The sequence below is a fragment of the Kitasatospora sp. cg17-2 genome (assembly GCF_054031055.1).
Window position 1 is genome coordinate 8,011,990 of record NZ_CM132923.1, and the last position, 115,343, is coordinate 8,127,332.

The window sequence follows — 115,343 nt, forward strand, 5'->3', positions numbered from 1 at the left end:
GGATCGAGCGCGCCCGCAGCGCGGCCGACGGGATCTCCACCATCGCGCCGAACTTGGCGCTCAGCCCGGCCTCGCGACAGGCCGCGGCGAAGTCCTTGGCGTCCTTGCGGTCGGCCACCATCGGGGCCATCACCTCGAGGTGCACCGGCAGGCCCTCGGCGGCCGTCGCCAGCGCCCGCAGCTGGGTCCGGAGCACCTCGGGGTGCTCCAGCAGGGTGCGCAGACCGCGCACACCCAGCGCCGGGTTCGGCTCGTCGGCCGGGGTCAGGAAGTCCAGCGGCTTGTCCGCGCCCGCGTCGAGCACCCGGACCACGACCCGGCCCTCCGGGAACGCCTCCAGCACCTTGCGGTACGCCTCGACCTGCTTCTCCTCGGTCGGAGCCTTCGCCGAGTCGTCGAGGAAGAGGAACTCGGTGCGGAACAGACCGACACCCTCGGCGCCCGCCTCCAGCGCGGCCGGCAGGTCGCCCGGACCGCCGACGTTGGCCAGCAGCGGCATCCGGTGCCCGTCGGAGGTCGCGCCCGGACCGGAGGAGGCGGCCAGCGCCGCCTTGCGCTCGGCGGCGATCCGGCGCAGCTCCTCCTGCTTCTCCGTGCTCGGCTCGACCAGCACGTCACCGGAGCTGCCGTCCACCGCGACGACCGTGCCCTCGGCCACGTCGGCCGCCCCCGGCAGCGCGACCACGGCCGGTACGCCCATGGCCCGCGCCAGGATGGCGCTGTGGCTGGTCGGCCCGCCCTCCTCGGTCACGAAGCCGAGCACCAGCGTCGGGTCCAGCAGCGCGGTGTCGGCCGGCGCGAGGTCCCGGGCGAACAGCACGTACGGCTCGTCGCTGTCCGGCACACCCGGCATCGGTACACCGAGCAGGCGGGCGACGATCCGGTTCCGCACGTCGTCCAGGTCGGCGACCCGGCCGGCCAGGTACTCCCCGGCCGAGGCGAGCAGCGCCCGGTAGGCGGCGAAGGCGTCGTAGACGCCGCGCTCGGCGCTGCTGCCGACCGCGATCCGGCGGGACACGTCGGCCATCAGCTCCGGGTCCTGCGCCATCAGCGCCTGGGCCTCCAGCACGGCCTGGGCCTCGCCGCCCGCCAGGTTGCCGCGGGCGTTCAGGTCCGCGGCCACGGCCTCGACGGCTGCCTGGGCGCGGGCCTGCTCGCGCGGAGCGTCCTCGGTCGGGATCTGGGTGGCCGGGGGCTCCAGCACCGCGGTACCCATGTGCCGCACCTGGCCGATCGCGACTCCGTGGCTGACACCCACGCCTCGCAGCGTCTTCTCCATGTCTTTCTCCGTGAGAGAGGCGGCCCCGCCGGGTACCGCTGTGTGCCGGGCCGCCCCGACCGGAGCGGTGGGGCGGGTGTGTCCTGTAAGAGGGGAGAGGTCAGCTCCAGCTGAACAGGGCGTCGCCGACGGCGACCTCCCCGCTCTCCAGCAGCTCGCCGAGCGAGTCGGCGGCGGCCTCCAGCGCGACGATCGGCGAGATCGGCGACTTGCCGGCGGCCTCGACGGCGGCCGGGTCCCACTTGATGACGGCCTGGCCGCGGGTGACGGTGTCCCCCTTGTTGACGAGCAGCTCGAAGCCCTCGCCGTTCAGCTGGACGGTGTCGATGCCCAGGTGGGTCAGGACCCCGTGCCCGTCCGCGTCGACGACGACGAACGCGTGCGGGTGCATCGAGACGACCACGCCGTCGACCGGGGCCACGGCCTCGGTCGGCCGACGCACCGGGTCGATCGCGGTGCCGGGGCCGACCATCGCACCCGAGAACACGGGGTCCGGCACGCCGGCGAGCCCTACGACCCGGCCGGTCAGCGGCGACGTCACAGTGGTCATGGATGAGCCTCCCAAGTGCGCAGTACAGGCGAGCGGCCGCGAACGCGGCGAGGTGATCGACTGAAGCCTAAATCATGTCAACTTCGGACATCCGCTGACATTCCGGGCGGCCGGCCGCGCCGTCCGCCCTCACCAGTCAGTCATCTCGTCGACCACTAGTGGTCTAGTCCTCTTGGTCGATGCGCCGCACTCTACAGGCATCTTGGCGAATCGGGACCATTGCTGTATATGCTCGCGAGAGCAACAAATCACGCGTCCGACCGGGTGACACCGGCGCGGCCCGATTCGCGCTCGGCCCGACGACCCGCTATGGTTGGTCGAGTCGCCGCAAGTCGACGGTTAACACCAGATTTCAGAAACGAAAAGCGCCGGTTAAGCAACGGCAAACGGATCTGATAGGCTGGGAACACGAAAGAACGAAGCGCCCGGAGGGCCGGTGTGAAAGCCGCCTGAAGGAAGTGTCCGTTCCTTGAGAACTCAACAGCGTGCCAAAAGTCAACGCCAGATATGTTGACATCCCCGGCCTCGGATTCTTTCGGGGTTGGAGATTCCTTTTGAAGTAAAACACTAGCGAGGACGCAGTGCGCGGGGCCGCCCTATTCCGGTGGTTGCCGTGCCGCTCGACGCGAGTGCTGACCCGATTACGGGTAATCATTCACGGAGAGTTTGATCCTGGCTCAGGACGAACGCTGGCGGCGTGCTTAACACATGCAAGTCGAACGGTGAAGCCCTTCGGGGTGGATCAGTGGCGAACGGGTGAGTAACACGTGGGCAATCTGCCCTGCACTCTGGGACAAGCCCTGGAAACGGGGTCTAATACCGGATATGACCTGGGACCGCATGGTCCCGGGTGTAAAGCTCCGGCGGTGCAGGATGAGCCCGCGGCCTATCAGCTTGTTGGTGGGGTAATGGCCTACCAAGGCGACGACGGGTAGCCGGCCTGAGAGGGCGACCGGCCACACTGGGACTGAGACACGGCCCAGACTCCTACGGGAGGCAGCAGTGGGGAATATTGCACAATGGGCGAAAGCCTGATGCAGCGACGCCGCGTGAGGGATGACGGCCTTCGGGTTGTAAACCTCTTTCAGCAGGGAAGAAGCGCAAGTGACGGTACCTGCAGAAGAAGCACCGGCTAACTACGTGCCAGCAGCCGCGGTAATACGTAGGGTGCGAGCGTTGTCCGGAATTATTGGGCGTAAAGAGCTCGTAGGCGGCCTGTCGCGTCGGATGTGAAAGCCCGGGGCTCAACCCCGGGTCTGCATTCGATACGGGCAGGCTAGAGTGTGGTAGGGGAGATCGGAATTCCTGGTGTAGCGGTGAAATGCGCAGATATCAGGAGGAACACCGGTGGCGAAGGCGGATCTCTGGGCCATTACTGACGCTGAGGAGCGAAAGCGTGGGGAGCGAACAGGATTAGATACCCTGGTAGTCCACGCCGTAAACGTTGGGAACTAGGTGTTGGCGACATTCCACGTCGTCGGTGCCGCAGCTAACGCATTAAGTTCCCCGCCTGGGGAGTACGGCCGCAAGGCTAAAACTCAAAGGAATTGACGGGGGCCCGCACAAGCAGCGGAGCATGTGGCTTAATTCGACGCAACGCGAAGAACCTTACCAAGGCTTGACATATACCGGAAACGGCTAGAGATAGTCGCCCCCTTGTGGTCGGTATACAGGTGGTGCATGGTTGTCGTCAGCTCGTGTCGTGAGATGTTGGGTTAAGTCCCGCAACGAGCGCAACCCTTGTTCTGTGTTGCCAGCATGCCTTTCGGGGTGATGGGGACTCACAGGAGACTGCCGGGGTCAACTCGGAGGAAGGTGGGGACGACGTCAAATCATCATGCCCCTTATGTCTTGGGCTGCACACGTGCTACAATGGTCGGTACAAAGGGCTGCGATGCCGCGAGGCGGAGCGAATCCCAAAAAGCCGGCCTCAGTTCGGATTGGGGTCTGCAACTCGACCCCATGAAGTTGGAGTTGCTAGTAATCGCAGATCAGCATGCTGCGGTGAATACGTTCCCGGGCCTTGTACACACCGCCCGTCACGTCACGAAAGTCGGTAACACCCGAAGCCGGTGGCCTAACCCGTAAGGGGAGGAGCCGTCGAAGGTGGGACCAGCGATTGGGACGAAGTCGTAACAAGGTAGCCGTACCGGAAGGTGCGGCTGGATCACCTCCTTTCTAAGGAGCAATATGCCGCTTGCAGGCGAATGTCCTGCACGGTTGCTCATGGGTGGAACGTTGACTATTCGGCACACTGGGCAAGGGTCCTGTTAGTACTGCTTCGGCGTGGAAAACAGAACACTGGCTGGTGTGTCGGGCACGTTGTTGGGTCCTGAGGGAACGGCCGTGAGGTCGTTGCTTCAGAGATGCCGGTCTCATGCGAGGCGGTCTTCGGGCTGCTGAGTGTGGGTGTCTGGTCGTTGTTTGAGAACTGCACAGTGGACGCGAGCATCTGTGGCCAAGTTTTTAAGGGCGCACGGTGGATGCCTTGGCACCAGGAACCGATGAAGGACGTGGGAGGCCACGATAGTCCCCGGGGAGCCGTCAACCAGGCTTTGATCCGGGGGTTTCCGAATGGGGAAACCCGGCAGTCGTCATGGGCTGTCACCCATACCTGAACACATAGGGTATGTGGAGGGAACGCGGGGAAGTGAAACATCTCAGTACCCGCAGGAAGAGAAAACAACCGTGATTCCGGGAGTAGTGGCGAGCGAAACCGGATGAGGCTAAACCGTATTGGTGTGAGACCCGGCAGGGGTTGCCGATACGGGGTCGTGGGATTTTTCTTGACCGGTCTGCCGGCCGGTCGGCGAGTCAGAAACCGTACAGGTAGTCGAAGGACATGCGAAAGGTCCGGCGTAGAGGGTAAGACCCCCGTAGGCGAAATCTGTACGGCTCGTTTGAAGAACTCCCAAGTAGCACGGGGCCCGAGAAATCCCGTGTGAATCTGGCGGGACCACCCGCTAAGCCTAAATATTCCCTGGTGACCGATAGCGGATAGTACCGTGAGGGAATGGTGAAAAGTACCGCGGGAGCGGAGTGAAATAGTACCTGAAACCGTGTGCCTACAAGCCGTGGGAGCGTCGGACATGCAGCTTGCTGTGTGTCTCGTGACTGCGTGCCTTTTGAAGAATGAGCCTGCGAGTTTGCGGTGTGTAGCGAGGTTAACCCGTGTGGGGTAGCCGTAGCGAAAGCGAGTCCGAACAGGGCGTCTGAGTTGCATGCCCAAGACCCGAAGCGGAGTGATCTAGCCATGGGCAGGTTGAAGCGGAGGTAAGACTTCGTGGAGGACCGAACCCACCAGGGTTGAAAACCTGGGGGATGACCTGTGGTTAGGGGTGAAAGGCCAATCAAACTCCGTGATAGCTGGTTCTCCCCGAAATGCATTTAGGTGCAGCGTCACGTGTTTCTTGCCGGAGGTAGAGCACTGGATAGGCGATGGGCCTCACCGGGTTACTGACCTTAGCCAAACTCCGAATGCCGGTAAGTGAGAGCGTGGCAGTGAGACTGTGGGGGATAAGCTCCATGGTCGAGAGGGAAACAGCCCAGAACACCGACTAAGGTCCCTAAGCGTGTGCTAAGTGGGAAAGGATGTGGAGTCGCAGAGACAACCAGGAGGTTGGCTTAGAAGCAGCCACCCTTGAAAGAGTGCGTAATAGCTCACTGGTCAAGTGATTCCGCGCCGACAATGTAGCGGGGCTCAAGCACATCACCGAAGTCGTGTCATTGCAGCATATAGGGCCAACGCCTGCTGTGATGGGTAGGGGAGCGTCGTGTGCCGGGTGAAGCGGCGGTGGAAACCAGTCGTGGACGGTACACGAGTGAGAATGCAGGCATGAGTAGCGATACAAGAGTGGGAAACTCTTGCGCCGATTGACCAAGGGTTCCTGGGTCAAGCTGATCTGCCCAGGGTAAGTCGGGACCTAAGGCGAGGCCGACAGGCGTAGTCGATGGACAACGGGTTGATATTCCCGTACCCGCTTTGAAGCGCCAACGCTGAACCAGGTGATGCTAAAGCCGTGAAAGGCCCGGAGTCTTCGGACAAAGGGACGTGGTGGAGCCGCTGAACCAAGTCTGTACTAGGTGAGCGATGGGGTGACGCAGGAAGGTAGTCCAGCCCGGGCGGTGGTTGTCCCGGGGTAAGGGTGTAGGGCGTTGTGTAGGCAAATCCGCACAACATGAGCCTGAGACCTGATGCCGAGCCGATTGTGGTGAAGTGGATGATCCTATGCTGTCGAGAAAAGCCTCTAGCGAGTTTCATGGCGGCCCGTACCCCAAACCGACTCAGGTGGTCAGGTAGAGAATACCGAGGCGTTCGGGTGAACTATGGTTAAGGAACTCGGCAAAATGCCCCCGTAACTTCGGGAGAAGGGGGGCCATTCCTGGTGACGGCACTTGCTGCCAGAGCTGGGGGTGGCCGCAGAGACCAGCGAGAAGCGACTGTTTACTAAAAACACAGGTCCGTGCGAAGCCGTAAGGCGATGTATACGGACTGACGCCTGCCCGGTGCTGGAACGTTAAGGGGACCGGTTAGCTCTGATTCGTCGGGGCGAAGCTGAGAACTTAAGCGCCAGTAAACGGCGGTGGTAACTATAACCATCCTAAGGTAGCGAAATTCCTTGTCGGGTAAGTTCCGACCTGCACGAATGGCGTAACGACTTCTCGACTGTCTCAACCATAGGCCCGGTGAAATTGCATTACGAGTAAAGATGCTCGTTTCGCGCAGCAGGACGGAAAGACCCCGGGACCTTTACTATAGCTTGATATTGGTGTTCGGTTCGGCTTGTGTAGGATAGGTGGGAGACTTTGAAGCCGTGACGCCAGTCATGGTGGAGTCGTCGTTGAAATACCACTCTGGTCGTGCTGGATGTCTAACCTGGGTCCGTGATCCGGATCAGGGACAGTGTCTGGTGGGTAGTTTAACTGGGGCGGTTGCCTCCTAAAGAGTAACGGAGGCGCCCAAAGGTTCCCTCAGCCTGGTTGGCAATCAGGTGTTGAGTGTAAGTGCACAAGGGAGCTTGACTGTGAGACTGACGGGTCGAGCAGGGACGAAAGTCGGGACTAGTGATCCGGCGGTGGCTTGTGGAAGCGCCGTCGCTCAACGGATAAAAGGTACCCCGGGGATAACAGGCTGATCTTCCCCAAGAGTCCATATCGACGGGATGGTTTGGCACCTCGATGTCGGCTCGTCGCATCCTGGGGCTGGAGTAGGTCCCAAGGGTTGGGCTGTTCGCCCATTAAAGCGGTACGCGAGCTGGGTTTAGAACGTCGTGAGACAGTTCGGTCCCTATCCGCTGTGCGCGTAGGAGTGTTGAGAAGGGCTGTCCCTAGTACGAGAGGACCGGGACGGACGAACCTCTGGTGTGCCAGTTGTCCTGCCAAGGGCATGGCTGGTTGGCTACGTTCGGGAGGGATAACCGCTGAAAGCATCTAAGCGGGAAGCCTGCTTCGAGATGAGCACTCCCACCTCCTTGAGAGGGTAAGGCTCCCAGTAGACGACTGGGTTGATAGGCCGGATATGGAAGCCCTGTGAGGGGTGGAGTTGACCGGTACTAATAGGCCGAGGGCTTGTCCTCAGTTGCTCGCGTCCACTGTGTTGTTCTGAAACAACGACCCCCATACCTGGTCACGGTGTGGGTGCGGTTGACAGTTTCATAGTGTTTCGGTGGTCATAGCGTGAGGGAAACGCCCGGTTACATTCCGAACCCGGAAGCTAAGCCTCACAGCGCCGATGGTACTGCAGGGGGGACCCTGTGGGAGAGTAGGACGCCGCCGAACAAATTTTCTGGAAGAGCCCCCGCCGGGTAATCGGTCGGGGGCTTTTCTGTTGTAAGGTCGACGTGAAAAGTTGCCATACGTGACAGGAGGCCCCCGGGTGGAGGTCCAGGAGACGCGGGTCCAGACCGATCGCGTCCTCACCATCCCCAACCTGCTGAGCATGGGCCGGCTGGTCGGTGTTCCGCTGTTCCTCTGGCTGATCCTCTGGCCGGTGTTCGACGGTCCGAACAACGACGGGTGGGCGTTGCTGATCCTGATGCTCAGTGGCATCAGTGATTACCTGGACGGGAAACTCGCGCGCAGGTGGGGGCAGATCAGCCGGGTGGGGCAGCTGCTCGACCCGCTGGCGGACCGTCTCTTCGTGCTTTCCACCCTGGTCGGTCTGACCTGGCGTGAGATCCTGCCGTGGTGGCTGACGGCGATCCTGCTGGCGCGCGAGGTGTTTATCGCGGCGCTGCTGCCGATTCTCAACCGGCACGGCTACGGACCGTTGCAGGTGAGTTTCCTGGGGAAGGCCGCGACATTCAATCTGATGTACGGGTTTCCGCTTCTGCTGCTCGGTGCCGGGGACAGCTGGATCGCCCGGCCGGCCGAGATCGTGAGCTGGGCGTTCATCTGGTGGGGTGCCACGCTGTACTGGTGGGCCGCCATTCTTTACGCCGTCCAGGTGCGACAGATCATCCGCGGTGGCCCGACCGCCTCGCCGTCCACGGTCTGAGACGTGATCTGAGAGAAGTCCCACCTCGCCACGGTGCGTCGGACGATACCTTCCGGGTAGACCTCCACTGGAACGGTTTGATGGACCTGAACGGTCCACCACCGCGAAGGAGGACGCACCCGTAATGAAAGCCGTAGTCATGGCAGGGGGCGAAGGCACTCGACTTCGCCCGATGACCTCAAGCATGCCGAAGCCACTGCTCCCGGTCGCCAATATGCCGATCATGGAGCACGTGCTTCGACTGCTGAAGCGGCACGGTCTCTCCGACACCGTCGTGACCGTCCAGTTCCTGGCCTCACTGGTGAAGAACTACTTCGGTGACGGCGAAGAGCTGGGCATGCATCTCACCTATGCGAACGAGGAGACCCCACTCGGCACTGCGGGGAGTGTCAAGAACGCCGAGGACGCCCTCAAGGACGACTCCTTTCTGGTGATCTCCGGCGACGCTTTGACGGACTTCAACCTCTCGGAATTGATCGAGTTCCACCGCAGCAAGAACGCATTGGTCACCGTCTGTCTCACCAGGGTGCCGAATCCCCTGGAGTTCGGTATCACGATCACCGACGACGAAGGCCGGGTCGAGCGCTTCCTGGAGAAGCCGACCTGGGGGCAGGTCTTCTCGGACACGGTGAACACCGGTATCTACGTGATGGAGCCCGAGGTCTTCGACTACGTCGCGGCCGGCGAGTCGGTGGACTGGTCGAGCGACGTGTTCCCGCAGTTGCTCAAGGAGGGCAAGCGGGTCTACGGCTACGTGGCCGAGGGCTACTGGGAGGACGTGGGCACCCACGAGAGCTACGGCAAGGCCCAGGCGGACGTCCTGGACGGCAAGGTCGAGGTGGAGCTCGACGGTTTCGAGATCTCGCCGGGCGTCTGGGTGGCCGAGGGAGCCGAGGTGGACCCGGAGGCGATCCTCCGCGGTCCGCTGTACATCGGCGACTACGCCAAGGTCGAGGCGGGCGTCGAGATCCGCGAGCACACCGTGCTCGGCAGCAATGTCGTGGTCAAACGCGGTGCCTTCCTGCACAAGGCGGTCGTGCACGACAACGTCTACATCGGGCCGCAGAGCAATCTGCGGGGCTGTGTGGTCGGAAAGAACACCGATGTGATGCGGGCCGCGCGGATCGAGGACGGCGCGGTGATCGGGGACGAGTGCCTGGTCGGCGAGGAGTCGATCATCGGGGCCAACGTCCGGGTCTACCCGTTCAAGACCATCGAGGCCGGCGCGGTCGTCAACACCTCGGTGATCTGGGAGTCCCGGGGGCAGGAGCACCTGTTCGGGGTGCGCGGTGTCTCCGGCATCCTCAACGTCGAGATCACCCCGGAGCTGGCCGTCCGGCTGGCCGGGGCGTACGCGACGACCTTGAAGAAGGGCGCGACCGTCACCATCGCGCGTGACCACTCGCGTGGCGCGCGGGCGCTCAAGCGGGCGATGATCTCGGCGTTGCAGACCAGCGCGATCGACGTCCGCGACCTGGAGAACGTGCCGATGCCGGTGGCGCGGCAGCACACCGCTCGGGGCAGTGCCGGCGGGATCTTCCTGCGCACCACCCCCGGGGTGCCGGACTCGCTGGACATCCTGTTCTTCGACGAGCGCGGCGCCGATCTGTCCCAGGCCGGGCAGCGCAAGCTCGACCGGGTCTACGCACGCCAGGAGTACCGGCGCGCGTTCCCGGGGGAGATCGGCGACCTGACCTTCCCGTCGAGCGTCTTCGACGCCTACGCGGGCAACCTGCTGCGGGCCGTGGACACCACGGGCGTGCGGGAGGCCGGTCTGAAGGTGGTCGTCGACACCGCGCACGGCAGTGCGGGGCTCGTGCTGCCGAGCATCCTCGGCCGGCTCGGGGTGGAGGCGCTGACCGTCTCCGGCGGGCTGGACGAGGCGCGGCCGACCGAGGACGCCGAGGAGCGGCGGGCCGGGCTGGCCCGGCTCGGCGAGCTGGTGGCGTCCTCGCGGGCCGCCTTCGGCGTGCGGTTCGACCCGGTGGGCGAGCGGGTGGCCTTCGTGGACGAGCTCGGCCGGGTGATCGACGACGACCGGGCGCTGCTGGTGCTGCTGGACCTGGTCGCGGCCGAGCGGCGCAGCGGACAGGTCGCGCTCCCGGTCACCACGACCCGGATCGCCGAGCAGGTCGCGGCGTACCACGGCACGCAGGTCATCTGGACCACGACGACGCCGGACGACCTGGCCAAGGCGGCCGCCGCCGAGGGTACGGTGTTCGGCGGCGACGGCCGGGGCGGCTTCGTGGTGCCGGAGTTCAGCGGGGTGCTGGACGGCGCGGCGGCCTTCGTCCGGCTGGTCGGCCTGGTGGCCAGGACCCAGCTCACCCTGAGCCAGATCGACGCGCGGATCCCGCAGGCGCACATCCGCCGCCGGGACATCGCGACGCCGTGGGCGGCGAAGGGCATGGTGATGCGTTCGGTGGTCGAGGCGGCCGGTACCCGGCAGCTGGACACCACGGACGGTGTGCGCGTGGTCGAGGCGGACGGGCGGTGGACGCTGGTGCTGCCCGATCCGGCCGAGGCGGTCACCCATCTGTGGGCGGAGGGACCGGACGCCGCGGCGACCGAGGCCCTGCTCGACGAGTGGGCGGCGGTGGTCGACAGCGCCGGGCGCTGAGCCCGGGGAGGGGCGGGGCGGCGGTTGCCGCCCCGCCCCACTGTCCGTTTCGGGCGGTTGGTCGCGTTCCGCCATATTTGGAATATTTGCAGGTCAGGGGGCGTGCGCAGGGCCCTCGCGCGACATGGGACGATGGTCGGCATGTCAGCGACGCCGGGGCAGGGTGCCAACAGTGGACGGTACAACCGTCCGGATGCCTCGATGTCCCTGCTGACCAACGTGATGGACCACAGCCTCGACGAGGGCTACGCCGAGGCGGCTGCCGCGCGGGGCGGGGACGGACCGTACCGGATACCGGGGACGGTGCGCGGGCTGGTCACCCTGGGGGCCGGGCTGGCGCTGGTCGGCGCGGTCATCACGGTCGGGGCGGTGAACGCGCACAAGGCGGAGCCGACCCTGGCCAAGGAGCGCGATGCCCTGATCCACCGGATCAACGATGCCAACGGCTCGGCGGACCACCTTCAGCAGCAGGTCCAGGACCTGCGCCGGAAGGTCGACAGCACCCAGCGGCAGGCGCTCGCCCCGGGCGAGGGGGACCCGGCGGCGCTGGCCGGCGCGGTCGGCCTGGGCGAGGTGACCGGCCCGGGTGTGAAGCTGGTGGTGGAGGACGCGGCCGGGACGGGCGCCGGCGGCAACGTCGACCCGCGTGCCGGGCAGGGCTTCTCCAACAGCGGGCGGCTGCGCGACCGGGACCTCCAGCTGGTGGTGAACGGACTCTGGGCCTCGGGCGCGGAGGCGGTCTCCATCAACGGGCAGCGGCTCACCGCGCTCTCCGCCATCCGCGCGGCCGGCGAGGCCGTCCTGGTGGACAACCGGCCGCTGGTGCCGCCGTACACCGTGCAGGCGCTGGGGGACGGACCGAGGCTGCTGGCCGCCTTCGAGAGTGCCATGGCCGGTCAGTACCTGCGGCTGCTGCAGGAGAAGTACGGCATCAAGTCGACCCTGTCGGCCCAGAAGAGCCTGACGCTGCCCGCGGCCGTCGGGGTGAGCCTGCGGACCGCGCAGCCCGCGGTGCCCGAGGCCTCGTCGACCGGTACTCCGACGGGTGGTGCGAGCGGCTCGGCGTCCGGGAGCCTCTCGCCCTCGCCGTCCGCCCCGGCCTCCTCCGGTCCGTCCGCCGGGGCCTCGCCCTCGGCGAAGCCGAGCGGGTCGGCCTCCACCAAGCGCTCACCGAGTACGCCGGCCAGAACCACCACCTCACCGCCCCCGGCGTCCTCCCCGCCCGCCAAGGGCTCCCGCCCGTCCACCACGACCACCGGGTCGTCCTCCGCAGCGACTGGAGCAGCTACACCGTGATTGCCGTACTGGGTCTCGTGATCGGCGTCGTCGTCGGACTCTTCGTCCAGCCCGAGGTGCCCGACGCCGTGGTGCCCTATCTGCCGATCGCGGTGGTGGCGGCGCTGGACGCGGTGTTCGGCGGCGTCCGGGCGATGCTGGACGGCATCTTCAACGACAAGGTGTTCATCGTGTCGTTCCTGTCCAACGTGGTGGTGGCGGCGCTGATCGTCTTCCTCGGCGACCAGCTGGGGGTCGGCTCGCAGCTGTCCACCGGTGTGGTCGTCGTCCTCGGCATCCGCATCTTCTCCAACGCGGCCGCGATCAGGCGCCATGTCTTCCGCGCCTGAGCCGGGCCGCGGGCGCGCGGTGGAGGAGGAAGTGGACGGATCGGCGGGAGAAGTCGTGCGGGACGAGAAGCAGGGGGAAAGGTCCCCGGACGGGACGGTGACCGTCGGGGTCGAGGACGGCGCGGCTGCGGAGGGCGCCGGGGAGCGCGAGGGGCCGGTGTCCGGGCGTCCGGCCGGACCGGTCGCGCGGACCCCGGAGGTCCGGGTCGAGCCGGAGCCGGAGCGCGTTCACGAGCGTGTCCAGGAGCCCGAGCGGGTGCCCGGGCCCGTGACGCGGCCGGCCCCCGGGGCCGAGGCCGGGCGTACCCCCGGAGCGGCGCCCGTGTCCGGTCCGGGTGCGGCGGCGGCGCCGGCACGGCCCGGGGCCGATCCCGCGCCGAAGCCCGAGCCCGCGCCGAAGCCCGTACCCGAGCCCGAGTCGAAGCCTTTGCCGGTGCCCGCGCCGGAGCTTCTGCCGGTGCCCGCGCCCAAGTCCGCGCCGGAGCCCGTACCCGAGCCCGAGTCGAAGCCTTTGCCGGTGCCCGCGCCGGAGCTTCTGCCGGTGCCCGCGCCCAAGTCCGCGCCGGAGCCCGAGGACGAGCCGGAGGACGAGGACGCGCTCGCGTTCGAGGCGGATCCGGAGGAGGACGAGCCCGCGCCGATGTCGGTGTCCGCGCAGGCGGTGGACCGCCACTCCGGACGCCGGCGGCTCAAGGCGGCGCTGTGGCCGCCGAGGATGTCGCGCGGTCAGCTGGTGGTGGCCGTGCTGCTGTTCTCGCTCGGTCTGGGGCTCGCGATCCAGGTCCGCTCGACCAACGACCACCACAGCCAGTTGCGCGGCGCGCGCCAGGAGGACCTGGTTCGTATCCTCGACGAACTGGACAGCCGTCAGCAGCGTCTCCAGCAGGAGAAGGCGGAGTTGGAGCAGTCCCTGGCCAAGCTGGAGAACAGCTCCAACCAGGCCAAGGAAGCCCAGGAGCAGACCAGGAAGAAGGTGACGGAACTCGGCGTGCTCGCCGGGACCGTCAAGGCCACAGGTCCGGGCATCGTACTGACGGTCGATGATCCCCAAGGGCAGGTGAAGGCAGATATGCTGCTGGACACCCTGCAGGAACTACGAGCGGCGGGGGCGGAGGCGATTCAGATCAACGATGTGCGCGTGGTGGTCAACACCTACTTCACGGACGTGTCCGGCGGCGGTGTGCAGATCGACGGCAAGAAGGTCTCGGCTCCTTATCGCTTCACCGTCGTGGGGAATCCGCAGGACCTCACCCCCGCGCTGAACATCCCGGGGGGTGTCGTCCGTACTCTGGAGAGCCACCAGGCGCGTGCGACGATCTCCCAGCAGCAGAAGGTGGTCGTCGACGCACTCGTCGATCTGAAGACGCCGCAGTACGCCAAGCCGGCTCCGAAGTGACCAGCACACTCGGAGTGCCACTCCCGCCGGCCCGATCCACGACCGGGCCCGCAGTCTGTCCGAGGTTCTCACCCTGCCCCACGGGCGGGTCTGTCACACGCAAGGGGATTCGCCCGTGAGTTTCTTCTCGAAGTTGTTCGGTCGTAACAAGGGCCGCGACGCGGCCGCCGCGGAGGCGCCGACCGCGCTGCACCGCCGTGACGACGAGCCCGGTGTGCCGGGCATGCGCTCCGCCCCGGAGGGCGCGGAGTACGCCGAGCGCCCCATGTTCCGGGACGGTGCCGGGGCCCAGTACGCGGGGAATCAGGCGGGCTACGGCGCGTCGGTTGACCCCTCCGGCGCGCCGCGCATAGGTTTCCCGTCAGCACCCTCAACCTCTGGTGGAGGGTTTGCTCCGGACCCGTACGCCGGGCACAACCCGTCGGGTGTGCCGCGCCAGGAGGCTGTGAACATGGCTGGCCCCACTCCGTGCCCCAGGTGCGGCAACCAGAACCCGGCCTCGGCCCGGTTCTGTTCCAACTGCGGTACGGCGCTGCGCGGTGGGCTGCTGCCCGAGGGATCGGCCGAGACCACCTCGACCATCTCGATCTCCGGCCTGGAGTCGTACGACCCCAACACCACGACCGGGACCGGCACGCCGGCGCTCTCGGCCGAGGTGCTGGCGGCGATCGACGCGCTGCCGCCGGGCTCGGCCCTGCTGATCGTCCAGCGCGGCCCGAACTCCGGCAGCCGCTTCCTGCTGGACTCGGACAAGACCACGGCCGGCCGCCACCCGCAGGGCGACATCTTCCTCGACGACGTCACGGTCTCCCGCAAGCACGTGGAGTTCCGGCGGACGCCGGGCGGCGGCTTCACCGTCGCCGACGTCGGCAGCCTCAACGGCACCTACGTGAACCGGGAGCGGATCGACGAGGTCGGCCTGAACAACGGTGACGAGGTCCAGATCGGGAAGTACCGGCTGGTCTTCTTCGCCAGCCACAACCGGGGGTACTGAAACCAACGTCGGCAGGAGCCCGAGTGAGTACGAACACCCCTTCCTCTCCTCTCGGGGCGGCCACCCCCGCGTCGTCCGGTCCCAGGCCGGACCAGGGCGCGCGGGGCGTGGTCGCGGCCCCCAGGCAGCCGGCCCGTCCGGACCGGCCCGTCGGGCGGCGGCGCGGCGGCGACGAACTGCTGAGCATCGGCGCGGTGCTGGCCTTCCTGCGTGACGACTTCCCCGAGGTCACCATCTCCAAGATCCGCTTCCTGGAAGCGGAGGGGCTGGTCGAGCCGCAGCGCACGCCCTCGGGCTACCGCAAGTTCAGCCCGGCCGACGTCGAGCGGCTGGCCTACGTGCTGCGGATGCAGCGCGACCACTATCTGCCGCTGCGGGTGATCCGCGAGCACCTCGACGCGATCGAGCGCGGCGAGGCCCCGCCCGCGCTGCCCGCCGCGGACACCCGGCCGGGCCCCCTGGAGGAGGCCGACCGCGAGCTGACCGCCGGGGCCGAGGTCGCCACCGGGGTGCGGCTGGGCCGGGCCGAGCTGCTGGCGGCCGCCGAGGCCGGCGAGGCCGCGCTGGCCGAGTGGGAGGCCTACGGGCTGGTCGCCCCGGGGCCGGACGGCGGGTACGACGGCGAGGCGCTGCAGGTCGCCAGGCTGGTCGCGGAGCTCGGCCGGTTCGGGCTGGAGCCCCGGCACCTGCGGGCCATGAAGGCCGCCGCGGACCGGGAGATCGCGCTGGTCGAGCAGATCGTGGCGCCGCTGCGGCGGCACCGGAACCCGCAGACCAGGGCGCACGCCGAGGCCACCGCCCGCGAGCTGGCGACACTCTCGGTACGGCTGCACGCGGCCATGGTGCAGGCGGGTCTGCGGGCCCGTTCCTAGGTCCTCGCCCGGATCGCGCCGGACCGGTGGTCGCCGCCGGAGCACGCACCTCGCCGGGGCCCTGACCAGCGCCGTCGGCGCTGCGCTTTCATATCCGGGTCGGGAGCCATAGGGTTGCGTGTGTGAATGAGCTCGACGTCGTGGGTGTCCGGGTGGAGATGCCTTCCAACCAGCCGATCGTGCTGCTCCGCGAGGTCGGGGGCGATCGGTACCTGCCCATCTGGATCGGCCCGGGCGAGGCGACCGCGATCGCCTTCGCCCAGCAGGGCATGACGCCGGTGCGCCCGCTGACGCACGACCTCTTCAAGGACGTCCTGGAAGCCCTCGGCCAGCAGCTCACCGAGGTCCGGATCACCGACCTCCGCGAGGGTGTCTTCTACGCCGAGCTGGTCTTCGCCGGCGGGGTCGAGGTCAGCGCCCGGCCGTCCGACGCGATAGCGCTGGCGCTGCGCACCGGGACGCCGATCTACGGGAGCGAGGAGGTGCTCGCCGAGGCGGGCATCGCGATCCCGGACGAGCAGGAAGACGAGGTCGAGAAGTTCCGCGAGTTCCTCGACCAGGTCTCGCCGGAGGACTTCGGCGGCAGCGGCCCGCAGTAGTCCCGCCGCCGCTCCGCGGTGGCCCCGGGGCGGTTCGCCGACAGCCCGGTGGCGGTCGTCCGCGCGGTGCCCGCGCCCGGGTTTCGGGCTCGCGGGCGATGGCCGTTTTGCCAAAAAACGCGCACCTACCCACACTGGGGGCACGAAAAACCACCCGCCTGAGTGATGTGGTCTGTTCGGCCCGGCGTGGCGATCGTTGACGGGCCATAGGGGACTGCCTACCGTCAGGAGGGGCTGCCCGGGTGTCCGACACCCGCGGCCCGGTTTGCCCGCAGCACGAGTGGACGGAGGTAGGCATGACCGGCACTGGCGACGAAGTGGCCACGGGAGGCCTGTGCACCGTGCACCTGCCGCGCACCGCCCGCACCGTGACCGAACTGCCCCGGACGGAGCTGCCGAGGGTGAGCCGGTTCCCGGCCGTGCAGCCCGGCCAGCCGGCGATCGAGCGGCTCGCGCCGACCTCCGAGCTGATCGGCTACCGAGGGCCGACCGCCTGCACGGCGGCCGGCATCACCTACCGGCAGTTGGACTACTGGGCCCGCACCGGGCTGCTGGCGCCGAGCGTGCGCTCGGTGTACCCCGCGAGCAGCCAGCGGCTCTACAGCTTCCTCGACATCCTGCTGCTGAAGATCGTCAAGCGGCTGCTGGACGCCGGGGTCTCGCTGCAGAACATCCGGGTGGCGGTCGCCCATCTGCAGGCCTCGGCCGAGGTCGCGGACCTGGCCGGGCTGACCCTGATGTGCGACGGCGCGACGGTGTACGAGTGCACGACGCCCCAGCAGGTGGTCGATCTGATGAAGGGCGGCCAGGGGGTGTTCGGCATCGCGGTCGGCGCGGTCTGGCGGGAGCTGGAGCTGACTTTGGCCCGGCTGCACGCCGAGCGGACCGACACCGGTGAGACGGTGGTCGGCCACGATCCGGCGGACGAGCTGGCGCAGCGGCGCAACCGCGCGGTGTAGCGACTCTCCCGCGCGACGCGGGGACTTCGGAACGATGCCGTGGGCCCGGACGGGGAACCGTCCGGGCCCACGGCATCGTCGTGCCCGGTGAGCCGAGAGAGGGAGGGCACGTGCGGTTCGGTTCCGGCATTCCAGGGCTGGTGGCGCGCAGGGCGGTGGGGGTCGGCCGGCGGCTGCGCCGGCGGTCGGCCCAGCGGCGGCTGTTCCAACTGGTGACGCTCGGCTGCTCACTGGCGCTCGCGCCGAGCGCCTGGCTCTGGATCTCGGCCGGCGACCGGGTGGGGACGGTGGCGAGCGCGCCGTCGGCGCCGGTGGCGGTGGTGTTCGGGGCCGGACTGTTCGACGGGAAGCCCTCGCCGTACCTGGCGCACCGTCTGGACGCGGCGGTGGAGCTGTACGAGCGGCAGAAGGTCCGGGCGATCCTGGTGACCGGCGACAACGGCCGGACCAGCTACGACGAGACCGACGCGATGCGCCGGTACCTGGTCGAGCACGGGGTGCCGGAGGTGCGGGTGGTCGGTGACTACGCGGGCTTCGACACCTGGGACTCCTGCACCCGGGCGCACCGGATCTTCGGGGTGGACCGGGCGGTGCTGGTGAGTCAGGACTTCCACGTCCGCCGGGCGCTGGCGCTCTGCGAGGCGGCGGGGATCGACGCGTACGCGGTGGGTGTGCCGGAGGTCAGGGACCTCACCTGGTTGTACGGCGGCTTCCGGGAGGTCCCGGGGGCCGGGAAGGCGCTGCTGAACGCCTGGCTGCGGCCGGACCCGCTGTTCCTCGGGCCGCCGGAGCCGGGTGTGCCGAGGGCGCTGGCGGACGCGGGCGCGGCCGGTGGGAGTGGCGGCGCCGGGGTGGGCTGACCCCCGGCGGCCGGGTTCGGACACGTTGTCGGACCCGTGCGGGATGATCGGCGGGTGCGGTCACTGCCGAGCATCATCCACCTCGACATGGACGCCTTCTTCGCGGCGGTGGAGCAGGCGGCCAAGCCGAGCCTGCGCGGCAAGCCGGTGATCGTCGGCGGGCTGGGCGGGCGCGGAGTGGTGTCGACCGCGTCCTACGAGGCGCGGAAGTTCGGGGTGCACTCGGCCATGCCGATGGCGCAGGCACGCCGGCTCTGTCCGAACGCGGCCTTCCTGGCCGGCCGTTTCGAGGCGTACCGGCGGGCGAGCGGGCTGGTGATGGGGCTGCTGAGGGAGTTGTCGCCGCTGGTGCAGCCGCTCAGCCTGGACGAGGCCTTCGTCGACCTGGAGGCCGGTCCGTACGGTCCTGTGCTCGCCGAGGCGGAGCACGGGACGGGGGAGCGGCTGCTGCTGGCGCTGGCCGAGGACCTGCGCGCGGACATCGTGGAGCGGACCGGGCTGACCGCCTCGGTCGGGGTGGCCGGGTCGAAGCTGATGGCCAAGATCGCCTCCGAGCAGGCCAAGCCGGACGGCCTGGTGCTGATCGAGCCGGGGCAGGAGCGCGCGGTGCTCGGGCCGATGCCGGTGCGGGCGTTGCCCGGGATCGGCCCGGCCACCGAGCAGGTGCTGCGACGGGCGGGGCTGAACACGGTGGCCGAGCTCGCGGAGGCGGGTGAGGCGGAGCTGGTGCAGCTGTTGGGGAAGGCGCACGGCGTCGGCGTCCACGCCATGTCCATAGGGCTGGACGACCGGCCGGTGGTGGCGGACCAGGACGCCAAGTCGGTGTCGGTGGAGGACACCTTCGAGGTCGACCTGGCCGACCGGGACCGGGTGCTGCGCGAGGTGGAGGCGCTGGCGCTGCGCTGTGTGCGCAGGCTGCGCGGGGCCGGGCGCTCGGGGCGGACGGTGGTGCTGAAGGTGCGGCGGTTCGACTTCTCGACGCTGACCCGTTCGGAGACGCTGCGGGGGCCGACGGACGACGAGGCGGTGGTGGTCGAGACGGCGCGCCGGCTGGCCTCGCAGGTGGACATCACCGGCGGGGTGCGGCTGCTGGGCGTCGGGGTGGCGCAGCTGGCCGACTACACCCAGGAGGACCTCTTCGCGCAGGCCGTCCGGGAGGAGGCGGCCGCCGAGGCGGCGGCCGGGGCCGAGGCCGGCGCGGGGGCGGAGGAGGAGCCGGAGCCGGCCGAGGAGCAGGTGGTGCCGGTGCGCCGCTGGCTCCCCGGGCAGGACGTTCGGCATGCCGAGCACGGGCCGGGGTGGGTGCAGGGCAGCGGGGTGGGGCGGGTGACGGTCCGGTTCGAGACGCCGTGGAGCGGGCCCGGCCGGGTGCGGACCTTCCGGATCGACGATCCGGCGCTGGAGCCGGCCCGGCCGCTGCCGCTGCGCCCGGGGTGGCCCGGGGTCGAGGAGGGGGACGAGGCGGAGGACATCGGGGACGCTCCGGGAGAGGGCTGAGCGGCGGCCCCACGGGCTGCGGGAACGAAGCGGCCCCACCCGGCGGGGGAGCCGGGTGGGGCCGCTTCGTGTCCGGGCCGCGGACGGTCGCGATGCCCTCGGCGACCGTCCTGGTCCGGTCCCCGCGCCCTGTCCCGGGGCGCGGGGCGGGACGCCTCGTCAGGCGTCGGTCTTGACCGGCTCGCGGCCGGAGGAGAGGTCCGCCGTCGTGTTGCCGGAGGCCACCGCGGTGGTCGGCCTGACGGTGCGGATCAGGAACGGCACGGCGCCGGCCACGATGCAGACCACGGCGGCGGTCCAGAACGCGTGCTTGTACGCGTCCAGGGTGGGCAGCGCGATCGGGATCGGCAGCTTCATGGTGTCGCCGGTCAGGATGGCGGCCATGACGGCGGTGCCGATCGCGCCGCCGACGGTGCGCAGTACGGCGTTCATGCCGTTGGCGATGCCGCTCTGCTCGACCGGGACGGCGCCGTTGATGTAGGCGGGCATCGCCGAGAAGGCGAGGCCGATGCCGAGGCCGAAGATGGCCGAAGACAGGTAGATGTCACCCTCGTGGCTGTGCCGCAGGGCCAGGTAGGCCATCGCGACGGCGCCGAGGACGCCACCGAGGACCAGCGGCAGGCGCGGGCCGCGGCGGGCGATCAGCATGGCGCCGAGCGGGGCGGCGACCATCGAGCCGAGGGCGGAGGGCAGCAGCATCACACCGGCGTGCAGCACGGTGGCGGTGAAGCCGTAGTGGGCGAACTTCTCCGGGGTCTGGGCGAAGTTGCTGATCACCATGAACGAGCCGTACATGCCGAAGCCGATGAGCAGGCCGGCCAGGTTGGTGAAGGCGACGGCCGGGCGGGACATCATCTTCATGTCGACCAGCGGGTGCTTGACCTTGACCTCGATGACGCCCCAGAGCAGGGCGACCACGGCGGCGACGGCGAACAGGCCGAGGGTCTTGGTGGAGGTCCAGCCCCAGTGGTTGCCCTGGCTGACCGCGACCAGCAGGGCGGAGAGCCAGCCGGCCAGGGTGATGGCGCCGAGCGGGTCGGCGCCGCCCTCCTTGTCGGTGACCGGGTCGCTGGGCACCCGGAAGGCGACCAGGGCGATCGCGAGCAGGCCGAAGGCCAGGCCCATCCAGAAGATCGACTTGTAGCTCCAGTGCTCCAGCAGCAGGCCGGTGGCGACCAGGCCGAGACCGCTGCCGACGCCCATCGAGGCGCTGATGGCGGCGACGCCGCCGGTCACCTTCTGCTTGGGGAGCTCGTCGCGGACGATGCTGATGGCCAGCGGCAGCACACCACCGCCGGCGCCCTGGAGGACGCGGGCGACGACCAGCCAGGTGAAGGAGTGGGTCGAGACGGCGAGCGCGGAGCCCGCGACCAGGCCGGTGAGCGAGATCAGCAGCATCGGCTTGCGGCCGCGCAGGTCGCCGAAGCGGCCGAGCAGCGGGGTGAGCACGGCGGCGGACAGCAGATTGGCCGTCATCAGCCAGGTGATGCTGGAACCGGAGACGCTCAGTTCCTTGGCGAGCGAGGGCAGGATCGGAACGACCGCGGTCTGCACCACGCTGAACGACAGCATCGCCAGGATGAGGGCCGGCAGGACCCGGGCGCTGCTCTGCTTCTCGGTCGTGGTGGTGGGCTGTGGTGCCTCACTCACGGTTGCTTCCTCTCGTACATAGTGAATGAACTGAAGTAACCATGCCGGGAGATACTTCAGTGTGTCAAATATTCATTGGTTAAGCCTTGGCAAAAAGGAAAGACCCCGGCCATGATCGGCCGGGGTCCTGTCGTTCCGGTGGGTCAGGCGAGCGGTCGCAGCGGAGCCGGGCGGGCCTGGTCCTCGACCGCCGGGTGGGCGGCCTGACGGGCCGGCGCGTGCGCGGCGGACGGCGCCGGGGTCGAAGCCGCCGAGGTGTTGTCGTGGACCTCGACGTGCTCGCGGCGCAGCTCGTCCCGGACCACCTCCTCGGCGGTGTACCGCTCGACCACCAGACGGACCCGCTCGATCGGCGCCAGGTACTTGCGGACCACCGGGCGCTCCTCGCGAAGGGTCACCTCCTCCACCGCCTCGGCGATGTCCTTCTCGCTGAGCGCGGCCCGCTCCGCGTCCCCGACCGGCATCCGCTCGACCCGGACCCGCTCGCGGACCACCGCGACCCGCCGCTCCACCGGCTCGCTGGTGACGTACTTGCGCAGCTTGGCGGTGCCCAGCACATGCCACTCGGTGGTGATGTCCAGGCGCTCCTCGCGGCAGGTGATCTCCACCGGGCCGCTGGGGGAGGAGGCGGCGGGGTCGGCCTCGGGGCGCGCGGTGCCCGCGGCGGGAACGGCGGCCGGGGCGGCCGACGGGGCCGCCGGGGTGTGCGGACGCGGCTCGGCGGCCTGCGGCGGGGCGGCGGGTGTCGTGGTGGTGGGCAGGGGCGTGGCGAGGGTCCGCACGGGGGCCTCCGGGGCGGGGTCGGACGGCTTGCCGAGGTCGGCGGCCGGGCTCGGGACGGGGGTGGGGGACTGGTGGAGGCCGAGCGGCTTGGCCGGATGCGCGGTGCCCGTGCCGTTGGTCGTGCCGGTGCCATGGGTGCTGCTGGTGCCGTTCGTGGTGCTCGTGGCGTCGGCGGCGGCCGCGCCCACCGCGGCCGTGCCGGCTGCGGTGCCCCGGTCGGCGGTGGTGCCGAAGTCGAGGTCGGCCGCTTCGGAGCCCGAGCCGTCACCCGCCGACGGCCGGCCGTCCACCGGGGTGTCCAGCCCGTAGTAGCGGTAGAGCTGGAGCTCCTGGGCGGGCGACAGGTGCTGGCCGACGCCGAAGTCCGGTGATTCCTTCACCAGGGACTTGTCGTACGGCACCCGCAGCTCGTCGCCGGAGAACTCGCTCGTGGTCAGGGGGACGAAGGCGTCCCGGCCGAAGATGCCGGTCCGCACGGCCGCCCACTCGGGGCGGCCGGTGGCGTCGTCGAGATACACCTCGTCGATGGTGCCGATCTTGTCCCCGTTGCGGTCGACCGCCTTGTGGCCGATGAGGTCCCGGGGGTCGATGTCGGTCTGCACTCTTTCCTCCAGTGCGGTGATCCTGCGGAACTCCCGCAGGACGACGGCCGGCCCGCCCGCCCGGTCCGCCACTTCACACCAAAAGCCATGAACCGGACCCGCGCGACCGGGGCGGGGCCGGACGGGCGCGGCACTGAGCCGTTGGGGGCAGGCCGGGCGAGCGGGCCCCGGCGGCGAAGTGACCGGACGCACCCGTGATCGCCGCGCCTCCCGCTGGTACCCTGGGCGCGACCGCCGAGCCCGCGCGGGAGAGTCCCCGGCAGTGGAAACCGCTGGTCGGGGCGCCGAAGGAGCAACTCCTCCCCGGAATCTCTCAGGCATCCGTACCGTGCGGGATAGGTCACTCTGGAAAGCAGGGCAGGAACGCGGGCGAGGGAGCCGGCGGACCCCACCCTCACCGACGGTGCAAGCCGGCGGGGCGTCCCACGGCGCCTCCGCGCGGGCGAAGCTCTCAGGTCCCGATGACAGAGGGGGAGGCCTGTCGGGTTCGTCCGACCGGGTCCTCCGCTGTTGTCCGCAGCGGCGAGGCAGCCCGGCGTGCGCACCCCCGCCGGTCCGTGACCAGGAGGCCTCGACCACCATGAACGCCCAGCCGAACTCGGGACGCCCGACCACCCCCGCGACCCTCACCGAGCTCGAACAGGCCAGCCCCTTCGAGAACCGCCACATCGGCCCCGACGCCGCCGCGCAGGAGAAGATGCTGGCCCACGTCGGCTACGGCTCGCTGGACGAGCTGGCCACCGCCGCCGTTCCCGAGGCGATCCGCTCGATCACCGCGCTGGACCTGCCCGACGGCCGCTCCGAGGCCCAGGTCCTGGCCGAGCTGCGCGAGCTGGCCGACCGCAACTCCGTCCTCCGGTCGATGATCGGCCTGGGCTACTACGGCACCTTCACCCCGCCGGTGATCCTCCGCAACGTCATGGAGAACCCGGCCTGGTACACCGCCTACACGCCCTACCAGCCGGAGATCTCGCAGGGCCGCCTGGAGGCGCTGCTCAACTTCCAGACCCTGGTCGCCGACCTGACCGGCCTGCCCACCTCCGGCTCCTCGCTGCTGGACGAGGGCACCGCGGCCGCCGAGGCGATGGCCCTGGCCCGCCGTGTCACCAAGGTCAAGGGCGGTGTCTTCCTGGTCGACGCCGACACCCTGCCGCAGACCGTCGCGGTGATCAACACCCGCGCCGTGCCGACCGGTGTCGAGGTCGTCGTCGCCGACCTGTCCGAGGGCATCCCGGCCGAGATCGCCGAGCGCGGCGTCTTCGGCGTGCTGCTCCAGTACCCGGGCGCCACCGGCGCGGTCCGTGACCTCGCCCCCGTGATCGAGCAGGCCCACGGCCTCGGCGCGATCGTCGCCGTCGCCGCCGACCTGCTCGCGCTCACCCTGCTGAAGTCCCCGGGCTCGCTCGGCGCCGACATCGCCTGCGGCACCTCGCAGCGCTTCGGCGTGCCGATGGGCTTCGGCGGCCCGCACGCCGGCTACCTCGCCGTGCGCGCCGACTACGCCCGCTCGCTGCCCGGCCGCCTGGTCGGCGTCTCCGTGGACACCCACGGCAACCGCGCCTACCGCCTGGCCCTGCAGACCCGCGAGCAGCACATCCGCCGCGAGAAGGCCACCAGCAACATCTGCACCGCCCAGGTGCTGCTCGCCGTGATGGCCTCGATGTACGCCGTCTACCACGGCCCGGACGGCCTGGCCGACATCGCCCGCCGCACCCACCGCTACGCCGCCGCGCTGGCCGAGGGCCTGCGGGCCGGCGGCGTCGAGCTGCTGCACGGCGAGTTCTTCGACACCGTCACCGCGGTCGTCCCGGGCCGCGCCGCCGGGATCGCCGCCGCCGCCCGCGCCAACGGCATCAACGTCTTCCAGGACGGCGAGGACCGGATCTCGGTCTCCACCGACGAGACCACCACCCGCGAGGACCTGGCCGGCGTCTGGGCCGCGTTCGGCGTCGAGGCCGTCGAGGTGGCGGAGAACGCCGACACCCTGCCGGCCGCGCTGCTGCGCGAGGACGAGTACCTGACCCACCCGGTCTTCCACAGCCACCGCTCCGAGACCGCCATGCTGCGCTACCTGCGCCGTCTGTCGGACCGGGACTACGCGCTGGACCGGGGCATGATCCCGCTGGGCTCCTGCACCATGAAGCTCAACGCCACCACCGAGATGGAGTCGGTGACCTGGCCGGAGTTCGGCCAGCTGCACCCCTTCGCCCCGGTCGACCAGGCCGCGGGCTTCCTCACCCTGATCCGCGGCCTGGAGCAGCAGCTGGTCGAGGTGACCGGCTACGACGCCGTCTCCATCCAGCCGAACGCCGGTTCCCAGGGCGAGCTGGCCGGTCTGCTGGCCGTCCGCGCCTACCACCACGGCAACGGCGACACCCAGCGCGACATCTGCCTCATCCCGTCCTCCGCGCACGGCACCAACGCCGCCTCCGCGGTCATGGCCGGCATGCGGGTGGTCGTGGTCAAGACCCTGGTCGACGGTGACGTCGACGTCGAGGACCTCAAGGCCAAGATCGAGCAGCACCGCGACAACCTGTCCGTGCTGATGGTCACCTACCCGTCCACCCACGGCGTGTACGAGACCCAGATCACCGAGATCTGCGGCCTGGTGCACGAGGCCGGCGGTCAGGTCTACGTCGACGGTGCCAACCTCAACGCCCTGGTCGGCCTCGCCAAGCCGGGCAAGTTCGGCGCGGACGTCTCGCACCTGAACCTGCACAAGACCTTCTGCATCCCGCACGGCGGCGGCGGCCCCGGCGTCGGCCCGGTCGCGGTGCGCGAGCACCTCGCGCCGTACCTGCCGAACCACCCGCTGCAGCCGGAGGCCGGCCCGGCCACCGGTGTCGGCCCGATCTCGGCCGCCCCGTGGGGCTCGGCGGGCATCCTGCCGATCTCCTGGTCCTACGTCCGGCTGATGGGCGGCGAGGGCCTCAAGCGCGCCACCCAGGTCGCGGTGCTGAACGCCAACTACATCGCCAAGCGGCTGGCCCCGCACTTCCCGGTGCTCTACACCGGCCCCGGCGGCCTGGTGGCGCACGAGTGCATCATCGATCTGCGCCCGCTCTCCAAGGAGACCGGCGTGACGGTGGACGACATCGCCAAGCGCCTGATCGACTACGGCTTCCACGCGCCGACCATGTCGTTCCCGGTCGCCGGCACGCTGATGATCGAGCCGACCGAGTCCGAGGACCTGTACGAGATCGACCGGTTCTGCGACGCGATGATCGAGATCCGGGCCGAGATCGAGAAGGTCGGCTCGGGCGAGTGGGACGCCGAGGACAACCCGCTGCGCAACGCCCCGCACACCGCCGCCACCCTGGCCGGCGACTGGGCGCACGGCTACTCGCGACAGGAGGCGGTCTTCCCGGCCGGCGTGAACCCGGCAGACAAGTACTGGCCGCCGGTCGGCCGGATCGACGGCGCGTACGGCGACCGCAACCTGGTCTGCTCCTGCCCGCCGATGGACGAGTACGGCGTCTGATCCCGGCGCGCCGTCCGGAGTGGACGGCGAAGGTCGAACGACGACAGACAGGGCCCCGGCGGTGCTTCCGCCGGGGCCCTGCCCTGTGGTGCTCCGTGGTGCCCTGGTGCGCCCCGTGGTGCTCGGCCGAGCCGGTGGCCGCGGCCGGTACGGCCGGTGCTGCCGGGCTGCGGCCGGGGTGGCCGGTGGGTCGGCCCAGGGTCGGTCCGGCGGCTCAGACCGCGCTGGCGGCCGGCCGGCGCGGGGCGATCACCCGGCCGTCGGGCAGCAGCTCGCCGGTGTCCTCGAAGAGCAGGACGCCGTTGCAGAGCAGGCTCCACCCCTGTTCCGGGTGACAGGCCACCGGGACGGCGGCCTCGCGGTCCTCGGACTCGGCCGACGGACACTCAGGACGGTGCTGGCACATACGCGTACCCTCGCTTCGCTCCGCGATCCTCCCCGTGGTGCGGTGCCGCCGGCTGGCCGTCGGGCGCCGCCGCGGCGGTCGGATCCTGTCCTGCGCCGGGCCAGGTGTGGACCGGCGCTCAAGTGGGTAGGACAGGGGGTCCTTCCACGCTGGTTCCCAGTGTCGGCATCCCGGGACCCGCGCGCAGCGATTTCGTGACACGCGCCACAACCCCCGGCCAGAGATCACCCGTTCAGGTGGTGAGCGGCCGGAATCGATGCCGGACGGGCCATGGGGCGGACGGTCCGTCCGGGTCATCCGGGATGGCCCGGACGGGTGGGTCCGGACGGGTGAGCCGAGCGGGTGGGTGCGCGCGGGTGCTCGGCGACGGGTCCGGCCGGACGGTCGGCGACGGGTCAGAGCGCCCCGGAGGCGAGCCGCGCCGGATCGGCGGGGGTGCCGAGGAGCACCGGGCGGGTGAGCGGCGAGCGGGCGAGCGGACCCCGGGCCAGCACCGGCAGCAGTTCGGCGGCCGGGTGGGCGCGGTGCGCGGTGACCCCCATCGGTGCCGGGGCCAGTGGGATCAGCAGATCGGCGCCGGGGCCTCCGTCCGGACTGTGCAGCCACAGCGCCGTCGCGTACTGGCCCGGGAAGGTCAGCAGCCTCGGCTGGCAGCGGGTCCGGGAGGACTGGGCGAGCTGCCACGCCTGGCGCAGCGCTCTGACGGTCGAGTCCAGATAGGGGCCGGCGGTGAAGTGCGAGAAGGTATGGCCCTCGGAGCCCTGCACCACCTCGGCCGCTGCCGCGACCTCGGTGCCGTCCTTGATGAGGAAGCGCCAGCCGGTCCGGCGGGCGGCGGCGAGTTCGGCCCGAGGTCCGTCCAGGACGTGGACGGCGAGCGGGTGTGCGGGGAGGAGCGGCCCGGTCGGACGGCGCAGCGCGGCGGCGGCGGGCTGGCGCAGCGCTGTCTCCGAGTCGAGCGCGGCAAGCACCGCGCGCAGGGCACTGGGCGGGGGCTGGGGTGTCTGCAGAGTCATGGCAAGGTCGCCTCTCCGTGCGAGATCGGCGTGCGAGTGCGGCATACCGGCATGGCGGGTGCGTCGGCGGTGACGGGACCTGGGCCTTGTCCGGTTGGGCAGGATCGCGGTGCCGGTGCGGCGGTCGTCCTCGGGTCTCGGGCGATGACCGGCCGCGCCGTGGCGCAGTGCGAATTCTACTCGAACAGGTGCGCAGGGTGACCTGTTTATCACAGGCGGTGGCGTCGGGCAAGTCGGCAGTTGAGCTGAAATGGCGTCAGTTCCCTTGCATTGCAAGCCATTCGAAGCATTCGGGTATCGATCTTCGGGGTGGGCATGATGCTTGCACGGTCGAGGGCCGGCCGGCTCAGGAGGAGGGGACCATGGGCGAGAAGGTCGTGGCGACTCGAGCGGAACTGTCGGACCGGCAGATGTACCGCCGCAAGCTCCAGTCCTGCCTGGAGACGCTCGGCCGGATGCTCCGCGAGGACCGCTTCGACCGTCCGAAGGCCGTGATGGGCCTGGAGATCGAGCTGAATCTGGCCGACGAGCAGGGCCTCCCGATGCTCAACAACGCGCAGGTGCTCACCTCCATCGGCTCCGCCGACTTCCAGACCGAGCTCGGCCGCTTCAACATCGAGGTCAACATCGCGCCGCACCGGCTCGGCGGACACGTCTTCGAGGAGTTGCGCGAGGAGATCGACACGGGCCTGCGCTACGCCGACCGGCGGGCCGGGGAGGCCGGTGCGCGGATCGTGATGGTCGGCATCCTGCCGACCCTGGAGCTCGACCACACCGGGCTCGACGCGATGTCCCACAACCAGCGGTACAGCCTGCTCAGCGACCAGATCCTGGCCGCCCGCGGCGAGGACATCACCCTGGACATCGAGGGCGTGGAGCGCCTCGAACTGGACTCGATCACGATGGTCGCCGAGGCCGCCGCGACCTCGCTCCAACTCCACCTCCAGGTGACCCCGGAGCGGTTCTCCTCGGTCTGGAACGCCGCCCAGGCGATCTGCGGGCCGCAGCTCGCGCTGGGCGCCAACTCGCCGTTCCTGTTCGGCCGGGAGCTGTGGCGGGAGACCCGGCCGGTGCTGTTCCAGCAGGCCTGCGACACCCGTTCGGCGGAACTCAAGGCCCAGGGCGTGCGGCCGATCACCTGGTTCGGCGAACGCTGGGTGGACTCGGCCTACGACCTGTTCGAGGAGAACCTGCGGTACTTCCCGGCGCTGCTGCCGATCTGCGACGACGAGGACCCGGCGAAGGTGCTGGCCTCCGGCGGGGTGCCGCGGCTCGCCGAGATGCGGCTGCACAACGGCACCATCTACCGGTGGAACCGGCCCGTCTACGACGTCAGCGGCGGCGTGCCGCACCTGCGGGTGGAGAACCGGGCGCTGCCGGCCGGGCCCACCGTGGCCGACACGCTCGCCAACGCCGCCTTCTACTACGGCGTGGTGCGGGTACTGGCCGAGCAGCCCCGGCCGATCTGGACCAGGCTGCCGTTCGAACTGGCCGACGAGAACTTCCGGCAGGCGGCCCGGCACGGCATCGACGCGGTGTTCCAGTGGCCCCGGTCCGGCCGGGCCGGGCGCGGCGGCGGGCCGACCACGATCTCCGCCGTCGACCTGGTGCTCAACGAACTGCTGCCGATGGCCCACCAGGGGCTGGACGCGTGGGGCGTGGAACCGGCCGACCGGGACCGCTACCTCGGCATCATCGAGCAGCGCTGTCTGCGCCGGATCAACGGCGCGTCCTGGCAGAGCGCGACCTTCCACCGGCTGCGCGAGCAGTACGGGACGGACCGGCCGTCCGCGCTCGCGGCGATGACCCGGCGCTACATGGAGCACATGCGCGGCGGCGAGCCGGTGCACACCTGGCCGGTGGGGTAGGACTCCCGGTTCCGCACCCGGGGCCCGCGCGGCGGGCTGTGGCAGGATGACCGCTCCGGTCCGCCGCCGCCGTCCGGCGGTGGCCGGAGCACCGTCCGCCCGCCGCCGTCCGCGCTGGAGCACCCCCGTGACGACCGTTCCGACCGCACCGGAGACCGCGAAGCCGACCCGTCGGCTGCTCGGTGTGGAACTGCTGACCGTCCTCGGCCTCTCGCTCGGGGCGAGCGGGATCGGCGCGCTGATCAGCTTCACCGGCTCGCTCACCGAGACCCTGAAGCTCGGCCAGCAGGTGGCCACCCTGAACGGCTCGCGCGCGCCCGGCCGGCCCTGGCTCGACCTGGTCTGGCAGCTCTACTACATCGGCCGCGGGCTGATGCCGGTCGTGCTGGTCGGCTATCTGCTGGTCCGCGAGGACGTGTCGCTGCGGGTGCTGGGCTTCGACCTCGGGCAGAAGCTGCGCGACCTCGGCCGCGGCGCGGCCGTGGCGGCGGCGATCGGCGGCTCCGGGCTGGTGCTCTACCTGGGCTCGCAGGCGGCCGGTTACAACCTGACGGTCGCACCGTCCGGGCTGCCCGACGTCTGGTGGCGGATCCCGGTGCTGCTCCTCTCGGCCTGGCAGAACGCCATCCTGGAGGAGGTCGTCGTCCTCGGCTACCTGCTGCGCCGGGTGACGCAGCTGGGCTGGACGTGGCCGGCCGCGGTGGCGGCGAGCTCGCTGCTGCGCGGTTCGTACCACCTGTACCAGGGGGTCGGCGGGCTGGTCGGGAACATCGTGATGGGTGTGGTGTTCTGCCTGCTGTACCGGCGGTGGGGGCGGGTGATGCCGCTGGTGGTGGCGCACGCGCTGATCGACACGGTGGCGTTCGTCGGGTACGCGCTGCTGGCCGGGCACGTGAGCTGGCTGCCCACCCCCTGACCGGGGAGGGCGCCGCCGGGCCGGGGGCGTCGGCCGGCTGTCCGGGAGCGTCAGCCGGCTGACCGGGAGCGTCAGCCGGCTGTCCGGCGCCTGACCGGGGACAGCGCGCCGGGGCGCGGCGGGCGGGCCAGCAGCCGGTCCACGTGGCGCCGTTCGAGCCCCTCGCCGGGGTCGATCGGCAGCAGCACCCGGTCGCGCCGCCAGAGCGAGCCGCGGACCAGACGGGGCGGGATGACGTCGTCGATCCAGGCGAACGGGCGGCCCGCCGCGTAGCGCAGCAGGGGTGCCCACTTGCGGGCCGAGAAGAGTTCCATCAGCGGGACGCGCGGGTCGCCGGGCTGCGGGACGTAGCCGGTGAAGCGGACGAAGGGCAGCTCGGGCAGGCCGATCGCCGGGGAGATGTGGGTATTGGCGTGTTCCTCCCACGTGGTTGCCCAGACCAGTTCGTACGTCCCGGCCAGTTCGCGCAGCCAGCTGCCGTGGCGGGTGGAGAGCAGCACGGTGTAGCCGAGCAGGGTGTGGGCGTCGAACCCGGCTCCGGGGTGGGGGCAGACCGGGTTGAGCACGCCGTCGACGTCCAGGAACAGCAGTGGCTTCGGCATCGGGCGCCCCCCAGGTCTCGTGCGTCGTCACCTGGTCGGACGAGCCGAGGCCCCCGGTGGTTGCCCGGCGAAGGGCGCACGCGGGGGCGCACCGGGGGCGCTCGGAGTGGGCGCGAACCCGGCGGAGTGGGCCGCGGTCCGGGCCCACGGTGTTGTGATCCGGCCTCACCGCGCCGTGACGGGCTCCGGGAGGACGTCGGCGGCGGGCGGTTCGGTGGGGCGTCGGGAGAGCCGGCGGACCTGCGGTTCCAGCAGGACGGCGGCGCTGAGCACCAGGGAGACCACCGCGCAGGTCCAGAGCGCGCCGGGGAGGCCGAGCAGGTCGGCGGCCGGGCCGGCGAGGGCGGTGCCGAGCGGTGCCAGCGAGAGCGAGCCGAGCTCGTCGTAGGCGGCGACCCGGGAGAACGCCTCGGCCGGGATCTCCTGCTGCAGCGCGATCATCCAGTTGACGCCGAAGACGGTCACGCCGACGCCGGAGAGGAACATCGCCGCGCAGAGCACCGGCAGCGGTGCGGACACCGCCAGGGCCAGCGCGGGCACACCGAACAGGAACACGCCCCAGTTGCCGACCAGCAGGATCCGGCGCGGCTGCCAGCGGACCATCAGCACACCGGTGGCGACCAGGCCCACGCCGTAGGCCGCCATCGCCAGGCCCCAGTCGGCCGCGCCCCCGAGCCGCTCCTTCGCCACGGCCGGCCCGTACACCGCCTCCACCGCGCCGACGCAGGCGACCAGCACCGAGAACTGGAGCACGACGACCCAGAGCCAGCGGCGGGAGGAGAACTCGTGCCAGCCCTCGCGCAGGTCGCGGAGCATGCCGCCGCCCTCGGCCGGGGCGCCCGGCGCCTGCGGTTCGAGCAGGAAGCGCAGCGCGGCGGCGGCCAGGAAGCAGGCGGCGTCCAGGGCGAGCACCCACCCGGCGCCGACGGCCGCGGTCAGCGCGCCGCCGAGCGCGGCGCCGCCGATCTGCGCGCCGTTGAAGCCCATCCGGTAGACCGAGAAGGCCCGGGCGGCGTGCTCGGGGGTGACGCTCTCCAGGATCATGCCGCCGGAGGCGGGGGAGTAGAAGGCGTATCCGGCGCCGGCCCCGGCCGAGAACAGCATGAGCTGCCAGAGCGTCGGTTCGCCGGTCAGGACCAGGAGGGCCAGGGCGCCCTGGGAGACGGCGCTGAACAGGTTGGCGCCGACCATGACGTGGTGGCGCGGCAGCCGGTCGGCGAGCGCGCCGCCGATCACCAACAGCAGGACGGTGGGCAGCAGCCGGGCCGCGGTGACGTAGCCGACGTCGGCGGTCGAGCCGCCACCGTCGAGGATCGCGAAGGCGGTGGCGATGGGGGCGCCGGCGTTGCCGAGCCCGCTGACCACCGTGGCGGCGGTCTGGATCCGGAAGTTGCGGCTGGCCCAGGCGAAGCGGCCGGCGGGCGGGGGCGGGGTTCGGCTCTGCACTCCGTGACTATGCCGGGGCGGGTGGTCCGTGTCCATCCGATAAACGGACCGGTGCCGGTGCCCCTCGGGGCTCAGCCCAGGTGGCCCCAGAGGAAGGCCAGGGTGCGCTTCCAGGCGATCGCGGCCTGGAGCGGGTCGTAGGTGCCGAGCACGTTCTCCTCGTTCATGAAGGCGTGCCCGGCCGGGTAGAAGTGGAACTCCGGGCGGACGTCGGTGGCCTCGCCGATCCTGATCGCGGCCTCGTCGACGGCGGCCATCGGGAGGTACTGGTCCTCCTCCCCGTAGTGGCCGAGCACATGGGCGGTCAGGCCCCGGTACTCGAAGTCCGGGTCGGGCGGCAGACCGTAGAACGGGACCGCCGCCGCCACCCGGTCGCCCTCGGCGGCGGCCAGCAGCAGGGCGAAACCGCCGCCCATGCAGAAGCCGACCACCCCGACCGCGTCGCCGACCACGCCGTCCAGGCCGAGCAGCAGGTCGACCGCGCCGCCGAGGTCCCGCACCGCCTGCTCGACCGGCAGCTCGCGCTTGAGCCGGGCGCCCTCGGCGCTGTCGTGGGTGGTCGCGCCGCCGAAGAGGTCCGGCGCGAGGACGGTGAAGCCCTCGGCGGCGAACCGGTCCGCGACGTCGGCCAGGTACGGGGTCAGGCCCCACCACTCCTGGACCACCACCAGGCCGGGGCCGACGCCCTGGGGAGGGCGGGCCAGGTAGCCGTGGGCCTGGCGGTCGCCGCTGGGGAAGGTGACGTTCTGCCGGGAGCCGCCCTGGTCAGGCATGGCTTCCTCTCGGGGGACGGGCCGCCGGGCGCGGCGGCGGGTCGGGGCCGGTGCTGTGCAGGCGGCCGGTGCCGGTGCTGGGGCCGGGCCGGTGCCGGGTCGGGGGTCGGTGCTGGGGGTCGGTGCCGGGGCGGGCGGGTGGTCAGCCCATCTCCTCCAGGGCGCGGCCCTTGGTCTCCTTGATGCAGAAGGCCACGAACGGGATGGAGAGCAGCGCGAAGACCGCGTAGATGACGTAGGTGGCCGAGAGGTTCCAGTCGGCGAGGTCGGGGAAGCTGACGGTGATCGCCCAGTTGGCGATCCACTGGGCGGAGGCGGCGACCGACAGCGCGAGCGCGCGGATCCGGTTGGGGAACATCTCGCCGAGCAGCACCCAGACCACCACGCCCCAGGAGAACGCGAAGCAGAACACGAAGACGTGCGCGGCGACCAGTGCCACCGTCGCGTAGGTGTTGTCCAGGGTGGCGGAGTCGCCGGTGCCCTGCCGGTAGGAGAACGCCCAGGCGGCGGTGCCCAGTGCGAGGGCCATCCCGGCCGAGCCGGCCAGGGCGAGCGGCTTGCGGCCGATCCGGTCGACCAGGGCCATCGCGATCACCGTGCCGATCACGTTGACGATCGAGGTGGAGAGGCTGATCAGCAGCGAGTTCGACTCGTTGATGCCGACCGACTGCCACAGGAAGGAGGAGTAGTAGAAGATCACGTTGATGCCGACGAACTGCTGGAACACCGAGGCGCCGATACCGACCCAGACGATCGGCAGCAGCCCGAACCGGCCGCCCAGCAGGTCCTTGAGCCGGGGCTTGTGGGTGGAGGCCAGCACCGAGTGGATCTCGGTCACCCGGGCGTCGAGGTCGACACCCTCGCCCTCGACCTCCAGGAGCACCTTGCGGGCCTGCTCCTCCCGGTTGTCGGCGATCAGATAGCGCGGCGACTCCGGGATGGACATCGCCATCAGTCCGTAGACCAGGGCCGGGATCGTCTCCACGCCGAGCATCCACTGCCAGGCCTGGATGCCGCCGAGGTGGCCGGTGGACTCGCCGCCGGCGGCCTGGTTGAGCGCCCAGTTGGCCAGCTGGGAGACGGTGATGCCGAGCACGATCGCCATCTGCTGGAACGAGGCCAGCCGTCCCCGGTAGGCGGTCGGGGCGACCTCGGCGATGTACGTCGGCGCGATCACCGAGGCGATGCCGATCGCCACGCCGCCGACCACCCGCCAGGTGGCCAGCAGCTCCAGGTTCGGCGGGAACATCGAGCCGAGGCCGCTGATCGCGAACAGGGCCGCGGCCAGCAGCATGGTGCGCACCCGGCCCAGGTGGTCGGCGAGCCGCCCGGCCACGACCGCCCCGGCCGCCGAGCCGAGCAGGGCGATCGCGACCACGAAGGCCGTCGTGCCGTTGCCGACCCCGAAGTGCTTCTGGATGCCCGTCACCGCGCCGTTGATCACGGCGCTGTCGTAGCCGAACAGGAACCCGCCCATCGCGGCGGCGGCCGAGATGAAGACGACGTGCCCGAGGTGCGCCTCGCCGGAGGCCGGATGGGTCTGGGTCCTGGACACGCACGCTCCCCGGGTCGACGGTCCCGTCCGCGCGGCCGAGCGGGCAGGGTTCGGCTCACATTCGACCAGTGCCCGGGCGGCGGCGTCGCGATGAATGGGCCGAACGGGTGACGGAGCGTCAGCTGATTGCGCGGTCCGGGGGAACCGGTCCGGGGCGAGGCCTGCGGACCGCGCCGGAGCGGCGGGCGTTGCGGCGCAGCAGCTGGACGCGGGCCCCGGCGTCCGCGCCCCGGTCCCGCTCGGCGAGCCGGTCGGCCATCGCGTACTGCTCGGCGGCCGGCTTCTTGTCGTCGTACTTGAACTTGGCGCGGACCTCGCGGACGGTCAGGCGCAGCGCGGTCAGGCCGGGGAGCAGCCGGGAGAACTCCCCCTCGCCGGGGGTGACCCGGACGTCCGGGCGCTCCGGCTGGAAGTGGGCCAGCTGGCGGTTGAGGATCTCCGCCTTGCCGGTCGGGTCCGTGACCAGCGACGCGGTGGCGTGGAAGTGCACCGAGGCGTAGTAGCTGGTCGGTGTGCCGGGCTCGCCGCGCCAGTGGCCGGGGGCGAAGGCGTAGTCGTCGGTGACCGCGAGGGTGACCTCCGGGTCGGCGCGGACGGCGGAGAGCAGGGGGTTGGGGGCGGCGAGGTGGAGCAGGATCTCGCCCCGGTCGGCGTCCAGCAGGAAGTGGGTGGGGACGAGCACCGGGCCGTGGCCCGGCCCGCCGTTGGCGGCGAGCAGGCCGAAGTCGCGGCCCTCGGCGAGCCAGGCGCGCCATTCGGCTTCGTCGCCGCGGTCCCAGGAACGGATCAGCATCGGGGCCCCCGGTCAGCCGGCGGAGCGGGTGGAGGCGTCGGCTCCGGCGCTCGGGTCGGAACCGGGGGCGGGGTCGGTACTCGGGTCGGAATCGGGGGCGGGACCGGAGTCGAGCGCGGGGTCGGTGCCGGAGTCGGGGGAGGGGCTGGGCGCGGTGAGCGCGCGCAGGTTCGCGGGGAGCGGCACGGTGGTCGAGGCGTCCGGCAGGGGTGCGCCGTAGCCGCTGGTGACCGGGACCAGGCCGGCCCAGAACGGCAGGTCAAGGTCCTCGGCGTCGTCGGCGGCGGGAGCGGTCCGGCTCTTGGCGGAGACCTCGTCGAGGTCGAGCCGGATCACCGCGGTGGCGGCGAGCTCCTTGGCGTTGGCGGGGCGGACCTCGGCGGAGCGGCCGGGCACGACCTGGTCGACCAGGGCGTCCAGTGCGACGGTCAGCTCCTCGGGGTCGGTGACCTGGTACGCGGTGCCGTGCGCCACCACCGAGCGGAAGTTCACCGAGTGGTTGAAGGCCGATTTGGTCAGCACCAGCGCGTCGACCAGGGTGACGGTGAGGCAGACCGGCAGGCCCTGCTCGCCCCGGGCGCCGCGCAGCGGTCGGCTGCCCGTGGAACCGTGCACGTAGAGGCGGTCGCCGACGCGGGCGTGGATGGTGGGCAGCACGACCGGCGCGCCGTCGACGACGAAGCCGAGGTGGCAGAGGTAGGTGGCGTCCAGGACCGCGTGGATCGCCTCGCGCTCCCAGGTGGCCCGGTCCTTGTAGCGGGTGGGGGTGGTGCGCGGGGTGCGGGCGTAGGACGTGTCGTTGTCCGGTACGGTCGACATGACAACCTCTATGTACTAGTGCATACTCTGTTTTGTGCTAGGAGACTATCGGATGACCGGTCGGCGTGCCAGCGAGATTGCGGCCGAGATCGAGCGAGGGGTCAGCGGCGGACAGCTCGCCCCCGGGACGCCGTTGCCGCCGCTGCGCGACCTCGCGGCCGAACTCGGCGTCAACCCCAACACCGTGGCAGCCGCCTACCGGCTGCTCCGCGACCGGGGAGTGATCGAGACCGCCGGCCGCAAGGGCAGCCGGATCCGTCCGCGCCCCGCCCACACCCCGCGCGACGAGATCCGGCTGCCCGTCCCGGCGCACGCCCGCGACCTCTCCCACGGCAACCCCGACCCGGCGCTGCTGCCCGACCTCACCCCGGCCCTCGCCGCCGCCGCCGAGGCCGCCCGCCGCGACCCGGTCCGCTACGGCGACCCGGCCATCGACCCCGGACTGCTCGCCCTGGCCGGCGCGGCCTTCGCCGCGGACGGCCTGCCCTCCGGCCCGATCGCCGTCGCCTCCGGCTCGCTGGACACCATCGAGCGGATCCTGGTCACCCGGCTGCGCCCCGGTGACGCCGTCGCCGTCGAGGACCCGGGCTGGGGCAGTCTGCTGGACCTGCTGCCGGCGCTCGGTCTGCGCGCGGCGCCGGTCCGGCTCGACGACGCGGGTCCGCTGCCCGGCTCGCTGGCCGAGGCGCTGGACGGCGGGGCCCGGGCGGTGGTCGTCACCAGTCGGGCGCAGAACCCCACCGGCGCCGCCCTCACCGCCGGGCGGGCCGAGGAACTGCGCGCCGTCCTGTCCGCCCACCCGGACGTGCTGCTGATCGAGGACGACCACGGCCACGGCATCGTCGATCAGCCCTACCACCCGCTGGCCGGGGCGGGCTCGCGGCACTGGGCGGTGGTGCGCTCGGCGGCCAAGGCCTACGGTCCTGACCTGCGGCTCTCGGTCGCGGTGGGCGACGAGGACACCGTCGGACGGGTGCTCGGGCGCCAGCGGCTGGGCGCCGGGTGGGTCAGCCATCTGCTCCAGCACACGGTGGCCGAGCTGTGGCGCACCGACGCCGCGCCGGCGGGGCGGGTGGCCGACGCCTACCGGGCCCGCCGCGGGGCGCTGATCGGCGAGCTGGCCGCGCGCGGCGTCGCGGCGCACGGGGCGAGCGGACTGAACGTCTGGGTGCCGGTGCCGGACGAGGCCGTCGCGCTGGCCGCCCTGGTCCAGCGGGGCTGGGTCGTGGCGCCCGGCGCGCGCTACCGGCTCCAGTCGCCGCCCGGGCTGCGGGTCACGGTCGCCCAGCTGGACCCGGCCGACGCCGGGCGGCTGGCGGAGGATCTGGCGTCCGTGCTGAGCGGATGGCACGGGATCACCGGGGCGGGGGCGGACGGGGCGCCGTCGCGGTCGGTCTGAATCGGTCGGGCCCCACCCCGGGGGGAATGGCGGGCCTTCGATTCCAGGTCAATGGCGGGGCCAATTTCGATTCGATCCGGATCGAATCGAAATTGGCCCCGCCATTGACCGACCGGAAATAGTCGAGCCGATCAGTACCGATTGGTAACAAGCCGAGAAATTCACTGCAGATACCTAGCGGTAACAAGCGCGGGCATGTCAGATTCAACGCGCCACCGGCCGGCGGCCTACCCTCACCCCGTGTCTCCCCGCCCCCACCTGCGGGCGAGACCGATCGTTGGAGTTCCGTCGTGCCCGAAAACCGTTCGAGCATTTCCCGCACCAACGCCCGGTGGCGCGGACGGCTGCTCGCCGCCGCGCTCGCCCTGCCGCTCGCCGCCACCGGACTGGTGGCGGGAACCGCCGCCCCGGCCCGGGCCGCCACCCCGAGCGGCCCGACCGCCAGCGTCAGCCTCGGCGACAGCTACATCTCCGGGGAGGCCGGCCGCTGGAAGGGCAACTCCGTCACCAGCGGCGGCAACCGGGCCGGCACCGACCGGGCCTGGACCGGCAGCGGCTACGACCCGAGCCGGATCTACGGCGCCACGTACGCGAGCGGGTGCGACCGCTCGGACGTGGCCGAGGTGCGCAGCGCGCCGACCGTGGCCCAGACCCAGATCAACCTGGCCTGCTCCGGAGCCGTCGCCGCCAACGTCTTCCGTGCCGCCAACGGCGGGCAGTCGTTCAAGGGCGAGGCCCCGCAGGCCGACCAACTCGCCACCGTGGCGCGGCAGAACAACGTCAAGCTGGTCACTCTGTCGATCGGCGGCAACGACCTCGGCTTCGGCGACGTGATCTCGACCTGCGTGCAGGACTACCTCGTCTGGTACTCCTACTGCAACGACGACCAGCAGGCCGCGGTCGACGGCCGGATGCCGGCCGCGATGGCCGGCGTCGGCAAGGCGCTCGACGAGATCCGCGCCGTGATGGCGGGCGCCGGGTACGCGGCCGGGGACTACCGGATCGTGCTGCAGTCCTACCCCTCGCCGATCCCGCGCGCCGCCGAGATCCGCTACCCCGAGAGCGGCTGGAGCCGCTCCGACACCGGTGGCTGTCCGCTCTGGAACGGCGACGCGGACTGGGCGCGCGACTCGCTGGTGCCCCAGATCTCCCGCGCGCTCGCCGGGGTCGCCAAGGCCAAGGGCGTGCAGTTCCTGGACCTGAGCGACATGCTCCAGGGCCGCGAGGTCTGCTCCAAGGCGACCCGCCAGGCCAGCTCGACCAGCGCGCCGTCCGCGACCACCAGCGAGTGGGCGCGGTTCCTGGACGGCGGGCTCAACACCTCGCAGGGCACCCTGCAGGAGTCGCTGCACCCCAACTACTACGCGCAGCAGGCGCTCGGGCGCTGCCTGACCCTGCTGTACGCGCGGACCAGCGGTGACTGGGGGTGCCGCAACACCGCGGGACAGGACGCCAACGGGATGTACCTGACGGCCAAGTAGCCGCCGGGAAACGGACGTGGCCCTGCCCCTCGCCGGTGCGGCGGGGGGGCAGGGCCACGCGCGTGCGGTGCGACCGCCGCCTCCGGTCAGCCCTTGGCGAGCAGCGCCTGGGTGTGCTCCTTGACCTGGTCCCGCGTCAGATAGGCGTCCGTGTACTCGAAGTCGCGGAGCCTGGCGGGCTGGCGGGCGAGGAACCCGGTGCGCACGAAGTCGTCGCCGGCGGTCGCGTTGAGCAGCCAGTTCGCGCCGACCCGGAACTTGGCGGCGTTGGTGCGCATCGCCATCAGGTGGTAGCCGCGCGCCACCAGTTGCGCCGGCACGCCGCGCAGCTCCACCCCGAGCGGCTTGGAGACGGCGTCCTTGCCGCCGAGGTCCACCACCAGGCCCAGGTCCTTGTGGTAGTAGGGCTCCAGTGGCTGGTTGCGGAGCGCGGCGATCACATTGTTGGCCACCGCCCGGCCCTGGCGGGCCGAGTGCTGGGCGGTCGGCGGGCACATCGCGCCGTCGCCCTTGGCGAGGTCGGGGACGGCGGCGGCGTCGCCGAGCGCGAACACGCCCTCGAACGGGGCCACCCGCATCTCCGCCGTCACCGCGATCCGCCCGCGCACCGTCTCCGCGTCCAGGGTGGCGATCAGCGGGCTCGCGGCGACGCCGGCCGTCCAGATCAGGGTTCGGCAGGGGAGCACCCGGCCGTCGGTGAACTTCACCGACTCGGCACCGACCTCGGCCACCGACACGCCCAGCGAGACCTCGATGCCGCGCTCGCGCAGGACCTCCAGGGCCGCGGTGCCGAGGGCGTCGCCGAGCTCGGGCATCAGCTTGGGGGCGATGTCGATGAGGTGCCACTTGATCTGCCGGGCGTCCAGCCTCGGGTAACGGTGGGCGGCGGCCGTGGTCAGGCGCTGGAGGCAGGCGGCGGTCTCGGTGCCGGCGTAGCCGCCGCCGACCACGACGAACTGCAGCCGGGACTCGCGCTCCCGCTGGTCCGGGGTGGCCGAGGCGAGGTCCAGCTGGGCGATCACGTGGTCACGGACGTACGCCGCCTCGGCGAGGGTCTTCATGCCGCGCGCGTAGTCGGTCAGACCGGGGATGTCGAAGGTGCGGGTGACGCTGCCGGGCGCCAGCACCAGGTAGTCGTACTTCTGCGCCACCACCTCGTCGGTGATCTTGCGCACCACGCAGACCTTGGCGGCCGGGTCCACCCCGATCGCGCCGCCGGGGACGATGTGGGTGCGGCGCAGCGAGCGGCGCAGCGAGACGGCCACCGACTGCGGTGTGAGCACACCGGCCGCCACGTGCGGCAGCAGCGGCAGGTAGAGCTGGTAGCTGAACGGGGTGACCAGGGAGATCTCCGCCTCCGCCGGCGAGAGCTTGCGCTCCAGCCGGCGCGCGCACTCCAGTCCGGCGAAGCCGCCGCCCACGATCAGGATCCGGGCTCGTTCCATCGTGCGTCCCTCACAGTGCAGGTCGTTCCGCCGCGGGTCGTGGCGCCGGGGGCCGTTCCGTCACGCCGCGGCCCTCGGTGGGCGCGGAGGTGGCGGTGCGGACGCGGCGGTGCGAGTGCGGTGGTGCGGGTCATGGCCGATGCGGGTCGTGGCCGGTTGCGGGTCGCGGCTGCAGCGTTCCCCGGCTACTGTCCGCCACGTTCGCACGGAGCGGCGGGGGCTGCCACCGGGGCGACCCGGGCGGGCGAGCGGGCCGGGCTGTGCGGCCGGGCCGGGTGGGGGAGCCGGGTGGGTGGGGAAGCCGGGCCGGGTGGGCGAGCCGGACGGCCCGGGCGGGCGAGCGGGTCGGGCGACACCCGCCGCGTGCATATGCCCGATAGGCTGTGCGCCGTGCTCCCCGAGGTGACGGCGGTCCGTTATGTGACGCCACTGCGAGAAGGCGGCTCGATGCCGGGCCTGGTCGAGGCCGACGACCGGCGGCTGTACGCGCTGAAATGGGTCGGCGCGGCGCAGGGCCGCAAGGCGCTGGTGGCGGAGGTGCTGGCCGGGGAACTCGGCCGGCGGCTCGGACTGCCGGTGCCCGAGCTGGTGACCGTCGACCTGGACCCGGTGCTGGCCCGCAGCGAGCCGGACCCGCAGATCCAGGACCAGATGCGGGCCAGCGGCGGACTCAACCTGGGCATGGCCTTCGTCAGCGGCGCGCTCAACTTCGACCCGCTCTGCTTCGAGGTGGACGCCGGGCTGGCCGGGCAGGTGCTCTGGTTCGACGCCCTCATCGGCAATGTCGACCGCTCCTGGCGCAACCCCAATCTGCTGGTCGCCACCGGTGGACTGCGGCTCATCGACCACGGCGCGAGCCTGATCTTCCACCACCACTGGGCCGGTGCCGCCGCCTGGATCCGGCGGCCGTACGACGCCTCCGACCACGCGCTGCTGCGCGCCGAGCCGGACCTGCTCGCCGCCGACAAGGCGCTCGCGCCGCTGGCCGAGGCGGCGATCGAGGAGGCCGTGGCGCGGATCCCGGACGTCTGGCTGGTGGACGAGCCCGGCTTCGACTCGCCCGAGGCGGTGCGCGCGGCGTACCGCACCCAGTTGACCGAGCGACTGGCCGGTCCGCGCGACTGGCTGCCGGAGGTGTCCGCGTGACCGAGTCGATCCGGTCGGCCCTGCCGGCCGTCGCCGAGCTGCACGACTACGAGTACGCGGTGATCCGGGCGGTGCCCCGGGTGGAGCGCGGTGAGTGCGTCAACGTGGGGGTGCTGCTGTACTGCCGGCAGAGCGCCCATCTGGCCGCCCGGACCCATCTGGACCAGGCACGGCTGCTGGCCCTGGACCCGGTGGCCGACGTGTCCGGGGTGCGGCGGGCGCTGCAGGGGATCGAGGCGGTGTGCGAGGGCGGACCGCAGGCCGGTCCGGCGGCGTCGGACAACCCGGGGCAGCGGTTCCGCTGGCTGACCGCGCCGCGCAGCGCGGTGGTGCAGCCGGGGCCGGTGCACACCGGGCTGACCTCGGACCCGGAGACCGAGCTGCGCCGGCTGTTCGACCAGCTGGTGCTCTGAGGGCCGGGGCGACGGACCTTCGGCACGGGTGCGGCGGTTGTCGGCAGGGGTGCGGCGGTTGACTGCCGGATCTTTGCCGTGATCAAAGCTTGAGATACTGAAGCACTCGGTCGTAGGCTGACCTCATGGGTTCGACAGCGACCACGACCGTACCGACCAACGCCGAGCTGATGGAGGCGCTGGCCGCCGTCGGCGCCGCGTACTTCCAGGACTTCGCGGCCGCCGCCGCCAGGCACGGTCTCTCCTCCTCGCAGGCCAAGGCGCTCGGCGCCGTCCAGGAGCCGGTGCCGATGCGCGCGCTGGCCGGGCGGCTCGGCTGCGACGCCTCCAACGTGACCGGGATCGTCGACCGGCTGGAGGCCCTGGGCCTGGCCCGCCGGGAGGCCTCGGCGGGGGACCGGCGGGTCAAGATCGTGGTCATCAGCGAGCAGGGCCGGGAGATCCTGTCGCTGGTCCGCGGCGAGATGAGCCGCACCCACCAGTCCTTCGAGACCCTCAGCGGCGAGCAGCGGAGCGCGCTGCACTCGATCTGCCTCCAGGTGCTGCCGGTGCTCAGCGGCCGGCAGTAGGGCCGGGCACCGTGTCCGGGCGCGGTGTGTCCGGGTACGAGGCTTCTGTACCCGGGAGTGGGGCTGCTCCCGGGCGGCCCTTCGGCCTGCTCCCGTGGCCCGCGGATCGCGGGGGCCGGTCCGGCGCGGGTCGGGCTGACCTCGGCTGTTAGGCTTGCGAAGCGTGAGCGCGAAGCCCCAGATCCCCAATGTCCTGGCCTCCCGGTACGCCTCGGCGACCCTGGCCCAGCTGTGGTCCCCCGAGCACAAGGTGGTCCTTGAGCGCCACCTGTGGCTCGCCGTCCTGAAGGCCCAGCAGGACCTCGGCGTCGAGGTGCCCGCCACCGCCGTCGCCGACTACGAGCGCGTGATCGACCAGGTCGACCTCGCCTCCATCGCCGCCCGTGAGCGGGTCACCCGGCACGACGTGAAGGCCCGGATCGAGGAGTTCAGCGACCTCGCGGGCCACGAGCAGATCCACAAGGGCATGACGTCCCGGGACCTGACCGAGAACGTCGAGCAGCTGCAGATCCGGCAGTCCCTGGAGCACGTGCGCGACCGCACGGTCGCGGTGCTGGTCCGCCTGGGCCGGCTCTCCGCCGAGCACGCCGAGCTGGTCATGGCCGGCCGCTCGCACAACGTGGCCGCGCAGGCCACCACCCTCGGCAAGCGCTTCGCGTCGATCGCGGACGAGCTGCTGGTCGCCTTCCGCCGGCTGGAGGAGCTGATCGCCCGCTACCCGCTGCGCGGGATCAAGGGCCCGGTCGGCACCGCCCAGGACATGCTGGACCTGCTCGGCGGCGACACCGAGAAGCTCGCCGAGCTGGAGCGCCGGGTCGCCGGCCACCTCGGCTTCGACAACGTGCTGATCAGCGTCGGCCAGGTCTACCCGCGCTCGCTGGACTTCGAGGTGCTGACCGCCCTGGTCCAGCTGGCCGCCGCGCCGTCCAGCCTGGCCAAGACCATCCGCCTGATGGCCGGCCACGAGCTCGTGACCGAGGGCTTCAAGGAGGGCCAGGTCGGCTCCTCGGCGATGCCGCACAAGATGAACACCCGCTCCTGCGAGCGCGTCAACGGCCTCGCCGTGATCCTGCGCGGCTACGCGTCGATGACCGGCGAGCTGGCCGGCGACCAGTGGAACGAGGGCGACGTCTCCTGCTCCGTGGTCCGCCGGGTCGCGCTGCCGGACGCCTTCTTCGCCTTCGACGGCCTGCTGGAGACCTTCCTGACCGTCCTCGACGAGTTCGGCGCCTTCCCGGCCGTGGTCGAGGCCGAGCTGGACCGCTACCTGCCGTTCCTGGCCACCACCAAGGTGCTGATGGGCGCGGTGCGCGCGGGCGTCGGCCGGGAGACCGGGCACGAGGTCATCAAGGAGCACGCCGTCGCCTCCGCGCTGGCGATGCGGGCCGGGGCCCGGGAGAACGAGCTGCTGGACCGGCTGGCGAACGACGACCGGATCCCGCTGGACCGGGCCGGGCTGGACGCGCTGCTGGCCGACCGGCTGTCCTTCACCGGTGCGGCCGGTGCCCAGGTCGCCGAGGTCGTCCGCCAGGTCGAGGCCGTCGCGGCCGCGTACCCGGAGGCCGCCAAGTACGCGCCGGGCGACATCCTCTGACGGTTGTCAGACCCCGCTTGCCGGGCCCCGTCACCGCTGAGGTGGCGGGGCCCGCGGTGTGTCCGGGGTCCGTCTCCGCGGGGAGGCTCAGCCCTGTTCCGGGGCCGGGTGGCCCGGGTGGCCCGGGTCGAGGGGCGGGGCGTTGGTGCCGCAGGCGTAGCGGCAGTCCGGTTCGGCCACCGGGTGGTGGTCCTCCGGGGCCAGGACGTTGCCGTGCACGGTGGCCAGGGCGATGAGTCCGCCCGCCACGAGCAGTCCGGCGCAGATCAGCATCGCGGTGCGGAAGGCGGAGTCGACCGCCGACGGCACCTGGTAGGCGTCTCCGCTCAGACCCGCCAGCGCGGGCAGCGCGGCGACCGCCAGCAGACCGGCCGCCCGGGCCGCGGCGTTGTTGACCCCGCTCGCGATGCCCGCGTGCCGCACCTCGACCGCCGCCAGCACGGTCGCGGTCAGCGGCGCGACCAGCAGGACCATCCCGCTCCCCATCACCGCGACGGCCGGCAGTACGTCCGTCCAGTAGGAGGCGTCGGGCCCGATCCGCAGCATCAGCAGCACGCCCACCGCGCACAGCAGCGGGCCGACGGTGAGCGGCAGTCTCGGGCCGATCCGCTTGCCCAGCCGGCCCGCCCGGGCGGAGAGCGCCAGCATGATCACGGTGATCGGCACCAGCGCGAGTCCGGAGACCAGCGGGGAGAAGCCGGAGACGATCTGCAGCTGGACGACCAGGAGGAAGAAGACCCCGCTGAACGCCGCGTACACGGCGAGGGTGACCAGGTTGACGGCGGTGAACAGCCGTGAGGAGAACAGGCCCAGCGGCAGCATCGGCTCCGGGGTGCGGCGCTCGACCACGATGAAGGCGGCGCCGAGCAGGAGCCCGGCCGCGCCGGTGACCCAGACCGTGGGGGAGAGGCCGCTCCCGGCGGCCGTCAGCGCATAGGTGAGGGAGCCGAGCGCGAGCGCGGCCAGTACCGCGCCGAGCACGTCGAAGCGCCCGGTCGAGCTCTCGTCCCGGCTCTCCGGGACGTGCCGGGCGGCCACCACGATCACCAACACGGCCAGCGGCAGGTTCAGCAGGAAGATCCAGCGCCAGCCCGGGCCGTCCACCAGCCAGCCGCCGAGGAACGGGCCGACCGCCGCCGACACCCCGCCGAGGCCGGACCAGAGACCGACCGCCGCCGAACGGTCGTCCGGATGGAACACCGCCTGGAGCATCGCCAGCGAGCCCGGGGTGAGCAGCGCCCCGCCGATGCCCTGCACGGCGCGGGCCGCGATCAGCACCTCGATGGTCGGGGCGGCGGCGCAGGCGGCGGACGCGGCGGCGAACCAGACCACGCCCAGCAGGAAGATCCGGCGCCGCCCGTACCGGTCGCCGAGCGCGCCGCCGAGCAGGATCAGGCCCGCCAGGGTGAGCAGATAGGCGTTGAGCGTCCATTGCAGGGCGGCGAGCTGAGCGCCGAGATCGGTGCCGATCCGGGGCAGGGCGACGTTCACGACGGTTCCGTCGAGCATCGCCATGCTGGAGCCGAGCACCGTCGCCAGAAGTACCCAGCGTCCCTGCGCGGTGCCCAACCGCAGGGTGCCGGCATCGGTGGTGGTCACGGCCCATGGTGGGGCTCCCGGGGCCGACGTGACAAGGGTCACCGGGGGTGTGTCGGAGATGTCCGTTCCGTGAGTGATCGTGTGCGGACTGATGACGACATCGGCGCAGGGTGGTGGATCACGTGCGCGCAGTGAATGGATTGTGTGCGTACTGTGCACATGTCTCATGCGGAGCGTCACCGTGTTCCGGACTTTGGTCCCGGGTTCCGGAGATCGACATTGCTTCACCCGAACGGATGGGTTTTAGTTCAGCGACCGCCCGGCGTCAGCCCGGGTGGCCACCGGGTGGAACGCCTAGTCCTGCCGCTGCCCGGTGGTTCGCAACGAACTCTGTACGGCAGGAGCGGGGGACCCACAGGTAAGTCGCCGGAACCGAATTGACGGTCCGGCTTGGGGTGAAGCCGCATTTCTCTGCGGCCGGGCAACTCCAGCCCGAACCCGACAGCTCACCTCGCAGGCGTCGGAGAGGACATTTCCATGCCCGCACAGGCTCGTCGTATCGCCATGCCCCGCGCCGTCCGCATCGGCATCGCCACCGCCGTCACCGGCGCCGCGTTCGCTCTCCCCCTGGTGACCACCGTCACCGCCCAGGCCCACGAGGCCCCGGCCGCCGGCCACACGCAGCAGACCAGCACCTGGACCGGCGCCACCAGCGTCGACGCCGCGCCGGCCGCCGCTGCCGAGGCCGCTCCGGCCGCTCCCGCCGCCGAGGCCGCCCCGGCCGCTCCGGTCGACTACAAGGTCGTCGGCGGGGACACCCTGTCGAAGATCGCCGACGCGAAGAACGTCGAGGGCGGCTGGAAGGCGCTGTTCGAGCACAACCGCTCGGTCATCGGTGCCAACCCGAACCTCATCTACCCGGGCCAGCAGCTCGCGCTCGGCGCCAAGGCCGCCGAGGCCGCCAAGCCGGCCGCTCCGGCCGAGGCTGCCAAGCCGGCCGCCCCCGCCGCCAAGGCGCAGGCCTCGCAGGACTCGGTGAAGCCGGCCGCTCCGGCCGCGAAGCCGGCGGCCCCGGCCGCCAAGCCCGCCGTCAAGCCCGCTGCCCAGCCCGCCGTTCAGGCCGTCGTCGCCCCGGTCGCGAAGCCGGCCACCGCGGCTCCGGTCGCCGCCACCTCCGGCTTCTTCGCCCCGCTGGCCAACCCGAAGCTCGGCACCGCCTACGGCGTGGCCGGCTCGATGTGGGCCTCCGGCCACCACACCGGCGCCGACTTCGTCGCTGCCACCGGCACCCCGCTGCGCGCGGTCGCGGCCGGCACCGTGGTGAAGGCCGGCAACGGCGGCGCCTACGGCAACGAGGTCGAGATCAAGCTCGCCGACGGCAAGTACGCCGAGTACGCGCACCTGTCCTCGATCGGCGTGTCGATCGGCCAGACCGTCACCGCCGGCCAGCAGATCGGCCTCTCGGGTGCGACCGGCAACGTGACCGGCCCGCACCTGCACTTCGAGATCCGCACCGGCTCGGAGTACGGCTCGGACATCGACCCGATCGCCTACCTGCGGGCGCACGGCGTCGCGATCTGACCTTCGGTCCGATCATCTGCCACCGCTGGGTGCGGGGCGAAACGACCTCCCGGAATGGTCATGTCGGGTGACCGCTGGACCGGGTGGACGCCGCATCTGAGTGGATCGACGGGCGCGGGACACGCCCGTCCTGCCGGCCGGCCCGGCTCGCGAGAGAGATCTCGTGGGCCGGGCCGGCCGTCGTCGTACCGGGGGGCGGAGAGGTGATCGGGGGTCAGGGGTGCTCGGGGGAGGGGTGGTTCGGCTGCTGTCGGGTTCGCTGCGCTGCTGGGTTCGGGGCGGCGTTGGGTTCGGGGCGGCGTTGGGTTCGGGGCGGCGTTGGGTTCGGGGCGGCGTTGGGTTCGGGGCGGCGTTGGGTTCGGGGCGGCGTTGGGTTCGGGGTCGCTGGGCTCGGGGCGCCGGCGGGTTCGGGGCTGCTGGGTTCAGGACCGGTGGGCGGCCGGCTCCTGCTCGGCGGCGGACAGCAGTTGGTGCACCCGGTGGCCGAACTCGTCGGCGTCGCGGGCCGGTTCGAGGAAGACCAGGCGGACGTCGCGGTGACCGTGCGGCTGGTCCAGGCGGAGCACCAGGCCGTACCGGTCGAGCGCGAGCGGACGGACCTCGGGGCGGTCGGCGAGCAGCGCCGGGTCGAGCAGCCGGGTGAGCACGGCGAGCGCGTCGGGGTGGTCGTCGGCGAGGTGGGTGAGCAGTCCGGCCTCGTAGCGGGCCAGCGGGTCGGGGGCGGCCGCCGCGAGGTCGGCACCGGTGATCGCGGTGGTGCCGTACGGGGTCGAGAGCACGGCGTGCGCGACGTCCAGACGGAGGTGCACGCTGAGGCCGTCGTCGGCGAGGTGGGCCAGGTGGAGCCGGCCGGCCAGGGTGAGACGCCCGCGGACCCGGTCGCGGACGGCCACCGGGGCGATGTCGGTCAGGTCGAGCACGACGGCGAGGCCGTCCTGCTCGCGGGCGGTGGCGGAGGTCACCGGGGAGTCGAGCGGCGCGCGCAGCCGGAGCCGGGAGCCGTGCACCGAGACGGGGGTGGAGAGTTCGTGCTGCTCGCCGCCGGCGCGGAGGACCACCGAGGAGGTGGCGGTCAGCAGGCTGCCGATCCGTTCGGCGGCGGTGGGCTCGGGAATCTCGGCGTCGTGCTGCGGGTGCGGGCTCATGGGATCGGGACCTCCGGCGGACGAGCTGACCTTGTAGTTAGGTGAGCCTAACCTAATGAATCGAGGGGATGAGGGCAAGGTGTCGGCGCGGAGGGGTGTCGGCGGGGCGGGGCGTCGGCGCGGGCGGGGGTGTCGGCGCGGGCGGGGGTGTCGGCGGGGCGGGGCGGCTCCGGAGCGCGCGAAGGGCCCCGACTCGGTGTCGGGGCCCTTCCGGTGCGGATGCTGCGCGCGGGTCAGACGACGACCGCCTGGGCGTCGATCTCCACCAGCATCGGCTCCTGCGGGAGCTCGCAGAAGATCGTGGTCCGGCAGGGCTTCACGCCGCCCGGCGGGATGTTCTCCTCGATGAACTCGGCGTAGACCTCGTTCATCAGCGGGAAGTCGGCGCGCTTGGTGAGGTACACGCGGAACATCACCACGTCCTCGACGGTCGCGCCGCCCGCCTCGACGATCGCCTTGACGTTCTCCAGGGTGCGGCGGGTCTGCGCCTTCACGTCGCCGTGGTGGAGGTACTCGCCGGTGGCCGGGTCCTGCGGGCCCTGGCCGGACACCTGGAGGATCGGGCCCTTGCGGACGCCCTGGGAGAACATCCAGGCTGGGGCGGGGGCGCCGTCGGTACGGATCTCGGTCTTGTCGTTCTGGACGCTCATGCGTGCTCACTTCCTCGACGGGCTATGGGTGATGGGTGGTGCGGGGGGTGGTGGTCAGTGGCGCGGGGGCAGGCCGCAGTCGGCGGAGATCGCCCGTGCGGTGGCGAGCAGTTGGGGCAGCAGCTCCAGGACCTGCTCGTAGGGGAGCACGACGTCTGGGACGGAGATCGAGGCGGCGGCGACCACCCGGCCGCTGGCGTCGCGGATCGGCGCGGCCACGCAGTTGATGAACGCCTCGTGCTCGGCATGGTCCTGGGCCCAGCCCTGGGCGGCGACCTTCTCCAGCTCGGCCAGCAGTGCCTCGGGCGTGGTGAGGGTGCGCGCGGTGTGCGGGGTGAAGTCGATGCCGGCCACCACCCGCCGCCGTTCGGGCGTGGGCAGGTCGGCGAGCAGCACCTTGGACACCGCGGCGCTGTGCAGGGCGGCCCGGAGGCCGATCCGCGAGTACATCCTTACCGGGTGCCGGGAGTCGTACTTGTCGATGTAGACCACCTCGCCACCCTCGTACGCGGCCAGGTGCACGGTCTGGCCGGTGCCGGCGTTCAGTTCGGCGAGGTACGGCGCGGCGATCCGGCGGACCCCGCGCTGTTCCAGGGCGAGCCCCGAGAGCGCGAACAGCCCGGCGCCCAGGTGGTAGCGGTATCCGGCGTCGCGGTAGACGAATCGTTCCTCTTCGAGGCTCTGGAGCAGCCGGAGCACGGTCGTCTTGTGCACACCGAGCACCTCGGCCAACTGGTCGAGGGAGCGCTCGCCCTCGCCGAGCTCGGCGAGGATGCGCAGGGCGCGGGTGACGGTCTGGCTCATGGCGCTCCAAGGGCCGGGGTGGCGGCCGGTCGAGGGTCGGGAGCACCGCCCCCTGGCGCGACGGGCGAGGAGCGGTGGGCGTAGTCGGTGGCGGGGGAACGGTGCGGAGAGAGGGGCGGCGGGTCGGTCGGGGAGGCGTCTGTGCTGGTGGGCGCTGCGGGGAGCGCAGGGGACACGATGCCATCCGCCGACACCCGGGTGGCAGCCCAGGCCTCGGGCGAGGCGTCGAGCAGGGCGTCGACCACCGGGTCGGGCGGCAGCTCGGCCTGGTCCCCGTGGGTGGTCAGCGCGCAGGCCGCGCTCAGATGGCCCAGTCGCAGGCGGCGCCGCTGGTCGAGGCCGCGCACGGTGCCGGCCAGGTAGCCGGCGGCGAAGGCGTCGCCCGCGCCGGTCGCCTCGACCACCTCGACCGTCAGCGCCGGCTCGGCGACGGTCGTGCCGTCGCGCCCGATCGCGGTCACCAGCCTGGCCTCGTCCTTGACCACGACGGTGGCCGGCGACGGGAAGAGGCGGCGCAGGGCGTGCGGATCCCCGGTGCCGAAGGCGGCCTCGGCCTCGTCGGCGCCGAGCAGGAGCAGGTCGGCGGCGTCCAGCAGGGGTGGCAGCACCGAGAGGTCGCGGTCGCGCCAGAGCGCAGGGCGCCAGTTGAGGTCGAAGCTGACCAGCCGGCCGGGGCGGCGTTCCGCCAGCAGCGTGCGGAGCAGGGCGAGGCAGTCGTCGGAGAGCGCGGCGGTGATGCCGGACAGGTGGAGCAGTCGGGCCCCGGTCAGCAGGCGGGCGGCCGTCGGGTCGTCCAGCAGCTCGGGGGAGAGGGCGGCCGCCGCCGAACCGCGCCGGTGGTAGTGCAGCCGGCTCCGCCCCGGGCCGAGGTCGTGGCGGTCGCCGGTGGTGCCGCCGACCTCCTTGAGGTAGACGCCGGTCGGGCGGTGCGGGTCGACCGCGACGGCGGAGACGTCCACCCCGCGGGCGGTCAGTTCGCCGAGGAGGCGGCGGCCGAAGCCGTCGTCGCCGACCCGGCTGATCCAGGCGCTCGGGACGCCCAGGGCGGTCAGGGCACCGGCCACATTGGACTCGGCGCCGCCGACGGCGAGCCGGAAGTTCTCCACGGACTCCAGTGGGCCCGCGCGGTCGGGGAGGAGCACGGCCATCGACTCGCCCACGCAGACGGCCAGGGGGGTGGGGGGCGTCGTGGGTGTGGCGGGAGCGGCGGGCGTCGTGGGCGTCGTGGGTGTGGCGGGCGTGGTGGGTGTCGGTGTCTGCGTCCGGGGTGGCGTCGGGGACGGCTCCTGGGTGGCCGGTGTGCGGGGCGGTGCGGCCGTCGGATCGCCGGGCGACGGGGTGGCCTCGCTCGCGGCGGCGTCCTGGCGTGGCATCTGCTGGGCTCCTCGGAGTACTGCGGCCCGGCCGGGTGGGGGTGCTTCGGCGAGCCTGGCTGACCCGCGTGCGGCGGGCGGCTGTCGTTGACCTTCGTCCGGCGCCGATGCTAGAACCGTGTTGCCAGCATGTGCAACCCTCATTGCACATGCTGCAACATGGCAGATGGAGGAAGACGGTGGACCAGACCTTCGCGAGCAGTGGCGGCGACGGCAGTGGGAGTGGCGGCGGCGGTCGCGGGACCGGCGGCCCCGGTGGTGGTGGTGCGGGTATCGACGCCGGCGCGGTGGCGGCACTCGCCGAGGAGGTGCTCGACTGGCGGTTCAAGGCGCTGCCGCCGGCCGCCGACGGCCTGACCGTCCGCCAGTACCTGGCCACCGGACCCACCCTGGCCGACCTGGGTACCCCGCTGCTCACGCTCGACGCCGGCGCGCTCGACCACAACCTCCGCACCATGGCCCGCTGGTGCGCGGACGCCGGCGTGGCGCTCGTCCCGCACGGCAAGACCACCATGGCCCCCGCGCTCTGGCAGGCGCAGCTGGACGCGGGCAGCCACGGCATCACCCTCGCCAACCTGCCGCAGCTCCGGGTCGCCCGCGCCTTCGGTGTGCGGAGGCTGCTGCTCGCCAACTCCCTGCTCGACCCGGCGGGCCTGCGCTGGCTGGCGGGAGAGCTCGCCGCCGACGCCGACTTCGCCTTCGCCTGCTGGGTCGACTCGGTGGAGAGCGTCCGACTGATGGACGAGGCCCTGCGCGCGGCCGGCGCCGAGCGCCCGGTCGAGGTGCTGGTCGAACTCGGCGGCCCCGGTGGCCGCACCGGCGCGCGCACCGTCGACGGCGCGGTGGAGATCGCGGAAGCCGTGCGCCGCGCGCCGACGCTCCGGCTGGCCGGGATCGGCGGGTACGAGGGTGCGTTGGCGCACGACGCGAGCGAGAGCGGGCTCGGCACGGTGCGCGGGTACCTGCGGTCGCTGGCCGAGTTGCACGGGCGGCTGGCCGGGCGGTACGCCGAGGACGCCCCGCCCGTGGTCACGGCCGGTGGAAGTGCCTACTTCGACCTGGTGGCCGAGGAGTTGGGAGCGCTGCCGGAAGCCTTCGTGGTGCTGCGCTCGGGTGCCTACCTCGCGCACGACGACGGCTTCTACCGGGGGATCTCGCCGCTCGCCCGGGGTGCGGAGGAGCCGGGAGCCGGTGGGGGCGGAGCGCTGCGCGGGGCGCTGCACGGGTGGGCGCGCGTGGTGTCCCGGCCCGAGCCGCAGCTGGCGCTGCTGGACGCGGGCAAGCGCGACCTGCCGTTCGACGAGGGCCTGCCGGAACCGCATCTGGTCCGGGGCGGGGCGGAGTTGACGGGCACGGCGGCGCGGATCACCGCGCTCAACGACCAGCACGCGTTCCTCCGGGACGCGGGCGACCTCGCGCCGGTCGGCGCCGTGCTGCGGCTCGGCATCTCGCACCCGTGCACCGCCTTCGACAAGTGGACGATGATCCCGGTGCTGGACGATGCCTCGGCGGCCGAGCCGAAGGTGACCGGGCTGGTCAGGACGTTCTTCTGATGAGCACCAGCGGCGGTGGGAGCGTGCTGTTCCGCGGCGCCACGGTGGTGGACGGCACGGGGGCCGGGCGTTACCGGGCGGACGTGCGGATCGCCGGCGGGGTGATCGTCGAGGTCGGGGCGCCGGGCGGGGCGGTGGCGTCGGGTGCTGCGAGGCGCTCGGGCGGTGGCGTCGGTGGCGCGGGCCGGTCGGGTGCCGGCGCGGCGCGGACGGTCGACGCGGACGGGCTGGTCCTGGCGCCCGGGTTCATCGACATGCACGCCCACTCCGACCTCGCCCTGCTCCGCGAACCGGAGCACCCCGCCAAGGTCACCCAGGGTGTGACCTGCGAGGTCCTCGGCCAGGACGGCCTCTCCTACGCGCCGGTCGACGACACCACCCTGCCCGCGCTCCGCCGCCAGATCGCCGGCTGGAACGGCGACCCGGACGACTTCGACTGGGACTGGCGCACCGTCGGCGGCTACCTGGACCGGCTGGACCGGACCGGCCCCGCCGTCAACGCCTGCTACCTGGTGCCGCACGGCTCGCTGCGCATGCTCGCCATGGGCTGGGAGAACCGGGCCCCGAGTGCCGCCGAACTCGACCGGATGCGCGAGCTGTTGGCGCAGGGGCTGGTCGAGGGCGCGGTCGGGATGTCGAGCGGCCTGACGTACACCCCGGGGATGTACGCCGGGACGGCGGAGCTGGTCGAACTCTGCCGGGTCGTCGCCGGCTTCGGAGGCTTCCACGCTCCCCACCAACGCTCCTACGGGGCAGGCGCGTTGGAGGGATACGAGGAGATGGTCGAGATCGCCCGGCGGTCCGGCTGCCCGCTCCACCTCACCCACGCCACCATGAACTTCGGTGTCAACGAGGGCCGCGCCGATGAACTGCTGGCGCTGCTCGACCGGGCCCTCGACGACGGCGTCGACCTCACCCTGGACAGCTATCCCTACCTGCCCGGATCCACCACCCTGGCCGCCCTGCTGCCCAGTTGGGCCACCGAAGGCGGACCGCAGGCGACCCTGGCGCGGCTCGGCGACCCGGTCGCGCGGGAGCGGATCCGGTACGAGGTGGAGGAGAAGGGCAGCGACGGCTGCCACGGCGTGGTCACCGACTGGGCGACCATCCAGCTCTCCGGCGTCCGGGCCCCCGAACTCGCCGACGCGGTCGGCCGGACCGTCGCCGAACTCGCAGTCGAGCAGGGCCGGAGCGGCACGGAGATCTTCCTCGACCTGCTGCTCCGCGACGAGTTGGCCACCACCATCCTCCAGCACGTCGGCCACGAGGCGAACGTGCGGGCGATCATGCGCCACCGCGTGCACACCGTCGGCAGCGACGGGCTGTTGGTCGGCGCGCGCCCGCACCCGCGGGCCTGGGGCACCTTCCCCCGCTACCTGGCCCGGTACGTCCGCGAGTCCGGCGTGCTCACGCTGGAGGAAGCGGTCGCCCGGATGACCGGTCGGCCCGCGGCCCGGTTGCGGCTGCACCGGCGCGGGCGGATCGCCCCCGGGTTCCACGCCGACCTGGTCCTCTTCGACCCCGAGCGCGTCCAGGACGCGGCGACGTTCGAGCAGCCGAGGCGGCCCGCCGTCGGCGTGGAACACGTCTATGTGAACGGCGTGGCCGTGGTGGAGCAGGGCCGCACCACGGGGGCGCGGCCCGGTCGGGCGCTGCGCCGGACGGGGCGCGGGGCGGAGGCGATATGACGGCCGCGTGCTGTGGAGCTGAGCGCGCCGGTGGCGGAGCGGAGCGGGGTGGGGCGGGCGGGGCCGGGGCCGGGGCCGGGGCCTGTGTCGAGTGCCCCGTGAACCAGAGCGCGCAGTGAATCAGGGTGCCCAGTGAAACCGAGTGGAATGGAAGCGCACGCCGTGAATTCGAGTTCAGTTGGTCCGAGGTCGGTCGACGCGAGGCCGGTCGAGACGCGGTCGGTCGAAGCACAGTCGGTCGGAACGCCGTCGGTCGGAACGCGGTCGGTCGAAGCGGGTTTCGTGGATCGGGAGTCGGCGGGTCCGAGTTCCGGGAGCCCGGGACCGGGGAGCCGCACGCCCTCCGCTGCCGCCATGGCGGCAGCGGCGCGGGCCGCGCTCGCCGCCTCGCCGGTGGTCGCGGTCGTCCGTGCGCCGCGGATACCGGACGCCGCCGCGCTCTGCGCGGCGCTCGCCGAAGGGGGTATCACCTGGACCGAGTTCACCTTCACCACGCCCGATGTGACCACCCACCTGCACCGGGCGGCTCAGGCCGGCCACCGGGTCGGGGTCGGGACGGTGCTCACCGCGGACCAGGCCGAGCAGGGGCTCGCCGCGGGGGCTTCCTTCCTGGTCACGCCCGGTCTGCGACGCGAGGTGGCGGAGGTCGCGCACGCGGCGGGAGTCCCGGTGATCCTCGGCGCGCTCACCGCGACCGAGGTTGCCCAGGCGGTGGACCTCGGTGCCGCGGCGGTGAAGATCTTCCCGGCCCGGGCGTTCGGTCCCGGCTACTTCAAGGATCTGCGGGGTCCGTACCCCGATGTCCCGCTGGTCGCCTCCGGCGGTGTCAACGCGGGGAACGCGGCGGAGTTCCTGGCGCACGGAGCACTCGCCGTCTGCGCCGGGACGGACGTGGTGTCGCCGGAGGTCGTCGCGGCCGGGGACTGGGCGGAGATCACCCGTCGGGCCCGGGCGTTCACGGAGGCCTGCGCGCCCCGTTAGCGGGGCGACCGGAGCGGAGGCGGGGCGTCGTCCCCTTCAGCGGGCCGGTCACGGGGGCTGGTCATGGCGAGGTCCGGTGCGCGCAGGTCCGGTGCGCGGGGATTCGGTGTGCGGGGGGTTCGGTGCGTGGGGGTTCGGTGCGCGGGGAGGCGAGGAGTGTGCCGCCCCGCGCACGACCGGTCCGGACCGGACGCGTGTGGTGCGAGGTGCTCGACGCGCGCGATGGCCGATGTGCGACGTCCTGCGGGGCGGCAGGCCCGGCGCGGCGGGTACCAACCGTGGGGTGTGAAGGAGCGGGAGGGGCTCGGGAGGGCGCGCGGCACGGCTGGGGGCTCCTTCCAGGAGTCCCGCGCCGGTCCGGGAGTGGTCGAGCCGGACTGTTGGGGCGACGGGGAATCGACGAGAATCGGTAGCCCCTCGGTACCCGGTAGGAGGATCCCACCCATGACCTCGACCCGCCCCGGCCCCGACTGGCTGACGGACGCCGTGCTGTACCAGATCTACCCCCAGACCTTCGCGGACTCCGACGGCGACGGCGTCGGCGACTTCGCGGGCATCACCGAGCACCTCGACCACCTCGCCTGGCTGGGCGTGGACACGGTCTGGCTGAACCCGTGCTTCGCCTCGCCCTTCCGCGACGCGGGGTACGACGTCACCGACTACCTCGCACCCGCCCCGCGCTACGGCACGGCCGACGACCTCGCCGCGCTGGTCGAGGCGGCGCGCCGCAAGGGCATCCGGATCCTGCTGGACCTGGTCGCCGGCCACACCTCCGACCAGCACCCCTGGTTCCGGGCCTCGGCCGAGGATCCGTCCGACCACCGCTACATCTGGTCCGACCGGCCGGTGGACGGCTTCGTCGCCTCCCCGGGCAGCCGGGCCGGGTGGTACCGGCCGAACTTCTTCGAGTGCCAGCCGGCGCTCAACTTCGGCTACGGGCGCGAGGATCCGGAACAGCCCTGGCGCCAGCCCGTCGACGCCGAGGGGCCCCGCGCCAACCGTGCCGCGTTGCGCGAGATCATGGCGCACTGGCTCGGCCTGGGACTGGCGGGCTTCCGGGTCGACATGGCGTCCTCCCTGGTCAAGGACGACCCGGGCTTCGCCGAGACGGGCAAGCTCTGGACCGAGCTGCGTGACTGGCTCGACCGCGACCACCCGCAGGCCGCGCTGTTCGCCGAATGGGGAGACCCGGCGGCAGCCGTCGCCGCGGGCTTCCACGCGGACTTCCTGCTCCAGTTCGGCGGCCCGGACCACGGCCTGCCGCTGCGCTCGCTCTGGAACAACAACGCTGGGACGGTGGAGGAGTTCTGGAAGCAGGGCCCGTGCTACTTCGAGGCCGAGGGACGCGGCACGCCCCGGGTGTTCCTGGACGCCTGGCGCTCGGCGGCCCAACTGACGGAGGGCGCAGGGCACATCGCCCTCCCCACCGCCAACCACGACTTCTCCCGGCTCGCGACCGGCCCGCGCAGTGCCGAGCAGCTCGCCCCGGCCTTCGCCCTGGTGCTGACCTGGCCCACCCTGCCCGCGGTGTACTACGGCGACGAGATCGGCATGCGCTACGTGCCGGACCTCCCCGACGTCGAGGGCAGCGTGCTCGGCCCGACGTACAACCGGGCCGGGTCGCGTACGCCGATGCAGTGGGCGCCCGGTCCGAACGCGGGCTTCTCGGCCGCCCCGGCGGAGCGGCTCTACCTCCCGGTGGATCCGGACCCGCACCGGCCGGACGTCGCCACCCAGCGGGCCGACCCGACCTCGCTGCTGCACACCGTGCGGCGGCTGATCGGCTTGCGCCGCAAGCACCCGGGGCTCGGGGCGCGGGGCTCGGTGGAGGTCCGGCACGCGGGGTACCCGCTGGTGTACACCCGTGCCGGGCGGTACCTGGTGGTGATCAACCCGCGGCGGGAGCCGGCGGTTCTCCCGCTCGACGGGCTGCTGGACGGCGTCGGTGTGTCCGGTCGGGTCGACCGGGCGGGTTGGGCGGGCCGGACGGGTGGGGTCACCCCGCTGGACGTCCAGGGTGTGCGGGTCGACGCGGCGGGTGAGCTCCGGGCGGACGGGTTCTCGTACGGGGTTTTCGACCTGGGGTGACGGGCCCGGGTGAAGGGTCTGGAGCGATGGGCCTGGAGTGATGGGCCCGGAGTCGGTGTCGCCGCCCTGCGGGGGCGCGGGCTGATCGGGGGCGGGCTTCGGCCCGCCCCCGAAGTAGTTGTATACTGCATCCAGATAGTTGCATTTACCATCTTCTATTGCCCTCTTTCGCTGGCGACCGCCGGAGGACGGACCGAACTTCATGAGCACAACCCCGACCACAGTCGCAGCGCCCGCTGTGGGGCACTCGCTCAAGCACCTGGCGTTCCACCTGCTCACCCCGCTGCTGATGTGCCTCGGTATGGCGCTCGCCTACCAAGGCGCCTTCCACCAGCCCGAGCCGCACCATCTGAAGGTCGCCGTCGTCGGCGTCACCCCGGAGGCGCGGGCCTTGGCGGGGGCGGTGCAGGGCCGGGCGGGCGACGCTCTGGACGTCACCTCGCTGCCGGACCGTGCCGCCGCCGAACAGGGACTGCTGGACCGGGACCTGGTCGGCGCCTTCCTCCCCGACGCCAGCCGCCCCGAACTCCTGGTCGCGAAGGCCAACTCGGACACCTCGGCGATGGCGGCCGAGAAGGTCTTCCAGCGTGTGACCGCGCAGCAGGGCGTCCCCCTGGCCGTCACGGACCTCACCACCCCGAGCGAGGGCGACCCCACCGGTCAAGGCCTGTTCTTCCTGCTGGTCGCGCTCAGCATCGGTTCCTACGGCAGCGTCGCGGTGATCGGCGCGGCGGGTGCGGCTCTGGCCATGCGGTTCCGGGTGCTGGTCGGGGTGGGCGTGTCGTTGGCGGTGAGCGTGATCGGGATTCTCACCGCAGGGCCCGTCTTCCATGTGGTGGACCACGACCTGGTCGGGGTCTGGGCGCTCGGCTGGCTCTACTCGGCCGGGGTGATCGGGATCGGCATCGGCCTCCACACCTTCCTCAAGCGGTGGACCACGCTGGCGATGATGGTGCTGTTCGTGATGCTGAACTTCACCAGTTCCGGCGGTGTGTACCGGCCGGAGCTGCAGAACGGCTTCTTCGGCGGGCTGCACTCCTTCTGGGCCGGTGCGGGCTTCCTGGAGGGTGCCCGCAGTCTGCTCTACTTCGACGGCGGTGCCGGCTTCGGCGGTCACCTCCTGGTGCTGGCAGTGTGGTTGGCGGCCGCCGGTGTGCTCGTGGTCGGAGCCGCGCTGTACGAACGGCGCGGCCGGGCGGTGACGCCGGGTGCGGTCGCTGCCGTCGATGCGGCGCGCGGGGCCGGGTCGTCGCGCGGGGAGGGGTCCGGGGCGGAGGAGGAGATGGAGGAGTCGGCAGTCGCGATCTGATTGTCCGTCAACTCCGTGCGAGAACTTCACCCGGTGACAGGGGCATCGACTCCGGGTGGGGATCGGCGGCCCGCGACCGGCCCTGGACAAGCCGGTTGCGGGCCCCAGCCGTCGGGACGTGCACCGTCCGCCCGGCGCGGCATGTCGGGTGACCTGCGTGGCGGCACAGCCTGCTGCCTCCCGGATGGCAGGATCGGGCGTGCTCTGCCGACGGGGGACGCCGCCCCGTCCGTTCGCCGTCCCGAGGAGTACCACCGTGCCTCGCCCCTTTCGTTCTACCCGTAACTGTCCGGCGCCTCAGGGCTCTTGTGCGGCCCCTGCGTCCTGGTTCACCCGCACTCCTCGTGCCGGTCGGTCGCTGGGAGCAGTGCCGGTCACCGCCGTCGCTGTGGCGCTGCTCGCCGTGACCCCGGCCGTCGCCGTCGCGCCACCGCTCTCGCAGCCCCGGATCGTCGCCCACTTCGATCTGGCCCAGGGGCGCCAGCCCGAGAACATCGCCGTCGAACCCGACGGTTCGGTGGACCTCACCCTGTCCTTCGCCCGTCAGGTCGTCCACCTCGACCGCGACGGCCGGCTCACCGTCCTGGCCGACATGCCCGCACCCGCTCACCCCGCGACCCCGGTCATCGGTGCCGCCGCCGTCTCGGGCCTGGCCCGCGCCCACGACGGCACGCTCTACTTCGCCTACGCCACCGGCACCGAGGACCTCACCGGGATCTGGAGGCTCTGCCCCGGTGGTGAGCCGGAGCGCATCGCCGCCCTCCCCGCGAACAGCCTGCCCAACGGCCTCGCGCTGGACGAGCGCGCCGGCGTGCTGTACTCCGCCGACTCGGCGCTCGGCCTGGTCCGGGTCGTGCCGACGGCCGGCGGTACCCCAGTGGCCTGGTCGGACGATGCCCGCCTCAGGCCCACCGGCGCTTTCGGCGCCAACGGCCTGAAGGTGCATCGCGGCGCCGTCTGGGTCGGCAACACCGACAGTGGCTCGCTGCTGCGAATCCCGATCGGTCCGGACGGCTCCGCCGGCCCGGTCGAGGTCCGCGCCGACGGGCTCGCAGGGCTCGACGACTTCGCCTTCGTGGGTGTCGGTGACGAGCTGATCGCAGCGCTCAACACCTCCAGCGAGGCCGTCTACCTCCGTGGTGACGGTACTCGGCACACCGTGCTCGACGCCTCGGACGGTCTCTCCAACCCGACCTCGGTCGGGATCCGGGGTGACCGGGTGTACGTGCCGAGTGCGGCCTTCTTCTCAAGGAGCGACCCCAATCTGCTGGCCGCGACGCTGGAGCGGTAGGGCGCTGCGGCTACGGATGCGGGCCGACGGACGGTCCGGGCGTCCGGCCGTCTTCTGGCTCCGTTCGACTCAGGGGCGGCGTGGTGGGCTGGTGAAGCAGCAGTCGCCGCAGACGCCCGCCTGCGGACCGATCCGGTAGTAGAGGCAACAACTGGTGCGTCGGAACCCGGTGCCGGACCGAGCGCCGCTGACGGTCAGGGTTCCGGTCCCGGCCAGGGGCGGGTGGTCGAGCACGTGGGCGACCAGGAACCGGGCCAGCCCCGGAGCCGTGGAGGTTCGGTCGGGAGCCGTTCGCGCGAGGTGGGCGTCCAGCATGCGCAGAGCGCCGGCCAGGGCGGAGGCCGCGTTCCCCCGGAGCAGCCCGTCGGAGAGCGGGACCGTGGAGCGGACGGCCGCCGCCAGCTCCGTCAACTGCCCCTCGACGACGGTCCGGCGGAACCGGTCGGCGAGTCGGCCGGGATCGGCCGGGATCCGTGCGTTCTCCGAGGCGGGCCCTGCCGTCGACGTGGGCGAGTAGGGAGCCCAGAGGTCGATCGGTCCCTGCTCGGGGACGCGGACCCACGCTTCATCGGGAGTCAGGGCGGGCACGTCGCCGACCAGCACGGCGGCGGCGAGGCCCACCGAGCAGAACCTGGAGGCCAGGCCCAGGTGCAGGATCGAGGCCGCGACCCGTGCTTCGGTCGTGCCGAGCCTCCGGCCGACCTCCCGAACCCGGCCCGCCAACAGGCCGTCCTGGCCCGGGGCGTAGAACTCCCGCAGCGGTCGAAAGCCCGGCGGCGGGCCCTGCCCGGGAGCCTCGGCCGCGTCGAGGGCGAAGTACGGGCCGACGGCGGCGAGCCGTCCGAGGCCGGACGCGACACTCATCGGCGGCCGACCGTCGTCGTCGCCGTGGTGCTGCCGGCGGCGGGGGACGCGGTGAGGTGTGCCCGGATCGGGCCGGAGGACGGACGGTGGCGGGTGGGCATCGGCTTGGTTCTCCGGATCCGTGCGGCGAGCTGGGGCGGGCGGTGGCGGTACCGGCGCGCGGCAGCGGGCGGGCCCGGTGCGACGGCCCAGGAGGCACCGGTGCCGGTCCCGATGAACGGTACCTCGCCGCGGTGGTCCCGGACGGGCACCTCGGGGGCCGGTAGGCCTCGGTCGGGGCGGCGGTGGTGCTGAGGCGGAAGCGCATGGAGGGCGTCCTCTCGTGAGTCCGGGTGGAGTTGGTCCGACTCTCTGTTCGGTCACGGACTAACATCCCCCCCTTTCTGGGACTCGTACCTCCCTCGGACGAGGGAGTTTGACCTTGCTTGTGGTGGATTCGGCTCTCTTCGGCAGGAGTTGGTGTCCGGTGGGAGGCCGTCGGCCGCCCGACCGTCGCGAGCTTAGGCTCGGACGTATGCCTGCTGATTCCTCGATGGACGCGGTCCACGGCCGGTCCGCTGTTCCCGTTGTCCCCGCGTCCCGCGGCGGTGTGAGTCGCCCTGCGGCGCTCCGAGGGCCGGTGGGGGTGGTGGCCGCGCTGTTCGTGCTCGCGCCCGTGCTGCTGGCGCACCCGGGTCAGCGTGCCGCGGCGCTCCTGCTGGCCGTCATGGCCGCCGGGGCGGTGCTGGTGGCCGCGGTGCGGTGGCCGAGCGGGCGGGTGACGCTCATCGGTGCGGTGGGCGGGGTGGCCGCCGCCTCGCTGCTGCTCGACCTGGTCTACTCCGGCCCGTTCCGGCTGCCCGCCTTCTGGCTGCCGTTCGAGTGGGTGGCCCTGCTGATCCTGGTGGGCCGGGTGGTCCGGCGGGGCCGGGGCCGGTGGGCCGGGCCGGCGGGTGCCCTGGCCGTCACGGCGGTGGTGGCCGTGCCGCTGCGTTTCACCGTCCGGACCCCGAACGGTGGTTGGACCGCCTCCGTGCTGGCCGTCCTGACCTCGGGGGTGCCGCTGGCCGTCGTGGTCGGGGCGAGTCTCTACCTGCGGGTGCTGGACGCGCGGCGCGAGCGCGCGGTGGCGAAGGCGCGGCGTGAGCAGCGCCTGGAGGTGGCGCGGGGGTTGCACGACTTCGTGGCGCACGAGATCACCGGCATCGTGCTGGAGGCACAGGCCGGTCAACTGCCGGGCGACCATGGAGCGGAGGAGACGGCGGCGCTGCTGCGACGGCTGGAGGAGGCCGGCCTGCGCGCGCTGGACTCGATGGACGCGATGGTGGGAGCGCTGCGGGAGCCGCACGAGGACGGCGGGGACGGCGGCGCGGCCGGCGGAGTGGACCCGCCGGGCGCGATCGTGGGCCCGGCGAGTGCGACCGGTGCCACCCGGGTGTACGGGCTGGCCGACCTGCCGGAGCTGGTGGATCGTTTCGACCGGACCGGTCCCACCCGGGCCCGACTCGAGGGGGCGCGGGACGCCGCGGGTCTGCTGTCGCCGGACGCGGAGGGCGCCGCGTACGCGGTCGTGCTGGAGGCGCTGACGAATGTGCGACGGCACGCTCCGGGGGCCGCGGAGGCGGTCGTCCGGGTGGAGGCCGGGGCGGCCGAGGGCGGGACGGCGGCGGTGGTGCGGGTGTCGGTGAGCAACGACGGCAGGGCGCCCGGCGGCGTCCGTGGACTGCGTCGCCTGCGGGGCGGTGGCGGGAGCGGTCTGCCCGGCCTTGCGGAACGCCTCGCCGTGCACGGTGGGACCTTGGAGTCCGGACCGCTGGAGCCCGCTCCGCTGCGGCCGCTGGGTTGGCGGACGAGCTGCGAACTGCCGGTTCGCTAGGCCGAACGGCAGGGGTGCGGGAAGAAATCGGCCGTAGAAAGGTGCCGTTCGGCAGATGGCAGCGGCTCGATGAGCGGCGAAGCTCGTAGTCGTGATCGACCGAACCTCGTGTCAGAAGGAGGGCCCGCCATGGCCGCCGCACCCGCCCCGGTCTCCACCGGCCGTACCGTGACCGGACGTCAGGACGTCAAGGGGGCAGGGTTCGCCCGAGGCCCGTCGTGCGAGACTTCCGTGCGTGACGAGTCCGAACCCGGAGCCCATCCGTACCCTGATCGCGGACGACCAGGAGGCCGTCCGCCGGAGCGTGCGGCGGATCCTGGAGGCCCAGCCCGACATCACCGTGGTCGGGGAGGCGGCCGACGGGGTCGCCGCGCTCGAACTCGCGGCGGAGCTGCGCCCGGACGTCGCGCTCGTGGACATCCGGATGCCCAGGATGGACGGCCTGGAGCTCACCAGGCGCCTGGCCGCTCCGGGGGCGGTCACGCCCGTGCGAGTGGTGGTGCTGACCACCTTCGACCTCGACGAGTACGTCTATCCGGCGCTGAGGTACGGGGCTTCCGGGTTCCTGCTGAAGCGGTCCGGTCCGGCCCTGCTCGCCGAGGCGGTCCGTGCGGCGGCGGGAGGGGAGAGCCTGATCAGCCCGGCGGTCACCGTGCGGTTGCTCCAGCATGTGACCGCGCCCCGGCGGGTGGACCGCCGGTCGGCCCCCGCCGCGCCGTTGACCGAACGCGAGGTGGAGATCGCCGGCCATGTGGCGGGCGGCCGGACCAATGCCGACATCGCCGCCGAACTCTTCATCTCCCCCGGCACGGTGAAGACGCATGTGGCAAGCATCCAGCGCAAGCTGGGCGTGCAGAACCGGGTGGGCATCGCCGTGCACGCGTGGGAGATGGGGTATGCGGTGCCGACCGCATCGTAGGGACGGAACCGTTGCCGGACCGCCGTTGGGCCGGCACGGAACGTCCGGCCGGTGAGGGGTCCGGCCGGACACGCGGAACCTGCGAGGTGGGGGTGGCCTCCGGACGTCCCGTCCTCCGGCCAGTAGTTCGATCGTCGACCGAGGTACCAGCGGCAGACCCTGATCCGTCTCGATCTGTCGCCACTGCCTCCTGCGGTCGAACCTCCGCGGCTACCTCGCAGGTCCACCACCATGATGCGCCTCGGGCGACCGTCGCACCAGGGGTATCCGGGAAAAATTCCCACAAAACAGACAATTTTCCGATTTCGGTGGTACGGACCTGGTCGGGCTCAGGCGCGGAGCGCGTCCTTGCGGAGGAACCGCTTGAGGCGTTGCCACGGCCAGGTGTTGATCACGTCCTCGGCGGTGAGCCAGGCGCGCTGGGCAGTGCCGATCCCGTACCTGGGATAGGCGAGGTGGGGGGTGGCGTGCGCGTCGCTGTCGATCGAGAACTTCACGCCGTGGCGCTTGGCCCGGAGCACGTCCTCGTCCCGCAGATCGAGGCGCTGGGGAGAACTGTTGATCTCGATCGCGGTCCCGGTCCGGGCGGCAGCGGCGAAGACGGCGTCCAGGTCGACGTCGATCGGTCCGCGCCGGCCGATCCTGCGGGTGGTGAGGTGGCCGATGATGTGCACGTGCGGGTTCTCGCAGGCACGGATCAGCCGACGGGTCTGGGCGTCCCGGTCCGCGCCGAAGTGGGAGTGGACGGAGGCCACGCAGACGTCGAAACCGGACAGGAACTCGGCCGGCCAGTCGACGGTGCCGTCCGGGCCGATGTTCAGCTCGGTGCCGTGCAGCAGTCGCATCCGACGGTGCCGCCCGGCCAGTTCACTCAGTCGCTCACGCTGGGCGAGCATCTTCTCGTCCGTCATCCGCTGCATCACCAGGTCGGGGGCATGGTCGGTGACCGCGAAGTACGCGTAGCCGCGGGCGGCCGCGGTGTCGATCATCTCCTCCAGGGTGGCCAGCCCGTCGGTCAGGTCGGTGTGGGTGTGCAGGTCGCCGCGGAGGTCCGCCTCGGCCACCAGCTCGGGCAACTCGCCGCGCAGGGCGGCCTCGATCTCACCCCGGTCCTCGCGCAGCGGCGGCGCGATCCAGGGCAGGCCGAGTGCCGCGTACACCTCGTCCTCGCTCGCCGACACGATCTTCTCGCCGCCCTCGGCGTCGAACAGCCCGTACTCGGAGAGCTTCAGGCCGGCCCGCACCGCCATTGTCCGGAGCTTGATGTTGTGTGCCTTCGAGCCGGTGAAGTAGACCAGGGCGGCTCCCCAGTCCTCCTCCGGGACCACCCGGAGATCGACCTGGATCCCGTCCGTGGTGCGGATCGAGGTCTTGGTCGGCCCGGTGCCGATCACCTCGGCCGTACAGGGGAGTGCCGTGAGCGCGGCCATCAGGGGCGCCGAATCCTCGGCGGTGGCCAGGACGTCGATGTCGCCGACCGTCTCGCGCATCCGGCGCAGCGAGCCCGCGTGCGCGCAGCGGGTGCACCCCGGTGCTGCCGCGATTGCCTCGACGATCCGGTCGGCCAGCGCGGTGGCGGCGTCCAGCAGCGTCCGGCCGCCGGACTGCCGGATCAGTTCGATGCCGTGCAGGATCTTCTCGCCGCTGCGTTCGCCCAGGCCGGGGACCTCGCTCAGCCGGTCGGCGCGGATCGCCTCGGCGAGTTCGTCGACGGAGGCGATGCCGAGGTCGCGGTAGAGCGCGAGCGCGCGCTTCGGTCCCACGCCGGGGACGGACATCATCGCGCGTACTCCGGACGGGATCTCGGCCCGGAGCGTCTCCAGAGCCTCGATCCGCCCGCCGGTGAGGTACTCGGCGATTTTCTCGGCGGTGGACCTGCCGACCCCGGGGATCTGCTGGAGCCCCTTCACGTCCAGGCCGTCGATGTCCGCGGGGTGGCCGCCCACCGCACGGGCGGCCTTCTCGTAGGCGCGGGCGCGGAAGGCGTCGCCGCCGGTGATCGAGATCAGGTCGGCGTACTCCTGCAACAGCTCCCTGACCTTGTCGTTGAGCCGGGCCATGGGGTCAGTCTAGGTTCGCGGGTCGGATCGGGCCGGGTGTGCGCGGGCGTCCGAAGGTGGGGTGCGGAGGAGTCGTGGTCGGTGCGCGGAAGGGGTGGGCGGCCGAGGTGGGGGCGCGTGCGGACCGACGCGCGCCGGTGTGGTGCTCCCGCCGGTTGCCGGAGGGTGGCCCCGCTGGTCGGCGGGGTAGCAGCGGCTGGTGTGGCACCGGGGCCGGATTGTCACCCGGGCGGCGGGGGCGCAGGCTTGGCGCAGGGCCGGGGAAAGCGGCCCGCACCGGTCCGCCACGGGGTGGCGGATCGGGTCCGCGATGGACGAGGGGCAGAACGATGGCTGGCGGGAAGCTCTGGGGCTACGTCGCGTCGGGTGCCCGGGCGCTGGGCGGGCTCGGCCCGCTCCGGCGGTCCGGGGCGCTGGCGGGCGCGCGGTTGCTCAAGGGCGTGGGTGGGGGCGGTCGGTCGGAGCCGGACCGGCAAGGGGCGATGCTCGCCGCGCCGATCGGGACGGTGGGTGTCGCGAGTCCGGGCCGGTCCGCGGTCGGCGGCATGGCCGGGCCGCAGCTGTTGTCGCGGCCGGAGTTGGAGCGGTTGCGCTGGATCGACCGGGTCGGCGGCTGCGTACCGGACGCGAGGCACGTACAGGTGGCGGAGGTGGTCGGACGGGTGCTGCGGGGCGGCGGTCGGGGAGCCTCCGTGGTGGTCCGGCTTCCGGTGGGGCTACCGGTCGTGATCGCGGACGCCCCGCGGCTGGAGGCCGCCCTGGCCGGGCTGGTCGACCACGCGATCCGCCGCAGTCCGGCGGGGGCCAGGGTGCTGGTCCGGGCCGATCCGCTGCCGGGGCCGGACGGCCTGCTGGGTGCTCGGGGCGGGGTCGGGCGGGGAGGGGTGTTCGGCCGCGGGGCTGCCGGGAAGGGCTCCCTCGGCAAGGGGGTGCTCGGCAAGGGGGCGTTCACCGGGGGAGCGTTCGGCGGGTCGGAGGCGTGGACGGCCGATCCCGCCAGGGTCGAGCTGAGGGTCGTGGACCGGGGGGCGTCGGAGCCGCCGGAGGCCCGTCGGTGGCTGCTCGCCGGGATGTACGGCGAGCCGGGCATCCCGGGTGCCGGCTGGGCGCCGGGCGGCGCGATCGGTGGTCCGGGCAGTGGCGGCGGGAGCGGCTGGGCCATGGGTGGCGCGGGGGAGGAGACCGCCCCCCGGCGGGGGACGGGCGGGCCGGAGCCGGTCGGGCCGTCGATATCGGCCTTGGTGCGTGCGGCCGGGGGCAGGCTGAGGGTGGAGCAGACGGCCGGCGGCGGGCTCACCGTGGTCCTGGTGCTGGCCGTCGCGCGGGACTGAGGCACGGACCGAGCCCGAGCCCGAGCCCGAGCCCGAGCCCGGGCCGACGACGGCCGGTCCTGTGGCGGGGCGCGACCTCCGTTCGAAACCGCAAAGACGTCTTCGCAAAAAACCTTTGCGAAGAACCCTTTGCGGTTCTACGGTAGTGCCATGACCGATGACCGCCGGTGGCCGCACAGCCCGGATCCGCAGACCGATGTAGTGATCGATGCCAAGGGCCTGCGGGCCCTGGCCCACCCGGTGCGGGTGCAGCTGATCGGGCTGCTCCGGAAGAACGGGCCGTCCACCGCCACCAAGCTGGCCGAGCAGTTGGGGCTGAACTCGGGAGCGACCAGCTACCACCTCCGCCAGCTCGCGGCGTCCGGCTTCGTCGCCGAGGACACCGAGCGCGGCAACGCCCGGGACCGCTGGTGGAAGTCGGTCCACCTGGTGAGCTGGTGGACCGACAGCGGCGAGGACCCGGAGGCTGCGCTCGGCTATCTGCGGTCGATCGTCGCGGCCCACACCCTCACGGCACAGACGGCGCTCAATGCCTACGAGACGATGACGCCGGAGTGGCGGCAGGCGATGGACTTCAGCGACATGGTGCTCCAGTTGACCCCGGAGGAGGCCAGGGGCCTGGCCCGAGAGATGTCGGAGGTGGTCGCCCGCTACCGCCGCATCGACCCGGGAGGCCCCGTCCCCGAGGGAACGGACCGGGTGGCCGTGGTCGTCCAGGTGCTTCCCGAGCCGCAGGGCGTCGAAGACGACGAGTCGGAGGACCGGCGATGACCACGGACGCCACGATTCCGCCCCGGGTGCCGTCGCCCGGGTCGACGTCCGCGACCGCCGACGGCCCGGCCGCCAAGGGCCCGGCCACCGGGCCGCGCAGTTTCCGGCCGCTCGTCGGGGTGCTGACGGCGATGGCGATCTCGCTCACCGGTACCCGGGTCTCGGCGATCGCCCTGCCGTGGTTCGTGCTGGCCACGACCGGCAGCGCCACGATGACGGGAGTCGTCGCGTTCGTCGAGCTGGCGCCCTATGTGCTGGTCAAGGCCTTCACCGGCCCGGTGATCGACCGGCTCGGTCCGCGTGTCGTCTCCTGGACGACGGACGCGGTGAGTGCCGTCGCGGCGGGCCTGGTCCCATTGCTGCACGCGTTCGGCCTGCTGCCGTTCTGGCTCCTGCTGGTCATGGTCGCCATGATTGGTGCCGCCCGCGGCCCGGGGGACTTGGCCAAGGAGGTCATGGTCGCCGAGGCGGCCGACCGGGGCCGGATCCCCATGGAGCGCGCCACCGGTCTGTCCGGGGTGACGGAGCGGCTGGCCACCACGATCGGTCCGGCGGTCGGTGGCGGGCTGATCGCCCTGCTCGGTCCGATGGCCGGTCTGACGGTCAACGCGGTCGCCTTCGCACTCGGTTCGCTGGTGATCGCCGTCGCGCTCCCCCGGGGGATGGGCCGCGGGGCCGCTGTGCCGGAGGCATCGGGGCCGACGACCGCTCCGACGGGAGGCGGGGTCGCCGCCGTCGACGGGGACGGACCGGTCGGTTACTGGCGCATGTTCCGGGAGGGATTCGCCTTCCTGCGGGGCGAGCCGCTGCTGCTGACCGTCATCGTCACGGTCGCGGTGACCAACCTCCTGGACGCGGCGTTCCTCACCGTGCTGGTGCCGGTCTGGGCCCGGGAGACGGGCGGCGGCCCGGCCGCGATCGGTCTGACCGGGAGTGCCTGGGGGATCGCGGCGGTGGTCGGCAGCCTGATCGCGGCGGCGGTCGCCCACCGCCTGCCGCGCCGGACGGTGTTCTTCGTCGGCTTCCTGATCGTCGGTGCCCCACGCTTCCTCGTCCTCACCATGGACGTGCCGATGGGACTGGTGGTCGCGGTCTTCGCGGCCAGCGGCTTCGGCGGTGGCTTCCTCAACCCGATCCTGGGGGCCGTGCAGTTCGAGCGGGTGCCCCGCCACCTGCTGGGCCGGGTCAACGCGCTGGGCGACTCGCTCGCTTGGGCGGGGATCCCGTTGGGCGGCCTGCTCGCCGGCGCGGCCGTGTCCATGGTCGGGCTCATACCGGTGCTGCTCGCGTGCGGCGGTCTGTACATCGCCACCACCGCCCTGTCCGGCCTGCGGCCCGAGTGGCGGGAGATGGACCGCAAGCGTGGCCGTGCCCCGGAAGCGGCCCCGGACGCGAGCAGCACCCCGGAGCAGAAGGTCCCGGGCCCGACGGCCCCGCTACCCGGCTGACAACCTCACGGCCCCAGTCACCTGCCGGCCGAATGCCCTCGCCGGTCATGGGCAAAGGGGTTACGAGCTCCGGGGGTCAGGGGCGGGAAGTGGTGAGGCCGTCCAGCGGAGGAGAAGGACGGAGGCAAGGGCGGCGAGGGCACACCAGGTGGAGACGAAAGCGAGTTGCCAGAGGAGGGCACAGACCAGAGCGCCGATTCCGGTCAGCAGGCCGAGCTGACGCAGGCGGCGGTCGCCGCTGAGGAGGAGCGAGCCCACGGTGGCGAGGAGGTAGCCGGAGAGAAGGAGGGCGGGGTGCGGGGCGCCGAGACTGTAGTCGAGCGTGTGGGCATGGGCGGTGGCGCCGACCGGATGGGTGGCGATGGTGTGGGCCAAGGGCACGGCGACGAGGAGGCCGAGGATCACCAACCCGGTCAGCAGTCGCTGACGAGGGCGGTCGACCCGGGCGGCGCAGCGGACGCCGATCGGGACCAGCAGCGGGAGCAGGGGCAGAGCGATCACCGCCCAGGCCGTGCGGGCCCAGCCGGCCGGTGCGGCCGGCAGGTCGCCGTCGGCACCCAACCAGACCGCGGCCTCGATCAGCTGGTGGATCCCGAGGACGAGCGGGAGAGCGGCGAGCGGCAGGCGTTCGGGTCGGCCGGCGCGGTGGGCACGCACGAGGCAGAGCACGCCGACGGTCGTCACGGCGCTGCCGACGACGAGGTCCGCCTGGGCACTCCAGCACATGAGGTCTCCGGTGGTCGGCGATGGGTCGGTCGGTCAACGGTCCTGAGGGTCGGGGATCAGCCGGTGTCGCTGGGGTCACCGGAGCTGGTGCCAGTACTGGTGCCAGGGCCAGGGCCAGGGCCGGTGGTGGAGCTGGAGCCCGGGTCGGGGGCGCCTTCGGCGGAGGCCTCGGACGGGTGCTCGGTCGGACCGACCGGCTCCGGACCGCCGCCGGTGCCGCCGTTGCCGGTGCCGCCCGGCAGGGCGGGGTGGCGGCCGATCACCACGACACCGATCACGATGGCGATCAGACCGATCACCTCCCAGGCCAGCGCGCCCGGGGTGACCCGGAGACGGTCGCCGAGGAAGCCGACCGCGCAGGCGATGCCGGAGATCGGCTGGGCGGCGGTCAGCGCGGGGAGGGACATCCGCAGCGGCGCGGCCTCGAACGCGCTCTGCACCAGCAGCAGGCCGACCACACCGGCCACGACGACGGCGTACGGTTGCCAACTGCGCAGGACGGCGTCCAGTCCCTGATGGTCGAGCCGCTGGGTGGTGGTGCGGGTGAGCGCGTCCTGGAGCCCGTAGAGCAGGCCGGCGGCGAGCGCGAGCAGGGTCGCCTCCTCGAACAGCGGCAGCCGGCGGGCGAACGAGACCAGCAGCAGGGTCAGCCCGACCACCGTCCCGATCACCAGCCAGTGCCGCAGTTCGCTCGCCGGCGGGCCTCCGCCGGTGGGGCGGCCGGCCACGATGAACACCGTCACGCCCAGCGCCAGCAGCACCACCCCCGCCCAGCCGGAGCGTCCGAGCGTCTGGCGGGTCAGCACTCTGGCGAGCGCCATCGCGAAGATGAGGTTGGTCGCGAGCAGGGGTTCGACCAGCGAGACCTCGCCCTGGTTGAGGGCGAGCGCGGAGAGGATCAACCCGATGACCATGAATCCGGTGCCGAGCAGCCATTCCGGCATCCGTAGCAGGTCCAGCAGCAGACGCCAGTGCAGCAGGTCGGCACGAGGGGCCCGCTGTGCCGCGTGCTGCTGGAGGACGAAGCCGAGGCCCAGGAAGCAGGCGGCACTCAATGCCAGGAGGAAGACCGCCACGGATGGACCGCCCGATGGTTGCCGACCGCGCCGCACCGCCGGGCTCCGGGGCCTCGGCGGGGTGCGCCCAGGCGGGTTTCGGTGTTCCGGAGCAGGGTTTTCGCGGCATTGACGCGCTGTGGCCAGCCTACCGCCGGGGTGGGGCGCAGACCCGCGCAACGACCCGGGCGTGGCGCCGGGCCCCGCCGCCCGCCGGGCCTGCTCCGGGCCCGCTTGCCGCTCCCGTGCCGACGGGCGCACGCTGGTGTGAGCGGCCGCCACGGGAGCACTGCCCGGACCGGCCCGAGCGGGCGCGAGGTGCGCCGACGCCAGGAGGTGTGGCATGCACAACCAGTGGGATGTGGAGCTGAGCTTCGAGGAGGACGGTGTTCACACCGGCTGCCAGGCGAGGCTGACGGGCGCCCGGGCGCCGGGTCTCACGGCGCACGGGGAGGCGACCAAGAGCGCGGAGGACCGCCCGCTCGCCAGGATCGGCGAAGAGGTCGCGGCCTCCCGGGCTCTGGAGGCACTCTCGCGCAAGCTGCGGGCACAGGCGACCGGAGAGATCGACGACGAAGGGCACCGGCCCGGGTACCTGATCTACTGAACAGGGCCCACTGACCCGTTCGGCCGAACAAGCAGGCCACTGCCAAGAGGACCACTGCCAAGCGGGCCACGGCCAGGAGGGGCACGGTCGAGAGGGGCAACGCTGCTGTCACAGGCTCAGCAGCAGGTCCCTGACCGCCGCAGGCCGCGACAGGAACGGGTGGTGGCCGGCGTCGAGTTCGACCACGCTGTCGGCTCGGCGGGCGAAGTCGCGTTGCAGCCGGGGCGGGGTGCCTCGGTCCTGGGCGCAGACGAGGTACGTCGAGGGCACCTGCTGCCAGGCGGCCGCGCCGACCGGCTGCGTGATCACGTGCATGCTCTGCCGGGCGAGGTGGCGCCCTGCCCGCGCTCGGTCCTCGGGGTCGCAGTCCTGGAGGAAGGTGTGCACGAGCAGCTCGGGCCGGACGCCGAAGGTGCCGGTGCCGGGATCGACGTCGAGGAAGGGGGCGGGGCCGTCGTCCCCGAAGTCGGACAGGCTCTGCCCGACCTCGGGCAGATAGCTGGAGACCAGCAGCAGATGGCGCACGGATCCGATCCCCGCGGCGGCCTCCGCAGTGACGATTCCGCCGTAGCTGTGGGCGACCACGACGGTCGGCTCGTCGTCCGCCCGCAGCACCCGCCGCACCGCCGCCACATCCTCGGGCAGCCCCGGCCCGTCGGCTCCGGCAGGCCGGCCCGCCTCGCCGCAGCTCGGCAGCTCCGGAGCCACGCTCGGCACTCCGCGTTCCCGCAGCAGTCCGGCGGTTCGGCGCCACCACCACGACCCGTCCCGCACGCACGCCCCGTGGACGAATACGACCTTCATCGCTACCTCCACGTCGATTTCGACGGTTCCCGCCGACCATGCTCGCTCGCTTCCCCGGCGGAGGCCACAGCCACCCGCCCGGCGAGCGCCCCGTCGGACGCGGATACCGGGACGGCTCGGGGTACGGGGCACGGGGCAGGAGAGAGGCTCGCCGGTGCGGCGGCGGCGGTCTTCTCGCAACGCGCGGCGGGCAGCCCTTGAGCGCTTGAGTGGGTGCGCGGCGGCCGATGGGGCGGGTGCGTTTGCGAGGGATCCGTTCGGCCGGGCCCGGAGCGCGGTGGCGATTCCCCCGCGTCCGTCGGCCGGGGATCCCGCCGTGCCGCCGCCGGGATCCCCGGCCTGCCGGCCGCCGGGACCGGCAGCCGTCGCCGCTCCCGAGCGGCGCGGGATCCGGTGGGCGGCGAGGTCGGACCGGTTGTGCCGAGTGGCGGGGTGGCGGAGGGCATCGGCCGGGGCGGGTGGGGGTAGGGGTGGGGTTCTGGGCGTGTTCAGGGACTCCGGGGAAGGGGCGATGAGGTGGAGCCGTCGCAGACGCCGACGCAGCTGATCCGACTGCTGCGCGGGCTGACGTCCGAACTCGACCTGTTCGGTGCCGAGTTCGCCGCGCGGAACGGCTTGCATCCGACGGATCTGCGGGGGCTCGTCCATCTGCTGGACGCCGGGCGGTCCGGGGCCGTGGTGACCCCGGGGCGGCTCGGGGCGGCGTTGGGGTTGAACTCGGCCGGGACGACGGGGCTGGTCGACCGGCTGGAGCGGTCGGGGCTGATCCGGCGCGAGCGTGACGAGGAGGACCGCCGCAAGGTCCGGCTGCTGGTGGAGGAGCGCGCGGTCGAGCTCGGCGAGGCCTTCTTCGGCGGGCTGGTCGCCGATCTGATGGCCGCGATGGGCGCCTTCGGGGAGGCGGAACTCGCTGTGGCGCGACGGTTCCTGGTGGCGATGACCGGGGTGGTGGCCTCGGCCCGGGCGGAGTAGGGGGAGCGGCTACGCCGGGCCGAGTGCCCAGGCGACCAGGGACAGGGTGGCCATCGAGACGAGCGTCGAGGCGAGCACGGAGTCCCGGGCGAAGACGGCGCCGTGGTTGTACTCGCGGGCGTAGGTGAACACGTTCTGCGCCGTGGGCAGGGCCGAGAACAGCACCACGGTGAGCAGTTGGTGGGGCGGCAGGTCGAGCACGAGGGCGCCGACCGCCCAGGCCGTCAGCGGCTGGACGAGGTTCTTGATCGCGACCGCCGTCCCGACCTCCAGGTAGCGGGAGGCGCCGGTGACCGCGGGCGGGTGGCAGATCGACAGGCCGAGCGCCACCAGGGCGGTCGGTACGGCGGCGCCGCCCAGCAGTTCGCAGGAACGATTCAGCTCGGCCGGCGGCCGCCAGCCGGTCGCCGAGAGCAGGGCGCCGAAACCCACCGCCAGCAGGATCGGATTGCGCAGCGGCAGGGTGAGCGCCGCCCGCAGGCCCGCCCGGCCGGAGTCCAGCACGGTCAGCACCGCCGGGGTGACCACCAGGATCTGGAACAGCACCACCGGGCCGACGAAGGAGGCGTCGCCGAGCACCTGTACGGCCACCGGGATGCCGAGGTTGGCCGAGTTGACGTACCCGGCGGCCATCCCGCCGAGCGTCCGTTCCGGCAGCGCGCGGCCGAACAGCCGGTACGAGGCGAACAGTCCGAGCCCGCCCGCCACCGCGGTGCTCGCGGTGAACGCGAGCATGGAGGGGTTGGCGAACCGGTCCAGCGGTGTACGGGCGATCATCAGGAACAGGGCGGCGGGCATGGCCGCGTGGAAGACGAACCGGTTCAGCACCTGCTCGGCCTGGTCGCCGAGCAGTCTGCTGCGGCCGAGGACGTAACCGACACCGGTCAGGGCCCAGATCGGGGCGAAACCGGACAGCAGCGGGTGCAGGCTGGGCATGGCTTCCTCGGCACAGTCGTCGGAGTGGTCGTCAGTGCGGTCGTCGGGGTGGTCGTCGGCATGCTGGTCGGGCGGACGGCCGTGGATCCTGCCGCCCGCGGTGGTGGGACCTCGGAAGTCAATCAGTCGCCTGCACACCGTCAATGGGCAGGCCCCCGCGCGGTCGGCGGGGGCGGGTGCCTACGATGGGTGGCGTGGACTACCTGAGCCTGGCCGAGGTCGAGCGGATCGCCCGGAACGCGCACGCGGGGCAGACCGACAAGAACGGTCACCCGTACGCCGAACACCTGGCGGCGGTCGCCCACGGGGTGGCGGCGCGGGGCGGCAGCGACGAGCAGATCGCGGCCGGTTGGCTGCACGATGCCGTCGAGGACGACGCGCTGACCCGCGAGTGGCTGGCCGAAGCCGCGCTGAGCGACGCCACCAAGGCCATCGTGGACGCGCTCACCAAGCGCCCCGGTGAGCCGCTGGAGGAGTACACCGCACGCATCCTCGCCACACCGGGCGCCATCGTCGTCAAACGGGCCGACCTCGCGCACAACTCCGACCCGGCCCGGCTGGCGAGCCTCGACCCGGCGACCGCCGAACGGCTGGCGGCCAAGTACCGCCGTACCCGTGAACTGTTGGGCCTGGCAGCGGAGTCCGACTGACGCCGCTGCGCACTCGGTCGTCCCCGCGCCGGGGTCGGCCTCCGTTCGGCGCGGGGACATCGCGCGTGGGGCCACGGGGACGAAGCGTCCGAACAGGTCCCCCGCCCCGGGGCAGTGCTCGACGAGCAGCGTGCGGAAGCGGTCGGGCGGGGCCGCCTTCCGGGCCTCCGTCGCTAGTACTTGACCGCATAGGTTCGCCGGGTTGCTTGATCACGCGGCGTGGATGGTCGTCCGCCCCAGCGGATGCCCTTCTCGGAGCGGATGCGAGCGCGTTCTCTGCGCTTGGCGGTCAGGACGTCGGGGTGGCGGGCGTTGGCGTTGCGCCAGCGCAGGTAGCGGTGCAGTGCGCGGGTCCGGACGGTGTGGTCGGGGTGGTTCGAGTTCGCCAGGGTGAACTGACGTAGCGGCCCGAAGTGCGCCTCGATCGGGTTTGCCCAGGAGGCGTTGGTCGGGGTGAAGCACAGGTGGACGTCGTTCCGCTTCGCCCACTGGCAGATCTTGGTGCCCTTGTGGGCGGACAGGTTGTCCAGGATCACGTAGACGGGGCGCCGTCGGGGCGGGTGGCTCGAATGGATTTGAGTGCGGTGAGGGTGTTCGCGGCGCCCTTGCGACGACGGTTGGCGCCCCAGAGAGCGTCGTCGCCTATTGAGTAGCAGCCGTGGAAGTAGGTCACGCCGTGGGTGCGGTGGTAGGTCGCCGGGACGCGGTCGGGCCGGCTCTGCCTGGCCCAGCAGGACCCGCCGGTGGGGCGGATGCCGAGCGGCCCGAACTCGTCGAACGCGAAGGTGCGGTCGGGGAAGCGTTCCAGGACGTGCTCGATCCGGTCGAGCTTGGCGTCGCGGTCGGGGTCGGTTGATTCCTTCCAGGTCTTGGTGCGTTGGAAGGTGACGCCGCGTCGGGCGAGCGGGCAGCGCAGGGCCGCACGGCCGAGGCGGATCACGCGGCCGTGGACCTGCGCAGGTAGGCGGCGAGCTTGCGGATCGACCAGCGGGTGAAGGGCTGTCCGAGCTTGGCAGGTCGGGTGGTGGCCGTCGCGACGACGAAGTCCTCGTCGTCAGGACCGAGCAGGCGGGGACGGCCTCCCGCCCACTGAGGGTTCAGGCAGGCCAGGCCGATCTCATTGAACCGGTGAATGACATCGCGCACGGTGTCCTCGTCGGCCGCCACCAGCTGGGCGATGACCGATACTCGGTTCCCGCCGGCCGACGCCAGCAGCATCATCGCGCGGCGGTGGCGCACCGAACTGGTGCTGCCCCGCCGCACGATCTGCTGCAGTCGTTGTCCCTCCTGGTCGGTCAGTCTTCGGACTCGTACCCGCTCAGCCATCGCATCTCCACGGGCAGTTGGACAGGCGCGTCCGATCCCCGATCCGCGACTCGCCTAGCATCTCCTGCCATGAGCGATTCGGAACATGTCCTCGACTGGCTGCAGGACTGGTACGCCGACCAGTGCAACGAGGACTGGGAGCACGAGTGGGGCGTGAAGATCGACACGCTCGACAACCCTGGCTGGAGCGTCACCATCGATCTTGAGGAAACAGACCTGGAGGAACACGAGTACCCCCGCCAGGACGTCAACCGCAGCACGCACGACTGGGTCTGGGTGTGGACCTCCGAGAAGGTCTTTCACGCTGCGTGCGGCCCCGGCAACCTCACCGAGGCCCTCACGCTGTTCCGTTCCTGGGCGACCGCGAACACTCCCTGAGCCGTCATGCAGCCCGAGATAAAACCCGGCGAATCTACGCAGTCACAGCACTAAAGCTTGTTCCGGAAGGTTCGGGACTGGGCATTTCTCCGGTACGGGTGGGGTGCTCCGGGCTGAGCCGGTTTGGGTGGGGACGTTCACAGGTCTGAGGATGCGGCAGTTTGAGGGCCTGGTGCGGGTGGTGCGCGAGCGCGGTGGCAACGGGCCGGGCGGTGGCAGGCCGTGGTGCCTGCCGCTGCCCGACCGGGTCCTGCTGGTGGCCGTGTACTGCCGGACCAACCTCACGATGCGCCAGCTCGCGCCGCTGTTCGGGATCTCGACGGCCACGGTCTGCCGCGTCGTCCAGCGCCTGGGTCCGGTCCTGGCCCTCGAAGCCGCTCCACGCCCGACCCCGGGCGTGGAGCGGCTGTGGATCGTCGACGGCACCCTGGTCCCCGTGCGCGACCGGAACATCGCCACATCGAGCCGCAACTACCGGTTCTCGGCGAACGTGCAGGTCGTCGTCGACGCCGACACCCGCCTCGTGGTGGCTACGGCCTGCCCCGTACCGGGCAACAAGGCCGACGCCCATGCCTGGCGGGCCTCCGACCTGCCCGTCACCTGCTCCGGCACCACCGTCCTCGCCGACGGCGCCTACATCAACACCGGCCTCGCCGTCCCGCACCGCAGACGCGCCGGCCGTCCCCTCCTGCGCGCCCAGGAGGAGGACAACGCCGAACACCGACGCGTACGCGCCCGCGTCGAGCACACCTTCGCCCACATGAAGAACTGGAAGATCCTCCGGGACTGCCGACAGAAGGGTGACGGCCTGCACCACGCGGTGCAGGCCGTCACCCACATGCACAACCTCGCCCGAGCCACATGAAACCAGCAGGTCAGCCCACATACCGACCTTCCCCCACCCGGGCTTCTGCAACAAGCTTTAGGTCGACCAGCTCGCCGGGATCCTTGGCGAGGTCGAAGAGTTGCTCGCGGTTGTCGCGCCAGGCGTAACAGAGGTACTTGTGCCGGTCGTCCTGGGTCATCCGGCCGAGGGCGTCCTCGAACCCCGGCCGCTCCCAAGGGTCTCCACCACCACGGTCTCCCACGGCTCCGGTGCGAGCACGCTGCGCCCGGGCGTCCGGGCCGTGGCTGCTGTTCGGCCGAAGGCGGAGGAGGCGGACCGGCGGGCCCCGCCCGGCCGGTCGGGCCCGTGAGGTCGGGCGGCAGTGGGACTTCGGTGAGGTCGCAGAGCGTGGGCAGGGGGCCTCGCCGGCCGGGATCGGCCGGTCGTTCACCTTGCCTGCGGCGTCCCCGCCGCGGAGTTGCCGGTCCGCCCGCTCGACCAGGGCGTAGTACGGGTGCCGGAAGCGCCGCCGGTCGTCCTCGCGCCGCTCGGAGACGGGGTGGGTGTGCGGTCGAGCCCGCTGTGCGAGCCGGCGGAGCCCGGCTTCGTACGGCGCGAGGGGCGGGCCGGTCGACACTGTCCGTGCCGTCCGTGCTGGTCGGGGGAAGGCGGCGGAAGCTGCGGCCGCCGGGCGGCTCGTGCTCGGGCAGTTGCCGGGAGCCGGTGTCGGCCTCGGTGAACACCCGGTCGGTCCGGAGCCGGCCCCGTCAGCAGTGGCTCCGGTGCCTCCGGAGGCACCGGAGCAGCCGACCGGTGAGCAGGCCGGCCCGGGACGGTGCGCAGAGCGGCTGGCCGCAAGTACGTCCGGCGGTAGCGGGTTCCGACGGCGGCCAGCGCCCGGGGCCGACCGCGGTCCGACTCGGGGGCGAACGGCCACCGGCGGTTTCTGTCACACCAAGAAATACTCGGGGGAACGGCCGGAACGGCCCCGGGCCGGGGAGCACCGACCCGGCTCAGCGCGTGATGAAGGTGGCCCCGTCGGCGAGCCGGACGGCGGCCGAGGTCGCGCCGACCAGTTCGGTGGCGGTGGCCGGGACCGTCACCAGCCGCGGCAGCACCGGCACCCGGCCCTGGAGGCGGGACTCGATCGCGGGCAGCATCCCGCCACCGCTCTCCCGGAGCAGCCGTCCGCCCAGGGCCACGAGTTCGGGGCCGAGGACGCTGATGGTCCGCGCCACCAGCAGGGCCAGGTCGTCGGTGAACTCGTCCACCAGGCGCACCGCCGCCGGTACGCCCGCCCGCGCCAGCCGGAACAGTTCGGCGACCCGCTCGGCCGAGGTCCCGGCCGCGGCCAGCCCGGCCTCGGTGATCCGCAGGTCGACGGCCCGGTCACCGATCCGGGCCTGGGTGTCGCCGGTGCGCCCGGCCGGTCGTTCCAGGGCCCGGGGGTCGGTCATCAGGTGACCGAGGGCGCCGGCCGAGCCCAGCCGCCCCCGGTGCAGTCGGCCGCCGAGCACGATCCCTGCGCCGACCTCGATCCCGACCGTCACGGCGACGAGGTCGCTCACGCCCGCGCCCGCCTCGCTGTGCTGGACGGCCAGCGCGACCAGGTCGACATTGCTCTCGACCGCCACCGGCACTCCCAGCCGCTCCTGGAGCGGGGCGCGCAGCCGCAGCCCGGGCCAGTCCAGTACCGGCGCGAACTCCACCAGCCCGGTGCCGCGGTCCCGGACCGTCCCGGGCACCCCGACCACCAGGGCGCGCGGCGTGCCCGCGTGGCGCGCGGCCCAGCCGTGCAGGCCGTCCACGAGCGCCAGCAGTGGTCCGGTGAGTTCCTCGGCGGACGGTTCGCGGGTGCGGTCGGGGCCCAGCGCCGGCGCCCACTGCCGCTCGGCCTCGTGCAGCACCCTGCCGTGCAGGTCCGCGACCACGCCGACGACGCGGCGCGGTCGCAGTGCCACGGCCAGCACGGTCTGTGCCCCGGCGTTGTAGCGGATCAGCTGCGGCGGCCGACCGCCGCTGGACGGCGCGCGCTCGGGCTCCACGACCACCAGACCGGATGTGCGCAGCGCCTCGACCAGGCGGTGCACGGTCGCGGTGGACAGTCCGCTCTCGGCCGCCAGCCGTTGCCGGGAGAGCGAGCCGTTGCGGCGCAGTACCTCCAGCAGCACGGTCTGGTTGACCTGCGCCACGGTCCGGGTGGTGGCGGTCGCCGGGCGCGGGGGCTTGGGCACCGGGTGCTCCTCGAACGGGGCGGGGCGGGGCCGGGCACGGCCCGAACGGCGGTGGGACTTCGTCTCGGCCCGAATATATCCGCTGGGCACGACACGGTGGTCGGACACACGACCGGCGGGATCGACAGATCGGCGGCAACCGCAGAGAGAGGGGGAACGGCAGCGCGGCGGGTACGACAGAAGGCAGCGGCAGCGGCAGCGGGAGCGGGAACGGCCGAAGGCCCGGCCGCGCGGATCGCGCGCGGCCGGGCCTCGGTCACCCCGGTGGTCCCTGTCCGACCCCGGGGTGAGGGGGGACAGTTGGTCCGGACGCCGTTCGCCGTGGAGGGTTCCTCGGGTCGGCTTAGTACCAGTGGTGGTTCTGCCAGAAGGTCCAGGCGGCGTTCGGGCTGCCGTAGCGGCTGTTCATGTAGTCCAGCGCCCAGCGGATCTGGGTGGTGGCGTTGGTCTTCCAGTCCGAGCCGTGGGTGGCCATCTTGGAACCCGGCAGCGCCTGCGCCAGGCCGTACGCACCCGAGCTCGGGTTGGTCGCGGTCACGTTCCAGCTGGACTCGTGGGAAATGATCTGGCTGAACGAGGAGAGCTGGTTCGCCGGCACGATCTGCGCGGCGATGGCCTGCGGGGAGGCGGTCGCGGCGGACGCGGTGGCGGGCATGACACCGGCGCCGATGGCGGTCAGACCGGCGGCACCGGCGAGAAGAGCGGCCGAGGTACGCATACGAAGCTTGAAAGTGGGCATGAAGAACTAGACCTCAATCAGGTTGGGCCGGTGCTCGCCCCGCCCGGACCGTGGCCGGACAGGGGCCGTAACGGTCGCGGGGCGCGCACCGGCAGTAGTTCGTGAAGAGCCGCACTCCGGTGGGACAGGTACCGGGTACGGCTGGCGACGAGAGCCATTGTTGGCAGACCGGATCGGCCCCCGCCAAGACCCCTCTGCTACGACGCCGCGTCGTAGTGATCTCGCGTGCCGTCGATTCGAAGGCCGCCCGCGGGCGCTTCTGACCTGCGCCGATCCTGCACGCGCACCGCACCGGCCGTGAGCACTACCGGCCGTCGTGCCGACGGATTCCCTGTGAGCGCACTCACCGTTTGAACGCCGCCCCCGTCACCCAGGGCCTCGCCGTCGGCACGCCACGTCGCCGTTGATCTGAGACCGGCGCCACAGGACGCGGCCACCGCAGCGCCACGGGTCGCCGCCCTGTCCTCAGACGACGAGGTCGCCCAGGCGGCGGTGGCGGGTGGTGCGGGCGGCGAGGCGGTCGGACGTGGGGGTGGCCGTGAGGGCGGCCAGGGTGGTGGAGATGGCGTGGCCGAGGCGGGCGCAGAAGGCGGCGGGCTCGTCGGCGGCGTCGGGAAGCTCGGGGACCACGGTGTCGACCAGGCCGACGGCGGCGAGGTCGTGGGCGCCGATGCCCTGGGCGCGGGCGAGCTCGGGGGCGTGGGAGCCGTCGCGGTGCACGATCGCGGAGGCGCCCTCCGGGGGGAGCGGGGCCAGCCAGGCGTTGCCGGCGGCGAGCACGCGGTCGGCGGGGAGCAGCGCCAGCGCCCCGCCGCCGGAACCCTGGCCGAGGAGGACGGCGAGGACGGGGGTGCGCAGGGAGAGCAGGGTGGTGAGGCAGTGGGCGATCTCCACGGCCACGCCGTCCAGCTCGGCCTGGACGGAGAGTTCGGCGCCCGCCGTGTCGACGACGGTGACGAGGGGCAGGCCGAGCTGTTCGGCGAACCGGGCGGTGCGGCGGACGGAGCGCAGGTCGGCGGCGGTGAAGGGGCGTTCCTGGGCGCCGGCCCGGCGCTGCTGGCCGACGACCACGGCGGGTTGGCCGTCGAGGACGGCGAGGGCCCGGACCAGGGCTCCGTCACGGCCGCCCGGGGAGTCGAGGAGGACGAGTTCCTCGGTGGTGCGGCGCAGCAGTTCGCGGGTGCCGGGGCGGTCGGGGTGCCGGGTGCGGAGGACGGCTTCCCAGGCGTCGGGGCGGTCGGCGGGGGTCGGGGGAACGGGGGCCGGAGGAACAGAGGAAGGGGAGGGGGAGGGCAGGGCGCGGCGGGTGAGGACGGACAGGGAGCGGCGCAGCACCTCGCGCAGTTCCTCGGGCGCGACCACCGCGTCCACCAGGCCGCGTTCGGCGAGCGTCTCGGCACGTTGCACGTCGGGCGGCAGCTGGACGCCCCGCAGCTCCTCGTACACGCGCGGGCCGAGGAAGCCGAGGCGGGCGTCCGGTTCGGCGAGGACCAGGTGCCCGAGGGTGCCCCAGGAGGCGAAGACCCCGCCCATGGTGGGGTTGCGCAGATAGGTGAGGTACGGCAGTCCGGCCGCCCGGTGGGCCTGGACGGCGGCGGTGATCCGCAGCATGCACAGGAACGCCGCCGACCCCTCCTGCATCCGCGTGCCGCCGGAGACCGGGAGGGCGATCAGGGGGAGCCGGGCGGCGGTGGCCTGTTCGACGGCCCGGGTGATCCGTTCAGCCGTGGCCACACCGATCGACCCGCCGAGGAAGCCGAACTCGGAGGCGATCAGGGCGGCCTGCCCCCCGCCGATCCGGCCGATGCCGGTGACGACCGCTTCGTCGATGCCGGTCCGCTCCCGGGCGTGGGTCAGGCTCGCCCGGTACTCGGCGTCGCGCGGCTCGGTGGTCACCGGATCGTCCCAGCTCACGAAGGAGCCGGGGTCGACCAGCAGTCCGATCAGCTGATGTGCCGTGAGGGACATGCTCAACTGCTCCACCCCATCGTCCGGTCCGTGTCCGTGCCGAGGAAGATCACCCTAGGGGGCGGGGGGAGCGCGGTGGGGGATTGGGCGCCGGGTGTGAGGAGGCCGACAGCCCCGGGGAGGCCGGGGACGGGCCCCGCTCCGTTCCGGGTCCGCCGGGTCGGCCGGGTCGGCCGGGTCCGCCGGTCGGTCAGTGAGCCGGTGAGTCGGTCAGCGGGTCAGCGGGTCAGTGGGCCAGTCGGTCAGCGGGCGGCGGCGAGCGAGGCGACCCGGGCCTCGTCGTGGCGCAGGGCGACCAGCCGGGCGAGCGCCTCGTGGGTGCCGAGCGGGGCGCTCGTCCAGTGGGCGCCGGTGGCGGCGGCGCGGTCGGCGAAGAAGCCGGGGGCGAGCAGATGGGTGGCGACGGCGACGCGGCGGTGACCGGCGGCGTGCAGGGCGGCGACCGCCTCCCGCGGGGTCGGGCGGGCGGCGGACAGGTAGGCAGGGACAACCGGACTGCCGTCGCCGAGGCGGTCGGCGAGCAGTTCGGCCGTCCGCACGGTGTCGGCGTTGGCGGCCGGGTCGGAGGAGCCGGCCGCCGCGAGGACCACCGGCCCGGCGCCGGCCGGGCGACCGGCCGCGGCGAGGCGGTCGGCGAGCGCGGCGGCCAGCAGCGGGTGGGGGCCGAGCGCCCGGGCGAGCGGCAGGTGGGTCAGCCCGGCGGCGGCCAGCGCCCCGGGCAGGTCGACCCGCAGGTGGTAGCCGCCGCCCAGCAGCAGCGGGACCAGTACGGCGGCCTGTCCGTCGAGGGCGGCCAGTGCCTCCGGCAGGGAGGGCCGGGCGAGGTCCAGGAAGCAGCAGCGGACGTCGAGGTCCGGGCGCTGCGCCCGGACCCGGTGCAGCAGCGCCCGGTTCGCGGCCACTCCGGCGGCGGAGCGGCTGCCGTGCGCGACCGCGAGCAGGACCGGCCGGCTCCCGTCCGAGGGAGGACACACCGCTACGAGCCCCGCCCCCGTCGGCCCCGCCCCCATCAGGTCGCCGCCAGCCGGTAGCCGCGCTTGGGCACGGTGCGGATCAGCTTCCCGTGCGGCCCGAGCGCCGACCGCAGCCGCCCGACCGCCGCCTCGACGGCGTGCTCGTCGGCCGCCGCGTCCGGCCAGGCCGTGCGCAGCAGGTCGGCGCGGCTGAGCACGTGCCCGGGGCGTTCGGCGAGCGCGCGCAGCACGGCGGCGCCGCGCGGGCTGAGCAGGCGGCTCTCCCCGTCGACCAGGGCGGCGTTCCCCTGGAGGGTCAACCGGGTGCTGCCCAGGTCGAGTTCGCGGCGGCCCCGGCTCGGCAGGGTCTCCGCCAGCAGCCGGACCAGTGAGCCCAGCCGGCCGCGCTCGGGGAACTCCGCGGGCAGGCCGAGGTCGGCGAACGGCCGGGCGCAGAGCGCGCCGACACAGACCGGCAGGACGTCGCCGCGCAGTGCGTCGAGCAGCGCGTCGCGCAGGCCGTCGGCGGCGGCCGTCTCGACGAACGCGACGACCGCGGGGGCGCTGGTGAAGGCGAGCGCGTGGACCTGGCGGCGGACGGTCTGTTCGACCAGCCGTCGCACCGGGGCCGGGTCGTCCGGCGGGGCCCAGCGGTAGACCGGGACGGAGATCACCTCGGCGCCGCGTTCGCGCAGCGCGGCCGCGAAGTCGTCGAGCCGCACGCCGTGCTCCTGGACGGCGATCCGCCGGCCGGCCAGTGGGCGGGCGAGCAGCCAGGTCAGCAGTTCGTCGGTGGCCTCGGAGCCGGGGGAGAAGCCCTCGCCGAGGCCGCTGGCCCGTACGGCGCCGGTGGCCTTGGGGCCCCGGGTGAGGACGACGGCCCGCCGGCACGCGTCGGCGAGGGCGGCACCCCGGCCCCAGCCCTCGGCGGCGCTCATCCAGCCGCGCCAGCCGACGCCGGTGGTGGCGACCACGTAGTCGAGCGGCCCGGCCAGGCAGGACTCGGTGGCCCGGCGCAGGGCGAGGTCGTCGGCGAGCGGCATGATCCGCAGCACCGGCGCCTCGACGACCTGGGCGCCGCGCCGGGTGAGCAACGCGGTCAGCTCGTCCCGGCGGCGGGCGGCGGTCACCCCGATGGTGAAGCCGGTGAGGGGTCCGGGCCGCGGGGTGGGGCGCGGTCCGGTGAGGGTGGTTGTTGCCATGGCCGAAAGGGTGCGGGTCGCTCGTTACGGGCTGATTGCCCGTCCGTCTCCCCGGAGTTAGCGAACCGGTCGCTCCCGTTACGGGGGATGTCCGAAGCCGCACGTCGGGCGGTGCCGGGTGTGAGGCAGGCGTACCGCGGGCGCAACACGGCGGACCCGGAGGCGAAACGACCACCGGCGAAATTTCTCGGCACGACCCCGGGACACCGGGGAGCGGCCCCACCGAACCCGCGCCGCCCGTACCCCCACACCCCTACACCCCCACACCCCCCACACCCCCGGCCCCCTCCGCACCCCAGCCCCCACCCCCAGCCCCGCACCCCAGCCCCGCACCACCCGAGGAGTCACGCATGACGTCGCACCCGGCCGAGCCGCCCGAGCCGCCGCTGGACCTCGTCCTGGTCGGCCACGGCATGGTCGGCCAGCGCTTCCTGGAGGCCTGGACCGAGCAGCCCGGCGCCCGGCGCCGGCGGATCACCGTGATCGCCGAGGAGCCCCGCCCCGCCTACGACCGCGTCCACCTCAGCTCCCTCTTCGAGGGCCGCACCCCCGAGGACCTCACGCTCTGCCCGCCCGGCTTCCTCGCCGAGCACGGCATCGAGCTGCGCCTCGGCGACCCGGTGACCTCGGTCGACCGCGCCGCCCGCACGGTCACCACCCGCTCCGGCGCCCGGCTGCGGTACGACGAGCTGGTGCTGGCCACGGGCTCGGCCCCGTTCGTGCCGCCCGTGCCCGGCCGGGACGCCGTCGGCTGCCACGTCTACCGCACGATCGAGGACCTCGACGCGATCCGCGCCGACGCGACGAAGGCCGTGGTGGCGGGCGGCGGCACCGGCGTCGTGGTCGGCGGCGGACTGCTCGGCCTGGAGGCGGCCGGCGCGCTGCGGGCGATGGGACTCACCACCCATGTGGTCGAGTTCGCCCCCCGCCTGATGGCCGTCCAGGTCGACGAGGGCGGCGGCGAACTGCTCCGCCGCAAGATCGAGGAACTCGGCGTCACCGTCCACACCGCGGCCGCCGCGAGCGGGGTCGCCACCGGGCCGGACGGCGCGGTGCGCGGTCTGCTCCTCTCCGACGGCCGTGAACTCGCCGCCGACCTGGTGGTGTTCTCCGCCGGCGTCCGCCCCCGCGACCAGCTCGCCCGGGACTGCGGCCTGGCGGTCGGCCCGCGCGGCGGCATCGTGGTCGACGAGCGCTGCCGCACCGAGGACCCGGCCGTCCTCGCCGTCGGCGAGTGCGCCCAGGCCGCCGACGGCCGGGTCTACGGACTGGTCGCCCCCGGCTACCAGATGGCCGAGACGGCGGCGCGCGAACTCGCCGGCCGCCCCGGTCCGGGCTTCACCGGCGCCGACACCTCGACCAAGCTCAAACTGCTCGGCGTCGACGTCGCCAGCTTCGGCGACCCGCACGGCACCGCCGAGGGCGCGCTCGACGTGCTCTACAGCGACGGCCGGCTGGGCGTCTACCGCAAGCTGGTGATCGGCACCGACGGAGCCCTGCTCGGCGGGGTCCTGGTCGGCGACACCGAGGCCTACGGCACCCTGCGCCCACTGGCGACGGCCGGCCGGCCGCTCACCGTGCCGCCCGAACAGCTGGTGCTGCCCGCCGGATCCGCCGCCGCCGGCCCGATCGCGCTGCCCGACGACGCGGTGCTCTGCTCCTGCCACAACGTCACCCAGGGCGCCGTGCGCGCCGCCGTCCGGGAGCAGGGCGGCGGCAGCGTCGCCGAGGTCAAGAAGTGCACCCGGGCCGGCACCGGCTGCGGCAGCTGCCTCAAGCAGCTCACCACCGTCGTCACCGAGGACCTCGCCGCCGCGGGCGCCGAGGTCGGGACCGGCCTGTGCGAGCACTTCCCGCAGAGCCGCGCCGAGTTGTACGAGATCGTCCTGGTCACCGGCATCAGCACGTTCTCCGCGCTGGTCGACCGGCACGGCACCGGCGAGGGCTGCGACATCTGCAAGCCGACCGTCGCCTCGATCCTGGCCAGCCTCTCCAACGGCCACATCCTGGACGGCGAGCAGGCCGCCCTCCAGGACTCCAACGACCACTTCCTCGCCAACCTCCAGCGCAACGGCTCCTATTCGGTGGTGCCCAGGGTGCCCGGCGGCGAGATCACCCCGGACGGGCTGATCGCGATCGGTGAGGTGGCCCGTGACTTCGGCCTCTACACCAAGATCACCGGCGGCCAGCGGATCGACCTGTTCGGCGCGGGCGTCGACCAGCTCCCCGCCATCTGGGCCAGGCTGGTGGACGCCGGCTTCGAGTCCGGCCACGCCTACGGCAAGGCCCTGCGCACCGTGAAGTCCTGCGTCGGCGAGACCTGGTGCCGCTACGGCGTCCAGGACTCGGTCGGCCTCGCCATCGAACTGGAGCTGCGCTACCGGGGGTTGCGCTCCCCGCACAAGCTCAAGTCGGCGGTGTCCGGCTGCGCCCGCGAGTGCGCGGAGGCCCGGAGCAAGGACTTCGGCATCATCGCCACCTCCGCCGGCTGGAACCTCTACGTCGGCGGCAACGGCGGCATGACGCCCCGGCACGCCGACCTGCTCGCCGCCGACCTGGACCGCGAGACGCTGATCCGCACCATCGACCGCTACCTGATGTTCTACATCCGGACCGCCGACCGGCTGGAGCGCACCTCGGTCTGGCTGGAGCGGCTCGACGGCGGCCTCGACCACCTGCGCGCGGTCGTCCTCGACGACGCGCTCGGCATCGCCGCCGAACTCGACGCCCTGATGGCCCGCCACATCGATTCCTACCAGGACGAGTGGGCCGCTACGCTGGCCGACCCGGACCGGCTCCGCCGCTTCGCCTCCTTCGTCAACGCTCCCGGCACCCCCGACCCGGCCGTCACCTTCGTCCCCGAACGCGGCCAGATCCGCCCCGCCCGCCCCGACGAGGACGGCCACGTCCTCCCCGCCCCCGCCCCGGTCCTCGTGGCCGGACCCCGACTGGAGGTGCTCGCCAAGTGACCGTGGAGATCCACGACGGCACCCGCTGGCAGCCCGTCTGCAGCCTCGACGACCTGCAACCGGGCCGCGGCGTCGCCGTCCTGCTGCCCCCCGCCGACACCCAGGTGGCGCTGTTCGTCGACCGCTCCGGCGCGCTGTACGCCGTCGACAACCGCGACCCGTTCAGCGGCGCGCACGTGCTCTCCCGCGGCCTGCTCGGCAGCCGCGAGGGCCGGCCGACGCTCGCCTCGCCGATGTACAAGCAGACCTTCGACCTCACCGACGGCCGCTGCCTGGACGAGGACACCGCCCCCGACGGCTCCCCCGCGGTGCTCCGCCGGTGGCCGGTCCGCGCCGCGGCGACCGACGCTCCGCATCCCCGGAAGGAGGAGCGGGCATGACCACCGCCCTCGGCACCCGCCCGGCCCGGCGGACGGCCGGCGCCCCCACCCTGACCCACTGGGACCCGGAGGACCGCGAGTTCTGGGAGCGCACCGGCGCCCGCACGGCCCGCCGCAACCTGATCCTGTCCGTCCTCTCCGAGCACATAGGTTTCTCGGTCTGGAGCCTGTGGTCCGTCCTGGTGCTCTTCCTCGGCCCGCAGTACCACATCGACCCGGCCGGCAAGTTCACCCTGACCGCCCTCCCCACCGCGCTCGGCGGCCTGCTCCGGCTGCCGTACACCTACGCGGTCGCCCGGTTCGGCGGCCGCACCTGGACGGTGGTCAGCGCCCTGCTGCTGCTGGTCCCGACCGGTCTGGCGGCGCTCGTCCTCACCCCCGGCGTCTCCTACGGCACCCTGCTCGCGGTGGCCTGCGTCGCCGGTGTCGGCGGCGGCAACTTCGCCTCCTCGATGGCCAACATCAACTCCTTCTACCCGCACCGCCTCAAGGGCTGGGCCCTCGGCATCAACGCCGGCGGCGGCAACCTCGGCGTCCCCGCCGTGCAGCTGCTCGGCCTGCTGGTGCTCGCCACCGCCGGCGTCGCCCACCCCCGGCTGCTGCCGCTGATCTACCTGCCGCTGATCCTGGCCGCCGCCACGCTCGCCTGGCGCCGGATGGACAACCTGCCGACCCCGCCCCGCGAGCCCGGCGCACCCGCCGACCGTTCGCTGCGCGAGGTCGCCCGCGACCCCTACGGCTGGGCCGTCTCCACCCTGTACATCGGCACCTTCGGCTCGTTCATCGGCTTCGGGTTCGCCTTCGGCCAGGTGCTCCAGGTGCAGTTCCACGACCGCTTCGACACCCCGGTCAAGGCCGCCGCGCTCACCTTCCTGGGCCCGCTGCTGGGCTCCCTGCTGCGGCCCGTCGGCGGCCGGCTCGCCGACCGCTGGGGCGGCCCCTGGGTCACCCTGGTCACCTTCGTCGCGATGGGCGCCGGCACCGCCGTCGTCCTGGCCGCCTCCCGGGCCGGCTCGCTGCCGCTCTTCCTCTCCGGCTTCATCGCGCTCTTCGTCCTCAGCGGCATCGGCAACGGCTCGACGTACAAGATGATCCCCGCCCACTACGAGGGCCGGGCCCGCCTCGCCGTCGCCGACGGCGCCGACCCGGCCGCCGCCGAGGCCGCCTCCCGCCGCCGGACCGCCGCGCTGATCGGCCTGGCCGGCGCGATCGGCGCCTTCGGCGGGGTGCTGGTCAACCTGGCCTTCCGGCAGTCCTTCCTCAGCAGCGGGAACGGCGACGACGCCTATCTGGCCTTCCTCGTCGCCTACCTGTGCTGCTCCGCCCTCACCTGGGCCGTCTGGCTCCGCCCGGGCGCCCGGCGCTGAGCGGGACGCCGGACGTACCACCGGCCCCGGGCACGGACCTCGTGCCCGGGGCCGACGGCGTACGGCCGGTGCCGCGGCTCAGCTGTGCGTGGTCGAGCCGCACATGGCGGAAGGCAGAGCGAGGAAACCGTAGCTGCGGATGAGTCCCGAGGCCGACCGGCAGATCCACCCGTGGACGCTGAAGATGTTGCGCAGCGCCGAGCCGTGGGCGTCCGGGGTGTTCCACTCCTGCTCGCGCACCGTGTTGTAGAGGATGTGCGCGAAGGAGGAGGCTGCGAACGGGGCGTTGATCTGCTTGCTCGTCTGGTTCACCGCCGCAATCCCGTTGATGGCGCGCACGGTGAGGACACCGGCGTCCTCGCCGGGCCGGGTGTGCCCGTTGTACACCTGGCCGACGTAGCGGCCCACGGAGTACGGGACGACCGCGTTCGGGTCGTGCAGGACCGGATCGGTGCCCTGGTCCCCGCGCTGGACGACCCGCACGCAGGAGCGGTCGGTCAAGCCGCCGTAGTACGGCCAAGGGAGGTAGCCGATGGCGGCGAGGAAGTAGGCCGAGCTGTCCATCGCCGCGCCGGCCACGCCGCTGGGGTCCACCAGGAGGTGACCGGCCAGCACCGGCACGATGGTGGCGTCCGGCAGCGAGGGGTCGATCTGCCGCCAGTTGGTGACCTCGCAGTTGTAGATGCCCAGCAACTGGGCCTTGGTCAGGTTGGTCGGGGCGTTCCCGCCGGCGGGGGAGGCCCAACTGACCGCGTCCTTGGCCATCGCCACGAACACATCGCTGCTGGGGTCGGTGGTCGCGGGGCCGCGGGTCGAGCGCGCGAAGTCGACGGTGCTGCTGGTGTTGGCGTTCAACGTCAGGATGCTCGGGCCGCTCAGCTCCGGCCGGGTGATCGGGGTCGCCCCCGTCTTGGTCGTGATCACACTGGTGCCGGTCGAGTCCCAGCTGTACAGCCGGGGCGAGGTGGAGTCCCCGGCGGCGGCCAGTGAGGCGTTGTAGTCGGTGGAGAACTGGTTGAACAGCAGCTCGGTGGTCGCCGCCCCCACCCCGACGATGTCGGTCGCGGCCGGCTGCGGCGGGTCGGCGACGGCGGGGGTGGTGACGGCGAGGGCCAGTGCGGAGGCCAGGGCGAGGGCCGAGGCGGCCCGGGCGGCGAGGCGAAGCATGGGTGGACTCCCGGTCGGGGGACAGCGCGGTCACCGGCAATCCTGGAGCCGCCCGTCCGGCGCCCGAAAGCCCCCACCGCCCTGGGACGCCCGGCGTCACCGCAGGTCGGGCCCGGTCCTCCGGTCGCCCCGCCACCACCTGTTCTTCCACCGGTGGTGTCCCGGCCACCCGTCCGGGCCGGTCGGGCGGCGTCCTCCCGCGTTGTTAGGGTCGGGGCATGGCAGTGAGCAGGACGGGCCTCGACGCTCCCGACGGTCCCGGCGTTCCGGGCCGTCCCGAGGGTGGCCCTCGTCCCCCCGCGCGGTTGCGGCTCGACGCGCGGCGCAACCGCGACCTCCTGCTCGCCACTGCCCGCGACCTGTTCGCGCGGCACGGGCTGGACGTCCCGCTCGACCAGATCGCCAAGGAGGCGGGGGTCGGCAACGCCACCCTCTACCGGCACTTCCCGACCCGCCACGCCCTGGTCGGCGAGGTCTTCGCGAACGCCGCGAACCTGGTCGCCGAAGCCGGGGCGGAGGCGCTGGCCACCGAGGACGCCTGGAGCGCGATCGAGGGGTACTTCGAGCGGATCCTCGCACTGGTCGCCGCGGACCGGGGGATCAACGACCTGGTCACCCGGGTCTCCCCGACCGCGCCCGGGCTGTTCGGGATCAGCCGTCGCAACGCCGCGACGGTCGGCTCGCTGGTCGCCCGCGCGCAGGAGCAGGGCACCATGCGCGCCGACGTCGTCACCACGGACCTGCTGTTCGCGTTCGGCGCGCTCTGCCGGTCCCTGCCCGCGGTCACCGAACTGCGCCCCGACCTGTGGCGCCGCCACCTCGCGCTGCTGCTCGACGGCTTCCGCGTCCGGGCCGCCCACCCGCTGCCCGTCCCGCCGGTCGGCGAGGAGCGGCTGGACCGGATGTTCGCCGAACTCTGGGCGGTCGACGCGCGGGCGGAGGCGCCACCCACCGCTTGACCGCCCCCGCGTCAGGAACCCGTACGGACCGGCCCCGCCCGCGTCAGGGCTCCGTCAACGAACCGCCCGTCCTCCTCCTCCCCGGCTTGGCTGGACCCGACAGCACCAGCCACCACCCGCGAGGACGGACAGCACCATGGCGGACGAGCCGACAGACCTCACCAGTGCGACCGGGGTTCCCGAGGACGACGGCCGGGGCCGGATCGTGGTCGGCGTCAGCGGCTCGCTCGGCAGCCTCGCCGCCCTGCACCGCGCCGTCGCCGAGGCCCGCCGGCTCGACGCCGAGGTACTCGCCGTGCACTGCTGGACCCCGGTCGGCGGCGAGTTCGGCTACCGCCGCTCGCCCTGCCCGCCGCTGCTCTCCGCCTGCCGCGACGCGGCCGCGACCCGGCTGCGCGAGGCCCTCGACCAGGCCTTCGGCGGCACCTGGCCGGGCGTCCGGCTGCGCAGCGTCGCCGTCCGCGGCGAGACCGGGCAGGCCCTGGTCCGCTGCGCCGGCCGGCCGGACGACCTGCTCGTCCTGGGCGCCGGCCCCCGTGGCCTGCTCGCCCGAGCCCTGCACCCGTCGATCACCGCCTACTGCGTGCGGCACGCCGTGTGCCCGGTGCTGGCCGTCCCGAAGCCACCGCTCCAGCGCGAACTGGAGGCCATGGAGCGCCACCCCCGGACCCGGCTGACGGTGACGGTGTGACCGCCCGTCCGACCCCCTCGATGTCCGCCGCGATCGCCCTCACCGCCTCCGCCGCCCTGCTGCCCGTCCTCGCCGTCCTCGGCGAGCTCCGCCCGACCTGGGTCGCGCTCGCCGCCTACGCCGCCCTCTGCGCCGCCGTCGGCGGCCGCTCCCGTCCCGCCGCCGCCGCGCTGATCGGCCCGGCGGCCTGGCTCTTCCACAACGGCTTCGTCGAACACCGGCACGGCGTCCTCGACCTCTCCGCCCCGGCCGCCGAGGCCGCCCACGTCCTCCTCCTCACCGCGGCCGCCCTCGCCGCCGCCCTCCTCACGGCCCCGCGCGGCCCGCGCCCCGGCGGGCGCTACGACCTCGCGGCCTGACGACCGCTGGGCCCGGGTGGGCGGTCGGGCGAGCGACCTATGATGTGTCATCTCGCTGACAGCCGCTGGGGATGGGGAACGCGTTGGTCGAGCAGGCGAAGCACGCGGTCGTGACGATCGGCCCGCCGGCGCGGACGACGAGCGGACGGTGAGGGCATCCTTCCGGGCACTGCTGATCGGCGTGCCGAAGTACCGTGACGAGCACATCACCGACCTCCCGTTCGTCCGGGACGACCTCGTCGAACTGGAGGAGGCGCTGTCCTCGGCCGGCTACGAGGTGGTCGTGCACGAGTCGGACGAGACGGACCGGGAGGGCATCGACTCCGCCGTCGAGACCTTCTTCCAGCAGGCCGCCGCCGGTCAGACGCTGCTGGTCTACCTCAGCGGCCACGGCATCCACCACGACGGCACGGACTACCTGGTCCCCAAGGGCGCGCTCACCAGCGCCCGGGACTTCCGCGGCAAGTGCCTGGCGCTCGACTTCGCCCCCTACGTCGAACAGAGCCCGGCCGGCGACGTGGCCGTCCTCGTCGACGCCTGCCGCGAGGGCATCGTCATGCGGGAGATGGCGCCGAGCGGCAACGCCGTCGGCTGGTCCGAGGCGAAGGTCCGCCGGGTCGGGCGGCGGCACTACTGCCACGTCTACGCCTGCTCGCCCGGCGAACGGGCCCGCTACGCCACGGCGGGCGGGACCACGTTCAGCCTCTTCTCGCGCGCGCTCAGCACCGTGGTGGCGAGCGAGACCGGCCCGCGCACCCTCGCCGACCTCCAGGAGCAGCTCCAGACGGCCGTCGACGCGCTCACGGGCGAACACGAGTGCCCGCGCCAGCAGGTCAGGGTCCGCGCCGAGGGCGAGCTCGACGGCTTCGTCCTGTTCGAGCGGCCGGACCGGGAGCCCGCCGGCGCGGCGGGGGAGCACCCCTGGGTGGTCCGGGCCCGGGAGCACCCGGCCTGGCGGCAGGTGGCCGACGGCCCCGGCGCGGAGGCGATGCGCACGGCCGTGACCGCCCTGGTCGAACGGCTCGCCCCGCTGGCGTCCGCCGACGACCGGGCCCTGGCCGAGGACCCGTGGCGGCCGACCGACCTCGCCGAGCGGATGTCCGGCCGGCTGGGCTGGCTGCTGTCGAAGGTGCTCAACGCCGAGAAGCTGGCGCTCGCCCCGGCCGAGGCGGCGCTGCTGGTGGCCGCGCCCTTCGCCCATGTGGCCTGCGCGAACCGGGTCGCGGTCGAGGCGCTGCCGGTCGGGCCCACCGACCTGGCACCGTCCGCCGCTCCCTCCCCGCTCCGGGCCGGCTACGAGCAGTTCGCCACCGGCCGCGCGCGGCTGGTCCGGCGCGCCGCCCAGGCCGAGCGCGGCGGCGACCCGGCGGGCGCCGCGGGCATCGCCTGGTGGCTGTTCCGCCAGTGGCTGGCGGGCAGGCCGGGCGGCCACCACGAGAACGTCCTCACCGCCCTCTGCGGACCGGTCGACGCGTTCACCGAGCACCTCACGGCACCCGGTGACCGGGACCTGGTCGCCGAACTGTTCGCCCTGGACGCGCTCCCGAGCCTGCTGCGCTCGCTCCGGACCTCCTACGACACCACCGCGATCCGCCCGGTCCGCCAACTCGCCGGCGCCACCGAGGCGGAGCAGTACGTCCGGGAGGAACTGCTCGGCGCGCTGCTCGCCGTCGCGCACCAACTCGCCGTCGACCCGCTGCGGCTGCCGGACGTCGTGGTGGAGCACCTGGGCATCTCCTACGCGGTCGACCTCGCCGAACTGCACGGCACGGTCCAGGGCGCGCGCTGGGACCCGCGCGGCCGGACCAGGGTGCTCACCGCCGCCTGCCACCACCCCGCGGTCGGCCTGGCGCTCCGTCAGCACACCGCCGCGCTGGACACCCTGCTGGGCGCGATCGACCTCCAGGCCGGCGCCGACCCCCAGCTCGCCCCGCTCCAGGACCTGCCGGTCCACGCGACCGCCGACCAGGTCCACGCCGCCGCCGACGAGCGGGGGCGTCCCATCTACGAGTCCACCGACCTGCGGTTCCGGCTCGCGGACGACCGGATCCAGGAACTCCTGATGGGGGAGCAGCTCTACGGCGACCAGGCGCTGGCGATCCGCGAGCTGTACCAGAACGCGCTCGACGCCTGCCGCTACCGGGACGCCCGCACCACCTACCTCCGCCGCCACGACCCGCAGGTGCCCGCGTGGACGGGCCGGATCGACTTCCACCGGGGCGTGGACGAGCGCGGCCAGGCCTACCTGGAGTGCCGGGACAACGGCATCGGCATGGGCGAGCGCGAACTGCGCGAGGTGTTCTCGTACGCGGGCATGCGCTTCGCCGACCTACCCGAGTTCCTCGACGAGCAAGCGGCTTGGCGGGCCGAGGGCATTGAGTTCCACCCCAACAGCCGCTTCGGCATCGGCGTGTTGAGCTACTTCATGATGGCCGACGACATCTCGGTCACCACCTGCCGCCTGGACCGCGACGGCCACCCGGGCGACCGCCTCCAGGTGGACATCGCCGGCCCGGGATCGGTCTTCCGCATCCGGAATCTGGGGCGGGGGCGCGACGCGGGGACCGTGGTGCGGTTGCACCTGCGGAACCCGGAGACGGCGCCGTCCTGCACGGGGTTGTTGGGGCGGTTGCTGTGGATCGCGCCGTACGACGTGACGGCGGAGGACTCGGGGGAGCGGCTGGAGTGGGAGGCGGGGGTGCTGTCGCCGTTCGCGCCCTTGGGGGCGGAGGACCCGAACGACGACGGTACGGTGCGGGGGAAGGACGTGAGGGTCGCTGTCACGGACCGCGCCGACGTGTGGTGGACCGGTGGCTGGGGCGGCATCCTGGCCGACGGTCTATGGGCGGGCCTGCGATTCTACGGGGCCGTGATCGACCTGAGTGGTGCTCAGGCTCCCAGGCTGACCGTCGATCGCACTCGGATCCTGGGCTACAACGCCGCCCATGCGCTCCAGCTGTTGTACCAGCAGATTCCGGCGCTGCTGCGCCAGGGATGCACGATGCTCGACCACAAATGGCTCTCTACGCTGTCCCAGCATCACCTGGGCCTCGCCGATGCCGTCCTGGAGGCGGCGATCGCGCACGAGTACCGGCCGTGGGTGGTCAACGAGCTGGAGGTGGACATCACCGCTGTGGGCTGCCTCCCGGCCGACGCGGGTCTGCTGCCGGAACGCGGAAAGCCTTGGTCCCGGCCCACCTCGATCGGCCATCGGTCCGGTGTACCTGAGCACGTGGTGAATTGGCGGATCCTCTCCCTGACCGTCGCCGGCGGCATCCCCGGTGTGACCGTGGTCGGCGGGAGCGGGCTCCCCGTTGCCAGACCCAGCGATGAGGGCCTCCTGAAATGGGAGTCCGAACGGTCTCGTGGCCGGAAGCCCTGGTACTTGGAGAACGGCGAGTGGGTAGATCCGGCGCGCCCGGTGCCACTGGGGCACGTGTTGTCGGTCGCCCGGCGGACGGGCCGCAGTGTCGCCGGGACGGCCGCCAGACTGGCGGAGCTGGGGTACGTCCTGCGGGAGGGGCAGCCGGTCCCGGAACAGGTTGACGACGTAGATCTCGCGATGCTGAGCTGTGATCTCGACGGGACCTTCCCCTGGCTCGACCCCGTGGAGCCCGTGCCGCTCGGACACGTTGTTCTTGCCGCTCGGAGGCTAGGCCTGGAACCGGAGACCGTGGTCGAGCGGTTGCGTGTGCTCGGCGTCGGATGGGTCGACCATGTGGCCCTCCCGGTGCCGTCCGGCGCGGACGACCTGTTGCTGCCCGGGCGGGAGGATGTCAGGCCGGAGTGGTTGGCCCCCGGGGAGTCGGTGCGGCTCTCGACCGTGTTGGCAATGGCCGCGAGCGTGAAGCGTTCCCCGCAGGAGGTGGCCGGTGCGCTGGCCGAGCTGGGGCACCCCTTCGAGGGCACGGTCCTTCCGGAGAGCGTCGAGAAGAACGACCTCCTCCTGCTGAGTCGTGACCTCGACTCCGGGCGGCCGTGGTTGGAAGACGGAGAGGTGGTCTCGGCCTGGCACGTTCTGACGGCTGCCGACCAGCTTCGGCTGAAGCCGGGGGCTGTCGTGGCCAGACTCGAACAACTCGGTCACCGCGTGGCGGACGGTGTTCGGATTCCGGACTTCGCGGACTACGACCATGTGGTGTTCCTTGGGTCCAGAGACGAGGGCCTTGAGCCTGAACTGAGTACGGTCGGTGCTCAGGCGTCGATGGGTCATGTCCTCTGGTGTGCTACCGAACTGGAATGCCCACCGACGATGGTGGTCGACCGCCTCGCACAGATCGGGCACCGCCTGCCGGACGGTGCCGGGGTGCCCGAGCGGGTACTGTCGGACGACCTCCTGATGCTCAGCGCTGAACTCGACTGGCGGGCGCCATGGCTGTCGGTTGACGAGCCAGTGCCTCTTGGGCACGTTCTCCGGGTCGCGGCGAGACTGGACCTTCCGCCGGCCGAGGTTGCGGCCCGACTGGTCGGGCTCGGCCACAGGATGCCGGAGGGCGTCGATCTGCCTGCCAAGGTGGACACCCTTGACTTGTTGCTGCTCAGCGAGGGACGGGACTGCCAGGCGCCCTGGCTGAAGCCCGGCCAACCGGCCGAGATCTGGCACGTGCTGGCCGCCGCCGATGACCTCGGCGAAGCGCCCGACGAGGTCGCCGCGTGGTTGGCGGACCTTGGCCACTCGCTGCCACCAGGCATGGTGGCAGCGCACAGTGCCGAGCACTTCGCGTCAGCCAGACGCGGCGTCGCACCGAGTCCAGATCGCCCCCTCGCACTGGCAGACGTGCTCGGCGAGGCCGGTGTTCGGCACTCCCCGGCCGACACCGCCCGCCGCCTCCAGGACCTCGGCTTCACGCTCGCCGGCGACGTCGTCTACGAGTGACCCGCAGTCACCCGCCCTTTCCCCGTGGTTCGGACACCCGTTCTGACCTGGTAGTGTTCTTCCTGTCGCGAGGGAGAGAAACACAATCCCTCGCCAGGCGTCAGCGGTGCTACCAGAGCACGTCCCGCTTTCAGCGGGGAGAGTCCGTGCAACCCGGGCCTGGCGCTCCACGGTCGAACGGGCCCGGTACCTTCTCAGGTACCGGGCCCGTTCGCGTTTCCGTCATAGTGCGCTCGTTCAGCGCGCCGTCAGCGGAGCACGCCCCGGACGGCCTCGGGGTCGGTCGGGGAGAGCGGCGCCGCGTCGGGCGAACCTGCCGCCCCGGTGAGGGACTTGGCGGCCGGGGGCGGGGTCACGTAGACCGGGGCGGGCTCGGCGCCGGGGGCGCAGGTCTTGGCGATCCGGCCCTTGCCGCTCGGCAGGCTGCCGTCACGGAGGTAGGCGGTGAAGGTGTCGTCCAGGCAGGCGTTGCCGTGGAACAGGATCTCGTGGAAGCTGCCGCCGTCCTGGACGACGAGCTTGGCGCTGGGCAGCGCGTCGCGCATCGCGAGCCCGCCCTCGTAGGGGGTGGCGCCGTCCTCGGTGGACTGGAACAGCAGCACGGGCGGCAGGCTCTTGCCGGTGATCTTCAGCCGGCCGGCCCGGTTGCCCTCGTACGGCCAGAACATGCAGGCGGCGTTGTACCACATGTTGTTGTAGGTGTAGAAGGGCGCGACCGCGTCCACCTTGGCCTGGTCCTTCTTCCAGTACTCCCAGTCGCGCGGCCAGGCGTTCTCGGTGCACTGGACCGCGTTGTACGCGGGGAAGGAACCGTCGTCGGCGCCGGGGGCCGCGTAGCGGTTGTAGGCGATGGCGAGCGGCCGGGTGTCGTGCTGGGTGACGTACGCGGAGAGCACGGTGGCCATCCGGGGCCAGCGGAGGAAGTTGTAGCCGCCGCCGTAGAAGGTGTCCTCGAACTCGGCGGGGCCGATCTTCCCGACGGCCGGGGCGGCGTCCAGCGGGTCGGTCCGCAGGGCGGCCTCGACCTGGTCGTAGGCGCGCTGGATGTCGGCGGGGTCGGTGCCGAGGTGGTAGACGGAGTCGGCCTTGGCGGTCCAGGCGGTGAAGGCCTCGAAGCGGCGCTGGTGCTCCTTGTCCTGGAGCTTGTTGTGCTCGTACCAGGTGGTGGTCGGGCCGACGATGCTGTCGAGCACCATCCGGCGCACCCGGGACGGGAACAGCTGTCCGTAGGTGGAGCCGAGCGAGGTGCCCCAGGAGCCGCCGTAGAAGTTGATCTTCGGCTCGCCGAGTGCGCGCCGGATGCTGTCCATGTCGCGGGCGTTGTCGACGGTGGTCATGTGGGGGAGCAGCCAGGACCAGTCGGCCGCGCAGTCGGAGGCGTAGCCGGCGGCCTTCTTGAGCCAGGCCTTCGCGGTGCCCTGGTCCGGCTGGTAGTCGGGGCGTTCGGCGTCGAAGTAGTCGGGGTCGCAGACGACGTGGGGCTCGCTGCCGTTGGTGCCGCGCGGGTCGAAGCCGATCCAGTCGTAGGTGGAGGCGACGTCGGCCGGGATCTGTCCGGCGATGAAGGCGGGCATCCAGAGGCCGGAGTTCCCGGGGCCGCCGGGGTTGAGCAGGATCGGGCCCTGGCGCTTGTCCTTGGGCGCGGTGGCCGGGAGCCGGTTCAGCTTGATCCTGATCTTGCGCCCCCGCGGCTCGGAGTAGTCCACCGGGACGTCGAGCATCGCGCACTGGAGTGCCGGCGTGGCCGGGTCCTCGCAGGAGCTCCAGGCCAGGGTGCCCTGGCCGGTGTCGGAGAGCACGCTCCGGTCGTCGAGCCCGTCGGCCCCGGGCTCGACGCCGACGGCGGCGGATCCGCCGAGGACGGCGATGGCGGTGGCGGCGGACAGTAAGGTGAGGACTTTTCTCATGGTGAGCATGATGTGATATGTGCAATGTCACATCCACTCAGCTGACATGACGTTATGAAGCTGTGACGGCGCGGCGGTTCGGTGGCGGTGTTCGTTCGTGGTCCGGCGCACCCGCTCCGACCTGGTAGTGTTCTCTTCGTCGCGAGGGAAACGAACAGAATCCCCCGTCAGGCGTCAGCGGTGCTACCAGAGCACGTCCCGCTTTCAGCGGGGAGAGTCCGTGCAACCCGGGCCTGGCGCTCCACGGTCGAACGGGCCCGGTACCTGAAGAGGTACCGGGCCCGTTCGCGTTCCCCGTTGCTTCCCGTTCGCTTCCCGTTCCCGGATGTGTTCCTGGATGTGCTCCCGGAGGCGGAGAGCGGTCCGAGAGGCGGGCCCGTTGCCGGGCCCGCTCCCGTCAGCCCCGGGCCGGGAGTCCGGCGGCGCGGGCCAGCAGCGCGGCGGTGGCACGGCCGGCCTCGACGGCGTGCGGTGCGCGGGCGGCGACGCAGTGCCCGAGGGCCGGGTCGTACTCGGTCAGGACGACGCCGGCGTGGTCGGTGTCGGGCTGGAGGAACTCGGTCGCCGGTGTCAGCAGGGCGGTGTCCAGGGCCCGGGTGGTGTCGGCGGGGACGAGGTCGTCCCCGGTGCCGTGGACCAGGAACAGCGGGACGGGGGAGGGGCGGTCGGCGAGGGCGGCGAGCGGCGCCTCGCCGGTGGTGACCGCCGGGCGGGCGTAGCTGGAGGCGATGCCGACGGCCGCCGTGGGGCGGCGGTCCTCGGGGAGGTCGCGGTGGGTGGCGAGGGCTATCGCCTCCCGGCCGGACATCGACCAGCCGGCCAGGACGAGGCCGAGCGCGGGGTCGCCGCCGTGGTCGGCCGCGTGCCGGTGGGTGTGCTCCAGCGAGGCCAGCAGGTCGGCGCGGCCGCTGTCCTCCGCGTCGGAGCGCCAGTCCGGGGTGAGCACCAGCAGGCCGTGTCCGGCCGCCTCCCGGGCGAGCGGGGCGAGTTCGAACCGGGAGTCGGGGGCCTTCCCGTGCCAGAGGAGGAGCACGGGCCAGGGTCCGGCGGGGCCGGTCGGCGGGCGGTGGACGTCCAGGAACCGGCCGGGGGCGTACTCGACGGTCTCGGCCGGGATCGTGACGGACATGGGTGGTTCTCCTGCGGTTCGGGCGGGTGTTCCGGACTGGTACTGTTCTTCCTGTCGCGAGGGAATGATCTCTCGTCAGGCGTCAGCGGTGCTACCAGAGCACGTCCCGCTTTCAGCGGGGAGAGTCCGTGCGACCCGGGCCTGGCGCTCCACGGTCGAACGGGCCCGGTACCTGAAGAGGTACCGGGCCCGTTCGCGTTTTCCGGGCCTTCCCCGCCCGCGGGACCGTTCCCGGGTCCGGACGCCGGCGCGGGCCCGTCCGCGTCACCCGACCGGGCGGTCGGAGCCGAGTTCGCGGGAGATCCGCAGGCCGACCTGGGCGACCACCGGGCCGAGGGCGCGGACCCGGGCGGCGGTCATCCGGGAGGTGAGGCCGGAGACCGAGAGGGCGGCGGTGACCTCGCCGGTGTGGTCGAAGATCGGGGCGGCGACGCAGCGGACCTCGGGCTCGTTCTCGCGGTCGTCGATGGAGTAGCCGCGGGCGCGGATGCGCGCCAGGTCGGCGCGCAGGCGGGGCTCGTCGGAGATGGTCCAGGTGGTGACCGGGCGCAGCCCGGCCGCGACCACCTCGGTGACCGCCTCCTCGGGGAGCCAGGCCAGGATCGCCTTTCCGGTGGCGGTGCAGTAGGCCGGGGCCCGACTGCCGACCCGGGAGGCCATCCGGACGTTGGTCTCGTCCTCGACCTTGTCCAGGTAGACGATGCCGGGTGCCTGCCAGACGGTGAGGTGGACGGTCTCGCCGGCCTCGCGCTGCAGGCGGCGCAGGTGCTCGGCGGCGACGCTGCGCAGGTCGAGGGTGGACAGGTAGGCCTGGCCGAGCCGGAGCGAGCCGTGGCCGAGCCGGAACCAGCCGGTCTCCCGGTCGCGGTCGAGCAGGTGCTCGTCGAGCAGCGGGCCGGTCAGCCGCAGCACGGTCGACTTGTTGAGGTCGAGCGCCTCGGCGAGCTGGGCGAGCGGGACGCCGCGCCCGTCGCCGTGGTCGCGGACGTAGCCGAGGACCGACAGTGCGCGGCGCAGTGACGACGACTGGTTGCGCTCGCCCGCCGCCTTCCGCGGTTTCCCGGTGGTGGCGGCGGTCTGCTCCGTCATCGGTCCGTTCCCCTCTCGTTCCGCCGTCCGACTGCGGCGGTTGTCGAACCGTACCCCCTACGGGCATGCGGGCCGCTTTTTCGATACAGCGTTGTGCACTGCAAAACTTCCCGAATCGGCTCTTGTTGGGCGTCCGCGCCCCCGCCTAACGTCCCTGGCATCGAGCAGGCGACGCCGCCCAGACGAGCGGCCGCACTGCCGTACCCACCCGCGTCACCACCCCCACATCCACCATCGGCCCCGGTCAGGGCCTGCTGCGACGTGCCCGTCCACGACGGCGCGTCCCGGCGGCAGCTGTCGGGAGGGGAGGCTTCCCACCCATGCGCATCGTCAGACGGACCACCGCGGCCGCCGTCCTCGCCGCCACCTGTCTCGCCGCCGCCGCCTGTTCGCCCGGCACCGCGGTACCGGCCGGCGAGAAGGCCGCCGACGACAAGACCGGCACCTTGCAGGTCTGGCTGTACAACGAGGCCGGCAACGCCGCCAAGGAGGCGGTGGTCGCCAAGGCGGTCACCGAGTTCCAGTCGGCCCACCAGGGCGTCACCGTCAACGTCAGCTACATCGACACCGACGCCTCGGCCCGCGCCGCCAAGATGAAGGGCGCGTTCAACGACCCCAACAGCGCCCCGGACCTGGTCGAGTTCGGCAACACCGACCTGCCCGGTTACGTCGCGGCCGGCGGCCTCGCCGAGATCGGCGCCGACCTCGACGGCTGGACGGCCAAGGGCGACCTCGACCCGGCGATCGCCAAGACCGCCGTGCTCGACGGCAAGACCTACGGCCTGCCGTGGTGGGTCGGCGTGCGCGCCCTCTACTACCGCACCGACCTGTTCACCGAGGCCGGACTGGCCGCGCCGACCTCCTACGACGAGCTGGTCGCCGCCACCCGGAAGATCCACGCCGCGCACGCCGACACCTTCGGCATCGCGATCGGCGGCAAGTACACCTTCGGCGCGCTGCCCTTCGTCTGGGACGCGGGCGGCGACATCGCCGCCAAGGACGGCGACAAGTTCAAGGCGGCGATCGACTCGGCCGCCTCGCAGGCCGGGGTGAAGCGCTACACCGACCTCTTCGACGAGGCCGGCTGCCCGGCGCAGCAGTGCGCCGACCTCACCGGCGGCAAGACCGTCGACCTGTTCGCGGCCGGCAAGGCCGCCATGGCGATCCTGCCCAACTCCAGCCGCAGCAAGGTGGACGCGGGCGCGGCCAAGGACAAGTACGCGGTCGTCCCGCTGCCCGGTGCCAAGGCCGGCAGCATCGCCCCGGCCTTCGCCGGCGGCAACAACCTCGGCGTCATGAAGGCGGCCAAGCACCGCACCCTGGCGGTGCAGTTCGCCGAGCTGCTGGCCGGCCCCGGCTACCAGGAGCAGATGTACGACGCGATGGGCAACCTGCCGACCCTGAAGTCGGTCAACGCCAAGGTCGCGGCCAAGGACGCCTTCCTGAAGCCGTTCACCGACACCATCGCGGCCGGCACCCGCTTCGTCCCGCTGGACCAGGCCTGGGCGCAGATCGACGCGCAGGCCGTCATCCCGACCATGCTCCAGCAGGTCGTCACCGGCAAGGCGGACGTGGCCAAGGCCTCGGGCGACGCCGCCACGCAGATCACCTCGGCCTTCGCCGCCCGCTGAGCCCGGCCCCGGGGAATCCAGAGAGCAGGTCCCGCACGTGTCCGCACCCACCACGACCGCCCCGGCGGCGCCGCCCTCCCCGAGCGGGCGGCGCCGGGGCGCCGCGGCGGCCGCGCCCCCGCGCGGCCGCCGCCGTACCCCACTGCTGCTCCTGCTGCCGGCGGCGGTCGTCATGATCCCGCTGGTCGCCTACCCGATCTACCAGCTCGGTCTGCTGTCCGTCCTGAACTTCGGACAGGCGCAGGCTTCCGGCGGCGTGCCGACGAGCTTCGTCGGCCTCGGCAACTACCGGAAGATCCTGAGCGACGGGCAGTTCTGGTCGGTGCTGTCGCAGACGCTCGGATTCGCCGCGTTCTGCGTGGTCGCCACCCTGGCCGTCGGCGCCACCCTCGCGGTGCTGCTGACCAGGGTGGGCCGGGTGCCCCGGCTGGTGCTGACCACCGCCGCGATGGCGGCCTGGGCGGCGCCGGCGATGACCGGCTCGACGGTGTGGAGCTTCCTGTTCGACACCAACCTCGGTCTGGTCAACAAGACCCTGGTGAGCATCGGCCTGGACGGCTTCCACGAGTTCAACTGGTTCTACGACAAGTGGACGGCGTTCCTGATCGTCGGCGCCGTCGTCGTCTGGCACTCCTTCCCGTTCGTCATGGTGACGCTCTACGCGGGCATCAGGGCGATTCCGGGCGAGGTGCTGGAGGCGGCGGCGCTGGACGGCGCCAACACCTGGACCACCTTCCGCCGGATCACCGCCCCGATGCTCCGGCCGATCCTGACCATCGTGGTGATCCAGTCGGTCATCTGGGACTTCAAGGTCTTCACCCAGATCTATGTGATGACCGAGGGCGGCGGCATCGCCGGCCAGAACCTCGTCCTCAACGTCTACGCCTACCAGAAGGCCTTCGCCTCCTCCCAGTACGGGCTGGGCGCGGCCATCGGCGTGATCATGCTGCTGGTCCTGGTGATCCCGACCGTCCTCTACATCCGCTCGCTGCGCAGGACGGGGAACGAACTGTGAACGCCCGTAGCCGCTGGCGCCTCGGCGCCAACACCACCGCCCTCCTGGTGGCCGTCGTCACCGCCTTCCCGATCTTCTGGATGGTGCTGTCGGCCTTCAAGCCGAAGGGCGAGGTGCAGTCGCTCGACCCCCGGCCGTGGACGGCCCACCCCACCCTGGAGAGCTTCCGCCAGGTGCTGAGCGTGGACGGCTTCGGGCGGTACTTCGTCAACAGCCTGGTGATCGCGCTGTCCGTGGTGGTGCTGTCCGCACTGGTGGTCTTCCTCGCGGCGGTCGCGGTGACCAGGTTCAGGTTCCGCTTCCGCACCACCATCATGGTGATGTTCCTGATCGCCCAGATGATCCCGGTCGAGGCGCTCACCATCCCGCTGTTCTTCATGTTCCGCGACGCGGGCCGGTTCGCGCCGGGCATCGGCCTCAACACCCTGGCCTCGTTGATCCTGGTGCAGCTGGCCTTCTCGCTGCCGTTCGGGATCTGGATGATGCGGGGCTTCGTCGCCGCGGTGCCGGTGTCGATCGAGGAGGCCGCGCAGATCGACGGCGCGAGCCGGACCAGGATCCTCTGGACGGTGCTGCTGCCGCTGGTCGCCCCCGGGCTGGCCGCGACCAGCGTGTTCTCCTTCATCGCGGCGTGGAACGACTTCGTCTTCGCCAAGACCTTCATCATCAGCGCGACCGAGAACCAGACCCTGCCCTCCGCGCTGCTGGTGTTCTTCAAGCCGGACGAGAACGACTGGGGCGGCATCATGGCGGCCTCGACGCTGATGACCGTGCCGGTGCTGATCTTCTTCATCGCGGTGCAGCGCAAGCTGGTCTCCGGACTGGCCGGCGCCGTCAAGGACTGAGCCGGCAGGGTCGGTCCCCGGCGGAAAGCGCCGCGACGGAGGGGCTGCGGCGGGTGTAGCGTCCGGGCCCGTGGAGGTGGGGTCCATGGACCGGGAACGTGCCGACGGGCAACTCGCGCAGATCGCCGAGACGGTGGGCCTCGCCCGCCGTCTCGGCGTACGTGTCTGGCTGCGGGGCGGCTGGGCGATGGACTTCTTCCTCGGCGCGCGGACCCGTGACCACGAGGACATCGACTGGTTCGCCCCGGCCGCCGACGCCGCCGCGCTCACAGCGGGCCTCGGCGGCCTCGGCTACGCGCCGCTGGCGGGCGCCCCGCCGGAACAGCAACTGGACTTCGTCAAGGACGGCCTGGAGTCGAGCTTCGCCCTGGTGGACCTCGCGCCGGACGGCCGGGTGCTGGCCGCCGGCGGGCCCTGGGCCGGGACGGCCTGGCCGGCCGGGCTGCTGGCCGGGCCGCCGGGGCGGCTCGACGGGCTGGTCTGCCCGGTGGTCGCCGCCGAGGCGCAGATCGAGATCAAGCGGATGATGCCGGTCTGGGACCCGCGCCGCCCCCGGCGGGCGAAGGACGCCGAGGACATCGCCAGGCTGCGGGCGGCTCTGGCCGGGCGGTAGCGCCGGCCTTCGCGGTGGGTGTCAGGAGACGCCGCGCGGCCGGAACTGGACGCTGATCCGGGGCCCCGCCGGCCGGGCCGTCTTGGGCACCGCGTGCTCCCAGGTCCGCTGGCAGGAGCCGCCCATCACCAGCAGGTCGCCGTGCCCCAGCCGGTGCCGCACCACCGGGGCGCCGCCGCCCCGGGGCCGCAGCAGCAGGGCTCGGGGCTCGCCGACGGAGAGGATCGCCACCATGGTGTCCTCGCGTTCCCCGCGGCCGATCCGGTCGCCGTGCCAGGCCACGCTGTCCCGGCCGTCCCGGTAGTAGCAGAGCCCCAGCGTGCGGAACGGCTCGCCCAGCTCGGGCCGGTAGTACCCGCTCAGCGCCGCCCGGGCCGCGCCCAGCACCGGGTGCGGCGGCGGGTCGTCCTCCCGGTAGGAGGCGAGCAGGCGGGGGACGTCCACGGTGCGTTCGTACATCTCGCGGCGCTCGGCCCGCCAGGGCACCTCGGCGGCCAGCTGTTCGAACAGCCGGTCGGCCCCGTGCAGCCATCCGGGCAGCACGTCCACCCAGGCGCCCGCCCCCAGGAGCTCCCGGCGCACCCCGGTCAGCGGCCCGAGGGCCGGACCGGCCGGCCCGGGGTCGTCGAACAGGGACGGCTGGCGGTGGACGGCGGCGGTGCTGCTCATGGCTCCAGCCTACGCCTGGAATCGAACACCTATACGAATAAAGAAGCGGGTGGGAATCCGGGCCGGGGGTCGGTGGACCGATTTCTGACCAGGCGCGATCGCCTGCTACTGTTCATCACGTCGAAAGGAAACGATCTTCGCGAAGCGGGGATCGGATCGGATCGAACATGCGTCAGCGGTGCTACCAGAGCACGCCCTACTTTCAGTAGGGAGAGTCCGTGCGACCCGGGCCTGGCGCTCCAACGGAAGCGGTCGTCCCCCTCGGGGGGCGGCCGCTTCTTCGTGTTGCGCCGGAGCGGCCCTGGGGTCCGGGCGGCCCGGGCGGCCCTGGGGTGCGGGCGGTCGGGCGGTCCTAGGGTCCGGGTGGTCCGGGCGGTCCGGCCGCCTTCGGTCCTATCGCACTCGTGGCTCGAAACCCATCGACGTGGCCGACAATCGGCCAAGGTGCCGTGCCAGGTGGATCGTCCGTTCGTACCGCGTACGGGCGTCCGGGCAGCGGCGATGGCGGGCCTTCCGAGCTGACGAGGCGTCAAAGGATGGCCGAAAACACCGGGTTGTGGTGTGAATATGCCATTGGAATGTTCGTCGTACGAGTTCCGGCAGTAGCCTTCCGTGTCGAACCCGCCACTCGTGGTGGCGGTCCGGTCGGCGCCCGACGGCCACGCCCTGCGCCGTGGCCTGCGCCGCTTCCTCCCCGAACCCCTCCGAAGGAGCCCGAGTGCCGGGTATCGACGAGTGCCTGTCCCAGGCGATGGCCATCGCCGGGGCCCGCGCCGCCGGTCTGATCGACTGGAGCAGCGGACTCGCCCTTGGCAGCGTCGGAGTCAGTCCGACCGGCGACCACGACACCACGGCGGCGGAGGCGACCGACCTGGTCCGGGCGGCCGTCGAGGGAGCCACCTTCACCGCGGCGGAGGACGGCAAGGCACCGTTGCAGGACATCATCCTGACCGCGGGCCGCAGTTACCACCTGCTTTGCTTCATCGATACCGTCTTCGACAGCCGCCTCGTCCTGCACCTCTGGCTGGACCGGGCCGAGGGCAACCTCGCCGGCGCCCGCTACCGGCTCCAGTCGCTCGCCGAGGAACTGGTGCTCGGATGACGAACCCCGTCACCAGCGACCCCGCCGCCGCCACCACCGACCCCGCCGTCACCACCGGCACCCAGGTCGGCTTCCGGCCACCGGCCGGCCCGGTGGCGCCCGTGCTCCCGGTCGCCGTCGACCCCGGCTGGACCCCGGGCGCGGCCGTCGAACGGCTCGCCGCCGAACGCGCCACCGGGGCCCTGCGCGGCCCCGCCGGAACCGTCCACCTCGTCGACGGCCTGGTCACCCACGCCGAGTCCGACCGGGCACCCGACCTCGCCACCCTGCTCACCACCAGCGGCCGGCTCGACCCGGACACCTGGCAGGAGGCGGTCCACCGCTTCGGCCCGTACGCCCGGGTCGGCGAAGCCCTGGTCGAACAGGGCCGGCTCACCCGCGGGGAACTCGAACTCTGCCACCTCGGCACCCTCTACGACGCCGCCTGCTTCCTGCTCGACACCCCCGCCACCCTCGCCTCCTGGACCTTCGCCCCGGGCATGCGGCACTGGCTCGGCCCGGTGGCCGCGGTCGGCGCCCACCGGCTCCGCCGCGAGGCCGAACGGCGGCGGCACCTGCTCGACCGGATCTGGCCCTCGGCGCAGCTCGACACCGTGCCGCTGCGCCGGACCGCCGCCCAGGCCCCCGCCCCCGGGCGCCACGCCCGCCGGGTGCGCCCGCCGACCCGGCGCCAGTACGAGCTGCTGGACCGCGCGGACGGGCGGAGAACCGCCGCGGAGCTGGCCCGGCTGCTCGGCCGGTCCGCGTTCGCGACCACGGCGGACGTCCGCCGCCTCGCCGCCACCGGACTGCTCGCCGGGACCGGAGCCGGAGCCGGAGCCGGAGCCGGTGCCGTCCTCGGCGTCGGGTCCGGAGCCGGGTGCGCGGCGGGGGTCGGGCCGGGGCCCGGACCGGGCCCGGCCGTCGGGACGGTCGGCACGGTGCCGGTGCCGAGGGGGCCCCGCGGTCTGCACCGGCGTGTTCCCGGTGCGGCGCTCGCCGCGCTCACCGGCCGCGCGGCGCCGCCCCCGCCGCCCGCTCCGACGGTTCCGCGTGCTCCGACGGCTCCGTCCGTACCGGCGCAGGCCGGGTCCGGGCCGAGGACCACCGCCCTCCCGCTCACCGCCGCCGACCCGGACATAGCACTGCTGATCCGGGTCCGAACCCTTCTGGAGGCCAGACTTTGAACCACTCCCCGCCCGCGACGCCCCCCGCACGGTCATGAGGCGGGCGCTCAAGCAGCGTGTCGGAAGGAGACAACTGATCGCCTTGGAGACCGAGCTGCTGGCCGAACTCCGCGCCATCAAGCACCGGGTACCGCACCTCGCCGGAGGTCTGGTGGCCAGCGTGGACGGCCTGTTGGTCGCCCACGACACCCACGGGACCGAGCCCTCGGGCCTCGCGGCGATGACCGCGGCCTCGCTCAGCCTGGCCCAACGGCTCGCCGACAGCACCGGCCAGGGCGAGTTCCGGGAGTCGCTGGTCCGTGGTGAGCACGGCTACGTCGCCACCTACGCGGCGGGAGGGAGCTGCGTGCTCACCCTCCTCGCCCACCCGGACGCGAACGTCGGCCGCCTGCACCTGGAGGCCCGCCGTTCCGCCCAGCGCATCACCGCGCTCCTGAACGACACGCTCCTGCCCAAGGACGCCCGGGAGTACTGACACCCGCCCCGGGCCTCCCGGCAGGGCGATCCGTCGACCTACCGCTGGACTGCCCTACCGCTCCACCGCTTCATCGCTCGACCGCTCCACCGATGTACCGATGTACCGACTTTTTCGGCGTAGTGACGCACCGACGAACTGGAGACAGTGACATGACCGACGCCGCAGGCGCGCTCAAGCAGGCCATGACCGTGATCGAGGGCGCCATCGGCGCGGCCCTGGTCGACTACAACAGCGGCATGGCGCTCGCGACCCTCGACGGCCCCGGTGGCTTCGACCTCAACGTCGCCGCCGCCGGCAACACCGACGTGGTCCGGGCCAAGATGCGCACCATGGACATGCTCGGCCTGGGTGACGGGATCGAGGACATCCTCATCACCCTCAGCAGCCAGTACCACCTGATCCGCCCGCTGACCGGCCGCAGCGGCAAGGGCCTCTTCCTCTACCTGGCCCTGGACAAGGGCCGGGCGAACCTGGCGATGGCCCGCCACCAGCTCACCAAGGTCGAGGCCGAACTGGAGGTCTGACCGGCGCCCGTCCGCCGTCGGACTCCCCGGCGGCCGACCGGGCCGAGCAGTGGTCCGGTCGCCCGCCGGGGCGGCGCCGTCCGCGGGCCGCACCCGGGACCGGCGGGACGCCGCCCGCCCCGGGGCCGGACCAGGACGGCTCAGCCGGCCGGGTACCCGCCGACCAGTTCGGCCGGACCGCCCGGCCGGTCCCGTGCCGCCAGCGCGGCCGCCGTCCGCGCCCAGACCGCGGGCGCCAGCAGCGCCCGCGCCTCCGCCGGCGCGCAGAGCCGCCACTCGACCAGTTCCTCGGGGGCCAGCACGATCGACGAGAGCGACGCCTCGTCCACCGTGCCCCCGTCGAACAGGTAGACCAGACGGGCGGTGTCGCTGTCCGCGGCCGGATCCGCCGCGCGCCCCGGCATCCAGTCCAGGGCCAGCAGCCGACCCGGCTCGCGGGACCAGCCCAGCTCCTCCCGGACCTCCCGCCGCGCCGCCGCCCGGGGGAGTTCCCGGTCCGCCTCGACACCGCCGCCCGGCAGCGTCCAGTGCGGCACCTCGCCGCCGGGGAGGTCCCACGGCCGCAGCCGTACCAGCAGCACCCGGCCGTCCCGGTCGGTGAACACCGTGCGCGCCTTGGCCCGGATCCGGGGGAGGCCGGCGTAGTAGGCGTCCCGGTCCAGCGGTGGTGGTGCGTCGCCCTCGGTCGGGCCGTCCGTCGGGCCGTTCGCCGTCGGCGGCCACTGCGCGGACAGCTCCGACAGCCCCGTCTGGCCGGTGTACTCCGGCACCGGGCCGGGCGTCAGCACATCGAGGACGTGCCCGACCGGGTGACCGTCCTCCAGCTCCAGCGGTCCGGCCGCGCGGGGCGCCCGCAGACAGGCCGTCACCCGCCGGGAGAGTCGCGGCGGCAGCGCGCGGCCCGCCTGCTCCGGCGTCAGCCAGGCCCAGCCGCCCACCTCGGCGCGGTCCGGCGTGAACGCCGCCGCCTGCTCCGGCGTCAGCGGCTCCGCCCAGTACAGGTGGGCGGCGATCGGCGGCCGGTGGTCGTCCAGCGTCCAGTCCAGGCAGGCCAGCGGCCCCAGCCGGGGCGTGAAGCCGAGCTCCTCCTCGATCTCGCGCACCGCCGTCCGCCGGGGCGAGTCGTCCCACGGGTCCCAACCCCCGCCCGGCACCGCCACCGGATGCTTCCGGTTGTACGGCAACCGCACCACCAGCACCCGCCCCCGCCCGTCCGGGAACAGCACCCCCGCCGCCGCCAGCAACTCCTGCCCCGAAGCCCTCGAAGCCTCCGCCACCATCCGTACCCCCTCCGTCTGTCCGTCCGTCCGGTCACGTGTCACGACACCCCGCCCCACGGCTCCGGTTCCCCACCGTCCCGAGCGCCCGGGTACAGGGCTTGCTGTTCGACCTCGGACCTCGTCGTCGTCCAACAGGCCGACGCCGTCACCGTGACAACCTGGGCCGGTGGAAGATCTCATCATCGGTACCCGAACTCCCCACCGTCGCCTGATCGATCCTGACGAGGCGATCACGGAACTCGAACGTGCGGTGCCCGGCTTCGGCCCACTTCGCCTCGCGGAGCCGGCGGCCTTCGACTGGTCGGCGCTCGAAGCCGCGTTGGGTTCCTCGGTGCCAGCCGACTACAAGCGGCTCTGCGAGCTCTACCCCCCGTTCGTGCTCGGCGACTTCCTTTCTGTCTACTTCCCGGTGGCCGGCCATGAGGAGAAGTGGCCGCAGGCACTCCAGGAGGATCTGGAGACCGCGGTGGAGTGGTGCGAGGACAACGACCCCGTCGTCCCGCTGCACCCGTACCCTTTCCCGGGCGGCTTCCTCCCGTGGGGCGGTTCGAACCAGGGGGACCTGTTCCTGTGGAGCACCAGCCCGGCGGGCCCACAGGAGTGGACGGTCACGGTCGCCTCACGCAGCAACGTCTGGTGGCACTACACCGGTGGGCTGGTGCAGTTCCTGGCCGACCTGAGCGGTGGAGCACTCGAGCCCTGGAGCCTGCCCAGGATCCGGCCCGAAGCCCGCGCATGGTGAGGACGGCATCGAGCCCGCCCTCGTACCGGTGGCCCGGGGTGGTCCAGGTCGTGCCGCGCGAGCCGTTCACGGAGAGTCGCGCCTCCTGAGGCTTCTACGGCTGCCCCCGGTCGGAGCCGGGCCCGGCGAGCGCGGCGAGGGCGGTGGTGGTGGCCTGGGTCATGCGGTGGTCCTGGCGGTCGGTGGTGCCGCGCAGGCGGGCACAGCCCTCGACGGCGGCGAGGGCCAGCAGGCCGGGGAGGAGGTCGGTGCTGCGGTCGAGGACCCAGCGGGTGCCGCGGGTGGCCATCCACCAGAGGTCGGCCAGGGTGCCGGGCGCGGGCTCGGCCGGTTCGGGGGCGGGGGCGGGGCCGAGGGGGTGGTCGGTGGTGGCGAGCAGGTCGTGGAACCCGCGGGCGATCAGGTGGTGGCCCTCGGCGCTCGGGTGCAGGCGGTCGACGCTGAGCAGTCGGCGCTCCGCCGTCCACGGCAGCTCGGCGAGGTGCAGGTGGACGGCCCGGTGGCGGACGGCGAGTGCGTGCACCACGGTGTTCACCGCGCGCATCCGACGGGCGAGCGGTCGGGCGAGCGGGCGGGGCAGCCGCAGCAGGGAACCCGGGTCCGGCAGGCAGGCCGTCAGCACCACGGCGCCGCTGTCGGTGAGCCGGCCGAGGACGGTGTCGAGGGCCAGGGTGGTGCGTTCGACGTCGAAGCCGGACCGCAGGGTGTCGTTGCCGCCCGCCACCACGGCGGCGAACTGCGGGCGCAGCGCGAGGGCCGCCGGCAGCTGCTCGGCGGCGAGGTCGGTGGTGAGCGCGCCGCTGCGCGCGAGGTTGGTGAACTCGACCCCGGTCTGCGGCGGGGCCAGCGACCGGGCGAGCAGGGCCGCCCAGCCGCGCCAGCCGTCGGCGATCGGGTCGCCGATGCCCTCGGTGAGCGAGTCGCCGAGGGCGACGAAGCGCACTGCTTCGCCGGTCGTTCGCCCGCCCGGGCGGGCCGCTCCCCGTGCGGCACCGGGTACGGTGTCGCCTCCGCCGTCCCCGTCCACCGCCGCGATCGTGTTCATCGCACCTCCCACCGTTCCCGGACCGTCCGGCCCGGCCGTTCCCTGTCGCTGTCGTGCGGATCCGCTGTCCTGCTGCCTGCTGCCTGCTGCCTGCTGCCCGCTGTCCTGCTGTCCCGCTGTCCCGCTGTCCTGCTGTTCGGCCGCCCCCGGTGCCCGCCCGTGCCCGGCCGGTGCCTCAGTCGGCCGTGACCGGGGCCGTCCCGTGCGCGGCGAGGAAGGCCGCGACCGCCGTCGGCCAGCCGTAGCGCTCGGCCCGGTCGCGGGCGGCGGCGCGGCGGGCCGGTTCGGGTCGGGCGAGGAGTTCGCGCACCGCCTCCGCGAACCCCGCGCCGGTCGGCTCGGCGGCCACCCCGGCGGTGCCGACCAGTTCGGGCAGGGCCGAGCCCCGGTTGACCGCGACCGGGGTGCCGCAGGCGAGCGCCTCCAGTGCGGCCAGGCCGAAGGTCTCCACCGGTCCCGGCGCGAGCACCACGTCCGCGCATCCGAGCAGTCGGGCGACGGCCGCCCGCCCGGCCAGGTGGCCGAGGAAGTGCACGGGCAGCCGGCGTCGGGCGGCCGAGGCCGCGAGCCGGGAGCGCAGCGGCCCGGTGCCGGCCACCGCCAGCACGGCGCCGGGTCCGGGCCCGGTGGACCGGAGCGCCTCCAGGGCGTCGAGCGCGAGTTCGGGGCGTTTCTCGGTGGAGAGCCGGGAGCAGAGCACCAGCAGTACCTGGTCCGGTTCCGCGTACCGGGCGCGTTCGGCGGCCCGGGTGTCGTCGTCCGGCGGGCGCAGGGTGGCGAGGTCCACTCCGAGCGGGGCGCGGGCGAGGTTCCGCACGCCCAGCCGGCGGAATTCGGCGGCGGCCCAGTCCGTCGTGCAGATCACCGTGTCGTAGGACCGGGCGGTCCGGCCGTTGAGCCGGTTCGCGACGGACCCCGCGACCGGGCCGGGCAGACCCCAGGTGCGCAGCAGTCCGACGGCGCTCTCGTGCGAGACCATCGCGGAGCGCACGCCGTGCCGCCGGGCCCAGGGGCCCGTCCACCGCAGGGTGGTGCGGTCGGAGACCTCCAGCCGGTCGGGGGCGAGCCGTTCGAGTTCGGCGGCCACCGCCCGGCGGTCGGTGAGCAGCCGGTAGCCGCCGCTGCCGGGGAGCACGGGGCCGGGCAGGGTGACGACCAGGCCCTGCTCGTCCTCCTCGACGGCGCGGCGCTCCCCGGGCACGACGAGTACGGGGGTGTGCCCGGCGGCGCGGTAGCCCGCGCCGAGGTGGCGCAGGGCGGTCCGCAGTCCGCCGGAGACCGGGGTGACGAAGTTGGCCACCCGGACGATCCGGAGCGGGCCGGTGGTCATGCGGGCAGTTCCTCCGTCAGCGGGGCGGTCGGAGGGGCGGCCGGAGGGGCGGCCGGCGGCGGGACCGGGGCCGTGAGCAGCGGCGGGACGGGGTCTGCGGTCCGGGGCGCGGCCGCGACCCCGGCCGCCGCGTCGGCGCCCGTCGGGGTGGGGAGCACGACGTCCGCGACCGTCGCCCCGCGGTGCTCCGCCAGCACCTCGGCGTAGTGCCGCAGCAGCAGGTCCCCGACCGCCTCCCAGGTGCGCGCCGTCACCTCCGCCCGCCCGGCGCGCCCGTACGCCGCCCGCAGCTCCGCGTCCCCGGCCAGGGCCGTCACCGCCCGGGCCACCGCCGCGCCGTCGCGGGGCGGGACGAGCAGGCCGGTGCGGTGGTGCGCCACCAGGTCGAGCGGTCCGCCGGCGGCCGGGCCGATCACCGGGACCCCGCTGGCCATCGCCTCCTGGATGGTCTGGCAGAAGGTCTCCAGCGGCCCGGTGTGCACGAACACGTCCAGGGTCGCGAAACATCGGGCCAGTTCCTCGCCGGTGCGCCGGCCGAGGAAGACCGCGCCCGGCATGGCGGCCTTCAGCCCGGGAGCGGAGGGCCCGTCACCGATGACCACCACCCGGACGCCGGGCAGGGTCGCGGTCTCGGCCAGCAGGTCCACCCGCTTCTCCGGGGCGAGCCGTCCGACGTACCCGACCAGCACCTCGCCGCCGGGGGCGAGCGCCCGGTGCAGCGCCTCGTCGCGGTGGCGGGGGTGGAAACGGGCCGAGTCCACGCCGCGCGGCCACAGCTGGACCCGGGACACCCCGTGCGCGGTGAGGTCCTGGGCGGCGGGGGTGGACGGCGCGAGGGTCCGGGCGGCGAGGCCGTGGACGCTGCGGATCCGGTGCCAGG

The 115,343-nt window shown here is 72.8% G+C and carries 91 protein-coding genes, 3 rRNA genes, 2 pseudogenes and 2 riboswitches (2 of these 98 only partly in view); of the genes and pseudogenes, 56 read left to right on the forward strand and 40 right to left on the reverse strand.

The features are described from left to right. Together ptsP and ACW14Y_RS33760 are read right to left on the reverse strand one after the other, a co-directional pair. Positions 1-1,279, reverse strand: the 5' portion of a protein-coding gene (gene ptsP, locus ACW14Y_RS33755; RefSeq protein ID WP_380389720.1) for a phosphoenolpyruvate--protein phosphotransferase. The gene continues 392 nt to the left of window position 1, outside the view; 1,279 of the gene's 1,671 nt are visible here — the first part of the coding sequence; its start codon is at positions 1,277-1,279; its stop codon lies beyond the left edge, outside the window. A 100-nt stretch (positions 1,280-1,379) separates the two neighbouring features. Beyond that, entirely contained in the window at positions 1,380-1,829 is a 450-nt protein-coding gene (locus ACW14Y_RS33760; protein ID WP_045944812.1) for a PTS sugar transporter subunit IIA, read from the reverse strand. A gap of 654 nt (positions 1,830-2,483) precedes the next feature. Between ACW14Y_RS33760 and ACW14Y_RS33765 the strand changes: the two genes are divergently transcribed. The 14 genes from ACW14Y_RS33765 to ACW14Y_RS33830 all read left to right on the forward strand — a co-directional run bounded on the left by ACW14Y_RS33765 (position 2,484) and on the right by ACW14Y_RS33830 (position 19,747). Continuing rightward, positions 2,484-4,007 (forward strand): 16S ribosomal RNA (locus ACW14Y_RS33765). Positions 4,008-4,285: 278 nt separating this feature from the next. Continuing rightward, a 23S ribosomal RNA gene (locus ACW14Y_RS33770) occupies positions 4,286-7,405 on the forward strand. Between the two features lie 85 nt (positions 7,406-7,490). Then, positions 7,491-7,607, forward strand: a 5S ribosomal RNA gene (rrf, locus tag ACW14Y_RS33775). The 16S, 23S and 5S rRNA genes sit together here, the layout of an rRNA operon. 97 nt (positions 7,608-7,704) lie before the next feature. Further along, a complete protein-coding gene (locus tag ACW14Y_RS33780) occupies positions 7,705-8,325 on the forward strand; it encodes a CDP-alcohol phosphatidyltransferase family protein (RefSeq protein WP_380311081.1) in 621 nt (206 codons plus the stop codon). Between the two features lie 124 nt (positions 8,326-8,449). Continuing rightward, on the forward strand, positions 8,450-10,945 hold the full coding sequence (locus ACW14Y_RS33785) for a sugar phosphate nucleotidyltransferase (RefSeq protein WP_380311083.1): 2,496 nt from the start codon (positions 8,450-8,452) through the stop codon (positions 10,943-10,945). Positions 10,946-11,086: 141 nt separating this feature from the next. After that, a complete protein-coding gene (locus tag ACW14Y_RS33790; protein WP_456984623.1) occupies positions 11,087-12,241 on the forward strand; it encodes a DUF881 domain-containing protein in 1,155 nt (384 codons plus the stop codon). Continuing rightward, complete coding sequence (locus ACW14Y_RS33795; protein ID WP_030062488.1) at positions 12,238-12,570, forward strand: small basic family protein; 333 nt, start codon at positions 12,238-12,240, stop codon at positions 12,568-12,570. Before ACW14Y_RS33790 ends, ACW14Y_RS33795 begins: the two co-directional genes overlap by 4 nt. Before the next feature lie 457 nt (positions 12,571-13,027). Next, a complete protein-coding gene (locus ACW14Y_RS33800) occupies positions 13,028-13,966 on the forward strand; it encodes a DUF881 domain-containing protein (RefSeq protein ID WP_456988323.1) in 939 nt (312 codons plus the stop codon). Between the two features lie 451 nt (positions 13,967-14,417). Beyond that, positions 14,418-14,960 carry an FHA domain-containing protein gene (locus ACW14Y_RS33805; protein WP_030397899.1) on the forward strand — a complete coding sequence of 181 codons (543 nt, stop codon included), beginning with the start codon at positions 14,418-14,420 and terminating at the stop codon, positions 14,958-14,960. Between the two features lie 179 nt (positions 14,961-15,139). Beyond that, a complete protein-coding gene (ftsR, locus tag ACW14Y_RS33810) occupies positions 15,140-15,832 on the forward strand; it encodes a transcriptional regulator FtsR (protein ID WP_380311095.1) in 693 nt (230 codons plus the stop codon). Positions 15,833-15,954: 122 nt separating this feature from the next. Further along, positions 15,955-16,431 carry a bifunctional nuclease family protein gene (locus tag ACW14Y_RS33815; RefSeq protein WP_030303568.1) on the forward strand — a complete coding sequence of 159 codons (477 nt, stop codon included), beginning with the start codon at positions 15,955-15,957 and terminating at the stop codon, positions 16,429-16,431. A gap of 296 nt (positions 16,432-16,727) precedes the next feature. Continuing rightward, positions 16,728-17,390 carry a MerR family transcriptional regulator gene (locus tag ACW14Y_RS33820; protein WP_380311089.1) on the forward strand — a complete coding sequence of 221 codons (663 nt, stop codon included), beginning with the start codon at positions 16,728-16,730 and terminating at the stop codon, positions 17,388-17,390. Positions 17,391-17,500: 110 nt separating this feature from the next. Continuing rightward, entirely contained in the window at positions 17,501-18,250 is a 750-nt protein-coding gene (locus ACW14Y_RS33825) for a SanA/YdcF family protein (RefSeq protein ID WP_456984624.1), read from the forward strand. Positions 18,251-18,304: 54 nt separating this feature from the next. Then, on the forward strand, positions 18,305-19,747 hold the full coding sequence (locus ACW14Y_RS33830; RefSeq protein ID WP_380444440.1) for a DNA polymerase IV: 1,443 nt from the start codon (positions 18,305-18,307) through the stop codon (positions 19,745-19,747). A 159-nt stretch (positions 19,748-19,906) separates the two neighbouring features. Here ACW14Y_RS33830 and ACW14Y_RS33835 read toward each other — a convergent pair whose 3' ends face one another. Further along, the gene (locus tag ACW14Y_RS33835) at positions 19,907-21,397 is read right to left on the reverse strand and encodes an MFS transporter (RefSeq protein WP_078880616.1); all 1,491 of its coding nucleotides are present in this window, start codon (positions 21,395-21,397) and stop codon (positions 19,907-19,909) included. A 143-nt stretch (positions 21,398-21,540) separates the two neighbouring features. Then, positions 21,541-22,854, reverse strand: coding sequence for a PRC and DUF2382 domain-containing protein (locus tag ACW14Y_RS33840; protein WP_456984625.1), 1,314 nt, complete (start codon positions 22,852-22,854; stop codon positions 21,541-21,543). A 163-nt stretch (positions 22,855-23,017) separates the two neighbouring features. Next, positions 23,018-23,121, forward strand: a riboswitch (glycine riboswitch). A gap of 241 nt (positions 23,122-23,362) precedes the next feature. Between ACW14Y_RS33840 and gcvP the strand changes: the two genes are divergently transcribed. Next, positions 23,363-26,263, forward strand: coding sequence for an aminomethyl-transferring glycine dehydrogenase (gene gcvP / locus ACW14Y_RS33845; RefSeq protein ID WP_380300585.1), 2,901 nt, complete (start codon positions 23,363-23,365; stop codon positions 26,261-26,263). Positions 26,264-26,477: 214 nt separating this feature from the next. On the opposite strand, the gene ACW14Y_RS33850 is transcribed toward gcvP, so the two are convergent. Beyond that, positions 26,478-26,669 carry a DUF5999 family protein gene (locus tag ACW14Y_RS33850; RefSeq protein ID WP_266273201.1) on the reverse strand — a complete coding sequence of 64 codons (192 nt, stop codon included), beginning with the start codon at positions 26,667-26,669 and terminating at the stop codon, positions 26,478-26,480. A 395-nt stretch (positions 26,670-27,064) separates the two neighbouring features. Continuing rightward, the gene (locus ACW14Y_RS33855; protein WP_380300583.1) at positions 27,065-27,685 is read right to left on the reverse strand and encodes a hypothetical protein; all 621 of its coding nucleotides are present in this window, start codon (positions 27,683-27,685) and stop codon (positions 27,065-27,067) included. A gap of 362 nt (positions 27,686-28,047) precedes the next feature. On the opposite strand from ACW14Y_RS33855, the gene ACW14Y_RS33860 reads away from it, so the two are divergent. Both ACW14Y_RS33860 and ACW14Y_RS33865 read left to right on the forward strand, forming a co-directional pair. Beyond that, complete coding sequence (locus ACW14Y_RS33860; RefSeq protein ID WP_456984626.1) at positions 28,048-29,553, forward strand: glutamate--cysteine ligase; 1,506 nt, start codon at positions 28,048-28,050, stop codon at positions 29,551-29,553. A gap of 127 nt (positions 29,554-29,680) precedes the next feature. Continuing rightward, positions 29,681-30,469: a CPBP family intramembrane glutamic endopeptidase gene (locus ACW14Y_RS33865; RefSeq protein ID WP_380300579.1), complete on the forward strand. Its 789-nt coding sequence runs from the start codon at positions 29,681-29,683 to the stop codon at positions 30,467-30,469. A 71-nt stretch (positions 30,470-30,540) separates the two neighbouring features. Here the strand turns inward: ACW14Y_RS33865 and ACW14Y_RS33870 are convergent, their stop codons facing one another. The 6 genes and pseudogenes from ACW14Y_RS33870 to ACW14Y_RS33895 form a co-directional block, all read right to left on the reverse strand. Next, positions 30,541-31,071 (reverse strand): HAD domain-containing protein, encoded by a 531-nt coding sequence (locus tag ACW14Y_RS33870; protein ID WP_456984627.1) that lies wholly within the window; start codon positions 31,069-31,071, stop codon positions 30,541-30,543. A 165-nt stretch (positions 31,072-31,236) separates the two neighbouring features. Then, complete coding sequence (locus tag ACW14Y_RS33875) at positions 31,237-32,517, reverse strand: MFS transporter (protein WP_380300575.1); 1,281 nt, start codon at positions 32,515-32,517, stop codon at positions 31,237-31,239. A gap of 71 nt (positions 32,518-32,588) precedes the next feature. Beyond that, positions 32,589-33,290, reverse strand: a complete 702-nt coding sequence (locus ACW14Y_RS33880) for a dienelactone hydrolase family protein (RefSeq protein ID WP_402724150.1) — start codon at positions 33,288-33,290, stop codon at positions 32,589-32,591. 142 nt (positions 33,291-33,432) lie between these two features. Further along, positions 33,433-34,845 carry a sugar porter family MFS transporter gene (locus tag ACW14Y_RS33885; protein WP_380300571.1) on the reverse strand — a complete coding sequence of 471 codons (1,413 nt, stop codon included), beginning with the start codon at positions 34,843-34,845 and terminating at the stop codon, positions 33,433-33,435. Between the two features lie 118 nt (positions 34,846-34,963). After that, on the reverse strand, positions 34,964-35,638 hold the full coding sequence (locus ACW14Y_RS33890) for an FMN-binding negative transcriptional regulator (protein ID WP_435651274.1): 675 nt from the start codon (positions 35,636-35,638) through the stop codon (positions 34,964-34,966). A gap of 156 nt (positions 35,639-35,794) precedes the next feature. After that, a pseudogene (locus ACW14Y_RS33895) lies at positions 35,795-36,457 on the reverse strand (pyridoxamine 5'-phosphate oxidase family protein); the annotation flags it as partial. A gap of 34 nt (positions 36,458-36,491) precedes the next feature. Between ACW14Y_RS33895 and ACW14Y_RS33900 the strand changes: the two are divergent. After that, complete coding sequence (locus ACW14Y_RS33900; protein ID WP_380300565.1) at positions 36,492-37,856, forward strand: aminotransferase class I/II-fold pyridoxal phosphate-dependent enzyme; 1,365 nt, start codon at positions 36,492-36,494, stop codon at positions 37,854-37,856. Between the two features lie 290 nt (positions 37,857-38,146). After that, a complete protein-coding gene (locus tag ACW14Y_RS33905; protein ID WP_380300563.1) occupies positions 38,147-39,337 on the forward strand; it encodes a GDSL-type esterase/lipase family protein in 1,191 nt (396 codons plus the stop codon). Positions 39,338-39,423: 86 nt separating this feature from the next. Here the strand turns inward: ACW14Y_RS33905 and ACW14Y_RS33910 are convergent, their stop codons facing one another. Then, the gene (locus ACW14Y_RS33910; protein WP_030397879.1) at positions 39,424-40,782 is read right to left on the reverse strand and encodes an NAD(P)/FAD-dependent oxidoreductase; all 1,359 of its coding nucleotides are present in this window, start codon (positions 40,780-40,782) and stop codon (positions 39,424-39,426) included. 390 nt (positions 40,783-41,172) lie between these two features. Here ACW14Y_RS33910 and ACW14Y_RS33915 point away from each other — a divergent pair, with 390 nt between their 5' ends. The 4 genes from ACW14Y_RS33915 (at position 41,173) to purB (ending at position 44,504) form a co-directional block, all read left to right on the forward strand. Beyond that, positions 41,173-41,928: a HipA family kinase gene (locus ACW14Y_RS33915; RefSeq protein WP_380300560.1), complete on the forward strand. Its 756-nt coding sequence runs from the start codon at positions 41,173-41,175 to the stop codon at positions 41,926-41,928. Beyond that, positions 41,925-42,341 (forward strand): DUF3037 domain-containing protein, encoded by a 417-nt coding sequence (locus tag ACW14Y_RS33920; protein WP_380300558.1) that lies wholly within the window; start codon positions 41,925-41,927, stop codon positions 42,339-42,341. Before ACW14Y_RS33915 ends, ACW14Y_RS33920 begins: the two co-directional genes overlap by 4 nt. Positions 42,342-42,466: 125 nt before the next feature. Beyond that, a complete protein-coding gene (locus ACW14Y_RS33925) occupies positions 42,467-42,910 on the forward strand; it encodes a MarR family winged helix-turn-helix transcriptional regulator (protein ID WP_380300557.1) in 444 nt (147 codons plus the stop codon). Between the two features lie 154 nt (positions 42,911-43,064). Next, on the forward strand, positions 43,065-44,504 hold the full coding sequence (gene purB, locus ACW14Y_RS33930; RefSeq protein WP_197698729.1) for an adenylosuccinate lyase: 1,440 nt from the start codon (positions 43,065-43,067) through the stop codon (positions 44,502-44,504). 87 nt (positions 44,505-44,591) lie between these two features. Here the strand turns inward: purB and ACW14Y_RS33935 are convergent, their stop codons facing one another. After that, positions 44,592-46,103 (reverse strand): MFS transporter, encoded by a 1,512-nt coding sequence (locus ACW14Y_RS33935; protein ID WP_380300556.1) that lies wholly within the window; start codon positions 46,101-46,103, stop codon positions 44,592-44,594. A gap of 309 nt (positions 46,104-46,412) precedes the next feature. Beyond that, positions 46,413-46,578, forward strand: a riboswitch (cyclic di-AMP (ydaO/yuaA leader). Between the two features lie 2 nt (positions 46,579-46,580). On the opposite strand from ACW14Y_RS33935, the gene ACW14Y_RS33940 reads away from it, so the two are divergent. After that, complete coding sequence (locus tag ACW14Y_RS33940; protein ID WP_456984628.1) at positions 46,581-47,624, forward strand: M23 family metallopeptidase; 1,044 nt, start codon at positions 46,581-46,583, stop codon at positions 47,622-47,624. Positions 47,625-48,046: 422 nt separating this feature from the next. Here ACW14Y_RS33940 and ACW14Y_RS33945 read toward each other — a convergent pair whose 3' ends face one another. The 4 genes from ACW14Y_RS33945 to ACW14Y_RS33960 all read right to left on the reverse strand — a co-directional run bounded on the left by ACW14Y_RS33945 (position 48,047) and on the right by ACW14Y_RS33960 (position 51,596). Beyond that, the gene (locus ACW14Y_RS33945) at positions 48,047-48,769 is read right to left on the reverse strand and encodes a DUF2470 domain-containing protein (RefSeq protein WP_380300554.1); all 723 of its coding nucleotides are present in this window, start codon (positions 48,767-48,769) and stop codon (positions 48,047-48,049) included. Positions 48,770-49,002: 233 nt separating this feature from the next. Next, positions 49,003-49,419: a RidA family protein gene (locus ACW14Y_RS33950; protein ID WP_380388357.1), complete on the reverse strand. Its 417-nt coding sequence runs from the start codon at positions 49,417-49,419 to the stop codon at positions 49,003-49,005. Positions 49,420-49,473: 54 nt separating this feature from the next. Beyond that, positions 49,474-50,223, reverse strand: coding sequence for an IclR family transcriptional regulator (locus tag ACW14Y_RS33955; RefSeq protein WP_456984629.1), 750 nt, complete (start codon positions 50,221-50,223; stop codon positions 49,474-49,476). Next, positions 50,220-51,596, reverse strand: coding sequence for a sugar kinase (locus tag ACW14Y_RS33960; RefSeq protein ID WP_456984630.1), 1,377 nt, complete (start codon positions 51,594-51,596; stop codon positions 50,220-50,222). The genes ACW14Y_RS33955 and ACW14Y_RS33960 overlap by 4 nt, the downstream gene beginning before the upstream one ends. A gap of 179 nt (positions 51,597-51,775) precedes the next feature. Here ACW14Y_RS33960 and ACW14Y_RS33965 point away from each other — a divergent pair, with 179 nt between their 5' ends. The 6 genes from ACW14Y_RS33965 (at position 51,776) to ACW14Y_RS33990 (ending at position 60,506) form a co-directional block, all read left to right on the forward strand. Then, positions 51,776-53,149: an alanine racemase gene (locus tag ACW14Y_RS33965; RefSeq protein ID WP_456984631.1), complete on the forward strand. Its 1,374-nt coding sequence runs from the start codon at positions 51,776-51,778 to the stop codon at positions 53,147-53,149. Then, positions 53,149-54,837 carry an N-acyl-D-amino-acid deacylase family protein gene (locus ACW14Y_RS33970; protein ID WP_456984632.1) on the forward strand — a complete coding sequence of 563 codons (1,689 nt, stop codon included), beginning with the start codon at positions 53,149-53,151 and terminating at the stop codon, positions 54,835-54,837. The genes ACW14Y_RS33965 and ACW14Y_RS33970 overlap by 1 nt, the downstream gene beginning before the upstream one ends. A 354-nt stretch (positions 54,838-55,191) precedes the next feature. Beyond that, complete coding sequence (locus ACW14Y_RS33975; protein WP_380300548.1) at positions 55,192-55,818, forward strand: bifunctional 4-hydroxy-2-oxoglutarate aldolase/2-dehydro-3-deoxy-phosphogluconate aldolase; 627 nt, start codon at positions 55,192-55,194, stop codon at positions 55,816-55,818. Positions 55,819-56,262: 444 nt separating this feature from the next. Continuing rightward, a complete protein-coding gene (locus ACW14Y_RS33980; RefSeq protein ID WP_456984633.1) occupies positions 56,263-57,906 on the forward strand; it encodes an alpha-amylase family glycosyl hydrolase in 1,644 nt (547 codons plus the stop codon). 202 nt (positions 57,907-58,108) lie between these two features. Then, positions 58,109-59,215: a hypothetical protein gene (locus ACW14Y_RS33985; protein WP_456984634.1), complete on the forward strand. Its 1,107-nt coding sequence runs from the start codon at positions 58,109-58,111 to the stop codon at positions 59,213-59,215. Between the two features lie 367 nt (positions 59,216-59,582). Then, the gene (locus tag ACW14Y_RS33990; protein WP_456984635.1) at positions 59,583-60,506 is read left to right on the forward strand and encodes a hypothetical protein; all 924 of its coding nucleotides are present in this window, start codon (positions 59,583-59,585) and stop codon (positions 60,504-60,506) included. Between the two features lie 69 nt (positions 60,507-60,575). On the opposite strand, the gene ACW14Y_RS33995 is transcribed toward ACW14Y_RS33990, so the two are convergent. Then, positions 60,576-61,370, reverse strand: a complete 795-nt coding sequence (locus ACW14Y_RS33995) for a (2Fe-2S)-binding protein (protein ID WP_456984636.1) — start codon at positions 61,368-61,370, stop codon at positions 60,576-60,578. A gap of 589 nt (positions 61,371-61,959) precedes the next feature. On the opposite strand from ACW14Y_RS33995, the gene ACW14Y_RS34000 reads away from it, so the two are divergent. After that, positions 61,960-63,225, forward strand: a complete 1,266-nt coding sequence (locus tag ACW14Y_RS34000) for a sensor histidine kinase (RefSeq protein ID WP_456984637.1) — start codon at positions 61,960-61,962, stop codon at positions 63,223-63,225. A 235-nt stretch (positions 63,226-63,460) separates the two neighbouring features. After that, entirely contained in the window at positions 63,461-64,144 is a 684-nt protein-coding gene (locus ACW14Y_RS34005; protein WP_380300542.1) for a response regulator, read from the forward strand. A gap of 329 nt (positions 64,145-64,473) precedes the next feature. Here ACW14Y_RS34005 and polX read toward each other — a convergent pair whose 3' ends face one another. Further along, complete coding sequence (gene polX / locus ACW14Y_RS34010) at positions 64,474-66,204, reverse strand: DNA polymerase/3'-5' exonuclease PolX (protein ID WP_456984638.1); 1,731 nt, start codon at positions 66,202-66,204, stop codon at positions 64,474-64,476. 329 nt (positions 66,205-66,533) lie between these two features. On the opposite strand from polX, the gene ACW14Y_RS34015 reads away from it, so the two are divergent. The 3 genes from ACW14Y_RS34015 (at position 66,534) to ACW14Y_RS34025 (ending at position 69,754) form a co-directional block, all read left to right on the forward strand. Beyond that, on the forward strand, positions 66,534-67,535 hold the full coding sequence (locus tag ACW14Y_RS34015) for a hypothetical protein (RefSeq protein WP_456984639.1): 1,002 nt from the start codon (positions 66,534-66,536) through the stop codon (positions 67,533-67,535). Positions 67,536-67,685: 150 nt separating this feature from the next. After that, positions 67,686-68,306 carry an ArsR/SmtB family transcription factor gene (locus tag ACW14Y_RS34020; protein WP_380300539.1) on the forward strand — a complete coding sequence of 207 codons (621 nt, stop codon included), beginning with the start codon at positions 67,686-67,688 and terminating at the stop codon, positions 68,304-68,306. Continuing rightward, positions 68,303-69,754 (forward strand): MFS transporter, encoded by a 1,452-nt coding sequence (locus ACW14Y_RS34025; protein ID WP_456984640.1) that lies wholly within the window; start codon positions 68,303-68,305, stop codon positions 69,752-69,754. Before ACW14Y_RS34020 ends, ACW14Y_RS34025 begins: the two co-directional genes overlap by 4 nt. Positions 69,755-69,814: 60 nt before the next feature. On the opposite strand, the gene ACW14Y_RS34030 is transcribed toward ACW14Y_RS34025, so the two are convergent. After that, positions 69,815-70,480 (reverse strand): DUF6629 family protein, encoded by a 666-nt coding sequence (locus tag ACW14Y_RS34030; RefSeq protein WP_456984641.1) that lies wholly within the window; start codon positions 70,478-70,480, stop codon positions 69,815-69,817. Between the two features lie 56 nt (positions 70,481-70,536). Further along, the gene (locus ACW14Y_RS34035) at positions 70,537-71,556 is read right to left on the reverse strand and encodes a DMT family transporter (protein ID WP_456984642.1); all 1,020 of its coding nucleotides are present in this window, start codon (positions 71,554-71,556) and stop codon (positions 70,537-70,539) included. 322 nt (positions 71,557-71,878) lie between these two features. On the opposite strand from ACW14Y_RS34035, the gene ACW14Y_RS34040 reads away from it, so the two are divergent. Continuing rightward, complete coding sequence (locus ACW14Y_RS34040) at positions 71,879-72,142, forward strand: dsRBD fold-containing protein (RefSeq protein WP_045944660.1); 264 nt, start codon at positions 71,879-71,881, stop codon at positions 72,140-72,142. 108 nt (positions 72,143-72,250) lie between these two features. Here ACW14Y_RS34040 and ACW14Y_RS34045 read toward each other — a convergent pair whose 3' ends face one another. Then, the gene (locus ACW14Y_RS34045) at positions 72,251-72,946 is read right to left on the reverse strand and encodes an alpha/beta fold hydrolase (RefSeq protein WP_456984643.1); all 696 of its coding nucleotides are present in this window, start codon (positions 72,944-72,946) and stop codon (positions 72,251-72,253) included. 516 nt (positions 72,947-73,462) lie between these two features. Here ACW14Y_RS34045 and ACW14Y_RS34050 point away from each other — a divergent pair. Beyond that, positions 73,463-73,918 (forward strand): MarR family winged helix-turn-helix transcriptional regulator, encoded by a 456-nt coding sequence (locus tag ACW14Y_RS34050; protein ID WP_266273161.1) that lies wholly within the window; start codon positions 73,463-73,465, stop codon positions 73,916-73,918. A gap of 9 nt (positions 73,919-73,927) precedes the next feature. Here ACW14Y_RS34050 and ACW14Y_RS34055 read toward each other — a convergent pair whose 3' ends face one another. Further along, the gene (locus tag ACW14Y_RS34055) at positions 73,928-74,854 is read right to left on the reverse strand and encodes an AEC family transporter (RefSeq protein WP_456984644.1); all 927 of its coding nucleotides are present in this window, start codon (positions 74,852-74,854) and stop codon (positions 73,928-73,930) included. A 185-nt stretch (positions 74,855-75,039) separates the two neighbouring features. Here ACW14Y_RS34055 and ACW14Y_RS34060 point away from each other — a divergent pair, with 185 nt between their 5' ends. After that, complete coding sequence (locus tag ACW14Y_RS34060; RefSeq protein ID WP_456984645.1) at positions 75,040-75,504, forward strand: HD domain-containing protein; 465 nt, start codon at positions 75,040-75,042, stop codon at positions 75,502-75,504. 173 nt (positions 75,505-75,677) lie between these two features. On the opposite strand, the pseudogene ACW14Y_RS34065 reads toward ACW14Y_RS34060, so the two are convergent. Further along, positions 75,678-76,830 (reverse strand): annotated as a pseudogene (locus ACW14Y_RS34065) (IS630 family transposase). Positions 76,831-76,899: 69 nt separating this feature from the next. Between ACW14Y_RS34065 and ACW14Y_RS34070 the strand changes: the two are divergent. After that, entirely contained in the window at positions 76,900-77,208 is a 309-nt protein-coding gene (locus tag ACW14Y_RS34070) for an immunity 53 family protein (protein WP_380300533.1), read from the forward strand. A 151-nt stretch (positions 77,209-77,359) separates the two neighbouring features. Further along, positions 77,360-78,073: a transposase gene (locus ACW14Y_RS34075; RefSeq protein WP_456984646.1), complete on the forward strand. Its 714-nt coding sequence runs from the start codon at positions 77,360-77,362 to the stop codon at positions 78,071-78,073. Between the two features lie 10 nt (positions 78,074-78,083). On the opposite strand, the gene ACW14Y_RS34080 is transcribed toward ACW14Y_RS34075, so the two are convergent. From ACW14Y_RS34080 to ACW14Y_RS34105, 6 genes are all read right to left on the reverse strand, one after another. Further along, positions 78,084-78,233: a hypothetical protein gene (locus ACW14Y_RS34080; RefSeq protein ID WP_456984647.1), complete on the reverse strand. Its 150-nt coding sequence runs from the start codon at positions 78,231-78,233 to the stop codon at positions 78,084-78,086. A gap of 814 nt (positions 78,234-79,047) precedes the next feature. Then, complete coding sequence (locus tag ACW14Y_RS34085; protein ID WP_456984648.1) at positions 79,048-80,268, reverse strand: ROK family protein; 1,221 nt, start codon at positions 80,266-80,268, stop codon at positions 79,048-79,050. Between the two features lie 343 nt (positions 80,269-80,611). Continuing rightward, complete coding sequence (locus ACW14Y_RS34090; RefSeq protein ID WP_030396348.1) at positions 80,612-81,007, reverse strand: aggregation-promoting factor C-terminal-like domain-containing protein; 396 nt, start codon at positions 81,005-81,007, stop codon at positions 80,612-80,614. A gap of 465 nt (positions 81,008-81,472) precedes the next feature. Beyond that, positions 81,473-82,975, reverse strand: coding sequence for a carboxyl transferase domain-containing protein (locus ACW14Y_RS34095; RefSeq protein ID WP_456984649.1), 1,503 nt, complete (start codon positions 82,973-82,975; stop codon positions 81,473-81,475). 242 nt (positions 82,976-83,217) lie between these two features. After that, positions 83,218-83,949 (reverse strand): sirohydrochlorin chelatase, encoded by a 732-nt coding sequence (locus ACW14Y_RS34100; protein ID WP_456984650.1) that lies wholly within the window; start codon positions 83,947-83,949, stop codon positions 83,218-83,220. A gap of 35 nt (positions 83,950-83,984) precedes the next feature. Further along, on the reverse strand, positions 83,985-85,130 hold the full coding sequence (locus ACW14Y_RS34105) for a uroporphyrinogen-III synthase (protein ID WP_380312204.1): 1,146 nt from the start codon (positions 85,128-85,130) through the stop codon (positions 83,985-83,987). 350 nt (positions 85,131-85,480) lie between these two features. Between ACW14Y_RS34105 and nirB the strand changes: the two genes are divergently transcribed. From nirB to ACW14Y_RS34120, 3 genes are read left to right on the forward strand one after another with little or no spacing between them, the layout of a single operon-like run. Continuing rightward, positions 85,481-88,099, forward strand: a complete 2,619-nt coding sequence (nirB, locus tag ACW14Y_RS34110; protein WP_456984651.1) for a nitrite reductase large subunit NirB — start codon at positions 85,481-85,483, stop codon at positions 88,097-88,099. Further along, entirely contained in the window at positions 88,096-88,479 is a 384-nt protein-coding gene (gene nirD, locus ACW14Y_RS34115) for a nitrite reductase small subunit NirD (protein WP_380312200.1), read from the forward strand. The genes nirB and nirD overlap by 4 nt, the downstream gene beginning before the upstream one ends. Further along, complete coding sequence (locus ACW14Y_RS34120) at positions 88,476-89,846, forward strand: MFS transporter (RefSeq protein ID WP_380440844.1); 1,371 nt, start codon at positions 88,476-88,478, stop codon at positions 89,844-89,846. Before nirD ends, ACW14Y_RS34120 begins: the two co-directional genes overlap by 4 nt. A 78-nt stretch (positions 89,847-89,924) precedes the next feature. Here ACW14Y_RS34120 and ACW14Y_RS34125 read toward each other — a convergent pair whose 3' ends face one another. Next, the gene (locus ACW14Y_RS34125; RefSeq protein ID WP_456984652.1) at positions 89,925-91,013 is read right to left on the reverse strand and encodes a substrate-binding domain-containing protein; all 1,089 of its coding nucleotides are present in this window, start codon (positions 91,011-91,013) and stop codon (positions 89,925-89,927) included. 218 nt (positions 91,014-91,231) lie between these two features. On the opposite strand from ACW14Y_RS34125, the gene ACW14Y_RS34130 reads away from it, so the two are divergent. The 4 genes from ACW14Y_RS34130 (at position 91,232) to ACW14Y_RS34145 (ending at position 97,898) form a co-directional block, all read left to right on the forward strand. Beyond that, positions 91,232-91,972 (forward strand): TetR/AcrR family transcriptional regulator, encoded by a 741-nt coding sequence (locus tag ACW14Y_RS34130; RefSeq protein ID WP_380311609.1) that lies wholly within the window; start codon positions 91,232-91,234, stop codon positions 91,970-91,972. Between the two features lie 136 nt (positions 91,973-92,108). Beyond that, on the forward strand, positions 92,109-92,663 hold the full coding sequence (locus tag ACW14Y_RS34135) for a universal stress protein (protein WP_456984653.1): 555 nt from the start codon (positions 92,109-92,111) through the stop codon (positions 92,661-92,663). After that, a complete protein-coding gene (locus ACW14Y_RS34140; protein WP_456984654.1) occupies positions 92,660-93,022 on the forward strand; it encodes a hypothetical protein in 363 nt (120 codons plus the stop codon). Before ACW14Y_RS34135 ends, ACW14Y_RS34140 begins: the two co-directional genes overlap by 4 nt. Positions 93,023-93,170: 148 nt before the next feature. Next, the gene (locus ACW14Y_RS34145; RefSeq protein WP_456984655.1) at positions 93,171-97,898 is read left to right on the forward strand and encodes a wHTH domain-containing protein; all 4,728 of its coding nucleotides are present in this window, start codon (positions 93,171-93,173) and stop codon (positions 97,896-97,898) included. 248 nt (positions 97,899-98,146) lie between these two features. Here ACW14Y_RS34145 and ACW14Y_RS34150 read toward each other — a convergent pair whose 3' ends face one another. From ACW14Y_RS34150 to ACW14Y_RS34160, 3 genes are all read right to left on the reverse strand, one after another. Then, complete coding sequence (locus ACW14Y_RS34150) at positions 98,147-99,805, reverse strand: alpha/beta hydrolase (RefSeq protein WP_456984656.1); 1,659 nt, start codon at positions 99,803-99,805, stop codon at positions 98,147-98,149. A gap of 397 nt (positions 99,806-100,202) precedes the next feature. After that, a complete protein-coding gene (locus ACW14Y_RS34155; RefSeq protein ID WP_402724119.1) occupies positions 100,203-100,934 on the reverse strand; it encodes an alpha/beta hydrolase family protein in 732 nt (243 codons plus the stop codon). 264 nt (positions 100,935-101,198) lie between these two features. Further along, positions 101,199-102,023, reverse strand: a complete 825-nt coding sequence (locus tag ACW14Y_RS34160) for an IclR family transcriptional regulator (protein WP_380392550.1) — start codon at positions 102,021-102,023, stop codon at positions 101,199-101,201. A gap of 320 nt (positions 102,024-102,343) precedes the next feature. Here ACW14Y_RS34160 and ACW14Y_RS34165 point away from each other — a divergent pair, with 320 nt between their 5' ends. The 4 genes from ACW14Y_RS34165 to ACW14Y_RS34180 all read left to right on the forward strand — a co-directional run bounded on the left by ACW14Y_RS34165 (position 102,344) and on the right by ACW14Y_RS34180 (position 106,127). After that, entirely contained in the window at positions 102,344-103,654 is a 1,311-nt protein-coding gene (locus tag ACW14Y_RS34165; protein ID WP_380313087.1) for an extracellular solute-binding protein, read from the forward strand. A 37-nt stretch (positions 103,655-103,691) separates the two neighbouring features. Continuing rightward, positions 103,692-104,669 (forward strand): carbohydrate ABC transporter permease, encoded by a 978-nt coding sequence (locus ACW14Y_RS34170; RefSeq protein WP_266273141.1) that lies wholly within the window; start codon positions 103,692-103,694, stop codon positions 104,667-104,669. Next, positions 104,666-105,514 carry a carbohydrate ABC transporter permease gene (locus tag ACW14Y_RS34175; RefSeq protein WP_030396330.1) on the forward strand — a complete coding sequence of 283 codons (849 nt, stop codon included), beginning with the start codon at positions 104,666-104,668 and terminating at the stop codon, positions 105,512-105,514. Before ACW14Y_RS34170 ends, ACW14Y_RS34175 begins: the two co-directional genes overlap by 4 nt. A gap of 85 nt (positions 105,515-105,599) precedes the next feature. After that, positions 105,600-106,127 carry a nucleotidyltransferase domain-containing protein gene (locus tag ACW14Y_RS34180; protein WP_456984657.1) on the forward strand — a complete coding sequence of 176 codons (528 nt, stop codon included), beginning with the start codon at positions 105,600-105,602 and terminating at the stop codon, positions 106,125-106,127. 21 nt (positions 106,128-106,148) lie between these two features. On the opposite strand, the gene ACW14Y_RS34185 is transcribed toward ACW14Y_RS34180, so the two are convergent. Further along, the gene (locus tag ACW14Y_RS34185) at positions 106,149-106,796 is read right to left on the reverse strand and encodes an alpha-ketoglutarate-dependent dioxygenase AlkB (RefSeq protein ID WP_380307087.1); all 648 of its coding nucleotides are present in this window, start codon (positions 106,794-106,796) and stop codon (positions 106,149-106,151) included. Positions 106,797-107,514: 718 nt separating this feature from the next. On the opposite strand from ACW14Y_RS34185, the gene ACW14Y_RS34190 reads away from it, so the two are divergent. The 4 genes from ACW14Y_RS34190 (at position 107,515) to ACW14Y_RS34205 (ending at position 110,066) form a co-directional block, all read left to right on the forward strand. Then, complete coding sequence (locus ACW14Y_RS34190) at positions 107,515-107,898, forward strand: hypothetical protein (RefSeq protein WP_030396327.1); 384 nt, start codon at positions 107,515-107,517, stop codon at positions 107,896-107,898. After that, positions 107,895-109,064 carry a hypothetical protein gene (locus ACW14Y_RS34195; RefSeq protein WP_456984658.1) on the forward strand — a complete coding sequence of 390 codons (1,170 nt, stop codon included), beginning with the start codon at positions 107,895-107,897 and terminating at the stop codon, positions 109,062-109,064. The genes ACW14Y_RS34190 and ACW14Y_RS34195 overlap by 4 nt, the downstream gene beginning before the upstream one ends. Before the next feature lie 82 nt (positions 109,065-109,146). After that, complete coding sequence (locus ACW14Y_RS34200; protein WP_369826319.1) at positions 109,147-109,539, forward strand: roadblock/LC7 domain-containing protein; 393 nt, start codon at positions 109,147-109,149, stop codon at positions 109,537-109,539. Between the two features lie 152 nt (positions 109,540-109,691). After that, complete coding sequence (locus ACW14Y_RS34205; protein ID WP_266273136.1) at positions 109,692-110,066, forward strand: hypothetical protein; 375 nt, start codon at positions 109,692-109,694, stop codon at positions 110,064-110,066. Between the two features lie 140 nt (positions 110,067-110,206). Here the strand turns inward: ACW14Y_RS34205 and ACW14Y_RS34210 are convergent, their stop codons facing one another. Then, positions 110,207-111,346, reverse strand: a complete 1,140-nt coding sequence (locus ACW14Y_RS34210; RefSeq protein ID WP_456984659.1) for an NUDIX hydrolase — start codon at positions 111,344-111,346, stop codon at positions 110,207-110,209. A gap of 166 nt (positions 111,347-111,512) precedes the next feature. Between ACW14Y_RS34210 and ACW14Y_RS34215 the strand changes: the two genes are divergently transcribed. Beyond that, positions 111,513-112,088, forward strand: coding sequence for an SMI1/KNR4 family protein (locus ACW14Y_RS34215; protein WP_380307080.1), 576 nt, complete (start codon positions 111,513-111,515; stop codon positions 112,086-112,088). Positions 112,089-112,182: 94 nt separating this feature from the next. Here the strand turns inward: ACW14Y_RS34215 and ACW14Y_RS34220 are convergent, their stop codons facing one another. From ACW14Y_RS34220 to ACW14Y_RS34230, 3 genes are all read right to left on the reverse strand, one after another. Next, positions 112,183-113,133 carry an SGNH/GDSL hydrolase family protein gene (locus tag ACW14Y_RS34220; RefSeq protein ID WP_380307078.1) on the reverse strand — a complete coding sequence of 317 codons (951 nt, stop codon included), beginning with the start codon at positions 113,131-113,133 and terminating at the stop codon, positions 112,183-112,185. A 175-nt stretch (positions 113,134-113,308) separates the two neighbouring features. Beyond that, entirely contained in the window at positions 113,309-114,463 is a 1,155-nt protein-coding gene (locus ACW14Y_RS34225) for a glycosyltransferase (RefSeq protein WP_456984660.1), read from the reverse strand. Then, a protein-coding gene (locus ACW14Y_RS34230; protein WP_456984661.1) for a glycosyltransferase family 4 protein crosses the window boundary here: on the reverse strand, positions 114,460-115,343 show its 3' portion. The gene runs 442 nt beyond the window's last position; the window shows 884 of its 1,326 coding nt (coding positions 443-1,326); the start codon falls outside the window, past its right edge — the gene reads right to left on this strand; the stop codon is at positions 114,460-114,462. The genes ACW14Y_RS34225 and ACW14Y_RS34230 overlap by 4 nt, the downstream gene beginning before the upstream one ends.

Excerpts from the sequence above, each read along its gene's own strand:
- ACW14Y_RS33760 (WP_045944812.1), bottom strand. The coding sequence starts at position 1,829 with ATGACCACTGTGACGTCGCCGCTGACCGGCCGGGTCGTAGGGCTCGCC.
- ACW14Y_RS33785 (WP_380311083.1), top strand. The coding sequence starts at position 8,450 with ATGAAAGCCGTAGTCATGGCAGGGGGCGAAGGCACTCGACTTCGCCCG.
- ACW14Y_RS33790 (WP_456984623.1), top strand. The coding sequence starts at position 11,087 with ATGTCAGCGACGCCGGGGCAGGGTGCCAACAGTGGACGGTACAACCGT.
- ACW14Y_RS33805 (WP_030397899.1), top strand. The coding sequence starts at position 14,418 with ATGGCTGGCCCCACTCCGTGCCCCAGGTGCGGCAACCAGAACCCGGCC.
- ACW14Y_RS33820 (WP_380311089.1), top strand. The coding sequence starts at position 16,728 with ATGACCGGCACTGGCGACGAAGTGGCCACGGGAGGCCTGTGCACCGTG.
- gcvP (WP_380300585.1), top strand. The coding sequence starts at position 23,363 with ATGAACGCCCAGCCGAACTCGGGACGCCCGACCACCCCCGCGACCCTC.
- ACW14Y_RS33850 (WP_266273201.1), bottom strand. The coding sequence starts at position 26,669 with ATGTGCCAGCACCGTCCTGAGTGTCCGTCGGCCGAGTCCGAGGACCGC.
- ACW14Y_RS33855 (WP_380300583.1), bottom strand. The coding sequence starts at position 27,685 with ATGACTCTGCAGACACCCCAGCCCCCGCCCAGTGCCCTGCGCGCGGTG.
- ACW14Y_RS33860 (WP_456984626.1), top strand. The coding sequence starts at position 28,048 with ATGGGCGAGAAGGTCGTGGCGACTCGAGCGGAACTGTCGGACCGGCAG.
- ACW14Y_RS33870 (WP_456984627.1), bottom strand. The coding sequence starts at position 31,071 with ATGCCGAAGCCACTGCTGTTCCTGGACGTCGACGGCGTGCTCAACCCG.
- ACW14Y_RS33880 (WP_402724150.1), bottom strand. The coding sequence starts at position 33,290 with ATGCCTGACCAGGGCGGCTCCCGGCAGAACGTCACCTTCCCCAGCGGC.
- ACW14Y_RS33890 (WP_435651274.1), bottom strand. The coding sequence starts at position 35,638 with ATGCTGATCCGTTCCTGGGACCGCGGCGACGAAGCCGAATGGCGCGCC.
- ACW14Y_RS33910 (WP_030397879.1), bottom strand. The coding sequence starts at position 40,782 with ATGGAACGAGCCCGGATCCTGATCGTGGGCGGCGGCTTCGCCGGACTG.
- ACW14Y_RS33925 (WP_380300557.1), top strand. The coding sequence starts at position 42,467 with ATGGGTTCGACAGCGACCACGACCGTACCGACCAACGCCGAGCTGATG.
- ACW14Y_RS33940 (WP_456984628.1), top strand. The coding sequence starts at position 46,581 with ATGCCCGCACAGGCTCGTCGTATCGCCATGCCCCGCGCCGTCCGCATC.
- ACW14Y_RS33945 (WP_380300554.1), bottom strand. The coding sequence starts at position 48,769 with ATGAGCCCGCACCCGCAGCACGACGCCGAGATTCCCGAGCCCACCGCC.
- ACW14Y_RS33950 (WP_380388357.1), bottom strand. The coding sequence starts at position 49,419 with ATGAGCGTCCAGAACGACAAGACCGAGATCCGTACCGACGGCGCCCCC.
- ACW14Y_RS33955 (WP_456984629.1), bottom strand. The coding sequence starts at position 50,223 with ATGAGCCAGACCGTCACCCGCGCCCTGCGCATCCTCGCCGAGCTCGGC.
- ACW14Y_RS33960 (WP_456984630.1), bottom strand. The coding sequence starts at position 51,596 with ATGCCACGCCAGGACGCCGCCGCGAGCGAGGCCACCCCGTCGCCCGGC.
- ACW14Y_RS33970 (WP_456984632.1), top strand. The coding sequence starts at position 53,149 with ATGAGCACCAGCGGCGGTGGGAGCGTGCTGTTCCGCGGCGCCACGGTG.
- ACW14Y_RS33975 (WP_380300548.1), top strand. The coding sequence starts at position 55,192 with ATGGCGGCAGCGGCGCGGGCCGCGCTCGCCGCCTCGCCGGTGGTCGCG.
- ACW14Y_RS33980 (WP_456984633.1), top strand. The coding sequence starts at position 56,263 with ATGACCTCGACCCGCCCCGGCCCCGACTGGCTGACGGACGCCGTGCTG.
- ACW14Y_RS33985 (WP_456984634.1), top strand. The coding sequence starts at position 58,109 with ATGAGCACAACCCCGACCACAGTCGCAGCGCCCGCTGTGGGGCACTCG.
- ACW14Y_RS33995 (WP_456984636.1), bottom strand. The coding sequence starts at position 61,370 with ATGAGTGTCGCGTCCGGCCTCGGACGGCTCGCCGCCGTCGGCCCGTAC.
- polX (WP_456984638.1), bottom strand. The coding sequence starts at position 66,204 with ATGGCCCGGCTCAACGACAAGGTCAGGGAGCTGTTGCAGGAGTACGCC.
- ACW14Y_RS34015 (WP_456984639.1), top strand. The coding sequence starts at position 66,534 with ATGGCTGGCGGGAAGCTCTGGGGCTACGTCGCGTCGGGTGCCCGGGCG.
- ACW14Y_RS34020 (WP_380300539.1), top strand. The coding sequence starts at position 67,686 with ATGACCGATGACCGCCGGTGGCCGCACAGCCCGGATCCGCAGACCGAT.
- ACW14Y_RS34025 (WP_456984640.1), top strand. The coding sequence starts at position 68,303 with ATGACCACGGACGCCACGATTCCGCCCCGGGTGCCGTCGCCCGGGTCG.
- ACW14Y_RS34030 (WP_456984641.1), bottom strand. The coding sequence starts at position 70,480 with ATGTGCTGGAGTGCCCAGGCGGACCTCGTCGTCGGCAGCGCCGTGACG.
- ACW14Y_RS34040 (WP_045944660.1), top strand. The coding sequence starts at position 71,879 with ATGCACAACCAGTGGGATGTGGAGCTGAGCTTCGAGGAGGACGGTGTT.
- ACW14Y_RS34045 (WP_456984643.1), bottom strand. The coding sequence starts at position 72,946 with ATGAAGGTCGTATTCGTCCACGGGGCGTGCGTGCGGGACGGGTCGTGG.
- ACW14Y_RS34055 (WP_456984644.1), bottom strand. The coding sequence starts at position 74,854 with ATGCCCAGCCTGCACCCGCTGCTGTCCGGTTTCGCCCCGATCTGGGCC.
- ACW14Y_RS34060 (WP_456984645.1), top strand. The coding sequence starts at position 75,040 with ATGGGTGGCGTGGACTACCTGAGCCTGGCCGAGGTCGAGCGGATCGCC.
- ACW14Y_RS34070 (WP_380300533.1), top strand. The coding sequence starts at position 76,900 with ATGAGCGATTCGGAACATGTCCTCGACTGGCTGCAGGACTGGTACGCC.
- ACW14Y_RS34075 (WP_456984646.1), top strand. The coding sequence starts at position 77,360 with ATGCGGCAGTTTGAGGGCCTGGTGCGGGTGGTGCGCGAGCGCGGTGGC.
- ACW14Y_RS34080 (WP_456984647.1), bottom strand. The coding sequence starts at position 78,233 with ATGACCCAGGACGACCGGCACAAGTACCTCTGTTACGCCTGGCGCGAC.
- ACW14Y_RS34090 (WP_030396348.1), bottom strand. The coding sequence starts at position 81,007 with ATGCCCACTTTCAAGCTTCGTATGCGTACCTCGGCCGCTCTTCTCGCC.
- ACW14Y_RS34095 (WP_456984649.1), bottom strand. The coding sequence starts at position 82,975 with ATGTCCCTCACGGCACATCAGCTGATCGGACTGCTGGTCGACCCCGGC.
- ACW14Y_RS34105 (WP_380312204.1), bottom strand. The coding sequence starts at position 85,130 with ATGGCAACAACCACCCTCACCGGACCGCGCCCCACCCCGCGGCCCGGA.
- nirB (WP_456984651.1), top strand. The coding sequence starts at position 85,481 with ATGACGTCGCACCCGGCCGAGCCGCCCGAGCCGCCGCTGGACCTCGTC.
- ACW14Y_RS34120 (WP_380440844.1), top strand. The coding sequence starts at position 88,476 with ATGACCACCGCCCTCGGCACCCGCCCGGCCCGGCGGACGGCCGGCGCC.
- ACW14Y_RS34125 (WP_456984652.1), bottom strand. The coding sequence starts at position 91,013 with ATGCTTCGCCTCGCCGCCCGGGCCGCCTCGGCCCTCGCCCTGGCCTCC.
- ACW14Y_RS34130 (WP_380311609.1), top strand. The coding sequence starts at position 91,232 with ATGGCAGTGAGCAGGACGGGCCTCGACGCTCCCGACGGTCCCGGCGTT.
- ACW14Y_RS34135 (WP_456984653.1), top strand. The coding sequence starts at position 92,109 with ATGGCGGACGAGCCGACAGACCTCACCAGTGCGACCGGGGTTCCCGAG.
- ACW14Y_RS34150 (WP_456984656.1), bottom strand. The coding sequence starts at position 99,805 with ATGAGAAAAGTCCTCACCTTACTGTCCGCCGCCACCGCCATCGCCGTC.
- ACW14Y_RS34155 (WP_402724119.1), bottom strand. The coding sequence starts at position 100,934 with ATGTCCGTCACGATCCCGGCCGAGACCGTCGAGTACGCCCCCGGCCGG.
- ACW14Y_RS34160 (WP_380392550.1), bottom strand. The coding sequence starts at position 102,023 with ATGACGGAGCAGACCGCCGCCACCACCGGGAAACCGCGGAAGGCGGCG.
- ACW14Y_RS34165 (WP_380313087.1), top strand. The coding sequence starts at position 102,344 with ATGCGCATCGTCAGACGGACCACCGCGGCCGCCGTCCTCGCCGCCACC.
- ACW14Y_RS34180 (WP_456984657.1), top strand. The coding sequence starts at position 105,600 with ATGGACCGGGAACGTGCCGACGGGCAACTCGCGCAGATCGCCGAGACG.
- ACW14Y_RS34185 (WP_380307087.1), bottom strand. The coding sequence starts at position 106,796 with ATGAGCAGCACCGCCGCCGTCCACCGCCAGCCGTCCCTGTTCGACGAC.
- ACW14Y_RS34195 (WP_456984658.1), top strand. The coding sequence starts at position 107,895 with ATGACGAACCCCGTCACCAGCGACCCCGCCGCCGCCACCACCGACCCC.
- ACW14Y_RS34205 (WP_266273136.1), top strand. The coding sequence starts at position 109,692 with ATGACCGACGCCGCAGGCGCGCTCAAGCAGGCCATGACCGTGATCGAG.
- ACW14Y_RS34210 (WP_456984659.1), bottom strand. The coding sequence starts at position 111,346 with ATGGTGGCGGAGGCTTCGAGGGCTTCGGGGCAGGAGTTGCTGGCGGCG.
- ACW14Y_RS34220 (WP_380307078.1), bottom strand. The coding sequence starts at position 113,133 with ATGAACACGATCGCGGCGGTGGACGGGGACGGCGGAGGCGACACCGTA.
- ACW14Y_RS34225 (WP_456984660.1), bottom strand. The coding sequence starts at position 114,463 with ATGACCACCGGCCCGCTCCGGATCGTCCGGGTGGCCAACTTCGTCACC.